General features: G+C 34.5%; 114 protein-coding genes, 7 pseudogenes and 1 riboswitch (1 of these 122 only partly in view). Of the genes and pseudogenes, 22 read left to right on the top strand and 99 right to left on the bottom strand.

What is annotated here, in order from left to right:
- Nucleotides 1-457, bottom strand: partial view of an HNH endonuclease gene (locus U860_RS0110375; RefSeq protein WP_025148453.1) — the beginning only. 527 nt of this gene lie to the left of the window's left edge; only the first 457 of its 984 coding nucleotides appear in the window; the start codon lies at nt 455-457; its stop codon lies beyond the left edge, outside the window.
- Nucleotides 458-489: 32 nt separating this feature from the next.
- Complete coding sequence (locus U860_RS0110370) at nt 490-822, bottom strand: nucleotide pyrophosphohydrolase (RefSeq protein ID WP_025148452.1); 333 nt, start codon at nt 820-822, stop codon at nt 490-492.
- A 140-nt stretch (nt 823-962) separates the two neighbouring features.
- On the opposite strand from U860_RS0110370, the gene U860_RS0110365 reads away from it, so the two are divergent.
- Complete coding sequence (locus U860_RS0110365) at nt 963-1598, top strand: HNH endonuclease (RefSeq protein ID WP_025148451.1); 636 nt, start codon at nt 963-965, stop codon at nt 1596-1598.
- Between the two features lie 222 nt (nt 1599-1820).
- Here the strand turns inward: U860_RS0110365 and U860_RS0110360 are convergent, their stop codons facing one another.
- The 26 genes from U860_RS0110360 to U860_RS0110225 form a co-directional block, all read right to left on the bottom strand.
- Nucleotides 1821-2624, bottom strand: a complete 804-nt coding sequence (locus tag U860_RS0110360) for a hypothetical protein (RefSeq protein ID WP_025148450.1) — start codon at nt 2622-2624, stop codon at nt 1821-1823.
- Nucleotides 2625-2993: 369 nt separating this feature from the next.
- Nucleotides 2994-5585, bottom strand: coding sequence for a DEAD/DEAH box helicase (locus tag U860_RS0110355; RefSeq protein WP_025148449.1), 2592 nt, complete (start codon nt 5583-5585; stop codon nt 2994-2996).
- Nucleotides 5586-5656: 71 nt separating this feature from the next.
- Complete coding sequence (locus U860_RS0110350; protein ID WP_025148448.1) at nt 5657-6160, bottom strand: sigma-70 family RNA polymerase sigma factor; 504 nt, start codon at nt 6158-6160, stop codon at nt 5657-5659.
- A 565-nt stretch (nt 6161-6725) separates the two neighbouring features.
- Nucleotides 6726-8306: a PIN-like domain-containing protein gene (locus U860_RS32425; RefSeq protein WP_025148447.1), complete on the bottom strand. Its 1581-nt coding sequence runs from the start codon at nt 8304-8306 to the stop codon at nt 6726-6728.
- Between the two features lie 104 nt (nt 8307-8410).
- Complete coding sequence (locus U860_RS0110340; protein WP_025148446.1) at nt 8411-8635, bottom strand: hypothetical protein; 225 nt, start codon at nt 8633-8635, stop codon at nt 8411-8413.
- 153 nt (nt 8636-8788) lie between these two features.
- On the bottom strand, nt 8789-9304 hold the full coding sequence (locus U860_RS0110335) for a PH domain-containing protein (RefSeq protein ID WP_025148445.1): 516 nt from the start codon (nt 9302-9304) through the stop codon (nt 8789-8791).
- Nucleotides 9305-9418: 114 nt separating this feature from the next.
- The gene (locus U860_RS0110330) at nt 9419-9793 is read right to left on the bottom strand and encodes an ArpU family transcriptional regulator (protein WP_025148444.1); all 375 of its coding nucleotides are present in this window, start codon (nt 9791-9793) and stop codon (nt 9419-9421) included.
- Between the two features lie 4 nt (nt 9794-9797).
- Nucleotides 9798-10085: a hypothetical protein gene (locus U860_RS0110325; RefSeq protein ID WP_000520470.1), complete on the bottom strand. Its 288-nt coding sequence runs from the start codon at nt 10083-10085 to the stop codon at nt 9798-9800.
- A 95-nt stretch (nt 10086-10180) separates the two neighbouring features.
- Entirely contained in the window at nt 10181-11365 is a 1185-nt protein-coding gene (locus tag U860_RS0110320; protein ID WP_025148443.1) for an XRE family transcriptional regulator, read from the bottom strand.
- Nucleotides 11366-11390: 25 nt separating this feature from the next.
- A complete protein-coding gene (locus tag U860_RS0110315; protein ID WP_025148442.1) occupies nt 11391-12191 on the bottom strand; it encodes a hypothetical protein in 801 nt (266 codons plus the stop codon).
- A gap of 99 nt (nt 12192-12290) precedes the next feature.
- A complete protein-coding gene (locus U860_RS0110310; protein ID WP_000775715.1) occupies nt 12291-12491 on the bottom strand; it encodes an XtrA/YqaO family protein in 201 nt (66 codons plus the stop codon).
- 70 nt (nt 12492-12561) lie between these two features.
- Entirely contained in the window at nt 12562-13134 is a 573-nt protein-coding gene (locus tag U860_RS0110305; RefSeq protein WP_025148441.1) for a dUTP diphosphatase, read from the bottom strand.
- A gap of 94 nt (nt 13135-13228) precedes the next feature.
- Nucleotides 13229-13351 (bottom strand): Fur-regulated basic protein FbpA, encoded by a 123-nt coding sequence (gene fbpA / locus U860_RS35005; protein ID WP_115610303.1) that lies wholly within the window; start codon nt 13349-13351, stop codon nt 13229-13231.
- Nucleotides 13352-13353: 2 nt separating this feature from the next.
- The gene (locus U860_RS0110290; RefSeq protein WP_025148440.1) at nt 13354-13983 is read right to left on the bottom strand and encodes a hypothetical protein; all 630 of its coding nucleotides are present in this window, start codon (nt 13981-13983) and stop codon (nt 13354-13356) included.
- A complete protein-coding gene (locus U860_RS35825) occupies nt 13980-14150 on the bottom strand; it encodes a hypothetical protein (RefSeq protein WP_081806672.1) in 171 nt (56 codons plus the stop codon). The genes U860_RS0110290 and U860_RS35825 overlap by 4 nt, the downstream gene beginning before the upstream one ends.
- A complete protein-coding gene (locus tag U860_RS0110280) occupies nt 14147-14335 on the bottom strand; it encodes a hypothetical protein (RefSeq protein WP_025148439.1) in 189 nt (62 codons plus the stop codon). The genes U860_RS35825 and U860_RS0110280 overlap by 4 nt, the downstream gene beginning before the upstream one ends.
- A gap of 23 nt (nt 14336-14358) precedes the next feature.
- Complete coding sequence (locus tag U860_RS0110275; RefSeq protein ID WP_029952929.1) at nt 14359-15189, bottom strand: ATP-binding protein; 831 nt, start codon at nt 15187-15189, stop codon at nt 14359-14361.
- Nucleotides 15125-15889, bottom strand: coding sequence for a conserved phage C-terminal domain-containing protein (locus tag U860_RS0110270; protein ID WP_025148437.1), 765 nt, complete (start codon nt 15887-15889; stop codon nt 15125-15127). Before U860_RS0110270 ends, U860_RS0110275 begins: the two co-directional genes overlap by 65 nt.
- A complete protein-coding gene (locus tag U860_RS0110265) occupies nt 15886-16158 on the bottom strand; it encodes a hypothetical protein (RefSeq protein ID WP_025148436.1) in 273 nt (90 codons plus the stop codon). The genes U860_RS0110270 and U860_RS0110265 overlap by 4 nt, the downstream gene beginning before the upstream one ends.
- A 13-nt stretch (nt 16159-16171) precedes the next feature.
- Nucleotides 16172-16843, bottom strand: a complete 672-nt coding sequence (locus U860_RS0110260) for a DUF1071 domain-containing protein (protein WP_025148435.1) — start codon at nt 16841-16843, stop codon at nt 16172-16174.
- A complete protein-coding gene (locus U860_RS0110255; RefSeq protein WP_025148434.1) occupies nt 16840-17322 on the bottom strand; it encodes a siphovirus Gp157 family protein in 483 nt (160 codons plus the stop codon). Before U860_RS0110255 ends, U860_RS0110260 begins: the two co-directional genes overlap by 4 nt.
- A 14-nt stretch (nt 17323-17336) precedes the next feature.
- Nucleotides 17337-17501: a hypothetical protein gene (locus U860_RS35820; RefSeq protein WP_205206308.1), complete on the bottom strand. Its 165-nt coding sequence runs from the start codon at nt 17499-17501 to the stop codon at nt 17337-17339.
- 70 nt (nt 17502-17571) lie between these two features.
- The gene (locus tag U860_RS0110245) at nt 17572-17889 is read right to left on the bottom strand and encodes a hypothetical protein (RefSeq protein WP_025148433.1); all 318 of its coding nucleotides are present in this window, start codon (nt 17887-17889) and stop codon (nt 17572-17574) included.
- 150 nt (nt 17890-18039) lie between these two features.
- A complete protein-coding gene (locus tag U860_RS0110235) occupies nt 18040-18306 on the bottom strand; it encodes a hypothetical protein (RefSeq protein ID WP_016091296.1) in 267 nt (88 codons plus the stop codon).
- A 19-nt stretch (nt 18307-18325) separates the two neighbouring features.
- Nucleotides 18326-19027 carry a Rha family transcriptional regulator gene (locus U860_RS0110230; protein ID WP_025148432.1) on the bottom strand — a complete coding sequence of 234 codons (702 nt, stop codon included), beginning with the start codon at nt 19025-19027 and terminating at the stop codon, nt 18326-18328.
- Nucleotides 19012-19269 carry a helix-turn-helix transcriptional regulator gene (locus U860_RS0110225; protein ID WP_025148431.1) on the bottom strand — a complete coding sequence of 86 codons (258 nt, stop codon included), beginning with the start codon at nt 19267-19269 and terminating at the stop codon, nt 19012-19014. The genes U860_RS0110230 and U860_RS0110225 overlap by 16 nt, the downstream gene beginning before the upstream one ends.
- 144 nt (nt 19270-19413) lie before the next feature.
- On the opposite strand from U860_RS0110225, the gene U860_RS0110220 reads away from it, so the two are divergent.
- The 4 genes from U860_RS0110220 to U860_RS0110205 are packed head-to-tail and all read left to right on the top strand — an operon-like array spanning nt 19414 to nt 21664.
- Complete coding sequence (locus U860_RS0110220; RefSeq protein WP_025148430.1) at nt 19414-19842, top strand: helix-turn-helix transcriptional regulator; 429 nt, start codon at nt 19414-19416, stop codon at nt 19840-19842.
- Between the two features lie 22 nt (nt 19843-19864).
- Nucleotides 19865-20293 (top strand): ImmA/IrrE family metallo-endopeptidase, encoded by a 429-nt coding sequence (locus tag U860_RS0110215; protein WP_025148429.1) that lies wholly within the window; start codon nt 19865-19867, stop codon nt 20291-20293.
- Nucleotides 20294-20309: 16 nt separating this feature from the next.
- A complete protein-coding gene (locus U860_RS35815) occupies nt 20310-20477 on the top strand; it encodes a hypothetical protein (protein WP_081806669.1) in 168 nt (55 codons plus the stop codon).
- Between the two features lie 41 nt (nt 20478-20518).
- Nucleotides 20519-21664 carry a tyrosine-type recombinase/integrase gene (locus U860_RS0110205; protein WP_025148428.1) on the top strand — a complete coding sequence of 382 codons (1146 nt, stop codon included), beginning with the start codon at nt 20519-20521 and terminating at the stop codon, nt 21662-21664.
- A 114-nt stretch (nt 21665-21778) separates the two neighbouring features.
- On the opposite strand, the gene glnA is transcribed toward U860_RS0110205, so the two are convergent.
- The 4 genes from glnA to hflX form a co-directional block, all read right to left on the bottom strand.
- The gene (gene glnA / locus U860_RS0110200; protein WP_002172992.1) at nt 21779-23113 is read right to left on the bottom strand and encodes a type I glutamate--ammonia ligase; all 1335 of its coding nucleotides are present in this window, start codon (nt 23111-23113) and stop codon (nt 21779-21781) included.
- A gap of 48 nt (nt 23114-23161) precedes the next feature.
- The gene (gene glnR / locus U860_RS0110195) at nt 23162-23551 is read right to left on the bottom strand and encodes a transcriptional repressor GlnR (protein WP_000656783.1); all 390 of its coding nucleotides are present in this window, start codon (nt 23549-23551) and stop codon (nt 23162-23164) included.
- Between the two features lie 176 nt (nt 23552-23727).
- Nucleotides 23728-24999, bottom strand: a complete 1272-nt coding sequence (locus tag U860_RS0110190) for a methionine gamma-lyase family protein (protein ID WP_025148427.1) — start codon at nt 24997-24999, stop codon at nt 23728-23730.
- The gene (hflX, locus tag U860_RS0110185; RefSeq protein ID WP_025148426.1) at nt 24992-26266 is read right to left on the bottom strand and encodes a GTPase HflX; all 1275 of its coding nucleotides are present in this window, start codon (nt 26264-26266) and stop codon (nt 24992-24994) included. Before hflX ends, U860_RS0110190 begins: the two co-directional genes overlap by 8 nt.
- 92 nt (nt 26267-26358) lie before the next feature.
- Here hflX and U860_RS0110180 point away from each other — a divergent pair, with 92 nt between their 5' ends.
- Both U860_RS0110180 and U860_RS36815 read left to right on the top strand, forming a co-directional pair.
- Nucleotides 26359-26982 (top strand): trimeric intracellular cation channel family protein, encoded by a 624-nt coding sequence (locus tag U860_RS0110180; protein WP_000312272.1) that lies wholly within the window; start codon nt 26359-26361, stop codon nt 26980-26982.
- Between the two features lie 99 nt (nt 26983-27081).
- Nucleotides 27082-27216: a hypothetical protein gene (locus tag U860_RS36815; RefSeq protein WP_033795398.1), complete on the top strand. Its 135-nt coding sequence runs from the start codon at nt 27082-27084 to the stop codon at nt 27214-27216.
- Nucleotides 27217-27251: 35 nt separating this feature from the next.
- Here U860_RS36815 and spoVK read toward each other — a convergent pair whose 3' ends face one another.
- Entirely contained in the window at nt 27252-28208 is a 957-nt protein-coding gene (spoVK, locus tag U860_RS0110170) for a stage V sporulation protein K (RefSeq protein WP_025148425.1), read from the bottom strand.
- 113 nt (nt 28209-28321) lie between these two features.
- Between spoVK and U860_RS0110165 the strand changes: the two genes are divergently transcribed.
- A complete protein-coding gene (locus U860_RS0110165; protein WP_025148424.1) occupies nt 28322-29284 on the top strand; it encodes a tyrosine-type recombinase/integrase in 963 nt (320 codons plus the stop codon).
- A gap of 195 nt (nt 29285-29479) precedes the next feature.
- Nucleotides 29480-30583, top strand: a pseudogene (locus U860_RS36810) (Gly-Xaa-Xaa repeat protein); the annotation flags it as partial.
- A gap of 76 nt (nt 30584-30659) precedes the next feature.
- Here the strand turns inward: U860_RS36810 and hfq are convergent.
- Nucleotides 30660-30884, bottom strand: a complete 225-nt coding sequence (gene hfq / locus U860_RS0110155) for an RNA chaperone Hfq (protein WP_000813896.1) — start codon at nt 30882-30884, stop codon at nt 30660-30662.
- A gap of 21 nt (nt 30885-30905) precedes the next feature.
- A complete protein-coding gene (gene miaA / locus U860_RS0110150) occupies nt 30906-31859 on the bottom strand; it encodes a tRNA (adenosine(37)-N6)-dimethylallyltransferase MiaA (RefSeq protein ID WP_025148422.1) in 954 nt (317 codons plus the stop codon).
- 182 nt (nt 31860-32041) lie between these two features.
- On the opposite strand from miaA, the gene U860_RS0110145 reads away from it, so the two are divergent.
- On the top strand, nt 32042-32287 hold the full coding sequence (locus U860_RS0110145; protein WP_025148421.1) for a hypothetical protein: 246 nt from the start codon (nt 32042-32044) through the stop codon (nt 32285-32287).
- A gap of 69 nt (nt 32288-32356) precedes the next feature.
- Here the strand turns inward: U860_RS0110145 and entD are convergent, their stop codons facing one another.
- The 9 genes from entD to U860_RS0110090 form a co-directional block, all read right to left on the bottom strand.
- A complete protein-coding gene (entD, locus tag U860_RS0110140) occupies nt 32357-33289 on the bottom strand; it encodes a cell wall-binding protein EntD (protein WP_025148420.1) in 933 nt (310 codons plus the stop codon).
- Nucleotides 33290-33638: 349 nt separating this feature from the next.
- A complete protein-coding gene (locus tag U860_RS0110135; protein ID WP_025148419.1) occupies nt 33639-35534 on the bottom strand; it encodes a PTS fructose transporter subunit IIABC in 1896 nt (631 codons plus the stop codon).
- A 13-nt stretch (nt 35535-35547) separates the two neighbouring features.
- Entirely contained in the window at nt 35548-36459 is a 912-nt protein-coding gene (gene pfkB / locus U860_RS0110130; RefSeq protein WP_025148418.1) for a 1-phosphofructokinase, read from the bottom strand.
- Nucleotides 36456-37208, bottom strand: coding sequence for a DeoR/GlpR family DNA-binding transcription regulator (locus U860_RS0110125; protein WP_025148417.1), 753 nt, complete (start codon nt 37206-37208; stop codon nt 36456-36458). Before U860_RS0110125 ends, pfkB begins: the two co-directional genes overlap by 4 nt.
- A 158-nt stretch (nt 37209-37366) precedes the next feature.
- Nucleotides 37367-38530 carry an iron-containing alcohol dehydrogenase gene (locus U860_RS0110120; protein ID WP_025148416.1) on the bottom strand — a complete coding sequence of 388 codons (1164 nt, stop codon included), beginning with the start codon at nt 38528-38530 and terminating at the stop codon, nt 37367-37369.
- A 117-nt stretch (nt 38531-38647) separates the two neighbouring features.
- Nucleotides 38648-39190 carry a DUF420 domain-containing protein gene (locus tag U860_RS0110115; protein WP_025148415.1) on the bottom strand — a complete coding sequence of 181 codons (543 nt, stop codon included), beginning with the start codon at nt 39188-39190 and terminating at the stop codon, nt 38648-38650.
- 316 nt (nt 39191-39506) lie between these two features.
- Complete coding sequence (locus U860_RS0110105) at nt 39507-39845, bottom strand: hypothetical protein (RefSeq protein ID WP_025148414.1); 339 nt, start codon at nt 39843-39845, stop codon at nt 39507-39509.
- Between the two features lie 133 nt (nt 39846-39978).
- The gene (gene gabP / locus U860_RS0110100; protein WP_025148413.1) at nt 39979-41373 is read right to left on the bottom strand and encodes a GABA permease; all 1395 of its coding nucleotides are present in this window, start codon (nt 41371-41373) and stop codon (nt 39979-39981) included.
- Between the two features lie 370 nt (nt 41374-41743).
- Nucleotides 41744-42637, bottom strand: a complete 894-nt coding sequence (locus tag U860_RS0110090) for a metallophosphoesterase (protein ID WP_025148412.1) — start codon at nt 42635-42637, stop codon at nt 41744-41746.
- Between the two features lie 199 nt (nt 42638-42836).
- Here U860_RS0110090 and U860_RS0110085 point away from each other — a divergent pair, with 199 nt between their 5' ends.
- Nucleotides 42837-43652: a formate/nitrite transporter family protein gene (locus U860_RS0110085; RefSeq protein WP_025148411.1), complete on the top strand. Its 816-nt coding sequence runs from the start codon at nt 42837-42839 to the stop codon at nt 43650-43652.
- Nucleotides 43653-43792: 140 nt separating this feature from the next.
- Nucleotides 43793-44065 carry an HU family DNA-binding protein gene (locus tag U860_RS0110080; RefSeq protein WP_025148410.1) on the top strand — a complete coding sequence of 91 codons (273 nt, stop codon included), beginning with the start codon at nt 43793-43795 and terminating at the stop codon, nt 44063-44065.
- 20 nt (nt 44066-44085) lie between these two features.
- Here U860_RS0110080 and U860_RS0110075 read toward each other — a convergent pair whose 3' ends face one another.
- The 12 genes and pseudogenes from U860_RS0110075 to U860_RS0110015 all read right to left on the bottom strand — a co-directional run bounded on the left by U860_RS0110075 (nt 44086) and on the right by U860_RS0110015 (nt 54848).
- Nucleotides 44086-44565: a GNAT family N-acetyltransferase gene (locus U860_RS0110075; protein WP_025148409.1), complete on the bottom strand. Its 480-nt coding sequence runs from the start codon at nt 44563-44565 to the stop codon at nt 44086-44088.
- A 145-nt stretch (nt 44566-44710) separates the two neighbouring features.
- Nucleotides 44711-47128: a heavy metal translocating P-type ATPase gene (locus tag U860_RS0110070; protein ID WP_025148408.1), complete on the bottom strand. Its 2418-nt coding sequence runs from the start codon at nt 47126-47128 to the stop codon at nt 44711-44713.
- A 98-nt stretch (nt 47129-47226) separates the two neighbouring features.
- Nucleotides 47227-47433 (bottom strand): copper chaperone CopZ, encoded by a 207-nt coding sequence (gene copZ, locus U860_RS0110065; RefSeq protein WP_002173015.1) that lies wholly within the window; start codon nt 47431-47433, stop codon nt 47227-47229.
- Between the two features lie 317 nt (nt 47434-47750).
- A complete protein-coding gene (locus U860_RS0110055) occupies nt 47751-48053 on the bottom strand; it encodes a metal-sensing transcriptional repressor (RefSeq protein WP_000349636.1) in 303 nt (100 codons plus the stop codon).
- 345 nt (nt 48054-48398) lie between these two features.
- Nucleotides 48399-48626, bottom strand: coding sequence for a hypothetical protein (locus U860_RS0110050; RefSeq protein WP_000849103.1), 228 nt, complete (start codon nt 48624-48626; stop codon nt 48399-48401).
- A gap of 262 nt (nt 48627-48888) precedes the next feature.
- Nucleotides 48889-49101, bottom strand: a pseudogene (locus U860_RS33045) (cation transporter); the annotation flags it as partial.
- Nucleotides 49098-49916, bottom strand: a complete 819-nt coding sequence (locus tag U860_RS0110040) for an alpha/beta hydrolase-fold protein (RefSeq protein WP_025148407.1) — start codon at nt 49914-49916, stop codon at nt 49098-49100. The pseudogene U860_RS33045 and the gene U860_RS0110040, both read right to left, overlap by 4 nt.
- A 15-nt stretch (nt 49917-49931) precedes the next feature.
- Nucleotides 49932-50750, bottom strand: coding sequence for an ABC transporter ATP-binding protein (locus U860_RS0110035; RefSeq protein ID WP_025148406.1), 819 nt, complete (start codon nt 50748-50750; stop codon nt 49932-49934).
- A 15-nt stretch (nt 50751-50765) separates the two neighbouring features.
- Entirely contained in the window at nt 50766-51788 is a 1023-nt protein-coding gene (locus tag U860_RS0110030) for an iron ABC transporter permease (RefSeq protein WP_025148405.1), read from the bottom strand.
- The gene (locus U860_RS0110025; protein WP_025148404.1) at nt 51781-52788 is read right to left on the bottom strand and encodes an iron ABC transporter permease; all 1008 of its coding nucleotides are present in this window, start codon (nt 52786-52788) and stop codon (nt 51781-51783) included. The genes U860_RS0110030 and U860_RS0110025 overlap by 8 nt, the downstream gene beginning before the upstream one ends.
- Nucleotides 52789-52815: 27 nt before the next feature.
- Nucleotides 52816-53781, bottom strand: coding sequence for an iron-hydroxamate ABC transporter substrate-binding protein (locus U860_RS0110020; protein WP_025148403.1), 966 nt, complete (start codon nt 53779-53781; stop codon nt 52816-52818).
- 308 nt (nt 53782-54089) lie between these two features.
- Entirely contained in the window at nt 54090-54848 is a 759-nt protein-coding gene (locus tag U860_RS0110015; RefSeq protein ID WP_025148402.1) for an exodeoxyribonuclease III, read from the bottom strand.
- 154 nt (nt 54849-55002) lie between these two features.
- Here U860_RS0110015 and U860_RS0110010 point away from each other — a divergent pair, with 154 nt between their 5' ends.
- The 3 genes and pseudogenes from U860_RS0110010 to U860_RS0110000 all read left to right on the top strand — a co-directional run bounded on the left by U860_RS0110010 (nt 55003) and on the right by U860_RS0110000 (nt 57025).
- Nucleotides 55003-55584: a bifunctional transcriptional activator/DNA repair enzyme AdaA gene (locus tag U860_RS0110010; protein ID WP_025148401.1), complete on the top strand. Its 582-nt coding sequence runs from the start codon at nt 55003-55005 to the stop codon at nt 55582-55584.
- 4 nt (nt 55585-55588) lie between these two features.
- Nucleotides 55589-56111: pseudogene (locus U860_RS31365) on the top strand (methylated-DNA--[protein]-cysteine S-methyltransferase).
- Between the two features lie 2 nt (nt 56112-56113).
- A complete protein-coding gene (locus tag U860_RS0110000; RefSeq protein ID WP_025148400.1) occupies nt 56114-57025 on the top strand; it encodes a DNA-3-methyladenine glycosylase in 912 nt (303 codons plus the stop codon).
- A 34-nt stretch (nt 57026-57059) separates the two neighbouring features.
- Here the strand turns inward: U860_RS0110000 and U860_RS0109995 are convergent, their stop codons facing one another.
- Nucleotides 57060-58124 (bottom strand): lactonase family protein, encoded by a 1065-nt coding sequence (locus tag U860_RS0109995; RefSeq protein WP_025148399.1) that lies wholly within the window; start codon nt 58122-58124, stop codon nt 57060-57062.
- Between the two features lie 122 nt (nt 58125-58246).
- Nucleotides 58247-59479, bottom strand: a complete 1233-nt coding sequence (gene pepT / locus U860_RS0109990; protein WP_025148398.1) for a peptidase T — start codon at nt 59477-59479, stop codon at nt 58247-58249.
- A 183-nt stretch (nt 59480-59662) separates the two neighbouring features.
- On the opposite strand from pepT, the gene U860_RS0109985 reads away from it, so the two are divergent.
- The gene (locus U860_RS0109985) at nt 59663-60307 is read left to right on the top strand and encodes a YitT family protein (RefSeq protein WP_025148397.1); all 645 of its coding nucleotides are present in this window, start codon (nt 59663-59665) and stop codon (nt 60305-60307) included.
- 65 nt (nt 60308-60372) lie between these two features.
- On the opposite strand, the gene U860_RS0109980 is transcribed toward U860_RS0109985, so the two are convergent.
- Both U860_RS0109980 and U860_RS0109975 read right to left on the bottom strand, forming a co-directional pair.
- A complete protein-coding gene (locus tag U860_RS0109980) occupies nt 60373-60948 on the bottom strand; it encodes a histidine phosphatase family protein (RefSeq protein ID WP_025148396.1) in 576 nt (191 codons plus the stop codon).
- A 330-nt stretch (nt 60949-61278) separates the two neighbouring features.
- A complete protein-coding gene (locus U860_RS0109975; protein WP_002173032.1) occupies nt 61279-61668 on the bottom strand; it encodes a VOC family protein in 390 nt (129 codons plus the stop codon).
- Between the two features lie 384 nt (nt 61669-62052).
- Here U860_RS0109975 and U860_RS31360 point away from each other — a divergent pair.
- Nucleotides 62053-64768 (top strand): annotated as a pseudogene (locus U860_RS31360) (EAL domain-containing protein).
- Nucleotides 64769-64867: 99 nt separating this feature from the next.
- Here U860_RS31360 and U860_RS0109965 read toward each other — a convergent pair.
- From U860_RS0109965 to U860_RS0109950, 4 genes are read right to left on the bottom strand one after another with little or no spacing between them, the layout of a single operon-like run.
- Entirely contained in the window at nt 64868-65932 is a 1065-nt protein-coding gene (locus U860_RS0109965; protein WP_025148395.1) for an undecaprenyldiphospho-muramoylpentapeptide beta-N-acetylglucosaminyltransferase, read from the bottom strand.
- Between the two features lie 48 nt (nt 65933-65980).
- Nucleotides 65981-66301 carry a DUF6572 domain-containing protein gene (locus U860_RS0109960; RefSeq protein WP_025148394.1) on the bottom strand — a complete coding sequence of 107 codons (321 nt, stop codon included), beginning with the start codon at nt 66299-66301 and terminating at the stop codon, nt 65981-65983.
- Nucleotides 66302-66329: 28 nt separating this feature from the next.
- Nucleotides 66330-67238: an NAD-dependent epimerase/dehydratase family protein gene (locus U860_RS0109955; protein WP_025148393.1), complete on the bottom strand. Its 909-nt coding sequence runs from the start codon at nt 67236-67238 to the stop codon at nt 66330-66332.
- Entirely contained in the window at nt 67235-68221 is a 987-nt protein-coding gene (locus U860_RS0109950) for a UDP-N-acetylglucosamine 4,6-dehydratase family protein (RefSeq protein WP_025148392.1), read from the bottom strand. Before U860_RS0109950 ends, U860_RS0109955 begins: the two co-directional genes overlap by 4 nt.
- Nucleotides 68222-68533: 312 nt before the next feature.
- On the opposite strand from U860_RS0109950, the gene U860_RS0109945 reads away from it, so the two are divergent.
- The gene (locus U860_RS0109945; RefSeq protein WP_025148391.1) at nt 68534-69721 is read left to right on the top strand and encodes a DUF2515 domain-containing protein; all 1188 of its coding nucleotides are present in this window, start codon (nt 68534-68536) and stop codon (nt 69719-69721) included.
- Entirely contained in the window at nt 69696-70115 is a 420-nt protein-coding gene (locus U860_RS33040; RefSeq protein ID WP_081806674.1) for a CBO0543 family protein, read from the top strand. Before U860_RS0109945 ends, U860_RS33040 begins: the two co-directional genes overlap by 26 nt.
- A gap of 10 nt (nt 70116-70125) precedes the next feature.
- Here U860_RS33040 and U860_RS0109940 read toward each other — a convergent pair whose 3' ends face one another.
- The 8 genes and pseudogenes from U860_RS0109940 to U860_RS0109895 all read right to left on the bottom strand — a co-directional run bounded on the left by U860_RS0109940 (nt 70126) and on the right by U860_RS0109895 (nt 78473).
- Nucleotides 70126-70548 (bottom strand): YfmQ family protein, encoded by a 423-nt coding sequence (locus U860_RS0109940; protein WP_025148390.1) that lies wholly within the window; start codon nt 70546-70548, stop codon nt 70126-70128.
- Nucleotides 70549-70613: 65 nt separating this feature from the next.
- Nucleotides 70614-71129: pseudogene (locus U860_RS0109935) on the bottom strand (LrgB family protein); the annotation flags it as partial.
- Nucleotides 71130-71168: 39 nt separating this feature from the next.
- Complete coding sequence (locus tag U860_RS0109930) at nt 71169-72599, bottom strand: PLP-dependent aminotransferase family protein (RefSeq protein ID WP_025148388.1); 1431 nt, start codon at nt 72597-72599, stop codon at nt 71169-71171.
- Between the two features lie 93 nt (nt 72600-72692).
- Nucleotides 72693-72887, bottom strand: a complete 195-nt coding sequence (locus U860_RS0109925) for a hypothetical protein (RefSeq protein WP_002173039.1) — start codon at nt 72885-72887, stop codon at nt 72693-72695.
- A gap of 226 nt (nt 72888-73113) precedes the next feature.
- Complete coding sequence (locus U860_RS0109915) at nt 73114-73821, bottom strand: GntR family transcriptional regulator (RefSeq protein ID WP_025148387.1); 708 nt, start codon at nt 73819-73821, stop codon at nt 73114-73116.
- A 23-nt stretch (nt 73822-73844) separates the two neighbouring features.
- Nucleotides 73845-75254 (bottom strand): glycoside hydrolase family 1 protein, encoded by a 1410-nt coding sequence (locus U860_RS0109910; protein ID WP_025148386.1) that lies wholly within the window; start codon nt 75252-75254, stop codon nt 73845-73847.
- Between the two features lie 204 nt (nt 75255-75458).
- Nucleotides 75459-76448, bottom strand: coding sequence for a phosphatidylinositol-specific phospholipase C (locus tag U860_RS0109905; RefSeq protein WP_025148385.1), 990 nt, complete (start codon nt 76446-76448; stop codon nt 75459-75461).
- 183 nt (nt 76449-76631) lie between these two features.
- Nucleotides 76632-78473, bottom strand: a complete 1842-nt coding sequence (locus U860_RS0109895; RefSeq protein ID WP_025148384.1) for a S8 family serine peptidase — start codon at nt 78471-78473, stop codon at nt 76632-76634.
- A gap of 294 nt (nt 78474-78767) precedes the next feature.
- Here U860_RS0109895 and U860_RS31355 point away from each other — a divergent pair.
- Nucleotides 78768-79555, top strand: a pseudogene (locus U860_RS31355) (LysM peptidoglycan-binding domain-containing protein).
- Between the two features lie 297 nt (nt 79556-79852).
- Nucleotides 79853-81199 carry an NAD(P)-binding protein gene (locus U860_RS0109885; protein WP_025148383.1) on the top strand — a complete coding sequence of 449 codons (1347 nt, stop codon included), beginning with the start codon at nt 79853-79855 and terminating at the stop codon, nt 81197-81199.
- Between the two features lie 343 nt (nt 81200-81542).
- On the opposite strand, the gene U860_RS0109880 is transcribed toward U860_RS0109885, so the two are convergent.
- Both U860_RS0109880 and U860_RS33035 read right to left on the bottom strand, forming a co-directional pair.
- The gene (locus tag U860_RS0109880; protein ID WP_025148382.1) at nt 81543-84326 is read right to left on the bottom strand and encodes a dynamin family protein; all 2784 of its coding nucleotides are present in this window, start codon (nt 84324-84326) and stop codon (nt 81543-81545) included.
- A 367-nt stretch (nt 84327-84693) separates the two neighbouring features.
- Nucleotides 84694-84796 (bottom strand): annotated as a pseudogene (locus U860_RS33035) (IS6 family transposase); the annotation flags it as partial.
- A 112-nt stretch (nt 84797-84908) separates the two neighbouring features.
- Here U860_RS33035 and U860_RS0109875 point away from each other — a divergent pair.
- Nucleotides 84909-85094 (top strand): hypothetical protein, encoded by a 186-nt coding sequence (locus tag U860_RS0109875; protein WP_025148381.1) that lies wholly within the window; start codon nt 84909-84911, stop codon nt 85092-85094.
- A gap of 325 nt (nt 85095-85419) precedes the next feature.
- On the opposite strand, the gene mutL is transcribed toward U860_RS0109875, so the two are convergent.
- The 25 genes from mutL to U860_RS0109750 all read right to left on the bottom strand — a co-directional run bounded on the left by mutL (nt 85420) and on the right by U860_RS0109750 (nt 114950).
- A complete protein-coding gene (gene mutL, locus U860_RS0109870; RefSeq protein WP_025148380.1) occupies nt 85420-87363 on the bottom strand; it encodes a DNA mismatch repair endonuclease MutL in 1944 nt (647 codons plus the stop codon).
- An 8-nt stretch (nt 87364-87371) separates the two neighbouring features.
- Nucleotides 87372-90044, bottom strand: coding sequence for a DNA mismatch repair protein MutS (mutS, locus tag U860_RS0109865; RefSeq protein ID WP_025148379.1), 2673 nt, complete (start codon nt 90042-90044; stop codon nt 87372-87374).
- Nucleotides 90045-90224: 180 nt separating this feature from the next.
- Nucleotides 90225-90767, bottom strand: coding sequence for an outer spore coat protein CotE (gene cotE, locus U860_RS0109860; RefSeq protein WP_025148378.1), 543 nt, complete (start codon nt 90765-90767; stop codon nt 90225-90227).
- 125 nt (nt 90768-90892) lie between these two features.
- A complete protein-coding gene (locus U860_RS0109855; protein ID WP_025148377.1) occupies nt 90893-91324 on the bottom strand; it encodes a RicAFT regulatory complex protein RicA family protein in 432 nt (143 codons plus the stop codon).
- Nucleotides 91325-91327: 3 nt separating this feature from the next.
- Nucleotides 91328-92857 (bottom strand): tRNA (N6-isopentenyl adenosine(37)-C2)-methylthiotransferase MiaB, encoded by a 1530-nt coding sequence (miaB, locus tag U860_RS0109850; RefSeq protein WP_025148376.1) that lies wholly within the window; start codon nt 92855-92857, stop codon nt 91328-91330.
- Between the two features lie 429 nt (nt 92858-93286).
- Nucleotides 93287-94153, bottom strand: a complete 867-nt coding sequence (locus U860_RS0109845; RefSeq protein ID WP_002173053.1) for a 2-oxoacid:ferredoxin oxidoreductase subunit beta — start codon at nt 94151-94153, stop codon at nt 93287-93289.
- The gene (locus tag U860_RS0109840) at nt 94140-95897 is read right to left on the bottom strand and encodes a 2-oxoacid:acceptor oxidoreductase subunit alpha (protein WP_025148375.1); all 1758 of its coding nucleotides are present in this window, start codon (nt 95895-95897) and stop codon (nt 94140-94142) included. The genes U860_RS0109845 and U860_RS0109840 overlap by 14 nt, the downstream gene beginning before the upstream one ends.
- Nucleotides 95898-96124: 227 nt before the next feature.
- Nucleotides 96125-97048, bottom strand: coding sequence for a dipeptidase (locus U860_RS0109835; RefSeq protein ID WP_025148374.1), 924 nt, complete (start codon nt 97046-97048; stop codon nt 96125-96127).
- Between the two features lie 59 nt (nt 97049-97107).
- Nucleotides 97108-97368, bottom strand: a complete 261-nt coding sequence (gene spoVS, locus U860_RS0109830) for a stage V sporulation protein SpoVS (protein WP_000404341.1) — start codon at nt 97366-97368, stop codon at nt 97108-97110.
- Nucleotides 97369-97517: 149 nt separating this feature from the next.
- Nucleotides 97518-98312: a TIGR00282 family metallophosphoesterase gene (locus tag U860_RS0109825; protein ID WP_002173056.1), complete on the bottom strand. Its 795-nt coding sequence runs from the start codon at nt 98310-98312 to the stop codon at nt 97518-97520.
- Nucleotides 98313-98490: 178 nt separating this feature from the next.
- Entirely contained in the window at nt 98491-100056 is a 1566-nt protein-coding gene (rny, locus tag U860_RS0109820) for a ribonuclease Y (RefSeq protein ID WP_025148373.1), read from the bottom strand.
- A 481-nt stretch (nt 100057-100537) separates the two neighbouring features.
- Nucleotides 100538-101569 carry a recombinase RecA gene (gene recA, locus U860_RS0109815; protein ID WP_001283855.1) on the bottom strand — a complete coding sequence of 344 codons (1032 nt, stop codon included), beginning with the start codon at nt 101567-101569 and terminating at the stop codon, nt 100538-100540.
- Between the two features lie 143 nt (nt 101570-101712).
- The gene (locus U860_RS0109810) at nt 101713-102951 is read right to left on the bottom strand and encodes a competence/damage-inducible protein A (RefSeq protein WP_025148372.1); all 1239 of its coding nucleotides are present in this window, start codon (nt 102949-102951) and stop codon (nt 101713-101715) included.
- 20 nt (nt 102952-102971) lie between these two features.
- Nucleotides 102972-103550, bottom strand: a complete 579-nt coding sequence (gene pgsA / locus U860_RS0109805; RefSeq protein ID WP_025148371.1) for a CDP-diacylglycerol--glycerol-3-phosphate 3-phosphatidyltransferase — start codon at nt 103548-103550, stop codon at nt 102972-102974.
- Between the two features lie 63 nt (nt 103551-103613).
- Entirely contained in the window at nt 103614-104525 is a 912-nt protein-coding gene (locus U860_RS0109800) for a RodZ domain-containing protein (RefSeq protein WP_025148370.1), read from the bottom strand.
- Between the two features lie 21 nt (nt 104526-104546).
- On the bottom strand, nt 104547-105332 hold the full coding sequence (locus U860_RS0109795) for a DUF3388 domain-containing protein (protein WP_025148369.1): 786 nt from the start codon (nt 105330-105332) through the stop codon (nt 104547-104549).
- A 139-nt stretch (nt 105333-105471) separates the two neighbouring features.
- A complete protein-coding gene (locus U860_RS0109790) occupies nt 105472-105720 on the bottom strand; it encodes a DUF3243 domain-containing protein (RefSeq protein ID WP_025148368.1) in 249 nt (82 codons plus the stop codon).
- Between the two features lie 75 nt (nt 105721-105795).
- The gene (locus U860_RS0109785; protein ID WP_002173062.1) at nt 105796-106509 is read right to left on the bottom strand and encodes an SDR family oxidoreductase; all 714 of its coding nucleotides are present in this window, start codon (nt 106507-106509) and stop codon (nt 105796-105798) included.
- A gap of 116 nt (nt 106510-106625) precedes the next feature.
- Nucleotides 106626-107912, bottom strand: a complete 1287-nt coding sequence (locus U860_RS0109780; RefSeq protein WP_025148367.1) for a pitrilysin family protein — start codon at nt 107910-107912, stop codon at nt 106626-106628.
- Complete coding sequence (locus U860_RS0109775) at nt 107913-109187, bottom strand: pitrilysin family protein (protein ID WP_025148366.1); 1275 nt, start codon at nt 109185-109187, stop codon at nt 107913-107915.
- A 210-nt stretch (nt 109188-109397) separates the two neighbouring features.
- Nucleotides 109398-110357, bottom strand: coding sequence for an ABC transporter permease (locus U860_RS0109770; protein ID WP_025148365.1), 960 nt, complete (start codon nt 110355-110357; stop codon nt 109398-109400).
- Complete coding sequence (locus U860_RS0109765; protein ID WP_025148364.1) at nt 110358-111416, bottom strand: ABC transporter permease; 1059 nt, start codon at nt 111414-111416, stop codon at nt 110358-110360. It lies immediately after the preceding gene.
- Complete coding sequence (locus tag U860_RS0109760; protein WP_025148363.1) at nt 111409-112941, bottom strand: ABC transporter ATP-binding protein; 1533 nt, start codon at nt 112939-112941, stop codon at nt 111409-111411. The genes U860_RS0109765 and U860_RS0109760 overlap by 8 nt, the downstream gene beginning before the upstream one ends.
- Nucleotides 112942-113058: 117 nt before the next feature.
- Nucleotides 113059-114135 carry a BMP family ABC transporter substrate-binding protein gene (locus tag U860_RS0109755; RefSeq protein ID WP_025148362.1) on the bottom strand — a complete coding sequence of 359 codons (1077 nt, stop codon included), beginning with the start codon at nt 114133-114135 and terminating at the stop codon, nt 113059-113061.
- Nucleotides 114136-114224: 89 nt separating this feature from the next.
- Complete coding sequence (locus U860_RS0109750) at nt 114225-114950, bottom strand: GntR family transcriptional regulator (RefSeq protein ID WP_025148361.1); 726 nt, start codon at nt 114948-114950, stop codon at nt 114225-114227.
- A 233-nt stretch (nt 114951-115183) separates the two neighbouring features.
- A riboswitch (purine riboswitch) is annotated at nt 115184-115285 on the bottom strand.
- Nucleotides 115286-115343 lie beyond the last annotated feature (58 nt).

The raw sequence follows: 115343 nt of genomic DNA, 5'->3' as shown, positions 1-115343 counted from the left end.
CTTGGTCTAATACTCTAAAGCCTTGTATTAGATTTCCCTCTTCATAATCTAATAATCTATTAAAGACACTTAAACTAATGGCTTGATGCTTTATTTCATCTAAGAAGTAAATATACTCCCAGCTTTCACCACTATCTGTTTCTCCCCACAGATGCTTTGCTAATTCTAAATTATGTACCTTATATGCGATGGTAGCAGATGCAAAAATTTGCTTATTCGCTGAAAAAAGTGTTATATCTCCTCTTTGAATCTTTTCCCATTGCTTTATCTTCTGTGGACTTGGAGTTATCCCCCAAACACGGATTAAGTTTCCCTTATAAATTTCGGATAAATTATTAGCATCCTCTTGTTTTAAGAAAGGCTTAATTTTCTCAAATTCAATGCCATTACGCATTGTGGATTGAAAATTAAATTTAGCTACTTTATTCCCTGTAGGTTGTAGTATTACGTTGTACATACACTTACACCTCTTCTGTTTTATTTAGTTTTCTATATTTCGTTATATTTTTTATTCGATCCAAATGACTTTTCAACTGGATATTTCCTTTGGTTTTTCTCTAATTTATTTTGAATTACTTCTTCTATATCCAAATTCATTTGGTCAGCCAATAGGATAGAATAAATTAATACATCAGCTAGTTCATCTTTGATATTTTCAAGATTTTGTCCTATTGCATCTTCACTACTTTTCCACTGAAAATTCTCTAATAACTCGCTTGCTTCTAAAGAAAGAGAAATTGCTAAATCCTTAGAGTTATGAAATTGCTTCCAGTCTCTATCATCTCGAAACTTAAGAATTTCCTTTATTGTATTTTGATTCATTTTTGAATCCTCCCGCTATTATCCATTGGTAAATCCTTCTACAATTATATAAAACCAATTGCTTCCATTGCAAAAATTTAGATATACTAATTTAAAAAAGCTAGACTAACAACAAATATAACTTACTCGGAGGAATACCTATGGCAAATAACAACCCTTGGTTAAATGAAATCATAGAAATATTAACGGAATTAGGTGGAGCTGGAACACTAAGTCAAATTAAAACCAAAGTTATGGAGCGTAATAAAATAGACCTAAGTAAATATCAGCATGAACAATCAATAGGTGCACAAATTAGAAAGACCATCTATTATTATTCTAGTGAATGCGATATTTATAAAGGTGAACAGGACTTATTCTATGCTGTAAATGGTAAAGGAAATGGATGCTGGGGATTAAGAGACTTCGATAATAATGATTGGGAATTAATCGATCTTGAGGAGGAATTTTCTGAAGGCAAACAAATACTTAGAACTCATCTTTCCTATGAGCGTAATAACCAAGTCATTCCATTGGCAAAAGAGCACTTTAAACAGCAACATGAAGGGAAACTCTTCTGTGAGATTTGCGGTTTTGACTTCCATAAAGTATATGGTGAATTAGGAAAAGATTATATCGAGGGACATCATACAATCCCTGTATCTCAACTAAAAGAAGGAGAAAAGACTAGAATTGAGGATATTATCATGGTTTGCTCTAATTGTCACAGAATGTTACATAGGCGAAAACCATGGTTAAACAAAAAAGCTTTACATTCCCTTTTAAAAACAATTTAAATTCATTAATCACTAATGATAAAAATACTTCTAGCCACTTAAATATATTTTCACGTAACTTTTTTATTCACCTCAATCTCCCTATATAATTACCAATTAAATAAAGTACCTAATACAAATGCATTAGGTACTTTATAGATTTAAATATTTATAACACTGTTCCTCAACATATGTAGCCACTATAATTAAAAATACATAACAAATCATTTTATTAATATAGAATTAATTGATTTTATCAGGATATATCCATGTACTTTTACTTACATCATAATTTATTATTTCTTTTTCCTTTTTAGTAATAGGATTGATTGTGTAGTATATTTCTTTTTGACCTATTACATCGTATTTAAATACCATTTTTTCATTCACAACAGTTCTGTATTTTATTTCCATCTCTAATGGTTCAATGTCTAAGTTCACATGTTTAATTTCAGAATTGGTATGTATCTCGTCTAATTGTACGCTGTACAGTGGTACGTATATTTCTTCAGTTTTATCCATGACACCAATATTAGCTGTCAACTCAATTGGACTATTATTTTCCATTGGATTTTTCAAAGATATCCTGACTGTACAATCGAATATAATTTCTGGGTTTCCTCTGTGGCATAATTTATAAAAAGGAACTTTTATACGTTTCAGTTTTTCCTCTGACATATTCTTAGTCCACTGCTCATAATCCTCAGTCACTATAATCCTAATATCATTATTTGCCTTAACACCTTTTAACTTCACTGGCATTCTATGCATTTCTTGATAGTAGATATACGACCTATTATTTATATAAAATTGTTCTTCATCAAGTTTTCTTTGCTCTTGCACCTGTTCCCATTGTGTTCCCATTTGTTTTTGTGCAATAAAATATGCACCAAATACACCAATAAGGGCCCCACAATAATTTGCAAAGAACGCTAACCAATCTCCATTGTAAACCCCTGGGGCACGCCAAGACATAATTCCATAATTGATTATAATAGGTACCAAAACAACTGCTATCATTGTTATAAGTTTTTGTTTGAAATTCATATAATCCCTCCTAACAAGAATTATCTCAAATCATTTTATATTTGGGTATAAAATTTAATTATTAACTAAAAAGTTTTCTCTAATTTACCTAAAACTCTTCTTTTGTGTACTTATTTATACTTTCAATAGTCCGATAGCTGTGTTTTATCGCTCAAATAAATCCTACATAGCCTATTTCTCTCCTTAATAACAAAAAAAGAACACCGTATATAGACTGTTTCATCTACATAACAGTGTTCCTTTATTACTTTCATATTATATAAAATTTTGATGTTTTAAGATTTTCATTTTATCCGACAATCTTATTATAACCAAAAAAATTATTAATTTTAACTGTCATTTTTCAACGATTTTCTTCTTTATTGTTTTTTAATTAGGTAATTCCTTTAATAGTTTACCATTTAATTGTTCCAAAATTTGCAAAGGTCCTATTTTATTATTTTTGTAATATTCTATCGCCTCGGATCTCCAGGTAGTATCCCCCATTCCACTGTATCTTTGCCTTAAAGTTCGAATTGTCCCTATAGCCTGATGTGCCCAATTTACAAATTCCTCTCTATTCCAATATAAAACATTTTGAGCAAAAACAGCTGCACCCTTTTCAATATAATTAGCTGTTGTAATCATAAGTGGATGAATTTGAGCATCTGCATTTAAATCATTTGTATTTCCTTTAAGCCAAACCGGGTGCCCAACCGCCTGTTTTACATCTTTTGTAGGAATTCTCTTTTCTTCTGATTCATAAATCTTGTCCTCAGCTACAATACATATATTATTATCTACAATCCACCAAGGGTCTGGAGCTGAACTTTCTTCAGAGTTACTTGATTTATACCCTAAAAACTCCCCTAACATTTCATGTCCTATTTCAAATTTTTTTCCATCCTTAGACGTTATATAGCCTAAAATTTCACTAACTTTTTGTTCAAATTTACGATCACTTGTAATCCCCAACTTCTCCAGATTAACCTCAAGATTTTCTATTAACACCGGAATAAAAGGATCTTGTTGCTCAACTTGTTGTTCCTTTCCCTTCAAACTAGCCAATCTATTTAACCAAGGAATCGCTCTTGTACAAGCAGCCGCTTGGTTATAATATTCATAAACCTTTGGCGAATAGGTATTAATACCATATTTAGATGCTACCCATGCTGTACTACCAGCAATATAATACCAGAAACTTCTATACCCTTTAACATCATCTCCCGATATACACCCTATTACTTTACCGATATTCTCCATAGCATAATCGAAATTTTGATTCCATAATGCATATAAAAATTGAACCTCAAACTCAGCTGCCTCTAATAATTTTTCTGCTGCCGGCAGATTGACTTGAACTCTTTCATCTCTTTCTTCTAAAATATCTTCATCTGCTTCATTCCAATCATCTTTGTGCTCTAGGAAGATCCCTAAATTCTCTAATAATTCATTTTCACTTTCTATATTTCTCGATTGATCGTACCCAAATATAATTTCTGCTTGAAGCTCTGGATGGAATAATTCAAGTTTTTTTAGTGGCACCAATTCATCAATTAATTCTTGCCCAAGTATACAAACTGCAGCATAATCAACAGGATGGCGTGTACATCTTCCTAGTGCTTGCACTAATCGTGTTCTAATTCGATCATTAAAAAGTACCGCTGCAGACATTCGCGACATTAAGAACTTCTCTTGAAGGTGAGTTGCTCTAGGTATGCCTTTCAAAATAAGCAATCTACAATCCTCATCAGCTAAATCTATACCTTCAAATCGATTAGCCAATATTGAAACAACACCAGTTTCTTTTGTAAATATATCCTTTGATTTCTCCATTTCCTTTGCATTTATTATCTGATATCCAGTTTGGTTCTTTATACTTTCTTCTAACTTTGTTCCATTTTTCTCATCTGGAACTAATACCAAACTTCTATCTACCTGAGAAATCATTTTCATCGTAAGATTAATTGCTTGTTCCTCATTCATAGTCGCTTCAGGGAAAATAAATAACCTTCTTCCTAATCCTTGCTTATCCCATCCGTCTGGAGCTGGTAATCTATGTATTTTAGGTACACCAATCATTCTTTCAAGATCACCATTTAACCCTAAGGTTGCAGACATGTATATTCTTTGTTTGGCATTATTAAATGCATCATGAGATAAAGTAGGCGGAATGAGTGGTCTAATTAATATTTCATTCCAACTCATATATAAGTGACAAGCATGTAAATTATTTCTTATCATTCCCCATGGATATCTTAAATTCGTTCCCTTTACACTTGCATCAATTAATGGTATAAGTTCGTTTAAATATTCATAAAAATGTGTAGTAGGTAATTTTTCTACTATGCCTTTTTCTTGAGAGAATGGATCTTGTGCCTTCATTGTCTCATAGTTACTATGTGTTAATACTGGGCGTAACAACTCAATAATCTGATGATAAAGACCCCCATTGTCAAACCTATTAATTGTTAAAGACCACAATGAGGCAATATAATTTTCCGCTGCATGTGCATCATCAAATATAATAATATCTGCGTCATTAAAAAATGTATTTGTATTAAATAGACCACTATACGTTGTAACAGCTATAGTTTCTCCTCTTCTATATTGCGATTTCATCTCAGGGATATAATCAGCTTGTTTACCAATAAAAGCACTAGTTTTAATACCATACTTTCTTTCAGAATCTTCTACAACCTGATTTACTAATTGTTTTGTCGGACATAAATAAACAACTTTTTCTTTTTTTACCCTTCTACGATATTCAGCAATCAGTAGACCAACTAATGTTTTACCACTTCCTGTTGGTAACTCTATGGCTATATCCTGTAATTTAAAAACACTCTCCGCCATATACTTTTCAATCATTTCTGTTTGGTGATCAAGTAGGCCCATTATTTTTCTGTTTTTCAAATCTCTAAATAAACTGATTGGGCTTGTAACCGTGCTATTAGTTTTGGTTCTTTTTTTAAAAGCCATTTTCTCCCTCCTTAATAACTAATCAAATACATTATAACGCTTTATATACAAAAAAATAAATATAAAAAGCCTCATCCACAATTGCAGAAGAGGCTCTCATTTACCTGTCTCTCTATTTTCTTTTCAGCACGTTCTATCATGGATTGTACTGTACTGCATGTAATGTTGAGGTATCTAGCAATCTCTCTGTATGTTAAACAATATCCTCGGGACATTAAATACACTTCTTTCTCCCGTTCTGTTAACAATGATAATGCATCTTCCAATCTAATTTTATCCCATTCACCAATTGCATGTTCTTGCTGATGACCGTCCCACTCATATAAGTTATCATCCATGCTACGAAAATACCTTTGCATCAGTAACGGATCACACGCTCTTTCTCTCTGATAAGCTGCTAACCTTTCAATCCCTCTACGATTTCCCGGTCTTCTCGCCTTTTTCATCCATTCTAAGGAATAAGAAATGTCGCTAATCATATCAGTTAGAATCTTTATATCTTCCTCTTTAGCATCCTTTTGTGCCTCTCTCAATTGTCTTAAAGTCGTGTTATATTGCTTAATCAAATCCTGCATAACCTATCCCCTCCTTATAAACAAAAAAGAACACCGTATATAGACTGTACTTCTCTACATAACAGTGTTCTTTTATTACTTTCATATTTAATTTCTACGCTTCTCTCACTACACAAGTGAATTCCACTTATACAGTCAGAGAAACGGAAAACCGTTCCTCATAGACACAAATCGGTAAGTGTAGCTGATGCTTCTAATTAGTTTGGTAAAGTTCAAGAGAGAAATAAAGTGTTGAGGTGCCCCACGCCTCTTTGAACCGAGGAAAGTATGATTAGCAATTGGACATTCGGAAGGAACATCCTCGGCTCAAAGAGAGGTGTAACCCTCTCCCCCGTTGGTCGGACCCTTACTTACGTTTATTCGTGAGTAAACTATAATTAATTGCCCTAACCCGAGAAATTTAGATAAATCAAGAAACAACATACAGTACCATTTCCGTGGCAGTTCTTATGACACTTTTATAATACAGGGAAATTTATAATATTTTTTATCTATTTTTTATCAAAATAAAAAACCATCTATATTTATAGATGGTCCAATTAATACTGTAATATCCTAAACACTTTTATTTAAGGATTGATTCTGCGTATAGTTCCTTCACATCTTTATATATTTTCTCATGATTTAAATAAAGTTCTTGCAGTTCATTTAAACTGTTTTCTTCCTTTTTAAACTTAAGAGTATTTCTAAAATAATCTGTTTTGAGTTGTTGATATTTAATTAAATTCCAGTCATCTAAATTAGCACTAATGCTCTCAAACATTCTGTCAATTTCAGAACGTACGTTTCGTATATTTTCTAAGAAATATTCTCGTCTTTTGAAAAGTTTAGTTTGTGCTACATACTCAAAATTGTCCCCTTTAGATAATTCCCTTTGTACCTCAATACCACCATCTGGATAAATACGTTCGTTCAAATCACTATAGTTCCCAGGATATGTACGTTCATTAGAATCACTATAATTCCCAGGATATGTACGCTCATTGGAATCACTATAATTCCCAGGATATGTACGCTCATTGGAATCACTATAATTCCCAGGATATGTACGCTTATTGGAATTAATGTAATTCCCAGGATATGTACGCTCATTGGAATTAATGTAATTCCCAGGATATGTACGCTCATTGGAATTAATGTAATTTTTAATATACTCAGCTCGTACAGCAGGATTGTTGAAACTTCTGCCATACTCATCAGAAGCAATATAATTCTCTAGATACATATCTTCATTATAAAGATTGGATTCTCTTACATCTTCCATCTCCTTTATCGCCTCTTTATTTACCTTCTCTTGTAAATATTCTTTAATATATTTCATAAAACTATCTGTTTTATACATATAAAAATCAACATTAGCTTCTTTTTTAAATTCATTTAACAATTCAATTCGTGGACCTATCGTTCTTCCCTTTTTAATTTCCCACCAATCTTCTTTAACGTCATCCGTAACAAAAACTATTGTTTTTTGTTCCTCTTTGGCTTTATCTATAATTTGTTTCCAAACAACTAAATCACCAAATTTATCTTTATAAATGATATCATCATATTCTTTAGTACGATCTTTTTTTGTCTTCTCATCTTCATACCCAGGTGGGAAGTTCTTTTGATAACGTTTTTCCCCCTCTTCATAAATTTGTTGTAGCTCTGTTTTCGAATAGGGCTCACTTACTTTCCCTTCATACATCTGATTCAATTCCGCTAAAATATTATCATTATTTAATAAATTCGGGTGCTCTTCTTCATGTTTTTTCAAATCTTTAATAAGTGAATTAAACGAACTTCTTATCTGTTTTGCTATACTATCCATCTGGATTTTTGGGTGTCTATTATTAAACCCCTTTTTTAAATTTATAATAAAATCATTAGCTTGCGAATCAATTTTTTTATAAATATTCTCATAAGCCATTTTCTGTTCTAAAATTACAGGTACTCGATTAAAGTGGAATTCTAATCCTACTTGGTATGGCATCCATAACTGATCTTTAATTTTCTCTAATAACCCTAATAATTCATTTCTAGTAGATTCTGAATACCTATATAAATTAAGCAAAACATTTGTATCAATTATAAAATAACAATCCTTGAACATTTCTTTACATTCTTCTTCATTACGTTTATAAAATTCTGGAAAAACCATTTTCATAATATACCCTCCTACAACTTAGCTAATCAAACATATCCAACTATATCATATTTTTCTATTTTCCCCCATATTGACTTTCTAACAGTTCAATTTCATTTATTTTACTAAATTTCTTTAGCATACACCCTCAACTGTTCAATAGCTATCTTTTGTGCATGATCTTCACTATCTATCAAAGAAAATCCTTGATTAATAGAACTCCAAAACTCATATCCACAATCCTCCATCCACCTATAAACTTCCGTTGTATACAAACCATCTTTTCGTTTTATAATTTGCACTTTGTATAGTTTACTTGGTGAAAAACATTCTCCTACAACCTGTTTCATAAGTATATTAGCTCCTTAAAAACATTGATTTATTATCAATATAACAAACAATAAATAAAAAAGGATAATCCATTGCTAACTCTCAACAGAAAGAGACCACAAAATTATGTGGTCTCTTTCTTGCTTGATATACAATTAGTGACTTATTAACAATTAACTCCCCAGATCCGAGTTTAATTGTTTCTCTGTTAAAAATATATAGAACTCATCAAAATACTTCTTATGATAGGATCCAAAAAACACATCAATTTTCTCTTCTTTAGATTTCACTTCTAATTCTGTAACTAATGCCTTTTCTTTAACATCAACACTCTCTATTTTATTATAAGGGATGGATTTAAAAGCCTTTTTAGTTAATCTAATACCGTAATATATGTATCGTTTGTCTGTCAAAATATAAACGTTCATGTCCTTATTTTGATACCTTGGTTGGGCGAATGAATAACAAATTGTTTCCTCAGGTAATAGTCGGGATTCAACCGATTCAACAGACAATTTTACCATTGAAAAATCTCCTGGTTGAGAATCGAAAGCACCCTTATATTTTTCATACACCTCAGGGTTTTCTTTCTTAAATACATCTAATTTATTCATATCATGATTGCTCATCATTAAGAATAATATGATACATGCTGCACCTAATCCCACAATAATAAAAAATGTCCACATTTGCTTCTCATTCCCCCTCGTAAAATTCTATTTCTTTATTAATATGCGGAACTAAATTAAGAAAGAATTTACATTATATAAATAATAAACAAAAACCGCTACATCAAGCGGTTCTCATCCTTCTACCTCAATTCCCAACTTATAGGCCAGCTCACATAAAGCCTTATTCCTCTTCCTATAATAATCCGGTTGAGACATATTCAATATTCTACACATCTTTACCCAACTAGGATTCTCTTTCCCTAGATAAGCTAATCCAATGAGCTGTTTATCCCACACATTTAACTTCTCTACACCTTTTCGTATTTCTTGAATATAGTTAATTCGTTCTAGAACTGTCTTACTCATGCCGATCACCTTACCATTTTGTACACGCTCTATATCTCTTTCATCTATACTTGATAAGAACAAATGATACTTTTTCAAAGCTTGAAGCACATTCTTCTTTGTCTGCTCTTTGTTAAGAACAGGTAGGGCAATATCCAACATACTCTCACTCCTTCACCATTTTCAAAAATGTATCCAGCGGCATAACTACCAACCAAGGTTTTCTATCCGCTTTTATTGCTAGTGCATCTGGCTGTTCACGTTCATCCTCCAACCAGTTATATAACGTCTTGAATCCTTCTTTCCTCGCTTTTACTTCCCATTCAAGCCCTAAACCCTTCACATCATTTGAGTACCCGTCCATTGCACCAGAGAGTGGCACACGAGCACCGCCTATCAAATTAGCAAATTCTCTTTCACGTCTCATACCCTTATCTCGTTGACTTTTCCCCATTTAAACCCCTCCTCTCCTTTTCATTGAAATAAAAAAGACACCAAACAAACGCTTAATACGTTTATTTAGTGCCCTCCAGTTGGCTGGTAGAACTCTTAATTAATTTTCAAGTTAAGATCAGAAACAGTAAATTCTTTCGCTAAGTCATTTTGATATTTTTCAAAGAACTCTTTTTCTATCCCTGTAAGGTTAGATAAAAATTCCACATCTACCTTAAGTGTATCTAAAAGTGTGCCCAATGATAAATAATTCCTATCAAATAATAACTGTAAAATACTTTTCACTTTTCCAGGCTTCATAATTTTTATTTCATCATCTAGAGGTTCTCTAACCTTATAACCCTGCTTATTTAATTTGATATTAAAGTATCTATACTTTTGATAGTCCAGTAAACCAAGTGAATGAGCTCTATAGGCAAGTGCTTGAATTGAAACAATCCATTTCTTTTTTAAATCAATATAAGAATCTGGTGCTGAATTCTTAGAAAGCAAATTAAAGTCTGCAGTAAACTCTTTTTCAGGTAACAAAAAAGCCCCAGCGAATAAATTCGCTTCTTGTTCATGCTCTCTATGTGCTTTATTGTCTAATGAAGAAAATTCAACTTTATAGTGTAATAATAAATGACCTAATTCGTGAGCTAAATCAAAATTTCTTCTAGCCGCAGATTTTTTCAAATTTCCTAACATAATAAAAGGTCGTCCATCCTCAGACCATAAACTGTAAGCATCTATTCTTTCACCAATTGCCTTTTCAAAAACAAACATTCCTTTTTTCTCAAGTAAAAATAATAAATTTATATTACTTTTATTACCTATCTCTAAAAACTCTCTAGCCATGCTAGCTACTCGCTCAATTTGCACTTTTCTATCCTCATTAGAACGAGTAAGATATTGAATCACTTTTTCCCTTAGAGCTACTATTTCATTTGGAGGATAGTGCAATTTTTTTTCAATAATACTTAGAAAGGAACTAAGAAACTCAATTGTTTTGGCTTCACTTTGATTTTTTTGAGCACTATTCATAATTTCAGCTCTATAAGCAATATGACATTGTTGAATATTCGATTTTCCATTTTTACTAAGAAAATCTTCAGAGTAAAAGTACTTGCTTTTCACCTTGAAAATCCTCTTCAATTCGTTAATAACTTCCAACTTAGGAGACATATACCCGTTCTCATACTGCCAAACGGCTTGTTCTGTAATTTCCAACATTTCGGAAAGTTGTTTCCTTGTATAACCATGGAGAATTCGAATGTTGGTCAAATTTGTACCAACAAACATTGTATCTACCTCCTACAATATATTTCTAACTTTGACTATCATCATTATCTGTTTTCTCACGGTCCAGCTCGTCATCATGGAATATATCAAAATCAATAGCTGCAGGTGAATCATAGTTATAATCCATTTCATCACTTTCTAGAGCTGTTAGATCTACATCATCAAAGTCCACTGAGCTATTGTTAATTAATTCCGTTAAATCCTCAACTAAATAGGCTTTCTCATCATTTGGATTCGGCATCCAAACAAATATTTTAGAGATCATAAATGCTTCATCAATTTCGTAAGTTACAATATAAAATTTATTGTATTCTTCCTGTAATTTACTTACTTCCGTATCCTCTAATGATTTCATAGTATTATCATCAAAGAGGGTTAAGAATTCAACCGAACCCTTTTCTTTAGGAAGGAGTGTAGGAGTTTCTGGAAATTTAATTTTCCAGTTCACTCTGGATAACTTCTTTAAATAATTTTCATCATTTCTCTTACGCTTTTTATTTCCGTCAATCCCCTTACCACCTGGAAAATTCTCATCATTGAAATACTTTGAATTTTTGATAATAAACATGCTTTTATCTTCAGAAGATGTAAATTGTAAATACCCCCACGTATACCCAGCTCTAGCCTTTCTGTACTCGATCCCCACATTTGCGCACTCTCTAGCTGTCTGATCATCAATATGATTCCCTTTTACCCATGCATATGCATCACTAATCACCATCGTTCTTTGTTTTTCATTGCGTTCATGGATATAGCTTTTATATCCATTTAATATCCCATCAACAATTACTTGATTTACTTCTGAACTAAAAGTATATTCTTGCATCTCCAATCCCTCTTTCTTTATTTTTATATAAGCTCTTCAATTATATACTATTTATAAAAAAATTAAAGAAAGAGTGATAAAATCCTCTTTTTTTTAAAGTTAAAATTCTTCTCCCTCTTCTTTCCTCATTCTTTTTACTTTTCCTTGATGTGTAATTATTTTATATTCACCATAGGGTGGTAGCTCCCTAAACTTTGCCTTCCCATCAGATATAACAACCACACAATTTTTAGGTATTTCCATAATATCTATTTCTAACTTCATGGTACTAGGATTGATTTCTATATCTTGCAGTTTCAAAAAATAACCTCCTATTATCTCTTACTCTTATTTGCGAGTTCTTCTTAATTTACTTCCTTTTATAATTAAATTAATACCCATTATCCTGTCTCTCGAAATTTTCCGCATTCTTCTCCTTATACGAATCAATAACGTCCTGATAATTAAATCCATACAAATAGCAAATACGAAAGAAAATGCCAAACGCTCTTCTCAAATGTCCCATCGTTGTAGTTAAATCTCTGTACTGGCACCATGCCCTTTTTGCAGTCAACACATCTTGCATGTACCATTCGAACAGCATATTTACATTGCTTGTATCTTTTCTCATAATGGATTGCATGCTGAACGACGGAATAAGTTCATGTCTCCATGTACATTTATCTAATTCAATTACAATGTTCATAAGAAAATGGAGACCATCAATTAACTCTTCTAATAGACCATTCTTTGGAACTCCAAATCCTGTGCTCCACATCTTAAACGCTCGAGTTTCATTCCATGCTTCACTGATCTCCACCAGTAATGCACGAAACAACATATCCATTTTGTCATTTCCTTTATATCCAATTCGTTTATCCAGTTCTTTTTGCATTTCAAATAGTTCCGTAATATCAAAGTTTTGTTTCTTCTCTTCAGATGTAATTGTGTGTAACTGAATCATTATAAGTTCACTCCAAGTTTGTATTTTAGTAAGAATATAGTCACACTGATTAAAAGCCAGCTGACTAAAATGATTGCCATTTCCTTTTTAAAACTCACTCTTCTCCCTCCAACATTTCCACTAACTCCTCAAACGAGCATTGAAATAAATCTCGAAGCCCGTCCTTGGATTTATAAATACCTCTATCAATCAGTTGATCTATGATGTGTTGATGCAAAATTACCCCACCATGTCCTCGACACAAAATTGTAATTCCATGCTTTTCACTGGAAAGTATTTTACTGGAGTATCTTTTTCATTAATTGCTACACAACCTAAAACACCCTCAAATTTGTTATCCTCAGTTTGAACAACTACTTTATATAGGACATCTTTTCGTTCACAAATGTCACCTAACTTAAACTCGTCCATTTTACGATCCTTCTTATAAAACATCATGAAGCGCTCAAATTCTTCTAACTCTTCATCTGTTGCCTTTCGGAATGTACGTCCCTGATATCTTTTGAAAGAACATCCATTTTCATAGAAACGATATTCCCCTACTTTTAACCCCATGATTAAGTAATACTTAGTTTGAGTCTCTTCTTTTAAAATTCCGTACCATTTCCCATTTGAACTTTCCATTACAAACATTTCACCGTACTCTAAATTCAATGGCTTCTCATAATCTACAAACTCGTTTTCAAAAAAGAAATTCATACCGATTGCAGATGGTACAATACGCTGACTACTAATTCCCAAAACCTCATGCTTACCTTTTTTTAATGTGTGTGCAAAAAAATCATTCTTTTCTTTAATCCAATTCGTTTTCATTCTTTCAATCGCTTCAAATCCTTTATATGTTTTCATTCTTTCCCCTTCGCTTTCTTTAGCATTTCTTCAATCCGTTTTCCCGTTGTATTTTTATAGTCCTCACATGTCCATTCAGCGTTGTTTGTCGGAGATGGTGTAAATACCATTCCCCAACTACTAACGCTTGAAATATGGACATCAGGACGAATTACAGTAATGGTCATAAAAGCTTATCCCTATTTTGTTTCTCTAAAAGAGTAGCTGATAATACCATTGAACTAGATTCTTCACATTTGCGGCATAACGCATGAAAATCCTTATCCATAAATCCTCCATTTGGATGCACTTCTAAGCGATTATGTGCATCACAATGTTCGCAATACCATTTCACAATTATTGTCTCTATCATTAAAAACTCCCCTTTACATCATCTTAAAAAGGTAACTTTCTTTTCCGCTTATCCCTTGTATACTTAAACTCAATATGCCTGTATGTGTTGAACATACGAGATGTAATGCGCTCGTCGTAAGCTTTCATAACAGCTTCACCTGTTAGGTTTGTTGTAATGATTGTTTTCTTCCCTTGTCTCCCATCAAATACTTTGAACAGTACACGATTCACGAATGCAGTTGCCTTTGGATCCGCAGCATCCATATCTCCTAGTTCTGCACCTAAGTCATCAATAACTAATAAATCTGCACTAATTAGTAAATTAACAATGCTATGCTCAGATTCCTCAGATTGCCCATTGAATGTAGAACGTATATAGTCAAATAGTTCTGATACAGAAACATAAAGAACAGTTCCTGCGCTATCCTCATTCATTTCATGAGCAATTGAATAGGCAAGATGACTTTTACCAGCGCCTACTTTTCCAACTAGAATTAAATTAAACCTCACATCATTTAAATAATCCTCAAGTGCTCGTTTTGCTAGAGTGTAATTTTTCTCATCCTCTTCACAATCAGATTTAAAATTTGAGAATCTAGCAAGTTTAATTGTTTCATCTTTAATCAAGCTCTTATCGTAAAACATACTCTTACGTTTTCTCTTTTCTTTCTCATCTCGGAATACATTCATTTCTGCTTCTAGCTTTTGATTGTCTTCTGTTAACTTACATACCGGACAAACTACTTCACCATTTATCTTCATGAATCTAACAGTACGTTTACGTTCTTTTTTGCAAACCTCACATGTATCAGAAAGGAAGATCATCTTCTTCGAAAGGGTCTTTGCTATATCTGTTACCTTTATTAGAGCCATGTTTTCCTTCCACCTTTCCTTGTTGTAAATAACCTTCAAACTTTGTGCCGAATAACGTTTCTGGTCTTAAATACTTCGCTTGTTCCGTTCTTAACCATTCTCTAGCCTTTGTATCAATCACAGTTTTAAAGTTATCCACAGTGAATCCTTCTATTAATCTAGTTTTAATTAATGTTTGTGTTTTCTTAGATGTTAAACGGTAACTACTACCACACACGTCGTTGAGATAGTTTACTATCTCGACTATATATTCTTTTGCTGTAGTCTCTGTTGTTACTCTCTGTATATTCTCTGGTATTGGTCGGTTCAAATTGACCTCTTCCATCGGGTCAACTTGACCTGCTCGTGGGGTCAAATTGACCTCATCGTCGGTCGATTCTAACTGACGGAGAAATGTATAATCTATTGAGTACCATTTTGTTTTATCAAATTTTTTCTTGTTATAGTTCCCGATAACCAATACATTGATATTTTCAAGGTTTTTAATAGTTCTTTTGATAGTTGATTCTCCCCAAAAAGGAAACTGTTCTTGCCATTTTGGAATGCTGTTATAAATCCACGGTCTTCCATCATAAAAATGCTTGGAACGCCTTAGCCAATAGTGTATTTGTTGTAAAAATATAGCTTCATTCAATCCAATTTTCGTTGCCAGTCCTGGAAGAACAAGTAATGGTTCTTCATGAATTAATAAATTACTCATCCCTTCACCTTCCTCATAACAACCTCATAGTAGAATCCACGGTCACGATCCATCACAAAGCATCCTTTAAACAGATGAGGATTTTCAGCATTTCTATGTTTAATCGTTTCTAATACTCGTCGAATAGGAAATAGATAATCAAATCCTTCATTTTCTAAACGACGACAACGTTTGAGTAATTCAGATAACCTTCTATCACGTAAATACCTAGTGCCTAAATTTCTATTCAAAGCTATTGGCATTGAACCATCTCTTACTACTGTTTTCATCTCAGTCACCTGCCTATTGTGCTTGCTGTTGCTTTTCTTTCGCTTCGTTTAACCACGATGTTATCGTTTTTTGTAAATAGGATGCTTGTTGCACTGTAATTCCTTTGAAAGATTGAATTCCTAATGACTGTTTTACAGTGTTTTTCGTTTCTTCAAATGACATGTTATATACTTCCGATAACTCTCTAATTTGCACATGAATTGCTTTTATTCTTTGCTCATTTACAACCTCTGCTTGTCCAACTTGCTCCTGTTGTGGAACCTTATCTAGTTGCTTAACTGCTTGTTTTGGTTCATCATCTTGTGGAATATCTTCGCCCGAATAAATGTATAAGCCCAAACCATGTAGTGCAATAGCCTTTGCCAGACACCTTTGAATCGACGTGTTTATTTGGAATGGCGTAGGCTTTGCGATTGGCTTATTATAGTTATCTAATACCGGATGAATTTGTGAACGCGTGATGTTATTTACCGTTACCTCAACTTCAACAAAGTACCCAACCTCTGTTTTCATATAAGGTAATCCATCGAACCTAACAACTTGCCATGTAGCATCAGGATGTTTTTTCAAAAGCTGGTCTACAGCCCATGACCAACTCAGATAACTGAAACGCCCCTTCTTCTCTACATGCTTACTAACATCAATAGATGCTAATTCTGCAAAGTAATTTTTAGTTTCACTCATCGTATTCTCACACTCTCACCTTGTTTTAATGAAATACCATCCCACTTCATACCATTCTTAATCGCTAGTAATAATGCTTTTTTATCTACCTTAGGATTCTGCGGAATCATGTATTCTGGTGGAATAACTGCATCCTCTGCAATATCTAAACTTGCTGGATTCTTTTGAATACCTACTGTTATCAATGCACCTTTAATACGTCTTTTATCCACAGCAACCATCTGATGATATAAATAATCCTTAATATTTTTACAGCTGTTCTCAAAAGACTTACGGCGTTCAGCCAAGCGATTCTCTTCTCCTTTAATCACTTCAACTTGCGCTTCAATATTGCGAATCAATAACGCTGCACCTTGTACTTTATCTTCAATTGCTTCACTGATTGATTGATGTGTATCGTTAATTACTTCTGGATCTGCCCCGTCCTCAATCATTTGCTGTAATTGATTGAAGTTATTTGTTAATTCGTACAGTTTCATAGTTTTATAGCCTCCTAAAACGGCATACTGCCATATGGTTTATTAGTTAATATGGTAATTACATAATCTATATCTAACTTTCTACAGTTATCTCCTTCCTGCTTAGATATAAGTTTCAAGCTACTTACAGCCGTTTCAACCTGCTTTTTTAATAATTGATTTTCTATTGTCTCTTCCACGTAATCACCCCATGTGATATACTGACTTCGAATTTGTTTTTAAATGGAACCCATTGCAGTGGGTTTCTTTTTATTTACATAAAACCTTTTGAATAACATCCTCTTTAATTCCAACCTCTCGCATACGCTCTATAACATGCTGAACTCTATCATTTTCTTTCTTTTTAAATATCAATTCCTTTAATTGCTTATCACACTCTTTTGCCTTTTCTCCACAAGCTTCGTACTCTTTACAAGTCTCATAGAACTCTTTGGTTTTCCCCTCTACATTTTTCTTACTTGCAATACGATTTAACAAAAATTGATTCTTTATGTAGTTCTCCTTCTTATTACGTAATGATTTCGCTAACTCAGCATCCTCGGGTAACACTAAATTTTCAATTCTCACTAGATTCACCTACCTTTTTAAAAAGAGCATTTAGACATACAAACCTATGCTCAATTAATCGACGCTGCTTTTTATTTGGCAATTTATAATGGGCTAGTAGCCTAAGATAATCAGATACTTTTACATTGTTGTAATCAATTGTAAACATCATTAATCCATCCTTTCTTCTGCCCATTCAACTAAAAATGCTTGTACTTGTTTTGCTGGGAAATACCATTTCTTACCCACTTTGAATTTTGGGAACCGTGGGTCAAAGAAGAACTGATCCTGAATTGTATTCCATGACATACATACACGTTTTTTAAGCTCCTTAGTATCCCAAAACGCTAACTCAGCGTCGTACTCTTTAACCCTCTTTTGAATTTCTTCCACGCATAATTCCTTCACAACATTTTCGTCTATTTGAACATTGAACATGATTATTCCCTCCTTATTTTTAAACCATTGGTCTCCAACCGTTTATAAAGTTCAAAGCTTCCTCGAAATCCTTTTTCAAAATGTCCCTATAACTATTCACATTGAATGCATCTTTCAAATTACGTCCTAGTAATCCGAATAGCTTGCGAGTAGAATCATGTACTTCTCTATCTACATGCTCGTTTCCCCATAAGAAGTAGATTCTTTTGGCTTTACTTTTTTCTAGAATACGTTGCTGACCGTAATCAATAGTTAATTGCGTTTCAATTTTTTCTTCTAAGGATGTAACTCTGTTATTTAAATCAAGTGTTCCTGTTGCTAGCAATTTGATTTGACTGTAAGTGTTCCCTAGCATTTCTTGCTCCCCTTGTATCCGCTTCTCCATTTCTTCGAATTGCATAACATATGTAGCAGTAAAAAGTACTCCCTTTTCACCGTTTAATTTATTCGCTACCAAGTCACACCCTTTACGAGTTAAGAGATATTTTTTGTAAGCTTTGTTATTACCTTCAGTTGTATAATTGTCCTCTACAAAAAAATTCTGAGAACGCATTTTTGCGTTTTCTAAAATCTTTATATAATTTTCAATACTTCTTAATAAATCTGTGTGACGTTTACCTATCATATTTGCGACTTCTCTACTATCAACTAATAATTTGCCACTCTGATTTACAACACTTAATGAAAACTTCTCGTCCACAACAGCTAACTGATCGTACATTTAGAATCCTCCTCATCACGATTAACTTGTATTTCCGTCATTTTTGTCAATAAATTAAGGTCTAACTCCAAAACAGAAGCTAACCTTATAAAAGTTTTTAAACTAGGGGTATACCTGTCATTCTCAATATCGGAAAGGTAATTCCTAGATATAGAAGCTGATTTTGATACTTCAATTTGTCGCAACTTTTTATTTTGACGACTTTTTTTGACTATCATCCCCAGTGTTTCATGATGTTCCATCAATTAATCACCGCCTTACAAAACTCATTGTACGGTATTTCCGTCATAATGTAAATAGATTTTTCATTGTTTTTCCGTCATTTTTAGATTAAACTTTTTTATAAAGGTCGATAATACCGACATTTTAGGAGGGAACCATGCCTTATGAACGTATCAATAAACATAAAAAAATATAGAAAAGAAAAGAAAATGACGCAAAAAGCACTAGCAGAAAAAGCTAATATTTCACGCTCGTATTTAGGTGATCTTGAAAGCGGAAGATACAATCCCAGTTTAGATACTTTAAGAACAATCGCTTCCGCTTTAGATATTGATATCAATTTATTGCTCACTGAAGAGGGAGCCACTCAAACAAGTAACCTTACTTCAAAAGATGAAAAAGATATCGCAAAAAGAATGGAAGAAATAAAAAGAGATCTTCAAGGTCAAGACGGATTAATGTTCTCTGGTGAGCCTATGAGCGAAGAAGCCATAGAATCTTTATTAGATGCAATGGAATACATCGTGAAACAAACCAAAGTAATCAATAAAAAATACGTTCCTAAGAAATATCGTAATACCGACGATAACTGATGCGAGCTTAGGAGGGAAAACATTGAAATTCGTCATAAGAGATCTAGTCCAACAACTTTGCACAAAATACAACACGAATAACCCCTATGAGCTTGCAGATTGTTTAAAGATAAATGTACTAACCTGGGATTTACACGAAGAAATAAACGGATTTTATAAATACGAAAAAAGAAATCGTTTCATCGTTATTAATAATCATTTGTCTCCATCCATGCAAAGAACTGTTTGTGCGCATGAATTAGGACATGCAATCCTACATACTCATGCAAACACACCTTTTCTGCGTAAGAACACATTCTTTTCCGTTGATAAATTAGAGATAGAAGCAAACACGTTTGCTGCGCTTTTGTTAATTGATAAAAAGACCATTCAACCTGGTGATACAAAAGCATGTATAGCATACAAAAATAATATTCCAATTGAACTATTAGAATTTTATAAGCCTTACTAAAAGGAGGTGAGACATTTTGATTATCGATTTAACCGCTGAACGAGAAAAACGAAACAAATCCATCGTTAAACCAGAAGAAATCACAAAGATACCTATAGTTGAAAAAATTTATACAGTTGATGGTGAAATGAAATTTGAAGTTTCGGGTTATAAAGAGACTCCCGTAAAGTGGTTAGATGATTAATCTAGCCACTTTAAAATTATAAGGAAAGAGGGAATATTATAATGGCTAGCTTCAGAAAATTCGGAGATGTTTGGGAATTCCGAGTAAGATTTAAAGACCCTTATACTCAAAAATACAAAGAAAAATCAAAACGTGGATTCAAGACGAAAAAAGAAGCACAACTTGCGGCGGCTGAAGAAGAGAAAAAATTATTAAACGGTTTAGAAGTTGAGATTACTCCTACTTCGTTAAAACACTACCTTAGAGACTGGTTAATATTATTTAAACAAGACAATGTAAGGAAAAACACTTTTATCTTGCATGAACGTAACATCGAAAAGCATCTCATCCCCTACTTTCAAAACATGAATCTAAAAGAACTCAAACCAATGATGTATCAAAAATTTATTAATTCCTTAACTGATCAGGGATACAGTAAGCGAACTGTTCAAATTATCCACGGCACAATGAACAATGCTATGAAAAAGGCTGTTAGCTTAAAAAAAATCGAAAGCAATCCTTGTGAAGAAGTAGTTATTTCAAATAAGAACAATAAAGAAAGAGAAGGGCTAAAATATATGCGAAGTGAAGACATTCCCCTTTTCTTAAAGACTTCTTATCAATACAACTATATTTATTACATCTTTTTCAAAGCACTTCTGAATACTGGTATGCGTAAAGGTGAAGCTGCTGCTTTACAATGGAAAGACATAAATTTAAAAGAACATACTATTACTATTTCTAAAACGTTGGATTTTACAGCTAAAACAAAAGAAGAATTATTTGGAGATACAAAAACATTTACTTCTAAACGTACTATCATGATTCCAAAAAATTTGACTGATGAACTATTGGCACATAAAAAGTGGCAAAATGCCAATAAGCTTGTTTTACAAGATGCATATGAACATGAATTAGACTTAGTCTTTTCAAGGGTAGATGGAAAGTTCTTACCGAAGTCAACATTGTTCAATGCATTCTCACGCATTCTTAAGAAAGCAAATTTACCTAGACTAGAAATACATTCATTACGACACACCCACGCGGTTCTTTTATTAGAGTCTGGTGCAAGTATGAAATACATTCAAGATAGACTAGGACATAAGAGTATAGAAATCACTTCTAACGTTTACTCTCATATCAGCGATAAAATTAATAAAGATTCCATTTCGGGGTTTGAAGCCTATATGAATAACGTGTTGGGGTAAGTTTGATTTTTTTGTGGGTGTTTTGTGGGTGGATTACTCTTCTTTCAAATAAAAGTGTTTTACCCACAAAATAAAAAAACCCTCAACACGTTGTGTGTCAAGGGTTTGTGCCTCTTAGTATAGAGACATATATTGATCGCGTTCCCATTGGTGAACTTGAGTTCTAAAGATATCCCACTCAATCTCTTTCGCTTCAATGAAGTGCTCAAGTAAGTGATCTCCTAGTGCACCACATACTACTTCATTAGATTGTAATGTAACTAATGCTTGCGCTAATGTTGCTGGTAAATCAGCGATACCTGCTTCTTCGCGCTCTTCTTTTGTCATTACGTAGATGTTACGGTCTACTGCAGCTGGTGGAGTTAATTTATTTTTAATTCCGTCAAGACCTGCAGCTAATAATGTTGCCATTACTAAATATGGGTTTGCAGCTGGGTCAACACTACGTACTTCTACGCGTGTACTAATACCACGAGATGCAGGGATACGTACTAATGGACTACGGTTTTGTGCAGACCATGCTACGTAACATGGAGCTTCATATCCAGGTACTAAACGTTTGTAAGAGTTTACAGTTGGGTTTGCTACCGCTGTAAATGCTGGTGCATGTTTTAAAATACCTGCGATGAAGTGACGAGCATCATCACTTAATTGTAATTCACCATTTTGATCGAAGAATACGTTCTCACCATTTTTAAATAATGATAAGTTACAGTGCATACCTGAACCGTTTACACCGTATAATGGTTTCGGCATAAATGTTGCATGTAAACCATGCTTACGAGCAATTGTTTTTACAACAAGTTTGAATGTTTGAATGTCATCACATGAGCGAATTGCATTTGCATATTTAAAGTCAATTTCATGTTGCCCTGGAGCAACCTCATGGTGAGACGCTTCAATTTCAAATCCCATCTCTTCAAGTTCAAGAACGATATCACGACGACAGTTTTCCCCTAGATCCATCGGCGCAAGGTCGAAGTATCCACCGTTATCGTTTAATTCTAATGTTGGATTTCCTTTTTCATCTACTTTAAATAGGAAGAATTCTGGCTCTGGTCCAAGATTGAAATCTGAGAATCCTAACGCTTCCATTTCTTTTAATACACGTTTTAAATTGTTACGTGGATCTCCTTCAAATGGAGTGCCATCTGCATTGTAAATATCACAGATTAATCGAGCTACTTTACCTTTTTCAGCTGTCCAAGGGAAAATTACCCAAGTATCTAAGTCCGGATATAAATACATATCAGATTCTTCAATACGTACGAAACCTTCAATAGAAGATCCATCAAACATCATTTTGTTATCAAGAGCTTTTGTTAATTGGCTCACTGGAATTTCTACGTTTTTAATTACTCCTAAAAGGTCTGTAAATTGTAAGCGGATATACTTTACATTCTCTTCTTTCGCCAAACGGAAAATATCTTCTTTTGTGTACCTAGCCATTATAAATTCCTCCTTAGTCCCTCTAAACACCTTCAGAATCAGTTATCTTTAGTGAAAAAACCTTGAAATATCACCTTGTCGCAACGAAGTCCGATTAAATCTACCTGTATGTTGTAGTTCATCTCGAAGTATTTTGCGAAGCTCAGTTTTTGAAATTTCTTTCGTTTCTTCTTTTACTTTCACTGCTTCTGTTTGATTTTCTTTCATTAGTAACACTTGCTTAATACCAGCCATATTTAAGCCCTGATCTAATAAATCTTTAATCTCTAACAACTTATCTACATCGTTAAATGAAAATAATCTACGATTCCCCTTTGTACGGGTTGGAGAAACAAGATTATGCTCTTCATAGTAGCGAATTTGACGTGCAGACAATTGTGTTAAATCCATTACTATACCAATAGGAAACAGCGGGGCAGAACGTCTATCTTCTTTCATCGTTTCAGTTCCTCCTTCGCCTTAACTGCTTCTCATTTTATATCATGTTATGTTTAGTGTCAATAGATGTAAGCTTTTCTTACATGATTTTTTTATAATTTTTTTCATTCTTTTTTCTAATGGCACAAATCATTACTTTCATATGAAAAAAAGCTGTCGAAATCGACAGCTTCCCTTTAAGAAATTGTTAATAGGTTTTTTTCAATTAACGCATCAATCGCAGAACAAATCGCAATCTTTACATGCGAATAAGTTAATCCACCTTGTACGTAAGCAACATAAGGCGGACGAATCGGGCCATCAGCCGACAATTCGATACTTGCACCTTGAATAAACGTCCCAGCAGCCATAATTACATCATCTTCATAACCCGGCATATAGTTTGCATATGGCGTAAAATGAGAATTAATTGGAGATGCATATTGAATCGCTTGACAGAACGCAATCATACGATCTTTATCATCAAATTGAACAGATTGAATTAAATCTGTTCTTGATGCATTCCACGCTGGTGATGTATTCATTCCTAACTTTTCTAAAAATGCAGCTGTAAAAATCGCACCTTTCAGCGCTTGACCAGCAACATGCGGCGCTAAGAAGAAACCTTGATACATTTCTTGCAGACTGTATAAAGATGCCCCTGCTTCCGCACCGATCCCCGGAGATGTTAGACGATATGCACATGCTTCAACATACTGTTCTTTACCAACAATATAACCACCAGTTTTAACAATTCCTCCACCCGGGTTTTTAATAAGAGAACCCGCCATTAAATCTGCACCAACATGACATGGCTCTTGCTCTTCAATAAACTCGCCATAACAGTTATCTACAAATACAACAACATCAGGTTTAATCTCTTTAACAAATGCAATCATCTCTTTAATTTGAGAAACGGTAAACGACGGACGAGTAGCATACCCTTTTGAACGCTGAATACCAATCATCTTCGTATCACTATGGATTGCAGCTGCAACAGCTTCAAAGTCCACAAACCCCTCTTCAGTTAGCGGAACTGCGTTATACCCAATATTATATTCCTTAAAAGAACCTACACCTTTTCCACGCACACCAACGATTTCTTCTAGCGTATCATATGGCTTTCCCGTTATGTATAACAACTCATCTCCCGGACGTAAAATACCGAATAAAGCTGTTGAAATTGCGTGAGTACCCGATATTATTTGTGGACGAACAAGACCAGCTTCTGCTCCAAATACATCAGCATACACTTTTTCTAACGTGTCACGACCAATATCATCATAGCCATAACCTGTCGTCGGAATAAAATGCGAATCGCTAATTTTATGTCTACGAAAACTTTCTAATACACGAAATTGGTTACTTTCAATTACTTCATCCACACGTTTATGCACTTCTGTAACTTGAATCTCTACTTCTTTTACGATAGGAGCAATCTTTTCTCCATTTTTTAAACGATCAAACATTATTATTTTCTCCTTCTTCCACTAAAAATCTCTTTAACTGCCCATTAAGCGATGAATGAGCAAAGATATACCCTGTACAATCGTACACAAATTCTTCTTCTAAAAACTCCATTTTTGTTAGCAACGTTTCCGTTTTTAAAAGTGTTAACAACCTACCTTCACTAGGCGGGAGTTTCACTTGATAAACAACCATCTCTTCCTTCATCTTCGTTTCTATTGCTTCTTTAATACGTAATAAATCATTTTCTTCAAAAGCACTAGTCATTAAGAAATCACTTTTTGGAAATGGAATAAAACTTTGATGCAATTTATCTTTTTTATTATATAACGTAATAATAGGAATATGATTAATTTCAAGATCTGACAATAGTTGTTTTACCGTTTGCTCATGCCCTACATAATTAGGGTCTGCCGAATCAACAACATGTAAAATAACATCCGCTTCACCAGCTTCTTCTAACGTAGATCGAAAAGCAGCAATTAACGACGTAGGTAAATCTTGTATAAAGCCAACCGTATCAGTCAATAACACTGTATAACCAGAAGGTAACGGCATCTTCCTTGTTGTCGGATCTAACGTTGCAAACAATAAGTTTTCTTCAAACGTATCCGCTTCCGTTAATCTATTAAACAAAGTAGATTTCCCTGCATTTGTATATCCAATTAACGAAACTTGAAATACTTTATTATCTTTTCTTCTCTCACGGTATCTTTTTCGATGCTCCACAACAACCGCAAGTTGTTTCTTGATTTCATCAATACGTGATCGAATATGACGACGGTCCGTTTCAAGCTTTGTCTCTCCCGGTCCCCTTGTACCAATTCCACCACCAAGACGTGATAAAGACAGACCTTGCCCCATAAGGCGCGGCATTGTATATTGCAACTGAGCTAATTCTACTTGAAGCTTACCCTCTCTTGATTTCGCACGTTGCGCAAAAATGTCTAGTATTAACTGCGTTCGGTCAATCACTCTTGCATCTAACACTGAAGATAAATTCCGAATTTGGCTCGGCGTTAACTCGTTATTAAATATAATAACAGCTGGTTCTAATTCTTCAGTTAACATCGTAAGTTCTTCTAGTTTACCTTTTCCTATATAAGTCGCCGGATGAAACTTCGGGCGTTTTTGCGTTGTGGACACTAACACTTCTGCTCGCGCAGTCTTCGCTAACGATGCAAGCTCTTTCATGGAATGCATGAATTTTTCATCATCATCTTGCGACAATTGACAGCCAACTAATATGACTTTTTCTTTTTCTTCCATCAAATATGTTCACTCATCCTTTTCGAAATTTAAACCTTCTAATATAATAGCAGAGGAAGCACATTTCATCTAGTTAGCGGGGGAGAAAATTCATGGCATGGGAGATTTTTAGCATCATAGGCACAATCGCCTTCGCACTAAGCGGAGCCATTGTTGCAATGGAAGAAGATTATGATATTTTCGGGGTGTATATTTTAGGAATGGCAACCGCATTTGGGGGAGGTGCCCTCCGTAATTTATTAATCGGTTATCCAATCGTCGCGTTTTGGCAACAAGACATGTTATTCCAAATCGCACTATTATCAATGACGATTATTTTTCTTTTTCCAAATAAATTGATTAGACATTGGAAAAAGTGGGAAAACATCACGGATGCCATCGGCTTATCAGCATTTGCCGTACAAGGAGCACTATATGCACAAAAACTAAATTTACCAATTAGTGCTACAATCGTAGCCGCTGTTTTAACCGGTATTGGCGGCGGTATTATTCGTGACCTTTTAGCCCGCAGAAAACCTCTCGTCCTTCGAGCTGAAGTATATGCATTTTGGACGATTTTAGCAGGTTTTTTAATTGGAGCTCAAATTATCGTTAGCGATTGGGCTCTATACACCTTATTCATTTTAATTGTTTGCTTCCGTATGGTTTCTATTCATTACAAATGGCATTTACCGCATAGACGCATCGATACAAACGAACGTTCAATGCATAAATAGCAATCTAACCTCTTTACATATCGTAAAGAGGTTTTTCTTTTCTAACGAGTTTTTCTTTACATAATGTTAATACTAATCCTCAAAGCGAGGTGAATAGAAATGACAAACCATGTTAATAAAGGTGCACAAAAAAGCTCAGTAGACCAAATTGGACACGACCCTAATTCTGCACACGAAAAAAGCGCTAAAATGGAGCGCTTCCATAAATCTTATCGAGAAAAAGCAAAAAAATAACAAACGAAATGATTCACAAAAAACAGACGCACAGTTTATGTACTGTGCGTCTCCTCTTCAAGCATTAAATCACTACTTGATATCCCAATTAAATCATACTTATCATACGTATCTTCTTGTAACAAACGCATAGCTTGTGTACGAATTGATTTTTCAACAATATTCCGTACATATCGCCCATTACTGAACGATGTAATTTGTGACGAATACTTTACAGCATGTAAATGATCTCTAAATTTCCACTCCGCTTCCTTTGATAACTGATATTCACGTTCTTCATACATTCTCTTCCCAATTTCCAATAACTGATTTACCGAGTAATCCGCAAATTCAATAATAAACGGAAAACGAGATTGTAACCCTGGATTCAACGAAAGAAAATGATTCATCTCTCTTGAATACCCAGCCAAAATTAATACAAAACCGTGTTGCTTATCTTCCATATGTTTCACAAGTGTATCAATGGCTTCCTTTCCAAAATCTTTCTCTCCCCCACGCGCTAAAGAATACGCCTCATCAATAAACAAAATACCTCCCATAGCCTTCTTTATTAAATCTCTTGTCTTTTGCGCTGTATGACCGATATACTCCCCTACGAGGTCAGCACGTTCAGCTTCAACTAGATGCCCTTTTGATAAAATATTCATCTCAAACAACAATTTCCCTATCATTCTAGCAACAGTTGTCTTCCCAGTACCCGGATTCCCTTTAAACAACATATGAAGCACTTGCTTCTCAGATTTCAACCCCATCTCTTGTCTTTTTTTATTTACATAAATCCAAGCATAAATTTCTTTAATTATCTTTTTTATGTCATCCATCCCAACAAGCTTTCCCATCTCTTCTTCAATTCTCTGCAACATCTCATGTTTAGTAGCGGTTTCACTTGAAATTACAGTTTTATCTTCCGATGCCGGTAACGAAATTTTCTTCCGATGGTTTAACACGATATTAATTTGATTGTTATTTTTCTTACGCATTGATTGTTCCATACAATCACCTCATTTTATCCACTCATCAAATATTATTATTCCCGTCCCCCTTACAAATGCCTATTTTCAGAAAAGTTTGCTATAATATAAGAAATAATTAAGGTGGTGGGACTATGGAAACAACGGAATTCCATGATACAATACAAGCCTTTTCTATTTTTTTATTGAATAAAGGCCGAAAGTCTTCAACTATTAAACGCTATGTCTATGACATCGAAGATTTCGGACATTGGTTAGAAAAAAACAAAAAGCTCCCTTCCAGTAATATATGGGCTACACTTTGTACAAAAGACTATGAAGATTACTTTTCCGACTTAAAAAAGAATCGACACTACTCGGAGAAAACAATGCATCGTGTATTTATTGTATTAAATAGAATGTATCATTTTCTAAACATTCCCAATCCATTGAAGAATATGGAAATCGTTATTCAACCAAACCGTGCATTACGTAATGAAGATTTCATTTCATCCGATGAAGAAAAAAGATTAAAACATATAGTCACTTCATTAGAAGGCCTTTCAGAAAAGCAACGTCCTGTTCGCCCTTTATTAATGGATCGTAATATCGCTATTTTAAGCCTACTAATCGACTACGGACTATCCTTACAAGAACTTACAGCATTAACTATGCATCAAGTTCACTTTGAAACCAATACATTGTCTATTCCAGCAACCGCAGGAGTAGCAAGAACAATCACGTTAACAAATGAAGACAAAAAACAACTGTACACATATTATAAAAGTATCCCAGAACCAGTTCGCCCCAAATACCATAGCGATGATCCATTATTTGTGGCGTTTGATTTTAATCGCGGAACATATAGATGGGTATATGAAAATGACGCACCAAAGGCATTAACAGAAATTGCCGTTCAAAAAATGATCCGACTTGAAGTAGCAAGAGCAAATTTACGTAAAGGCATTTCTGGACAACATTTCCGGAACACCTTTATTCTACGCCTAATAAAAAAACAAATCCCAGAACCTGAGATCATAAAATTAATTGGCTTCAAATCAAAAATTTCATTAAAACGATATTATCAATACGCAGAAAATAGCAAAAACGCCTTATAATAAGGCGTTTTTTTCTATTTTTTCTTGAAACAATTAATTTTACTATGACCATTTACCTATTCTCTGCATCTACTATACTGAGTTTCGCTCACAGTATAATTAGAAAGGAGAGATTTAATGTCTCGTTTTAACGACAATCAAAATAAATTCTCCAAACCATGCTTTCCAAGTAGTGCTGGACCTCAGGGTAATACAGGCGCTCAAGGCAACACAGGTGCTACTGGTACCACTGGACCTCAAGGCAACACAGGCGCTACTGGTGCCACTGGGCCTCAAGGTATCACGGGCGCTACCGGTGCCACTGGGCCTCAAGGTAATACGGGCGCTACCGGTGCTACTGGACCTCAAGGTAATACGGGCGCTACCGGTGCTACTGGACCTCAAGGTAATACGGGGGCCCAAGGTATCACAGGTGCTACTGGTGCCACTGGACCTCAAGGTAATACGGGGGCCCAAGGTATCACGGGCGCTACTGGTGCTACTGGACTTCAAGGTAATACGGGCGCTCAAGGTATCACGGGCGCTACCGGTGCCACTGGACCTCAAGGCAATACAGGCGCTCAAGGTATCACGGGCGCTACTGGTGCCACTGGACCTCAAGGTAATACGGGCGCTACTGGTGCTACTGGGCCTCAAGGTAATACGGGGGCTCAAGGTATCACAGGTGCTACTGGTGCCATTGGACCTCAAGGCAACACAGGCGCTATCGGTGCTACTGGGCCTCAAGGTATCACGGGCGCTACTGGTGCCACTGGACCTCAAGGTAATACGGGGGCTCAAGGTATCACAGGTGCTACTGGTGCCACTGGACCTCAAGGTAATACGGGGGCTCAAGGTATCACAGGTGCTACTGGTGCCACTGGACCTCAAGGTATCACGGGCGCTACCGGACCGACTGGACCAAACTTCCCAGTAGCGACAATTGTTGTACAAAATAATATTCAACAAACTGTACTTCAATTTAATAACTTCATTTTCAGCACTGCAATTAATGTAAACAATATTATTTTTAAAGGCACAGACACAGTTACCGTCGTCAATGCTGGTATTTATGTAATTAGCGTCTCAATCTCTACAACTGCACCAGGACGCGCTCCATTTGGTGTTGGAATTTCAATAAATGGTGCAGTCGCAACAAATAATTTCTCCTCTAATTTAATAGGCGACTCGCTTTCCTTTACAACAATTGAAACTTTAGCAGCTGGCGCAAATATTTCTCTCCAATCTACTCTTAACGAGATTACGCTCCCTTCAACCGGAAACACTAACGTTCGACTTACTGTATTTAGAATCGCTTAAATTTCACTATTTATTGTTTATGACAAATAAAAAAAGAGCGAAAAACTCGCTCTTTTTTGTTATGTACAATTCATTACTACTCTAATTCAATTGAAACATTTTTTTGAGGTACAAATGTAGAAATTGCATGTTTATAAATAAGCTGTTGCTTACCTTCTGTTTCCAGTAGGACTGTAAAGTTATCAAACCCTTTAATTAATCCACGAAGCTGAAAACCATTTAATAAGTACAGCGTAACGAACGTATTCTCTTTACGGAGTTGATTTAAAAACTGATCTTGAATATTGATTGATTGCTTCATGTCGAATCCTCCTCTTTTTCTCTACTTACTATTATTCGACTTTAGTTGTAGCTTTCCTTCTATGTATCGTAAAATTTCTGACGTTTTTTCACCATCAGTAACATCGAACCACGCGACATCCATTTTATTACGGAACCACGTTAATTGACGTTTTGCATAACGGCGTGAATTCGTCTTTAATTGTGATACCGCTTCTTCTAAAGAGACACGATTCTCAAAACAATCATAGAGCTCTTTATAACCAATCGCTTGAATAGATTGACAATCTCGCACTCCTCTTTCATGCAGACCTTTTACTTCCTCCAATAAACCTTGTTCAATCATTAGGTCAACACGTAAGTTAATGCGATCGTATAGCATATCTCGATCCATTGTCAAGCCAATTAATGAAACATCGTACAGTAACTCGTTTTCTTGTTTTTCAAGCTGGTTACTCATTTTTTCACCCGTCGTGCGAAAAATTTCCAACGCCCGAATAACACGCCTTACATTATTTGCATGAATACGCTCCGCACTTTCTGGATCTACTTCTTGCAATTTTTTATGTACATATTCCACACCGCGTTCTAACGCTAACTTTTCCATCTGCTCTCGGTATATAGCATCCCCAGCCTCATCAGTAAACTGGTAATCGAATAAAACAGATTGTATATAAAGGCCAGTTCCACCAACAATAATCGGTAATTTCCCACGCTCTGTAATCTCTCGAATGTACTTACGAACACGTTCTTGAAATTCCGCCACAGAAAATGAATCTTCCGGATTTTTTATATCAATCATATAATGCGGAATTCCGTCCATCTCATCCGTTGTTACCTTTGCAGTCCCGATATCCATCGTACGATAAATTTGCATGGAATCACCACTAATAATCTCACCATTCAATGCTTTTGCAAGATCGATACTTAATTTCGTCTTTCCGACAGCAGTTGGCCCAATGATGACAGCAACTTTTTCACGTTGCACTTCTCCCATATAACTCAACTCTCTTTATGTAATATACTCCATCTAATCATTATACCCAATCTTACCAATTTTAATGGTGTGATTGCAAGTTCTTTGAATCCAGTACATGAAATTATATATAAAAAAAGAACATAGTTTGTCCAATTTTGCATATACATGATTAAAAATAGCTCGGAGAGGGTGCAATGACTATGAAACCAACCACTATCGATTTTTCATCATTAACAAAAGACCTCATTTTAGCTACTGCTACAAAAGAACAAAATTGTTCACAAGAAGAATTATACTTCGCCTTAAATTGTTTACTACGTTCCTTTCATTCTACCCTTCAAGAAACGACGTTACATCCAGAAAATAAAAATGCAGAGTACATGCAAACTCAATTTTGCAGCGCATATAAAATTATTACAGGTAAAACGGTTTATCCATTTCAGTGAATCTCATATAAAAAAAGCGGCTACTTAGACATTTTCAAGCAGCCGTTTTTTGATTTTAATACAGATAAATTATTGTATAACTTTCACTTTAACGGATTTACGACCCCAACTATCCGCATTACTATCTGAACCAACTAGAACATCAATACGGTTTCCTTTAATCGCGCCACCAGTATCTCCAGCAATTGCTTCTCCATACCCTTCTACCCACACTTTTGATCCAAGAGGGATTACTTTCGGATCAACAGCAATAACTTTCATGTTTGGATTCGCTGTTAAATCATGACCCATCGCAGTTAACACTCGACCACCATATGTGCCATTTTCACTTGGATTAGCTGTGTACGCTGTCGCTTCTACTGTTATTTCACGACCACCAGCTGGTGCATTTGTTTCAGTAGATTTCGCCGCTGATTTAGCTGTCGGCTTCGCTTGCGCTTCTGGTTTACTTGGTTCTTCACTCTTAGCAGGTACTTTTCTGTTAACTGCCGTATCATTTTTAACCGCCGTTTTCACCTTAGTTGGCGCTTCAGCTTGAGCTGGAATTTCTTTTCCTTCAATAACAGGTGCTGTGCCTGTTAAAAATGGTACGTGAACATATGCCGCTTTCCCACCATATTCGAATTGTAACCATTCGTTTTGCACTTGATTTGTCGTTTCAATCACGTCATCTTTTTTTAGCGTGCCAAGAATTTCTGAGTCAGTATTCGCTCCAGCACGAACGTTTAATACGTTTGCTGTTACATAATAAGTACTTTTCGTAAACTCAGCACTTACAAACGCTTCTTTACCGTCTAATTTAATTTTTGACCATCCGTTTTCTGTATTTATAACATCTAATTTATTTCCACTTAACATTTTACCTACAAGTTTTGATTCTACAGTTGGGTTTTCCCTAACGTTTAATACATCTGTCGTTACAATCGTTTCTGCTTTTGCAGAACCTACAAAAATCCCAAGACCAAAAACTGCTGCCGTTGCTATACCTAATAATTTTTTCATGAATAGCCTCCATTCGCTTTGTTTTCGTGTTCTCATTATAGCAACAGTTTTTTACGGAATTTCGAAAATCACAAAATTACAAAGCATTCGTAACAAACGATTAATGATTTGTAACATAAATTTCCATATTTAAGAATTGTATTTCTACCAAAATTATCAATAGTTTTCATATATTTCCCACATATTAGTATGAGAGTTTATTTCCAAAAAAAATTACAATATTACTGTTTTGTTACAAAAAAATCGTTTTTCATTACATCTTTTACCAAAATCCATCATGATTCAAGTATTAAACCACTTTTTTGTAATAAAAAAGGAACAGCCCCCGCTAACTGTCCCTTTTTACCTTTTAATTAACTTTTTTCTTCCAAATCCCCATCATAAGAGCCGAAACAACTGCCCCAATTAATATAGAGAAAATATATAGCCACGGTTTATTTACTAATGCGATGACAAACAATCCACCATGTGGTGCCGGTAATGTAATTTGGAATAACATAGATAAGGCACCTGCAATACTTGAACCAACAACACAACTTACAATTACTCGAACCGGATCTGCAGCTGCAAATGGAATCGCACCTTCTGTAATAAATGACGCTCCCATGATATAATTTGTTAAGCCAGATTTACGTTCTGCTTCTGTAAACTTCGTTTTGAAGATTGTAGTTGCTAGTGCAATTGCAAGCGGTGGTACCATACCACCAGCCATAACTGCTGAATGTACACCAAAGTTTCCTGCCGCAATTGCAGCGATACCGAATGTAAACGCCGCTTTATTAATTGGTCCCCCCATATCAATTGCCATCATACCACCTAAAATTAAACCTAATAGTATAGCATTTGTACCACCTAAACTATTTAACCAACTCGTTAACATTTCATTTAACGCAACTACAGGTGGATTGACTACTTTTAACATGATAACACCTGTAATTAATAACCCAAATACCGGATATAGCAAGACCGGTTTAATCCCTTCTAACTGCGCTGGCAAACCAGAAAATAGCTTTTTCAAACCGACAACAACATATCCTGCTAAGAAACCAGCAATTAATCCACCTAAAAATCCAGCATTCGCTTGTGCTGCTAAAAAGCCACCAACAACACCAGGCATAAAACCAGGACGATCAGCAATAGAGCTTGCAATAAATCCAGCTAAAATTGGAACAAGGAATAAGAAAGCTCCTTTTTCTCCACCACCAATAGCCATTAATATTTCAGCAATAGGACCTTTTGCCTTAATTCCACTGAACATAAATGCTAGTGCGATTAAAATCCCGCCACCAACAACGAATGGAAGCATATTACTTACACCGCTCATTAAATGCTTATAGATTCCTAACCCTTTTTCTTTCTCAACACTTTCTGCCTTCCCATTCTCTTTAACACCTTTAAAGATTGGCGCATCCTGTTTTACAGCTCTATTAAGAAGGATTTCAGTTTTTCTAATACCATCAGCTACCGGCACTTGAATGACATGCTTCCCAGCGAAACGTTTCATTTCTACTTGTTTATCTGCAGCGACAATAATTGCTGTTGCACGATCGATATCCTCTTTCGTTAAACCGTTCTTTACACCTGTTGATCCATTCGTTTCAACTTTAATCGCAATCCCTAACTCTGCCGCTTTTGCTTTTAAACTATCAGCAGCCATATATGTGTGAGCGATACCAGTCGGACAAGCTGTAACAGCTAATACATATGGTTCATTCCCTTCTGGCTTTGCTACTTCAACTTCTTCTTCTTCTTTTTCTTTTTCTTTTTCTTTTTCTTTTTCATTCTCTTTTTCATTCTCTTTTTCATCAAATAAACGGAGAAGTTCATCTTCATCCTTTGCTTCTAATAATTGCTTGCGAAACCCTTCATCCATCAATAACGTAGAGAGACGAGATAACGTTTCTAAATGAGTATTATTCGCCCCTTCACTTGCAGCAATCATAAAAAACAAATGTGCGGGCTGTCCATCAAGCGATTCATAGTTGATACCGCTTACACTTCTGCCAAAACAAATCGCTGGTTGCTTAACTGCCTTCGTCTTCGCATGAGGTATTGCAATACCTTCACCAATTCCGGTTGTACTTTGTGACTCACGCTTTAAAATAGCTTCTTTAAATTCAGTCTTACTATTTAAACGATTTGCTCCGTTTAATTTCTCAACTAATTCATCTATGACAGCTTCTTTATTTGAAGCTGTCAAATTCATAATGACTGTATCCCTTTTTAATAGTTCTGTAATTTTCATATGTTGTTTCCCCCTATCGCTTTGTGACAATTACTTGCGACAATAATTCTTCTACTTTTTCCTTTGCACATAAATCTGCTGAAAATGCTGTTGCACTCCCTGTTGCAACACCATATTGAAATGCCTTTTCAATATCTTTTGTCTGTTCATATTCCCCTACAAACCCTGCAACAAGAGAATCTCCTGCTCCAACAGAGTTAATAACAATACCTTTCGGAACAGTCGCCTCATATATACCTTCTGCCGTAAATAATAAAGCTCCATCTCCTGCCATTGATACTATAACGTGCTCTACACCTTGTTCGATTAATTTTCTTCCATACGGTAAAATGTCTTCTACTGTTGAAAGCTCCACTCCGAACAACTCACCAAGTTCATGATGATTTGGCTTTATTAAAAATGGGTTATTTTTAATTACATGCTGTAACGCACTTCCACTTGCATCTACTACTACGCGAATGCCTTTTTCTGCTCCAAACGCTGCGATTGACTCATAAAAGGTAGTTGGAATAGAAGCTGGTACACTTCCGGCTAGTACAACACAATCTCCAGGTTGCATACTTTCAATTTTTTTCATTAACTGACCAAATTGCTCATTTGTCACAATAGGACCTTGTCCATTTAACTCTGTTTCTTCTTGCCCTTTTATTTTCACATTAATTCGTGAATCTCCGTCTACTTGTACAAAGTTTGTTGTTACACCTTCATCATGTAATACATCTTTAATAAATTTACCGGTAAATCCACCGGTAAATCCAAGCGCTACATTTTCAACACCTAAACGATGAAGAACGCGAGAAACATTAATCCCTTTTCCTCCAGGAAACTTCATATCTTTCTCTGCTCGGTTTACTGTTCCTAAATCGAAAGAATTAACTTGTACTACGTAATCAATAGATGGGTTTAAAGTAACTGTATAGATCATTGTTTATCAGCCTCAATTACATTTGTTTGTCTTTTATATTTTTCTAAATCAATTTCTAAATGGTTTGTAACAATGCTTGCCTCTTCAACATTTGCAATTTTCGCAAACGCAACTTCTGAAAATTTACTTTCATCAATTAAGAAATACCCTTCGTTTGCTAATGTTAATGCCATTTGTTTCAAGAGTGCTTCTTCCGGATCTGGTGTTGTATACCCTAACTGTTCATGTACACCATTAGCTCCTAAAAAGCATTTATCAAAACGATATTTTTGCATACTTTCCTGTGCCATGGCACCAATTAAAGCTTTCGTCCTACTCTTCATCATTCCGCCTAGTAAATACGCCCGAATGTTATTTTCAACTAAAGCTTCAATATGCATAAGACCATTTGTAACGACAGTAACATCTTTATTTATTAAAAACGGAATCATTTCAAAAGTCGTACTTCCTGCATCTAAATAAATGCAATCACCCTGTTCAACAAAGGTTGCCGCAAACTTTGCAATTTGTTGCTTTATATGAATGTTTTTGGATGATTTTTCAATCATCGTTGGCTCTTGCCCTTTTCCAGTTAATATAGAGGCACCGCCATGAACTCTTTTTAATAACCTTTGTTTTTCCAATTGCGCTAAATCACGACGAATTGTCGATTCAGAGCTTTCCGTTCTTTCAACTAATTGCTGCAATTTAACAACTTTCTGTTCCTTTACAAGCTGTAGTATCATTTGATGACGTTCAGGAGTTAACATTTTATTCACCTCTCCTTTGATTACAGTATAATGAAAACGATCACAAAAATCAATCAAAAACAATCAAAAATAATCACCAACATTCAATTCCGTTAATAAACAATCAAAAAAGACCCTATTTGATACTCCGATCAAATAGGGTCTCACTCTCAAATTGCTTATAAAGAAGCTTTATAAATTTCAAGAACATCATCTTTATTTAATTTTTTAAAGTTACCGAATTCACCATAAGCCATCGCTTTATCCGCCATTAATTCAATTTCATTTTCCCCAATGCCGTAATCTGCTAATGTTACTGGCGCTTCAATTGACGTCCAAAACTGGCGTAATGCTTCAATCCCCGCTATCGCAATTTCTTTATCCGTTTTCCCATCTGATTCTACATTAAACACACGAATAGCGAACTGTTTAAAACGATTCACATTCTCATCCACAACATGCTTCATCCAGTTCGGGAATAAAATCGCGAGGCCACCTCCATGTGGTATATCATGAACTGCAGAAACTGCATGCTCAATATTATGGGTTGCCCAATCTCCTCTTACTCCCATCGCTAAAATACCGTTTAACGCCATCGTTCCACAATATAGAATTGTTTCTCTGTGCTCATAACTTTCTAGATCATTTAAAAGCTTAGGAGCTGTTTCTATTACTGTTTTTAAAATCGATTCACAATACCGATCTTGTAGTTCTGTATTTGTTCCATGGTGGAAATATTGTTCTAATACGTGCGACATAATATCGACCATACCATAAATTGTTTGATTTCTCGGCACAGACGCAGTATGAACTGGATCTAAAATTGAAAACTGAGGGAATGTAATTGGACTGCCCCAGCCATACTTTTCATTTGTTTCCCAGTTTGTAATTACAGAGCCTGCATTCATTTCAGAACCTGTTGCCGCAAGAGTTAGAACAGTACCGAATGGCAACGCTTCGCTAGCAAATGCTTTTTTCGTTACAATATCCCATACATCTCCATCATATTTACTACCAGCAGCAATCGCTTTCGTACAGTCAATTACACTTCCTCCACCAACTGCTAAAATAAATTCAACTCCATTGTCTTTACAAATTTGAATCCCTTTCTTTACAGTTGATAAACGAGGATTCGGTTCAACACCTGTCAACTCAAACACTTCCGCATTTATATCTTTTAAAATAGAAATTACATTATCATAAATACCGTTTCTTTTAATACTTCCTCCTCCATATACGAGAAGAACTTTTTTACCGAACTGTGGAATTTCAGTTTTTAACTGCTCTAATTGTCCTTTACCAAAAATAAGTTTTGTTGGATTACGAAATACAAAATTTTGCATATTCTTATTTACCACCCTTCTATATTAAAAGCAACTATACTTTTGTATACCATATTTTTAAAATTTCACAAACAAATTTGCTTAACAAAAAAATCCCAGCCTCTAGGCTGAGATTTTTTATTGATAATAAGGTGAGATCATTAAGTAAACAATAACACCAGATAAGCTTACATATAACCAAATTGGCATCGTCCAACGTACAATTTTACGGTGACGTGCTAATTGATTCGTAAAACCAAATACAAGTGCGAACAATGCAAGTGGTACGATAATCGCTGCAAGGATAATATGTGTAATTAAAATGAAGAAATACACATATTTAATGAAACCTTCTCCTCCAAAATGCGTTGCTGGTGCCAAATAATGATACGATAAATATGACACACAAAATAATAAAGTCGTTGTAAATGCTGCAAGAATAAAACCACGGTGCATTTTTACATTCTTTTTAATAATAGAGAATAAAGCTGCTAATAAAAATACAAACGTAAAACTATTAAAAATTGCATTTAACATCGGTAAGATAGTTACATCAAAATGTAATTCTCCTTCATATCCAACAGGTCCAAAGAACAAAAATAAAATAATCGCGTTTACAATTACAGAAAGCGTTATCACAATAGGAGCATAGCTTTTCTGATTTGTTGATTGATCCACCAAATTGGTCACTCCTCTTCTATCAAATATGTATTATTAACCTCACTATTTTAACATATTATTCACGGTGTAAATGTGACAATAGTTTGACACAGTAAGACTAAACAAAGAAAAAATCCTTCTTAACAATACTTCTTAAGAAGGATTTTATCGCTTTATTATTCAAATAGCAATGCGATTAGTTTTTGTTAAAAAACGTACTGCTATACGCTTGAAATATTTCAGACACCTGATATCCCATTAATGAAATTGCTGTTAATGAAAAGAAACCAATCATAAGAAATCGAAACCACATATAAATCTCCTCCTTGTATTTAGCTTAAAAAGCGTTGGCTATATAACAAGTTGGATGGCATTCTTCTTCGTCACTTTCCTTCTTCTTCACAATCGCCGTTATAAAACGAATCATAAAGAATATAACAAAAGGAATTTGTTCGTATTTTACATTGGCATAGTTTAGCAACGGCTCACGTTGCAAATCGAACGGGGATGAGAAGGAATAGAACATACCTTGCTCTTCCATATATACAATTACAGTTTTCATGCAAAATAATATCCCAAGAAACGAAACAATATCTTGCCACTCTGTCGTATATAGCAGATTATACAGGTCTAATACGTACTCTTCCATCATCATCCCCCCTTCCTTTTTTACCATTTTGCTCTCCTTCATATAAAAAGTCAAGAAAAAAGTTTATTTCCACTATGCTAATAGTAATTACTTGTTTCTTTACTTATATATGAATCTTTTCTAGCAATGATTGGATGTAACTTTCTTTAAAAACAAGAAATTAGAATCGAACAGATTCTTCATTCCTATTTTTAGGACTCAAAGCTGAACTAGTTTTATTTCTATTAAAAATAAAATAAGAAACTATAATAAGAACTGTAACAATCATCGTTAAAATCGCTTGTGAACGTAAGGTTTCAATTGCAAACATTGCAACTAAAACTGCTATAATAGCGGCAATTGTAACATACGTTAAATACGGGAAGAGCCACATTTTCACTTTCAAATCTTCTTGTTCTACTTTCCCCATTTTTTTACGCATCTTTAAATGCGAAACTGCAATAACAAGATAAACTAGTAACGCAATCCCACCAGATGCATTCACCAAAAATAAAAAAACTTTATCTGGAGATATGTAGCTAAATACAACACCGATATAGGCGAAGAAAGTTCCAAATAAAACTGCCCGAACAGGAACACCACTACTGTTCAACTTTAAAAATGCCTTTGGAGCATCTCCTCTTTCTGCCATAGAAAAAAGCATTCTTGAGTTCGTATATAAACCTGAATTCAAACATGAAAGTACAGCTGTTAAAACGATAAAATTCATAATCTGTGCTGCCGCTGGTATTCCTATATGTTCAAGTACCGCTACAAACGGACTTTTTAGTATGTTTGCTGAATTCCATGGAAGAAGCGTAACAACTACTGCTATAGATCCAATAAAAAATACAAGAATACGCCAAATCACACTATTTGTTGCTGTTTTTACTGCTCTTACAGGTTCGGCAGACTCACCAGCCGCTACTGCTACGATTTCTGATCCCATAAATGAAAATATAACAACTGTAATACCAAGCAACACCGAACTTATACCATTTGGCATAAATCCACCTTGTCCAATTAAATTTGAAGTACCAGGTGCTTCCGTTCCTGGGACAAGTCCTAAAATAACAGCAAGTCCAAGACAAAGGAACAATACAATACTTATTACTTTAATAAAAGAAAACCAATATTCAAACTCTCCAAATGATTTCACCGAAAAAACATTCGTTAACGTTAATAATATCGTTAATATTAAGCTCAATAACCAAAGCGGGATTTGCGGAATCCAATATTGAATAATACCAGCACCTGCTGTAGCTTCTATCGCAATTACAATTACCCAGAAAAACCAATATAGCCATCCAATTGTATATCCTGCCCACGGGCCAATTGCTTCGCGTGCATATGTCGCAAAAGACCCACTTGTTGGATTAATAGCAGCCATTTCTCCTAACATTCTCATTACGAAAACAACCAAAAGTCCTGCTAATGCGTATGAAACGATAGAACCTGGCCCCGCTGAATGAACAACAGCACCACTTCCGACAAATAAACCCGCTCCAATTACGCCACCAATTGAGATCATTGTAATATGACGTATTTGTAAGTCCTTCTTGAGATTTTTATTCAAAGCATCTACATCCCCTTCCGAATTTGATTTCGAAATTTATGAAAGAGAGTTATGTAAAAAGCTTATACTACATTTAAAATATATCAAAATATTCTGAATTAAACAATTATTAAATATCCCTCTCTATAAATTATTACATAAAGTTTAATAATTTTTCTTTATTTCAAGCCCATTATTGAGAAAATTAAAGGGATGCCTTTTGGTGGAAAATATAAACTTTCCAATTCTTTATGCCATGTTTCTATCATAGAAATTCCCCTTTCTTTTTAACACTTCAAACAAAAAGTACACAATATTCTGGTTTTAATCAATAAAAAAAGAACTTTCTATTAAAAATTCTCTTCTTTTCAAACATGCTAAACGCCCTATTCTAATTACTATTTTGCTTCAATACAAAAACTGAAAGTTCCGGTACACTCCAAAACCTAACAGGCATTCGAGTCGTCCCAATACCGCGATTTACATATAAATGTAATGGCTTACTCTTCCCTTCTAATTCATACATTCCTTCAACATACTTCTCAGCTAATTTTGTGGTAATTAAAGGGCCCACAAAGGGAATCTGAACTTGTCCTCCGTGACTATGTCCTGACATTTGAAAATCAACTGGATAACGAGCTACTTTATCTACAACATCAGGCTCATGTACTAATAGCATATTGAAATCTTGTTGTTTTAAGTTTTTTAAAGTCGAGTCTATTTGTGGTTTCCCTAATAAGAAATCATCCAAACCTGATATTGTAATATACTTGCCATTTTCCACTTTAATTTTCTGCACCTCGTTTACTAAAACAGAAAAACCAGCTTCCTCCATGTACCTTTTGTAGAATAAACTACCGCCCCCACCCCTATCATGATTCCCAAACACAGCATACTTTCCGAGAGGAGCATGAATTTCCCTCAAAATCTCTTTCGCCTCTTCTCTTTCCGCATTATAGGTCCCAAACTTATCTATTAAATCCCCTGTAAAAACTACTATATCTGGACGTAACTCATTCATTTTTCCCACAAGGTTATCTAGTTGTTTCAGTGTAAACTCTGATCCTAAATGTACATCTGAGAATTGCAATATTTTTTTATTGTTAAACTCTTCAGGAATCGTAGGAGCTTCTATTTCATTCCACGTGACCGATACTAATCTTCGTTCTATTTCTGTTGCATAGAAATACAAGCTTACTGGAATAATTAATATACTTATTAAACTAATAATAAATTTCTTTAAGATTGATTTTTTTTGATTTTTTTTTACATGATGCGTATTCACGTTTTCACCTCTAGATGTAGTTTAAAACCTTTTTGTTACATTGATGTGACACCATGAAAAAATGTTAAGCTGCACTCGATTTTATCCCCATCTAAATTTGACAAATTTATACACATTTCATAACATATTTTTATAATACATAGATTGTTAAAAATGTTTCTTCTATTCATTCCATCACTTTATTACGGAGGGGTTATTAATGTCTGTATGTACACCAGAAGAGATTACTGAACTTGCTGCTAATTCCGGAAGAAAAAAAGCTCATTTATCATTACTCCCTATGCTAATTCTCGGATTTTTTGGTGGCGCTTTTATAGCATTAGGGTATTTACTCGATATTCATGTTATTGGGACAATGCCAAAATCTTGGGGATCATTTACTAGTTTTTTAGGTGCTGCTGTCTTCCCTATCGGTCTTATACTCGTTATTCTTGCGGGCGGTGAATTAGTAACCGGAAACATGATGACAGTTTCAATGGCTTGGCTTCACAAAAAAATCACCTTATTTCAATTAATACGAAATTTAGTTATTGTTACATTTAGCAATTTTATCGGTGCTGTATTCGTTGCTTATTTTTTCGGCCATATTGTCGGATTAACGGAGGGGGCTTTTTTAGCGAAAACAGTGTCTATTGCACAAGCTAAACTACAAGATACGCCACTACAAGCATTCATATCTGCAATTGGATGTAATTGGCTCGTTTGTTTAGCTGTTTGGCTCAGTATGGGAAGTAAAGAATTTAGCGGAAAGATTATCGGTATTTGGTTCCCCGTTATGACTTTCGTTGCGATTGGGTTCCAACACGTTGTAGCTAATATGTTTGTCATCCCAGCCGCAATTTTTTCTGGTCATTTAACTTGGATTGAGTATTTTCCAAACTTCATTTTTGTTTTCTTTGGGAATTTAGTAGGAGGTATGTTATTTGTAGCATTACCGTATTTCCTATCCTATAATAAGAAGCTATCTTCCTATAAAGAACAAACTGAATTAAAGAAAAAATCTGCATCTGCTTAAATTGAACGACTATATAGAAGTCCTGAAAAATGATACAAATTCCAATTTTTTTGTGAATATATCTGCGTACACTTGTTCTCTGAACTTTTATACGTTATAATAACAACTTAAATAGCATTATTTACATATGAGGTGAAAACATGAATAAAACAGAATTAATCAAAAACGTAGCACAATCAGCTGAAATCTCTCAAAAAGAAGCTACTGTAGTTTTACAAACTGTAGTAGAATCAATCACTAACACTTTAGCTGCTGGCGAAAAAGTACAACTTATCGGATTCGGTACATTCGAAGTTCGTGAAAGAGCTGCTCGTACAGGCCGTAACCCACAAACGGGTGAAGAAATGCAAATCGCAGCTTCTAAAGTACCTGCTTTTAAAGCTGGTAAAGAACTAAAAGCAGCTGTAAAATAATGAAAAAATAGCCTTCTCATTTATGAGGAGGCTATTTTTTTCATGACATAATTAATAAAAATCTGACCATTATGCTGTTTATTTTGTTCCTTTATGCAAATATAACCTTTACTTTCAAAGAAAGGTTTTGCTGTAATACTCGCTTCTGTAAATACATCTCTATGCTGCAGCTTCACTGCTTCTTTTTCTAACTTCTGTAGTATGTAAGAAGCTATTCTTTTTCCTTGGTAATCTTTATGCGTAAATAAGCGATCTACGTAATGTTCCTCATTATAATCCCCAAATCCTACTATCACACCTTTATATTCTGCAACATAACAAATATTCTTTTCTAAAGATTGTAGCCAACTTTCTCTATCTAGGCGCTCTGGTGCCCAAGCATTTAACTGTAACGTATTATAATCTTTTGCATTAACCGTATGAACCGTTTCATAGAATAATTGTAATACTTGTTCTAAATCCTCTTTCTGGAATGTTCTAATTATAATATCTTTAACCATGTATAAATCTCCTCATCAAGCTATCGCTTCTGTCTCTGCTATATTATATCTTTTTTCTTTCTATACGAACAAAAAACAATACTTATTCAAAGTATTGTTTTTTGTATAAAAGCATATTCAATTACTCTATAAATTAAGACTTTTATTATTTTAATTTAACTCTTTGCAATCTTAATGCATTTAATACGACTGATACAGAGCTAAATGCCATCGCTGCACCTGCAACCCAAGGAGCTAAGAAACCGAACGCCGCAATTGGAATTCCTAGGCCGTTATAGGCTAACGCCCAGAATAGATTTTGCTTAATATTTCTAATCGTCATTTTACTCATGAAGATTGCATCAGCAATACTATTTAAGTCACCACGGATTAATGTAATATCTGCTGCTTCCATTGCTACATCTGTCCCTGTTCCAATTGCCATTCCAATGTCTGCTGTAGCAAGAGCAGGAGCATCATTAATTCCATCTCCAACCATAGCCACTCTCTTACCGCTAGCTTGCAGTTTTTTCACTTCTTCTGCCTTTCCTTCTGGTAATACTTCTGCAATTACGTGATCAATACCAACTTGCTTAGCAATTGCCTGAGCAGTTTGTGTATTATCACCTGTAATCATAACGACATCTAGACCCATTTTCTTAAGTCTTGCAATTGCTGCTTTTGAAGTATCCTTTACAGTATCTGCAACAGCAACAATTCCAGCATATTCCTTATCTATTGCTATAAGCATTGCTGTTTTTCCTTCTCGTTCTAGTTCTTCCATCGATTTAGAAACTTCTTCAATATCAATATTAAATTTCATCATTAATCGGCGTGTACCAATTAATAACTGTTTCCCTTCTACAACCGACTCAATACCAAATCCAGGAATTGCTTCAAACATTTCTGAACTTGGGATATCAATTCCCTGTTCTTTAATTCCTTCTACAATCGCTTCTGCAAGTGGATGTTCAGAATTTTTTTCTGCTGCACCGACTAATTTTAATATTTCTTTCTCTTCAAATCCATCTGCTACAATTACATCTGTTAATGTCGGTTTTCCATTTGTAACTGTACCTGTTTTGTCTAAAATAATCGTATCTAATCGATGCGTCGCTTCTAGATGCTCTCCACCTTTAAATAAAATTCCGTATTCAGCTGATCTTCCTGATCCCGCCATAATAGATGTTGGTGTTGCAAGACCTAAAGCGCATGGGCATGCGATAACAAGTACTGCTATCATTTTCTCAAGCGCTCCTCCAAAATCACCAGGTGTAACAAATACCATCCATACTACAAAAGTGATAATAGCAATCCCAACTACAACAGGTACGAAAATACCTGAAATTTGATCCGCTACCCTTTGAATAGGAGCTTTCGAACCTTGAGCCTCTTCTACTACTTTAATAATTTGTGCTAATGCAGTGTCTCTTCCTACTTTAGTTGCCTTAACTTTTAAAAATCCATTTTTATTCATTGTAGAACCGATTACTACATCCCCGATTGTTTTATCAACTGGAATACTCTCACCTGTTAACATCGATTCATCTATCGCTGATTTTCCTTCTACAATTTCTCCATCTACTGGGATTTTTTCACCAGGTTTTACATAGACGATATCACCTGCTACCACTTCTTCGATTAAAATTTTTATTTCTGTTCCATCTCGTACAACTGTAGCAGTTTTCGCCTGTAATCCCATCAATTTTTTAATAGCTTCTGATGAACGCCCTTTTGCTTTTGCCTCGAATAATTTACCTAAAATAATTAATGTAATAAGTACCGCGCTCGTTTCAAAATATAAATCTGGCATATGTTCCGAGGAACCAATTGATTGAATACTTAAATAAACACTATAGAAATAAGCTGCGGACGTTCCAAGTGCCACAAGAACATCCATATTTGCACTTTTATTGCGCAATGCTTTATAAGCACCTATATAAAATTGGCCTCCAATTATAAACTGCACTGGAGTTGCAAGAGCTAGCTGCACCCACGGATTCATAAGCATATCAGGTAAATAAATAAACGATGTAAATGAGAAGTGACTTACCATTGCCCACAATAACGGAAATGATAAAATAAACGAAATAATAAACTTTTTCTTTTGTCGCTCAATTTCTTGTAATCGATGATCTGTTGATGAATTTTGCTCATCTGATTTTACTTCTAATTTATATCCTAATTTTGTAATCGTACTCTTCATTTCATTAACATTAATTTCATCAGGATTAAATTCTACAGTAGCTGATTCTAAAGCGAAATTTACTGTCGCCTTACTCACACCATCTAGCTTATTTAAACGTTTTTCCACCCTATTCGCACATGCAGCGCACGTCATTCCCGATACCGTAAACTCGGCCTTATCACTTACAATACCATATCCTAACGATTCAACTTTTTCTTTAAACTTTTGAGGATTTGTTTGAGTTGGATCGTACAAAATTTTTGTTTTTTCAAGCGCAAAATTTACATTTGCCTCTTGAACACCTTCTACTTTTTTAAGACCTTTTTCAATTCTATTCGCACATGCGGCACATGTCATTCCTGATATTTGAAAATTGGCCTCTTTTTGTTCATTCATTTCATTCACCTCTACCACATACCCTCAAGAGGTATATTTTTTAGCAAAATAAATCGCACTTTATTTAAAGTACGATTTATTCCCCTGTTTAAAAATTATTATATAACATCGTATCCTTGATCTTCGATTACACTAACAATATCTTTTAAAGTAATGATTGATGAGTCAATGGTAACTTCAACAGTTCCTTCTGCTAATTGCACTTTTACTTGTTCAACACCATTTAGTTCTTTCACATTACTTTCAATAGAATTTACACAATGTCCACAAGACATACCCTCAACCTTTAATGTTAACTGTTCCATTTAAAATCCTCCTCTTGTTCATTCATTGTTTGTTAATCACAACCTTATCTTACCATACCCCCCTAAGGTAATCAATGGTTTTGTATAATGATTTTTATAATTTTTTATAAGTTCCTTGTTTTCTCTTATCCCACACAGCCTTCTTTGAAATAAATCCATTCATTCCACGACAAAACATACAGGTACCCCTTATAGGTACATGAAATAAGTTTAATCAATCTAACTATTAAGTACACGCTGAAACTCCCTATGCTAAGCTTTGAGGTAAAAGTCTTAAATAAACAAAAAAACAAGCTAGTCAAATACTAGCTTGTTTCTTAAGCCTTTGAAAATCGTTCAAATACGGTCATTAATTCTTCAATTGCTTCGTCACCATTACCATCCTTAATAGCACCAGAAACACAATGACTTGTATGATTTTTGAGAACACCCATTCCTACTTTTTTCATCGCTGCATTAATCGCTGAAATTTGCACTAAAATATCTACACAATAGCGATCATTTTCTATCATATTTTGAATACCACGGACTTGTCCTTCAATTCGCTTTAATCTATTTATAATTTGCTCTTTTTCTTTTTCTGATCTATGTGTTACTGCTTCATGTTCTTTATGATCCATATTATCACCTTCTTAAAGTTTCTCTTCATCTGATAAAAATAAATGTCTTTTTGAGTATATCAATTATAGCATTAAATATCTATGTATTGATACCCCATATGAGTATCTAATGTTTATATGATTATTCTTAACAAATTATTAGCTTCTCAATCTCAATTGTCATTATACCCTGTCCCTTTTCAAAAAAGCATAAAGTCCGCTACAAAACTCAATAAAGTGAAACTTTAATCAGCGAGGGTTTTGTTCATCTCTCATTCATTATTAATCCTCAAATAGCTGGATAAATAAAAGCCTCAATCTTCACATATTTGAATTGAGGCTTTTTTCTTCCTATTATATATAAAATTATTGTTGATCACATACTTTTGTGTCATTCACTACTGAAGTCCCTTCAACAGTTACCGTATGAAAACAGTCGTTTACTCGAACAGTTACAACATTATCTTGCCGATCAATGATATGATATTCATTAAAATTTTTATTTAGAGCACTGCGAATTTGCTCTCCTTCATAAATTGGAATGCCATGTGATAAAACCCAAATAAGCCCAGCGATAGCAAGAATAGTTTTCATACGATCTACCTCCTTGAGAATAAAGTGAACTTTTAATCGGTGCTTATTTCAGCCCTACTAATCATTAGTTGAATCAGTCGAGCTTTTATGGAGATAAGTTCATTTCGTCTATTTTATGTTTATGCTAATTGTGACGGAATTGTGACAATTTTTTGTCTCTTTAGACGAAAAGTTGAAACAAAACTTTCAAAAAGGAAAATTATACTTACATAAATGAAAAGGCTATGGAGGAAATTCTCCATAGCCTTTTCGTAGAGTTTTATTAAATGACCCTTTCACTATACTTAATCTTAAGTGTTTCAATTTGAATTGTACTATGTTCAATATGAAAATCGTGTTTTAGCATAGTAATAATATTTTGAAGCGCTTCTTGATCATCCTGATTTTTATCAATCATTACATAGCAACTTAAAGCATCTAATCCTGATGTAATTGTTCAAATATGGAGATCGTGTATATCACGTACACCCTCTACAAATGACCAATAAATCTTAATCCTTTACTTAAAGAAGTCGGTACAACTGATGCATGATTCTCCCCTTCCGCCTCATAAAACTTGAATCTAAACTTCTCATGTTTGAATTGAAGAAGACGTTCTGATAATGCATTTGCATCTACAACCATATGCTCTCGCTCCAATGATCCAACTGTAAGGAATACTCCCGTTTCAACCTTCGCTTCATTTAATTCATTTATAAGATTCTCTTCTTTTTCAAGTACGGATTGATTGTTCCACCAAATAGACGGGCTACTAATAAAATAATTTTGAAAAGTATTTACATTTGTAAATAGTATATGTAATGCAAATAATCCGCCTAGAGAATGACCAAATAATGATTGTTTCTCTTTATCAATTTCAAAATTATTTTCAATTTGTGGTTTCAATTCTTCTTCAATAAACGTAAAGAAGTTATGTGCTCCTCCTGTTTTAGGCCACGGTTTGCCATCCGGTTTTAAAGGAGCATCTTTTGAAATTATAGAAGGTGTAAAATCATAGCATCTTTCTTCGCCTGAAAATGCACCTTCAATTGGATAACCAATACCAACTATAATGGCTGGTGAAACACCTGTTTTTTCCGCTCTAACCGATTGTATTTTAACCGCTTCATGGAACGTTTGAAAAAAGGCATTGCCATCTAATACATATATGACCGGATACCCTGAATCTGGTGCTGGTTGCTTCGGCTTTGAAATATGAATTTGATATTCTCTGCTTTCTAATTTGGAATACATTTTCCACTGTTCAGTGTTCCATATACTAATTTGCTGTTTTTCAATAGTTATATTCATCTTATATTCCCCCCTTTAACTTGTTACATATAGTTCTCTTTTTTCTTCTTCATAGATGCTGTCATAACCGAAACAAACAGGAGCCCCGTTATACGGATCTACCATGACACGTGCATCAATATGAAATACCTCTTTTAACACTTCATTTGTAATAATTTCTGAAGGACTACCAGTTGTAATAATGCGTCCTTCTTTCATTGCAATAATCTCATCTGAAAATCTTGCTGCATGGTTAATATCATGTAATACCATTACAACCGTACAATTATGTTCTTTATTTAATTTTCCCACGATTTGCAATACATCTAATTGATGAGACATATCAAGATATGTAGTTGGCTCATCTAGCAATAAGACCTCTGTCTGTTGTGCTAACGCCATTGCTAGCCAAACTTTTTGTCTTTGTCCACCTGATAAATTTGCAATTTGTCTCGTACGAAATGCTGATGTTTTAGTTATGTCTAATGCCCAATCAATCATTTCTTTATCTTTTGCAGTTAACTTATTTACGTTATTGCGGTGTGGATAGCGCCCATAAGAAATCAATTCTTCTACTTTAAGCTCTCCTGGAGCAATTGGATTTTGCGGGAGTAACGCTAATTGCTTTGCAATTTCTTTCGTTGGAATCTTATTTAAATCTTGCCCTTGCAAATACACTTTACCGCTTTTTTGCTTTGAAATTCTTCCCATTGTTTTTAATAATGTCGATTTCCCACAACCATTTGGACCTATAATTGTCGTTATTTTTCCTTCTTGTATTTCCACATTTAAATCGCGAAACACGGTAAGCTTTTCATAACTCGTTTCTAAACTTTTTGCACTTAAAATACTCACTTTTCTTCCCCCCTCTTACGCTTTCGCCTTATAAAGTAAATATAAGAAATACGGTACACCGACAATAGAAATAACAATTCCAACTGGTAACTCTATAGGTGTGAAAACTGTTTTTGCAATAAAATCTGAAGCTATTACAAGAAACATTCCTACTACTCCACATGTAGGGATTACATGCTTATGCTGAATACCGACAAGCCTTTTCGCTATATGCGGTGCCATTAAGCCAATAAAACCAATACTTCCTGAAACAGCAACACATGCGCTTACAAGTCCGATACTACTTAATAGTAAAATAGATTTCTCTCTTTCTACTAAAACACCTAGACTTGTAATACTCGTTTCTTCCAATTGAAATAGATCTAATAAATAAGCTTTCTTTTGTATAAGAGGAATTAGTATAATAAGCCACGGCAACATGGCAATAATATACTTCCAGTTTGCACTATATATGCTTCCAGACACCCAAACTGCAGCCATTTCGAAATCAGTTGACTTCATTTTGAGTGATAAATACATAGAAAAGGCTCCAAATCCTGATCCAATTGCAATCCCTGTTAATAAAAGGCGCTGTGAATCTAACTTACCGTTTTTCCAAGAAAACATATAAATGATTATAGCTGCACCTAATCCACCAACTAAGCCAAACATCGGCATCATCATAATAGAAACCCAGTCTGAGCTCTTTAATTGTCCTTGAAAGAAAAACATAAAAATTACGATTGCTGTTCCTGCCCCAGCATTTACTCCTAAAATACCTGGATCCGCCAAGCCATTTCTCGTAATTCCTTGAATAACTGCACCTGCTACACCTAAACCTAATCCTACTAATCCAGCAATTACAATTCGTGGAAGACGAAAATCAAAAATAACTAAATCATGTTCTGGCACTGGATCAATTCTAAAAATTGTTTTAAATACATCCGTAATCGTAATATCAAACGTACCATTCGTTAAACTAATATAAATAGCGCATAAAATTAAAAATACTATAGTCCCCATTGTCATTACAAAACGCTGATTTGAATTTTTAAGCATGTCTCTCTCCCCCTCTTGTACGAATTAAATAAAGGAAGAAAGGAATTCCAATTAAAGATGTAACAACTCCAATTGGAGTTTCAAATGGATAATTAACAAATCTACTTAAAACATCACATAATGCTAAGAAAACTCCACCAATAGCGCCCGCACATGGCACAATCCACTTATAATCTACCCCAATTAAAAATCGAGTAATGTGTGGAATAATTAAACCTACAAAACCAATTTTCCCAACTAAAGCAACTGCCGTTCCTGTTAAAAAAATAACTGATAAAATTGCCATCGCTTTAACTAGCTTTGTACGTTGCCCTAGATTAATAGAAATCTCTTCTCCTAAAGAAAGAATTGTAATAGATTTTGATATTAATAGCGCTAAAACTATCCCAATTATCCCAAAAGGTACCGTGATTTTAATTACATTAGGATCCACTTGATCTAACTTAGCATTAAACCAAAAACTAACATTTTGAGAAATTTGGAAGTACGAAGCCATCGCGGCCGATACACTGCTTAAAAATGTTCCAATAACTGTTCCTATAATCGCTAACCTAACTGGTGATAAGCCATTTTGAAGGAGCGAACCAAAACCAAACACTATACCGGCTCCTAATGCAGAACCAATCATTGAACATAAAACCATACCGATTGATGACATTCCTGGAAGAAAAATCATACAAAGTGTAATAACAAAAGCTGCACCATCCGTCACACCCATAATAGAAGGGGATGCAAGATAGTTTCTTGTCATCCCCTGCATAAGTGCTCCTGATATGGCTAGAAATGCTCCGACTAAAAGAGCTGCAACTACCCTTGGTAAACGTGAAGTAATAATAATATTATGATTTACATCGCTTGAATCAAAATGAAATAATGCATTCCACACTGTTTCAACATCAATGTTTTTCGCCCCATATAAAATTGATAGTATGACTGTAAATAAGATTAGTATGGGTGCTAAACATAAAATGGTTACTGGTACCGCATTTGTTTTCTGCATATCATTCAACACACCTTACTTATTGTATTATTTAGATAATTTTTTCACTGCTTCTTTTAAGAACGCTGTTTTACTCCAAGCTGTACCACCTTGTGCCATTGGATCTACAACGTTTACAAATACTTTCTTTTCTTTCGCAGCATTCATACTTTGCCAAATTGGATTATTTTCAATGTCTTCTAGCACTTTCGGTTTATTATTTTCGCTTGCTTCATATTGTAAGAAAACATAATCTGGATTTATTTCAGCTAGTTTTTCTAAAGAAATCTTTTCTTGTGCTTTTACAGTTTTAAGTTGTTCTGGAGCAGTTAGTCCAAGATCTTTATAAATTACAGGATTGAAGTATACTCCTTCTGGGTATAGAAATAAATCATTTGCTCTTAGTCTAATTACAAGTACTTTTTTATCTTTTAACTTATCTCCCAATTTCGCTTTTGCTTTTTCAGCATCCGCATTGTAATCTTTAATAATTTTTTCTGCCTTATCTTTTTTACCAGTTAATTCTCCCATTAACTTTAAATTATCTTCCCAGTTTGTTGAAACGTGTGATACTGGGAACGTCGGAGCTACTTTCGTAAATTTTTCAGCTGTTTCTGCTGGAAATTTCGTACTTGATGTAATAACATCTGGTTTTAATTGAAGTAAGGTTTCAAAATTCGGTTCCATTTTCTCACCAACAGATTTCGCACCCTCTAAATCTTTTTCAAGATACTTTGGTAATTTACCACCTACAGTAATCGCTCCAACTGGTTTAATTCCAAGTACTGCTGCATCTTCCATTGATTCTAAACTAGCTGTCGCAATTTTATCTACCTTCGCAGGTACTGTATATTCTTTACCTAAATATGTAATTTTTCGTTTTTCATCTTTTTTCGTTTCAGTAGCTTTTGTCTGTTGTTTTTGTTCCCCAGAAGTTTTGTCTGCACTATTACATGCTGCTAACCCTACACTTAAAACTGTAACCATCCCTAATGTAAATAATTTCTTGTTCATCTTTATATATCTCCTCTCGAAACCTTTAAAATATGTTATTCCAACAATGAAATTTAATTATATGAAACATAATCCCCATCTATATTTCACATCATTAACAAATCTACTTAAAATGAAGATCCATCCTTGTTCACTTCCCCTAATATTAAATTCTTCACCACCCTCATCTCGATAAACATTATCAATGATAATGATTATCGTTATTAAGTATATATTTAATATTTATTTATTTCAAGGATGATTTTAAAAATTTTAATAAATCGAACAAAAAAGAAGTATCTCCTTTTTTTCAAGAAGATACTTCTTTTTTAGAAATCCATACGTAACTCAACTGGGCAATGATCTGACCCCATCACTTCACTATTAATTTTCGCATCGGTAATTTTATGTTTTAACCTTTCAGAAATCACAAAGTAGTCTAAACGCCATCCGATATTTTTCGTTCTTGCACCCATACGGTATGACCACCATGAGTACGCACCTTCTTGTTCAGGATATAGGTATCGATATGTATCAATAAACCCTTCCTCTAAAACACATGTGAATTTCTCTCTTTCTTCATCCGAAAAGCCAGGGTTTTTCCGATTGCTTTTCGGGTTTTTCAAATCGATTTCTTTATGGGCAACATTTAAATCTCCACAAAAAATAACCGGTTTCTTTTCATCTAATCGCTTTATATAGGTCCTGAAATCATCTTCCCATTCCATTCTGTAATCTAAACGTTCTAATCCTCGTTTCGAGTTTGGTGTATACAGCGTTATCATATAATAATCATCAAATTCTAATGTAATAACTCGTCCTTCTTGATCATGCTCTTCAATTCCTAAACCATACATTACAGAAATCGGTTCTTTTTTCGTAAAAATAGCAGTTCCTGAATACCCCTTTTTCACAGCATAATTCCAGTATGTATAGTATCCCTCTGGATTTAAATCAATTTGTCCACTCTGTAATTTAATTTCTTGTAAACAAAATATATCTGCATTAGATTCTTCTAGATATTCTAAAAATTCACCTTTCGCAATAACTGCCCGCAAACCATTTACATTCCATGAAATAAACTTCATATATGTTCCTCCTCTTGATGTGCATTTTCAGTTTTCATGCTAACACAAAATAGATAACCTATCATAGTTTCATCTTTGTAATCTTGCTCTTACATCCGTAATTGCGGACATATGTATTTTATTCAGGTTATACTAATCTCGGAGGTGACATTCTGTGTACAACGAAAAATTGCAAAGATGCGAATTAACAGATGAGTATTGGCAAGCAATTATTCATAATGACTCTTCATTTGATGACAAATTCTTTTATGCTGTAAAATCGACTCGTATTTTTTGTCGTCCATCATGCAAATCGAGAATACCGAACAAAAACAATGTACGAATTTTTCTTAATGTGGAGCAAGCGTTATATGAAAAATTTCGTCCGTGCAAACGTTGTAAACCAAATGGCCTTACTTTACCTAATGAAGAGTGGATAAATCAAATTACAGAATATATTCAAAAACATTATTTTGACGCGTTAACTCTCGACTTACTCGCAGAAATGTGCCATGGTAGCCCTTATCATTTACAACGCACTTTCAAGAAAATTGTAGGGATTAGTCCAATAGAATATATACAGCAATTCAGAATTACAAAAGCGACAGAATACCTTTCACATACAAATAAATCCATTATGGAAATTAGTACTGCTGTTGGGATAGAAAACCCGGAGTATTTCGCGACTTTATTTAAAAAGAAGACAGGATTTACCCCTACTGAATATCGGAAAAAGAACAGAACAAAAGAGGAATGAAATAATGAAACCATATGAAAATAAAACTATATATTGGACATTGCTTATTCATAAACATTGGCGTATGCATACCACTTCAAATGGATTATGCTTCATCGGATCACAAAATAAAACTTTTGAAGAACTAAATACGTGGGCTAGAAAAAAACTTCCACAGCATACATTCATCCAAAATCCAGATTATCTGCAAACATATACTAAAGAACTTATCGAGTATTTGGAAAACAAGCTAGAAACCTTTACATTTCCTTCCTATCGATGCTTACGGAACTGCATTTCAATTAGCCGTTTGGAATACGGTACGTGAAATTCCTTATGGAAAGACATATTCTTATTCAGAAGTTGCGGAAAGAATTCAAAAACCTAAAGCTGTACGTGCTGTCGGTACCGCGGTTGGGGCAAATCCTCTTCTGATTACAATCCCTTGTCACCGTGTTATAGGAAAAGATGGAAAGCTCACTGGCTTTAGAGGTGGTTTAGACATGAAGAATGAATTGCTCAAATTAGAAGCTTTTCGGGAGGAATAAATATGACAGAAGATTGTAATGAAACATTAACTTTAGTCGTTCCAAAAGAATTTAGTTTTCAAGAAAACTTACGCTATCTATCGCGTTCTAAAAATGAATGTATGTTTCATATTGAAAACAATAAAATCTATAAAGTCATTCCTATTCAAAAAGTAAATCCTTTAATTGAAATTAGTGTGAATGCTGATGGAAATATTCAAATACGTTTTTTAGGAGAATCGTATATCTCTGAAACATGGATCCGCGATGCTGTAGCTACATATGTAAAAGAGTGGTTTGATTTAGATACTAATCTAGCTCCCTTCTACAAATTAGCTAAATATGATCCACTCCTTCAAAAAACCATTACAGAGTATTATGGACTTCGTACTTTAGGTATTCCTAGTTTATTTGAAGCACTGTGCTGGGGGATTATCGGCCAACAAATCAACCTCACATACGCCTATACTTTAAAGAGAAGATTAGTCGAACAATTTGGAGACCATGTAGAATGGAACGACCAAAAACATTGGATATTCCCATCACCTGAAGTAATAGCAAATCTAGATGTAGAAGATCTCGCAACATTAAAAATGACTACAAGAAAGTGCGAATACTTAATTGACATCGCGCAGCTCATTACAGAAGGTAAATTATCAAAAGAATCTCTATTACAAATACAAGATGTGAAGCAAGCTGAAAAACAATTAACTAGCATTCGCGGTATAGGGCCATGGACGGCCCACTATGTTTTAATGCGTTGTTTACGATTTCCTTCAGCCTTTCCAATTGACGATGTTGGCCTGCATAATGCTATCAAATTTATAACAGGCTCCGAAAAGAAACCAACTAAAAACGAAATAAAGGAATTTGCAGCAAATTGGATACATTGGGAGTCTTACGCGACATTTTATTTATGGCGAGTTCTATATTAATATTTTCTAATGAAAAATAGATAGGTAAATCTATCTATTTTTTCACATGTAAAAACTTCACACATACTGGTTCTGGAACATTGATTCCTTTCTGCATAAGGTTTAGTTTACCTTTCATTTGGTCTCTTGCAAATAAAGTAACTGTATTAGACCTTTCATTTGCAGCAATTAAAAATTTCTCTGTCGGATCTAATGAAAAGTCACGTGGCCAATCTCCTTCTGTCGATACTGTTTCAATAAGAGTTAGCTCCTCATTATGCTCGTTTACTCGAAAAACTGCGATACTATTATGTCCTCTGTTTGCTGCGTAAACGAATTTGCCATCAGAAGAAATATGAATTGCACTACCATAACTATCTTTACGATACTCTTCAGGTAATGTAGAAATATATTGTTTTTCTTTAAAACTACCACTCTGTGGAGCATATTGCAGTACAATAATTTCTGAACTTAGTTCCGTCATAACGTATGCAAGCTGTTTATTTGGATGAAATACAAGATGTCTTGGGCCACAACCAGGTTTTACAGATAGGCTGGAAACTTCTAATAATTCTCCGTCACTTTCCTTATATGTAATCAACTTATCTATTCCTAAATCAACTGCAACTACATATTTTTCATCAGGAGTAAAATTCGCATAATGAGCATGCGAATTTTCTTGTCTTTCCCTATTTTGTCCTGAGCCTTTATGTTCTACAATTGCCGTAGCCGCATCCACACTTCCGTTACCCTTTTTCACTAAATAGGACGCAACTGTTCCTTTATGATAATTCGCTGCTACTACTGTACGAATCTCTCGGCTCACACTTAAATAACACGGCGATGCTCCCTCTAAAAGTTGCCTGTTAATCAACTCTAGATTACCCGTTTGATTATGAATGGAAAAACTAGCAATTCCACCTAATCCATTCTCTTTCGCAACAGAATAAAGGTATTCGTTGTTATGGCTAATCGTTACATATGTGGGACTTCCTATTTGAGCTGCTAATTCAATCCCTCTAATCTCTCCAATTTTCGTATCAAGTATAAATTTATAAATCCCCTTACTATTTGCTTTTGTATATGTCCCTATATAACCATGAAATTCATTTTCGCTCATAACATTATCCCATTCAAAAAGCATGAATTTACAAATATCTTGTAAACAATATGTCACTTTACCTTGTATTTTTTAGTATAGAAAAGAACCAAGTAGCACTTCATTACTACTTGGTTCTCTTTTTAAGCTTGTTCTTCAAATCGTCTTGCGATTTCTACAATAACTTGAACAGCTTTTTCCATAGTATCTACCGAAACATACTCAAATTTACCGTGATAGTTTTCACCACCAGTGAAAATATTTGGCGTTGGTAATCCCATATACGATAATTGTGACCCATCTGTTCCACCACGAATCGGATGAATATTTGGCTCAATATTTAAACTTTTCATTGCTTCATAAGCAATATCAACAATTTCTCTCACCGGTTCAATTTTTTCAAGCATATTATAGTACTGATCATTCATCTCTAAAACAATTGCATCTTCACCGTACTTCTCTTGCATGTTTTTCACAATATCTTTAATATTATTTTTACGCGCTTCAAAATGATTACGATCAAAATCTCGAATAATATAATAAGCTTTACTTTGCTCAACATCACCATTTAAAGAAAGTAAATGATAGAATCCTTCATAACCTTCTGTATATTCTGGTGCATCTTCTACTGGTAAATGTCCATTAAACTCCATAGCAAGTTTAGTTGCGTTACGCATTTTATTTTTCGCTGTTCCAGGATGTGTATTCGTTCCGTTAAACGTTAACTTAGCACTTGCAGCGTTAAAGCTTTCATATTCTAAACCACCTAATGGACCTCCATCCATTGTATAAGCAAATGATGCACCAAACGCTTCTACATCAAAATGCGATGGTCCACGGCCGATCTCTTCATCCGGCGTAAATGCAACTCTAATTTTCCCATGCTTAATTTGTGGATTATGTATTAAATAATTCATTGCAACCATAATTTCTGTAAGACCAGCTTTATCATCTGCTCCAAGAAGTGTTGTACCATCAGTTGTAACAATTGTATGTCCTTTATATGACGGTAATTCTGGGAACTGTTCCGGTGTTAACACAACATTTAATTCTTCATTTAACGTAATCGCATTACCATCAAAATTTTCATGAATTTGTGGTTTTACGTTTTTCCCTGTAAAATCTGTTGCTGTGTCTAAATGAGCTAAAAACCCTATTACAGGAACATCCTTATCTGTATTAGCAGGAAGTGTCGCCATTACGTAACCATTATCATCCATCGTCACTTCTGATAACCCGATCTCTTTTAACTCTTTCACTAATAACTTACCAAACTCAATTTGCCCTGCTGTTGTTGGCACTGTATGACTTTCTTCATTTGATTGTGTATCAATCTTTACATATCTCGTAAATCTTTCAATAAGTTCTTGTTTCAAATTCGTTCACTCCTTTTATATTTCTCTCTCTATTATAATCCTTAAAACGAAATATTTTAACTTTTTTGACTGTGAAGATATATATTCCATTTACATTTTTAACAAACCATTAAAAGACATAATATTTGCACATTAAAATCCAAACATGTAATATACATCATTATATATTGGGAGGTTTTAAAGATGAGGCTAACTCTTTTTCGCTATTTTCTTTTTTTCTTAGGATTAATTTTCTTTGGACTTGGAAATGCTCTTGCAGTCAAAGTTAAATTCCTCGGTTTACATCCTTGGGAAGTTTTAAATATGGCTCTCTACCAACGATTTGGATGGACAATTGGTACTTGGAGTGTCATATGTGGATTATGTCTCGTTCTTATCTCTTTACTAGTAGATCCAAAATATATAAACGTAGGTACATTTTTAAATGCACTACTTATCGGTCCTATTATGGACTTTTTCTTACAATCAAATATCCTTCCGCATGCTACTCAGTACCTATGGATAAACTTACTGATTTTATTTGCTGGTATTGTAATTACAGGCATCGGGGGCGGTATGTACGTTGCGGCTGGGATTGGTGCTGGGCCTCGCGATGGATTCATGCTTACCATTTCTGACAAAACAGGGCTGTCAATTAGCCGGGCTCGAATCATTGTAGAATGCTTTGTACTAGTTATTGGATATATGCTAGGAGGACCTATTTTTATCGTAACTTTTCTATACACTTTTATCCAAAGTCCAATCTTTCAGCACTCATTTAAGATATTTCAAGCACTCTTACATACTTTATATAACAAAAACAAAGAACAAATTAGTGAAAATATATAAAACACAACTTAATACAAAAGAGTGTGTTTTAAAAGTAACTTTTAAAACACACTCCATATCCCATTTTATTTTTCTCTCCATAATCTCTCTACATTTATTAATTGCTCTCCTTTAAATTCTAGCTTATACACATCTGGTTTTGATGTATTCATTAAAAATTCAAACCCATATTGATTATCAAAATAGTTCATCATTTGTGTCATTACAAGCCCATGTGTACCAATTACAATTTTATTCCCCTGAAAATCCATCAATATTTCTTTTAATACTCTCACTACTCTTCTCTGGCAATCTACATATGATTCTCCCTCAGTTAGTGAAAACTCTGGCTTTGAGAACATCTTCTTTACAAGTGGATATACCTCTTTATCTGATATAATCTTATCCTCACTTGAAAACCTACACTCTTTGAGATTTTCATATGTTAATATTTCTTTTTCATAGAAATCGGCTGACTTTTCTATCGTTAGCATTGCCCTCTTATACGGACTTGAAATGAAAGTGTCAATTCCCTCTGTTTTTAATATCTCAGTTACTCTATGAGTATCTAAAATTCCCTTCTCAGTTAATCCACGTGTTCTTTCATCTCCTTCTAATTTTGGTGATTCACCATGCCTAACCATATAGATATATGTATTCATAATTCCTCCTTGAAAATGTTTATAAGTTAATTACTTACTTTAATCGCTGCCGTATCAAAACTTAAGTACAATCAAAATATTAATTCATTCTTCTTTTATGAACTTAGCTGGGCTGTTCGTCTAGCCCACTCCCAAACTAAACTCTCAAATTCATAAGAATATACGTCCTCATTTTACATCTTTTCAGAACCTAATTTCAAATCTTAATTTTCAGATTACAAATACAAAAAAAGCTTCCCTATGAGTTTATCTCCTCCAAGGAAGCTTTTTTATATTTTCTTTTATCCTGTCAAAATTCGAAACTTCGCTCTCCTCTAACTTCATTACACCCTATTCTTCTATTTGCATCAACACAATTCTCCAACCATCAGGATCCGCTATAGTAATCCCCTTTTCTTTCCAATATGGATTCTCAGGTTCTACTTCATCGTATCCCATTGCATGCAGCCTCATACTTACTTTTTCTATTTCATTATATTCTCGCATATAAAATACAAGTAAATTATCTTTTGTTGGAGCTGGACACGGGCTTCCATCTATATGTTTTGTAAATTCTAGATGATATTCTTCATCCGGTAGACCGAACATGACTCCATCATAACCATCATGATTATTAAACTCACCTATCCGCTTTAAACCCAGTCCCTTTTCATAAAATGTTATTACTTCTTCAAACTTATCTGTTGGGCGTGCTATTCTAAACTTCACCCATTTCACCATAATTTTCCCTCCATATTAAAAACTAATTACTGTATTACATATTATTGTATATAATCAACACGTTTCTTTAATCCCTCATTAGTATGAGAATAGCTACATACTAAGGTCTTACTTAATACTCTATAATAATGAAAAACTCCCCTCATCTAAAGAGAAGTTTCCATCATTTTATATGAAATTTTGCATCTTCACTTGCGAATTACTAAAAAATCTTTAGAATTTACAGGATGACTAAATATACAAATGATATCTACATTCCTTATAAACTAAAAATTATTAACTACAACGATTTTTTAACTTTAAGAATTATTGTACTATTCAATCCTTAATCAATATTATTATGTATATATATTACGAATTATACACTTAAAGAAGGTGATCCAATTGAAATTAAATAAAAATTTACAACTATGTATATTAATCGCTACATTGATATGCTATTCAATCTATTTTATGTTTTTCTTTCTGTTCCCTACTCATTTTTCAAATTTCAATGTACGCTTCACTCATCGTTGAAGCTATTACATTTATATCACTAATTTACTCTATATATTCTAAAAAAGTTAGTTCAAACCCTTTTTGGATATGTATCACAATAGCAATTGGTAGTTTTTTATTCGGAAAAATAGTATATACGTATCAAGATACCTTTTTCGAAATTCCAATACATCATTTTACTATTTCTGATGTATTTTACATGTTTTTTCTATTCTTCTGCCTTATCGCTTTCTGCTATAAAATCTTAAAATAATGCAATAAATGGGAAAAAGCTTTCTTTATTTGTGATATATGTATAGTACTTACTTCCATATTCACATTAGAATGGTACTTATTTAATCAGCCAGATTTAAATATATTCTCTCTTTCACTTGGAGATGTTTTCCTTTCATTTCTATATCCAATTGCAGATCTATTATTTCTTCTATTAGGTCTTAGTCTCTTTTTCCGCCCAACAATTTTTAATTCCAAACGGAAAATTTATATCTTTATTTTTGTATTAATAAGTTCTGCAACTTTTAACTATATTTATTTCTACTTAAATAGCCATTTATCAAATGATACTATAACGTTATTACGTCTTTTATATAGAATACCTATATTACTTATCGCGATAGCTGGTTCTATTTCAGAAGATTATAATAGCCATAAAAATTATTTCATTGTAAATCCTATACTAGGAAAGAAAGTTTTAGTCGTATTCCCCTATCTTGCTGTTGCAATACTAATCGGGTTTACACTAAAAGAACAAACATCATCTTCAACTCTCATTACAGGAAATTGTATCGCTTTTGTTTTCGTACTTATCCGCCATTCTATTGTGCGTATGCAAAACGACAGCCTAACAAAACGTTTACAAGCATTTAATACTCAACTAGAAGAAAAAGTTACTTTACGGACTTCTGATTTAGTTCATCAATCAGAGGCTCTATCTCAGAAACAACAAAAATTCAAATCACTATATGAGTATCACCCTGATCCTATTTTCACTATTGATTTAAATGGAATATTCTTAAATGTAAATAAAGCAGGAAGTATACTACTCGGAGCACCAACGAACGAGCTACTTGGTGAGACATGTTTTTCGATCATTTTAGATGAAGATAAACATAAACTGGTAGCTGCATTAGAAAAGGTTAAACAGCAAGAATCAGCATCCTTACAACTTAGTTCCCAATATAAAGATGGCTTTACATATTTTTTATACGTTACCATCGTTCCTATTATGATAGATGGACAAATTTCAGGAAGCTATATTATGGTAAAGGATATTACTGCACTAAAAAAACAACAAGAAGAAATAAAATATTTAGCATTCCACGATACTGTAACGAAAATTGGGAACCGAGCCTTTTCCCATAAGAAATTAAGAAAAGTTATAAAAAATGCTGAAACAACACAAGGTGAATTTGCATTATTATATTTAGATTTAGATCGTTTTAAAGCTATTAACGATACACTTGGACATTCGGCAGGTGATTCCATATTGGAGGAAGTAGCAAAGCGACTCCAATCATGTCTTTCATCAGGTACTCATGTATCAAGAATCGGTGGCGATGAATTTACAATTTTAATTGAAAACTATACTGATCGTGATTCCTTATACCAGTTATGCAACCAATTATTTGAAGACATGAAAAAACCGTTTGTCATACATGAGCATAAATTAACTTTATCACTTAGTATCGGTATCGCTATATATCCATCTGCTGGAATCGATACCGCTACACTCTTAAAAAACGCTAATGTTGCAATGTATGACGCTAAGGAAAAAGAGCTTAACTCCGTCTCTATTTATGACGATGTAATTGCTAAAAAAATCGAAAGACGATTACGATTAGAAAAAGATTTACCAAGTGCGATTCAAAATGAAGAATTGTTCCTTTTATATCAACCTCAAGTTGATAGCGAATCTAATAAAATTATCGGTGCTGAAGCTTTAATCAGGTGGAACCATCCAGAATTAGGTGTTATTTCTCCATATGAATTTATTCCGATTGCTGAAGAAACACTGCAAATTATTCCAATTGGGAAATGGACATTGCAACAAGCTTGTCAGCAAATGAAACGTTGGCATACATCTGGCTATTCTCATTTAAAAATAGGAGTAAATTTATCTGCTAAAGAATTTGAGCAAGAAGACTTTGTAAATTCTATTTCTTCTACTTTAGCAACTACAGACTTACCAGCAAGTTCCCTTGATCTAGAATTAACAGAACGAATTGCAATGATGGATGAGAAAGAAACATTACTAAAACTACGTACACTAAAGAATTTAGGGGTTCACATATCAATTGATGACTTTGGTACAGGCTATTCTTCATTAGCATACTTACCTTTATACCCAATCGACACTTTAAAAATTCCAAGGGAATTTATTACAATGTCTGAAGCATGTGAGGATGGAAAAGAGATCATTAAAACGATCATCACATTAGCACATACATTAGAAATGTCAGTTATCGCTGAAGGTGTAGAAACGAAAGAACACGTGAATTTCCTCCAAAAAAATAAATGTCAGTTTATTCAAGGTTACTATTACAGTAAGCCTATTCATACTAATGCATTTACTGAGCTATTAGAAATCGGTATTCACCCATAGTACATAGCTAATCGGTATAAGTAATAATGAATTTGAACAACTATAGTAAAAAGGAAAGAAGATACCTTCTTTCCTTTTGTTTTTCTATTTAAATTTCTATTACTTCACCACTTCATTTATTATATCTATTAATTGATGAATCCCCTCATCATTTGTTTTCTTATATCCATTCATGTTTTGAACATAACTCTCCTTATTTGTATACAACTTATTTACTGCATGTATAAATATATTCGGACTTACTCTATCTTGGAGTAACACTTCCGCATATCCTTTTCGGGCAAAATATTCAGCATTTAAAACTTGATCACCTCTACTGGAACTGTTAGTTAACGGAATAAGCAACATCGGTTTCTTCAAAAATAACAATTCAGAAATAGCAGTAGAACCCGCTCTGGAAACTACAACACTCGACATATTCAATATATGCGGCAACTCTTCGCCTATATATTCAAATTGCATATAACCTTCCATTCCAATAGATGGATCCACCTTCCCTTTGCCGCACATGTGAACAATATTAAAATTTAATAATAATGTATCCAAACTTTTCCTTACCATATCATTTATCCATTGAGCACCTTGACTCCCACCCATAATTAACAATACTGGTTTATCTTGCTGAAATTTACAATAGCTTTTTCCACGTAGTACGTTACCTCTCTCAATTTCTTCTCTTACAATTGGCCCTATATAAACCTTCTTCTCTTTACTTACATTCTCCCCTGTATGAGGAAATGTTGTGCATAGTTTTGTAGCAAAAGGTAATGCTATTTTATTTGCTAACCCTAACGTACTATCTGGTTCACGTATTATTACGGGTACTTTATTCATCCATGCTCCTATTACTACAGGAACGGAAACAAATCCTCCTGCCGAAAAAATAACATCTGGTTTTATTTTTTTCATTAATTTATAGCTTTGTATGCAGCCTTTTATTATTTTAAAAGGATCTTTAAAGTTTTCCCAATCCCAATATCTCCTAAGCTTCCCCGTTGAAATACTATTGTACTTAATATTTCGAACTAATAATTTTTCAATTCCATTTTGAGATCCAATATACTCAACTCCCCATCCTTTTTCCATAAATTTAGGAATCAGTACCATATTAATCATTACGTGTCCGGCCGTACCGCCCCCAGTAAAGAGAATCTTTTTATTCATAATTTATATCCACCTTTATCATTAAAAATCTTGCTTTATACCAATCTACTAAATGTAAGTAAACTTACTTTTATTTATATAAACATTTAACTCAAATCCTATATCTTGCAAAAAATCTTTGATGAGTTCATAAAAATCTTTTCCATACTCACTACATTCATATTGAGCAAAAACTTGGATTACAGGCCTAGTTCCCGTATTTATTGCTGGATTTTTCCGATCAACCTTTTTTCCTGCCACATATGCTCGACATTTATTTATCGCCTCATAGATGCGCAAAACATGCTCTTCTTCATCTTTCCAATCCAGCGTATCAACAATCGAAAGAGCAACTATATTTTGATTATTTATAGCTTCATAACAATTCATATATTTCTTACATCCTTTTATATTTTTATTAAATACAGATATCACTACACTTCGCATACTCAAGTACATCTTGTAATGATTGCTGAAATTGGATTTCTGGGATCCATCCTAATTTTTTTATATCCTCTATTACTAAACTCTCATTTGAGCTGCTCCCACTATTCCCCGTTTCTTTTATAGTAAAATTAAGGTGTGTTAATCCTTTAAATTGTTCCGTTACATCTAATAAAGATCGTTTTACTCCTGATCCAATATTATATTGTTTTCCATTTATACCATCACGTAATAACACATGATAAGCTTTAACTGCATCACGTACATCCAGAAAGTCTCTACTATCTTTCAAACTGTTTATTTCAATAATTGGTTCACTTATACCCGACTGTATATCTATCATTTTTTTTGCAAGAAGAGTACAAATGCCATTCGATACTCCTGGACCAATTAAGTTCGAGGGCTTTGCAATGATAATATTTGAATTCATTAATCCGCCCCAAGCCTTTGCAATAATGACTTGCATCGTTTTACTTAAACTATATGGATTAGAAACTTTTAAGTTGTTCATATTATCTGCTTGCAATGCAGATCCTGTAACTAATGCTCTACAATGCGGCGCTTCTTGCTTAATTGCTTCTAATAAATACAACGTCCCTATTACATTAATCTCCATATATTCAAGAGCAGATGTCCATGACTCTATAACCGAATTCCTTCCTGCTAAATGCAATACATAGTCTGGCTTTATTTGTTTCATTACCTTCATTACTTCGCTCTTATTTGTTAAATCACAAGTAATACCATTTTCGATTTCCCTTCTATGTGAACGGTTTTGAAACATAGGAATTACACGAAAACCTTGCTCTAAAAAATATTGGCAAGCATGGCGTCCTGTGAAGCCATTTGCACCAGTTATTAAAAGGCTCGCATTTTTTTTCATCGTAAAAAACCTCCTTTTTCTAACATTTGTTTCACCTCATGTTTTGCAAGTAAGTCTTGTTGAGAACTAAAACTCTTCACATCCACAAGCGGATAACTAGCATAATATTCTTGAAGTCCTTCTATAGGAATAGTCGGTAGTACAACAAAATAATTTTGATCAAAACTTATACTTGTTTTACTCTCTACCTCAGATAAAAGCATTTCACTTAATTTTTCACCCGGTCTTATCCCTACCTCTTTTATCTTCACGTTATCTTTTTTCGAACTTTCAATTAACACTTCTGCCAAATCTGTTATTTTACATGCTGGCATTTTCATAACAAAGATTTCCCCACCTCTACCTTGAAATGCAGCTTTAAATAACAATCCAACAGCATCTTCAATTGTTAAGAAAAATCTAGTCATATTTTCATTGGTAATCCCTACTTGTGAAGACTTTTTAATTTGCTTTTTAAAAAGCGGTACCACACTTCCACTCGTCCCTAAAACATTTCCACCACGAACACAAATAAATTTTGTTTTCTTTGTTTGCAAATTTGCATGAACCATTAACTTTTCACCAATTGCTTTTGTCATTCCATACGTATTTGATGGATCGGCTGCTTTATCCGTTGAAACATATATAACTTTCTCAACTTGCTTCTGGATAGATGCTTCAATTACATTTTGCGTACCATGTATATTTGTTTTTATAGCTTCATACGGATAATACTCACATACTGGAACGTGTTTTAAAGCTGCAAGATGGAATACATAATGTACATCTTGGCAAGCATATACGAGTTGGTCTTTATCACGAATATCTCCAATAATAAATTTCAATCTATCTTCATTTATAAACTGCTGCTGCATTTCAAACTGAACCGTTTCATTCCTTGAAAAAACCCTAATTTCTTTCGGTGATTTTTCTAATAGTTGTTTTATAAGTTCATGCCCCCACGAACCTGTACCACCAGTAATTAAAATTATTTTATTAAGCATTCCTTTTCCTCCTACCACACATTTCAATGAAAATTGTATTTATTAAAGTTATTGAATTATTTTCAATTGATTCAAATCATAATTGCCGTTTGTTACATTAAATTGACAAAATAAAAAAACAGAAACTATTAAACATAGTTTCTGTTTTTTTATTTCAGTTCTTAACAGTAAGATTTTTTCATACTGTTTGCACGATAACTATATTACATGTAGAAAAACACCGTTCATTTATTTCTTATACTCGTAATAAAATAAATAGAATGATTCATAGCCAATGCCATGTTTAAATTCATGAAAAAGGGAGGTAATGGAATGTACCGAAGCAATTCTAATAACTCAAATAATACATATAACGAACCTTCCAAAGCACTTCCTCTCTCCCTATTTGATGTGAAAAATGAGTTAAAACAAAAATGCACACTCATTCATTCTGGCACCATGTATAATTTAACGAAAGAAGAGCAACTCATCATAGACAACATAAAAACACATACAAAACAACTAAATAAAAATAACGTCACAAGAACACGTGCATACTATCAATTTTACATTCAATATCCAGAAATACACTGGGCACTACTTGGACATATGGTATCACGTAACGGCGGTTGGAATATGACTGATTTAAAGGGAGACTTATATACGAGGATTTTATCAGAGAAGGATCAAATTACATTTTTTTCTTTTTTAGAAAGAGGAAATTGGCTCATTTTTCAAGATGTATATCCCCAATTTTTGCTATATGAACAAAGTGTAAAAAGATCACAAAAGCTATTTCACCTTCTTCCTCACCTAAATGTTTCTACATTTATGGAAACGATGTGGAACAATTTTTGGAAAACAGGTAACAAAAAAACATTAGCGATCGCAACTATTATTAATGAACAAAACTACTTAGAAAAAAGAGTTATTCAAAATGCACACTTTCAAAAGACTGTACTAAATAGTATCGGATTTAAACTCTTTGATTTCTTTCAGTTTAATCATATCCTTTTCCCATTCTACGAAAATAATACAAAACAAAAAATATTACTATTTGGTGATACAATGAAACATTTTACATCCTTACATGAACGAATCTTAATTGGAAAAAGGTTGTATTCATTATTATTTCGGGATACACATATTTTATCTCAAATAATAAGTTGGGCCCAACACCATCCTCATACAGGCTCAAGGAAAGATTACTGGCCTCATTTATTTTCAAGTGTAAATGAATCTTTTTCCCGTGAGTTTTATAAACGCCGAATAAAGAAATGCCAGTTGCGTAATGGCGCTTATCGTATATACAGCCCTGCACTCATCTATGCATGGCGCGATATGAAGCATGAAGAAGTTGAAAGTGAAGATTGGTTTACTGATTGGCGAGTTGTAAATTACTTAGTTGATAAGGAGGAAAATATAAATGGACAAATTACAGAAGACTACTGTAAAACACTCGAAAAAATTGAACTTGCAATTCTCGCAAAGAAAAATGTCCTCCTTCGAGAAGAAGAATGATTTTCTAGCATTAGTAGTTACAATCTTTCTCTCTTCTATTATTGGAACTTGTTTAGATGCTTTCTTTGTTAATAAACAATTATATTCATTTCCAGTTAGGCCCTTCTCATCCACATTTTCAGTCAACATAGCTTTTACATTGTTCGTACTGCCAATTTTAACAGCCTCGTTTATACAAATTTCAAAAAAATTATCTACAGTTTCTAGAATTCTATTTATTATTTCAATAGGCGTTTGCGCTAGCATTTTTGAGCAAGTTGCTGAGAGATTAGGTTTATTTATACATAGTACGGATTGGCAGCATATATATTCTTTCTTTGGATATATCATTTTCTTTTCTCTTATTTGGAAATTTTATAATTGGATGCGAAAAATAAAGAGACCGTCTTTATAACGGTCTCTCCTTATGCATAATCTTCAGTTACTCCAACTGAGCGACTTTGAAGACTTTTAGATCGTAAACGATATGCAACTACTTTCTTCTTATATTGCTTTATTACATCAACGTGTTCCTCATAGCTATATATAGAAAATCTAATCATTTTCTTTCCTTTCTTCGTATCAATAACTAATGGTGTTCCTTCTCCTTGCGGCGGAAAATAATGTTTATCTAAAAATAAAGCCTCGTTAAATTCGTGAATAACTTGAAGTTTCATTTCTCCTTCTATACTTTTTCCATCAACCGTTACAGTAGTGTTTTCTTCATCAAGTTTTTGATGTAACTCAAATCTACTAATAATTGATTCTACAACAGAAGTTGGCATACTAGAAACTAGTACTTTAAGAGCACCAAAAATAAATAACGTAACTATAAACCATGTTGTCACTTTAATCATCCCCATTACTTTCTAAAATAAGTAGTGTTATACTACTTATTACGATTCATTGATTTTTAAAATAAAAATTTCATTCCATAAGGCACTAATATACTAATTAGTACCCTCGTTACAATCATCGTTACCGAACCGATAGTTGCTTCTTTCTCTCCTTCTTTCACTAGACGACTCACACCAATGATATGTGATGCACAGCCCATCCCAACTCCTTTTCCAATCGTACTTGTTATACGGAAAAGCTTAAGTACTGTCGGTCCTATAATAGCACCTGTTATTCCTGCAACAACTACAAAACTAGCTGTCATAGATGGGATACCACCAATTTGATTGGCTAGCGAAATTGCAATAGGCATCGTCGCTAATTGCGGTATAGTTGTTAATATAAGTTCCTTATCTATATTCAACATTTCCCCAATCACTACATTCAAACTTATTAAAGCCACTATACCGATTACTACCCCTACAAGTATTGAAAAGAAGTTTTTCATAAGTATCTTTCGTTCCTTAAATAGCGGTATTGCTAAAGCTACAATCGCCGGACTCAAGAAGCTAGAAAGAATATCTCCCCCATTTCAATACTAGATTTTCCCACACCTATAACATCTTTATCATCAAATCTCTTTTAAAGTCTCCGCGAGTCTTGTAATCCCAACCTGAATTTGTTCTACATTCGCTCTCCCAAAAGTAAATCGTATATATTCACTTTTCGAGCCTAGTACACTTCCTGGGACAAATGCTACTCCATTTTGAATAGATTTGCCTAATAAATGATATTCGTCAAATGAGCCTTGAACTTTACACCATAAATGTATTCCGCCCTCTGGAACGAAAAACTCAACTCGGTCCCCTAATATTTCTTCAAGACTTGCAATTAACTCATCTCTTCTTTTTTTCAATTGTCCACGAAGCATTGTAATATGCGTATGAAAATCCTCTGATTCTAAAAATTGATTTGCTACCCACTGTGTAAATACACTATGACCGAAATCAACTTGCTGCTTCGCATCTGCTAAACGTTCTATTACGCGCGTAGGGCCAATTATCCAGCCAATACGTAATCCTGATGCAACAATTTTTGATAATGAACTTATATACAGAACATTTCCATTTTGATCCATTGATTTCAATGTTAGATTCACTTCTCCATTAAAAGAAGTTACACTATATGGATCATCTTCTACAATCGGTATACCAAATTCAGAAGATAGTTCTAGTATCTTTTTACGTCTCGCCAATGAAAGCACCGTTCCAGTTGGATTTTGATAATCCGGATTTAAAAAAATCATACGAATGCGGTGCTTTTTGTGCAGATCAATTAAGTCATCTGGATTCATACCGTGCTGATCTACAGGTAAATGGAATATTTTTAACCCTGCTGATTTAAACATCGGCAGCGAAAAGCAATAGGATGGATCCTCAATTGCAATCGCATCACCAGGCTTTAACAAACATTGAACGATAAGATTAAGTGCCTGCTGAGCCCCAGATGTAATAAGAATAGAACGTGAATCCGCTTCTATTTGTTTATATTGCTGAACATGTGTTGCAATTGTTTTTCTTAGCATTTCATTCCCTAGTGGGTGATCATAACCGAGGTTTTCCATAAATGTTTGTTCTGATAAAATTGTTCGAAATTGACCAGTCGGAAATAACTCTGGTGATAATTCGCCACTCGCTAAATTGATTAAATCATCTTTTTGTGTTTCCGTTCGAATTTGTTGAACAAGTGGTAAATTAGGTAAAAACGATCCATCCTCTACGTATCTCCCCCAATTTGGTATACGTTTATGTGACACACCCCATATGTCTGTATTTACCCGCGTTCCGCTTCCTTTTTGCCGTTCTACTACCCCAAGTGATTTCAATTCTTCATACGCAGCTACTATCGTACTCCGGTTTACTTGTAATTCCTTTGCTAACTTACGTTCAGAAGGTAACTTACTATTAGAAAGAATTTCACCTGAAGAAATGCCTCTTTCAATATAATCAGCGATTTGTTTATAAACAGGCGTCTTATCTGCACGATTCGGTTTCCATTCCATCTAGTGCCCCCCTTTCAAAACTACCGTCCCTCATTCACTAATAACAGGATTCATTGTAATAATAGTATTAATCACCTTCATCATATACAAACTCTATAAAATAACGACCGCATACCACGTAACTCCTACAAGTAACCCTAAAAGAAGGATGATATAGATAGCGGATAAGTTTTTCACATTCCTTTTTGTAGACTTACCGTAATTCTCCTCCACATTTCGTGCGACTAGTACGGTCCCAAACAGCGATACAATTACAATAATTACAACTAGTGAAATTGCAAAACTCATTGTCTTTTCACCTCTCTAAGGCCAGTCTATTTAAACAAAGGAGATATATAAAAAGCGTCCTCCTTAAAGCATCAATACAGTACTACCTTTCTTCTCTTATCATAATAGAAGTTTGCAAAAAACGGACCAACCACTTTCAGGTTTTTTTGCTCATCCACTTTAATAATAAAAAGCAACTGATTTTTCTTATCAGTTGCTTTTTTCACAGAGTTATTTATATTCATTTTCACTTAAAATTAATCCGATTTAAAAGTTTGGTCTTTTCATAATGAAACATCGATTGAGATAATTCAAAAATGGTTCCATTTACAAGATGCACTGTATTTTCAATAAGAAGTGCCGGATCACCTTCATTTATTTCTAGAAGCTGTGCGTTTTCTTTATTTACTTTTTCGCAACTAATAACTTTATCGGCAAAACCAATATTTAGTCGCAAATCTTCAATGAAATAACTGTATACAGAGCTTAATGCTATTTCTTCATTCAAATATGGAATTATATCCTTTTTGAAATAACTAATTTCAATAGAAAAGGGTTTACCGTCTACAATTCTTAAACGTTTCAAAAAATACAACCTAGTTCCAACGTCACATTGCATCCGTTCTGCTATTTCTTCATTCGCATCTATTATTTCAAGCTCTAACACTTTCGTTTCAATATTTTGTGAAACGAGGTTTTTCGTTAATCCACGTAAACTGCCTAAATTAATGTAATCTGTTACAGAAGTTTCACGTAAAAACATGCCACTACCTTGTACTTGAAAAATATAACCTCTATTAACAAGCTGACTAATTACTTTACGTATTGTATTACGACTTACCTCAAACCGGTTCATCAATGCTTCTTCTGTAGGTAATTTTTTCGTTTCATTAAAAAGTCCATCTCGAATGTTTTGCTCTAAAATATCTGCAATTTGTTTATACTTTGCACTCATACACTTTCTCCTAAAATACTCTTTTATAGATCTTCTCCTCTCGTTTCGATAATATGCTTATACCAATGAAACGAAAGTTTCTTCTTACGTTTTAAGTTATCATTATGATCGACAAAAATAAAGCCATATTGCTTTTTATATCCGTTTAGCCAACTTAACAAATCAATAACTGACCATGCATAATACCCTTTTAAATGAATCCCTTCTTGAATCGCACGCTTAATTACTTTTAAATGTTCTTCAATAAATTTAATTCTCGGAACATCTACAATTTCTCCGTCAATAATTGGATCTTCGTCACCGAGTCCGTTTTCTGTCACATACATCTTTATATCACCGTAACGCCCTTTCAACATATGCAAGCCGTCTAAGAAACCTTCGGGAGATATTTCCCATCCCCATTTTGTATATGTTTTATCATCCATTTTAACCGTTCGATAAAATCCATCAAAGGAAGGGTTACCTGGAGCAAGTGTTGAGTTTTCTCGAGAATGCTCCTCGTTCTTTATATCCATATCGTATCTTTCTACTCGTATTGGTTGATAATAATTCAAGCCAATAAAATCATTTTTTTCGGCATTTTGTTTAATGATTTCTAATTCTTCAACCGTCCAATTAGGAGTCCATCCTTTTTCCTTTAATTGTTGCACAACATAAGATGGATACTCACCTTTTAAGGCTGGATCATAGTACCAATACGTTTCATATTCATTCGCATGATTTGCTGCTAGTATATTTTCTTTTTGATCATCCACACTATAAGCAGGTAAGAAAACATGCGTAATACCAATCTCACCATATTGTTTTAACTGCTTGTACACTGCAACTGTTTTCGCATGCGCATAAAATACATAATGAGTCGCTTGAAAGTACTTTGGAACATCATTTTGTATCCCTGGTGGATGTGCACCTTTTAAATACCCTAATCCACAAAACATTACTGTTTCATTAAAAGTAATCCAATGTTTAACTCTATCACCAAATGCCTTAAAGCAAATCTCTGCGTACTTTACAAAAGCTTCTGCTGTTCGTTTATTCGTCCATCCACCGTCATTTTCTAAAGTTAATGGTAGATCCCAATGATATAAAGTTACAAACGGTACAATCCCGTATTTTAAACATTCATCAATTAAGTTGTTATAAAATTCTATTCCTTTTTCATTTACCTCTCCATCTCCAGTCGGCAAAATTCTCGCCCAAGAAATAGAAAAACGATACGATTCTAATCCCATCTCAGCCATTAAGTGGACATCTTCCTTATATCGATGATAATGATCAACAGCTACATCACCATTTGTCCCATTGTATGTTTTGCCAGGAATTTTTGAAAACTCATCCCAATTCGTAACACCTTTTCCATCTTCATTCCATGCACCTTCTACTTGATAAGAAGCTGAAGCAGCCCCGAATAAAAAATCATGTGAAAACTTCATAGCATATACCTCCATTTCATCGTAACAAATCAAATTCATCACTACACATAAAATTTATAGGTACAAATTTTATGTGTGTAATTATAGCGTAAGTTTTGATTTTTTTCTATCATGAAAGTACGATATCTAAAACTATACCTGATGTTAATTTTTAGAAAACAAAAAAGAAGCGACATATTTTATCGCTTCTTACTATCACAATCTTTATTCTTTTATAAGTGACTTATTCGTTCTTATAACTTCTTGATAAAGTATCGGTGACCATTTTTCATTTATATAATCTTGAATCATCCATCCGACTCTTGTAGGATTCTTTTGTTTCATATAGTTTGCAATTTCAGGATTTATATAAGAGGCATAATAATATGGACTATTCCATGCTGTACCACCGGAAGACAAGCTTGTAAAATTAATATACAGATGATTAAAATCTTCACTATTGTTATTCGTTTCATTTATCGTATCTTTAATAGACTCTAATTTTTCATCATAACTTACTTTATATTTATCTTGTACCGTTATGTTTATATTTTGATTTAAAGTTGCGGTGAATGTTTGATTATCTGGCCATGGAAAATTATTATACCCTCCAGATTCATTACTGCCACTATATCTTTTTAATAATACAATTTTCCCACGAGCATCTCCAAGACTTATATTCCCTTCCGTTTTTAAAAAGATCGGATCAAGAAAGTAATTTTCTTCGAAAGTACTACTAAATGAACCTTCTGCTCCTTTCATATCCTCGTACTCTTTTTTTAAAGACATTATAATCGTTTCACTCGGACTATCTTTCAAAAATTGTTTCGCTTCATTTATAAATTGGTGCAATGTTACATAAAGATACAGTGGTCCATGATGAAGAACTATAGTATTATCATCTGTTAAACGTCCTCTTATATCAAAAATTCTAGCTCCATGATTCATTTGATAACGAAAATCATATTCTTGCGTCATTCCCCATACTTGCTTTATCGGATTTTGCAACTTGGACGTACCACTATCATGTGTTCCTGGAATTGAAATTCGTGCTAACGGTACGTTATCAGGTATAGGTTGCATCCATTTTGACCAATTTTCAAGCTCATTAACAGAGCTAGCTGCAACTACTTGCTTATCATGTAAAGCAAATACAAATGTGCTAAATATAGTACTACATATGAATAATTTCAAAATAAACTTCTTATTGCTCATTATTATTCCTCTCTTTTTCTGTTTTTATATCAAACTTATTGAATATGATATAAGCTAGTGAATAAAAAATAAATAACATTTCACAAATATGAAATATTGCATAGAAATAAAATTTAAAAATCATTCACATATCCTCAATACATGAGAAAAATTTAAAGGAACTTCAGCAGAAGTTCCTTTTGTTTATTTTATGTTCAATACATACGAACCATCTTTATTCTCGTACTTATAGACATATAAATAATATTTACCCGGCTTTGCATTATATGTTCCTTTAATTACATTCCCTTCATTTTGACCATATGCTACATAGTTGTTTAAATCTGATTCATGATGAAGTACCCACGTCATTCCAATATTTTGTTCATTTAGTAGAGAAATATTAATATTTTCTAGTGAGTCAATTTGAAAAGTAAATACATCTACGTTATCACTATTATGTAGTGTTCCTTTCATTGGTGTATTAAAGTTAACTTTATTTGCCTGTCTAGGTTCATTATTTGGTTCATTTTCTGTTACTTGTAACTCATTCCCACCGTTCGGTTCTCTTCGTTCATACCCTAAGTTTACTAGTATAGACTTCAAATCTGGTAAAACACCAATTTTATCTGAATATGGATTTTTAGATTTCGTTCCTGTGTTTGGGCTACTTAGTATCGCTCTTAGTTCACTTGGTCTATATGGTTGTCCTAAATGTTCTTTAGCAATACTTTGTACTAAAGTCGCCGCTCCGGCAATAATAGGCGAAGCACTCGACGTGCCACTAAAGCTTGAAGTATAAAGATTTACAGCACTTCTACTTTGCTCAGCTGTAGTTGTATCTACGTTTTCTCCCCAGCCGTACACATCAATACGGCTTCCATCATTCGAAAACCACATACGTTCATGAGGGAAAGATGAAGAGCCCGCTCCTACCATAATTGCACCCGAATCTTTAAAATCTTTACTATTACGATTTAAAACTTGTTTACCATTTCTATCTTTAAATTGATCTAAATCATTCCAACCATTTGCTCCAGCCTCTATAATTACAACACCCTTATCTGTACCAGCACGAATTGCATCAAAGATATCTGGTTGTACTTCAACAGGTAAATATTTATCACCGTATCCATCAAAGGATGCTTGTGCCTCTAATAATAAAATATCCCCAGCTTCTAAATGATTTACAGCACTTAGTATTGCATCAGCTGTATTATACTGTCCGTTATCTCTTATTTGAGAAATCACTTTTGCTTTCGCTTTTGGCGCAATCCCAATATTTCCAACTTCATTATCTTCAGATGAAACAATTCCCAGTACAGACGTCCCATGACCGACATGCTGATCTATATTTCTTCCAGACATCAATTCAATATTTTGATGTACTAAATCCTCATGGTTTAATAGCCATCCATATTCCATATCAACAAAGGTTATATCATTTCCATTACCACCTTGAACTCCCCAAGCGAAAGGCGCATTAATACCGTATGGTGCTGCTTCAAGATAACCTTGTTTTTTAAATCTAGGATTACTATTAGGAGTAAGAGATACACTTGATGGTTGCACTTCAGGCGGCGTTATTTTTTCTTGTTTCTTAATATACACATCTTCTATTAAAGAAGATGCTTGTAACTTATCTACTAGCGTTTCTTCACGCCCATCATTTTTGGTTTGAAGAATATAGTAGTTTAATAAGCTTGTAGATACATTATTAGGTGCTTTCACTTCAAGGTTTTGTATTTGTTCCGGACTTACAGATATGAATAAACGAGTAAATGTTACATCTGGATATTCTGCCAAAAAATCTTCTAGTACTTTATCGTTCGTTTGAGATTGTATCTGTTTTTCAATACCATCTTCATATGGAAAGTTTAAATCCGCTCTGAATTTTATAATGATTTGCTTATCTGTTTCTTGTTCTATCCCTAATTTACTCTGCTGTTCTATAGAATCAGCATTTACAATATTGATAGTGCCTCTAATTCCTATAAATGTTAAAACAATTACAGCTGAAACACATATTCTTTGAAATATTTTCATTACATCAATCCTCCAACCGACAATTATTAATCATTATATTAAATTATAATGATTTTATTTCTATAACATATAAAGTTACCTTTCTACTAAATAGATTATAGTAATCAGCAATATGAACTTCAATGTATTTTCATATGCAATATTTCATATTCGGATTCTAAATTGCATATATATAAAACTTATAATGATTTTTTATTTCATATATGTTAATATTCTTACATTGAAATATTACATATATACATTTCGAACCATATTACTCAACAGTTACACCTTAATTTTTTAGGAGGATTTACAATGAAATTATTCAAAATAAAACATATAATCCCTTTTTCTGCAGCAGCAATTACATTCGTATGTAATCAAAGTGCAGCCGAAGCTTCCACCATTCATACAGTAAAAAAGAATGATACACTTTGGGGCATTAGTTAACAATACGGAGTTTCAATACAATCCATTAAACAAGCGAATCATAAAGGAAATGATCAAGCTTTCATTGGGGAACAGTTACATATTCCAGGATCCATGAAATCAAATGAGATCACTGTTCATCAAAACGCCAAACCTGCGAACATTTCTGGACAAATTATTTATCAAGTACAACCGGGAGATTCCTTCGAAACGATAGCAAAGCGTAATAATGTAACCGTTCAATCTATAAAACAAATCAACAACACAATTGGAAACAAGCTTTATACAGGACAACATTTAAAAATCAATTCAAGTATTTCGGAAAAAGAAAAAGACCTAATGGCACGCTTAGTCACTGCAGAAGCAGGTGGCGAATCATATAAAGGAAAAGTAGCTGTAGCGAAAGTGATCTTGAATCGTGTACATGCAAAAGGATTATTACAGGGGTTATTTATGAACCTATTAAACACGGATATGCATTTACTCCTGTTACAGATGGAAGAATTAATCAACCTGCAAGCGCAGAAGCCAAAATGGCTGTAGAAGAGGCTATCTCTACAAACGGAATAAATTCTGATTGGCTTTATTTCTATAATCCAAAAACTTCAACAAGCAAATGGATTACTACACGACAAACAGTAGCAGTAATCGGTAACCATGTCTTTGCTAAATAAAAATACGTAATAACACTATAATCAATTTCAAATTATTAACAGACCTCTTTACTTAAAAGGTCTGTTCTTTTTTATTTTTATATCTAAGCTTTTATTAACCATATGATAAAATGATTATTTAAAACTATCTCTCTTTTCAAATAAAAAACTGTTGTATCTAATTCACCATTCAGAGTAATTGAGAGAGCAAAAAATCCACAACTATGACTTTATTAATACAAGCTATTTCTTAACTTTGTAAAATTGTTATACACTAAGAAAATAGCAAACAAACTATTCGTTAGCAGGTGAGAGAATATGTATGATGTTACAATTATCGGCGCTGGAGTTAGTGCCATTTTTATGGCCTATGTATTAGCTAAAAGTAACAAAAGAGTTTTAATTCTTGATAAAGGGAAACCGCTAGAACATCGGAATTGTCCTATAGACCAAGGGAAAACATGTAACTGTAATACATGTGATAAATATTTGGGTTTTGGTGGCTTAGGAAAATCTGAAGGGAAATTTAATTATACAAATGGATTTGGAGGAGAACTTGAGCAAAAAGTAGGTAAAGAAGGTTTTATGCAACTAATGGCTGAAGTAGATGAAATTCTATGTCAGTTTGGCGGAAGTTCAGTTTCAAAATATTCTACAGAAAATCTAGATCTCACTAAGAGAGCTGAAGCGTGTGATTTACAAATGCTAACAACAGAAGTAAGGCATCTAGGTACTACACTTTCAAGTAACATTTTTCAGCAACTCTATGAATTTTTACGTAACAAAATAGATATCCGATTTCATATAAATATACAACATATCGTTAAGCAGAAAGACCATTTTAAAATATATACAAATCAAGAAACTGTCCATTCTAAGAAATTAGTATTTGCAACTGGGCGTTCTGGGACGGATTGGTTAAAAGAAATGTGCTCTTCCCTTGAAATTGCACAGGAGCAAACCCGTGTAGATTTAGGCATTAGAGTAGAGATGAAAGAAAACCAATTACGTTCTATATTAAAAGATACGTTTGAAACAAAACTTTCTTATCAACATGATCATCTCATAGCAACTACTTACTGTATGAATCCAAAAGGACGCATTATTCGGAAGTATGAGGAAGGTTTAGTTATGCCTGACGGTCAAAATTTTCGAGAGCAAGGAACTGGCACTCCTAATTTAAATTTCACTTTATTTATTCCGCGCTATTTTCCAACTCTCAAAGAAGCGAATGTATATGCAAATTCAATTATTAAAGGCATTAACCAAGGACGAGATCGAATTGTTATTCAGCGCTTAGAGGACTTAATAAAACAACAACCTACAAGGGCGAACAAGATGAAACATAATCGTATACACCCTACATTAAACGGAGATTATGGAGATCTTAATAAAGAAATCCCTCAATTATACATTGAAGGACTCAAAGGATTTTTATTACGTTTAGAACAATTCATCCAAGAACCTATTGATGAAGATACTTTACTATATGGAATTGATGGAAAGTTCTATGCTCCTACAATAAAAATCAATAGCCATTTTGAAACAAGTATGAATGGGTTATTTTTAATTGGAGATTGTTCAGGCGTCACTCATTCATTATCTCAAGCAGCTGCAAGTGGTCTGTATGTTGGAAAATACTTATCTGACATTAAAATATTATAGTTAAGATGTGATTTCAAATCATTTAAGGTTTTATCAACACTCTACTTATCTAGCAATAGCATACATCAGTAAAAGCTTTATCCACCCCACTGATTATGCCCCCACAACCAATCGCGCTTTTACCGAATAAATTTAAAACTGGAGAAGTAAAAACTAAAATTAAAAAAACTGAAAAATAATCTATATATGCGAAGGGAGCAACTAATTACGGTTGCTCCCTTTTTACTCTCTTATAACACATGATGCAATTTAATATTAAAAAAGACCTGACATATTATACGGATGTAAGCAAAAAACAACTCCAAAATCCACTTTTATTGTATATTTTGGAGTTGTTTTACGTTTATTCTATGGTTGTTTCTAAAGTTAAATCTGTATAGGCATTATCCTCACCTATATTTAAGATTACTTCACATTGACGTAATCTCAATTCAAAGAGCGTTATAGAATCATGATAGACTTCAGGATTTGATTTCATTTTATGTAATATCTCTTGTTTTTCTTTTATTTCTAAATGAGTATTTTCTACAGCTTGTTTCAAGGAGTTAAATGGATTCCTAAAGAACATATTAATATCCCGCTCTTGTGTGTTTTCAAACAGCTCAAATTGCAAGAAAAATTTCTTCATAATAGAAGCCGTTACCTCGGTATAATCTTCATTTTCTAAATACTGTTTGTATTTGTTATATAGCATAGCTTTATTTTTAGGAAGAACCCCAAATAATTTACCGGCACTTTTCAGTAAAAATTGTGCTGGCGTAAATCGGCGTAAAATATTTACTTCTTCCATTTGTATTCTAGTCGTCATTCTATCAGTATCTCTGCGCCAGTCATCAAGCACTTTAAAGTCACATTCTAACTGTATTCGATTTTCTCCAAATAAAGAATTAAGTCCTTCACTGAGTTCTTCTAAGTGCGATTGACTTTGAAGAAACTCATTATTAGAAGTTTCAATCCAATTTTGCATAGAACGAGCAAAATTAGGTAATACAGTTTGTTCTAAATATTTGTGTACTCTTCCGTTCATCGCTGTATTTAGTTCAATATCAATGTGCCCGAAATCGCTTTCTTCACTAATTAAATCAGAACAACCCTGTAATAGCTTCGGAATACGTTCAGTAAGATCATTAGTAATTTCAGTTTTCATTGCACGATATGATTCTGTAATTAAATGAATTTTTTCCTTCTCAAAAGCAGTAAGGTTATTAATACAACCATTTAGTTTAACTAACATATCTTCATTCCAATTAATAACATCCACTAGATTGTTTTCCTTCTCAACTCGTTTATCCAAAAGATATGTAATTGTTTTTCGAATGAAAAACAATAGCTTTTCAGTACGTTCTGCATCGATATTTTTATGGTTAAAGTTAAAACGAAGAAACTCAGTTAAATCATTTAGTTGTTGACTACTTGTATATAACGAAGAGTAAGGGAAAAGTCTCGCATGCGGGAAATATGCGTTTATTCTCGCTTGCGTATCATGTAATACTCTTTTTATTTCTGCTTCACTGTAAATGTTATCTATTTTATTTAATAAGAAATGAATTTGTAGATTTGGTGTATGTTCTTGAATGCTTAACAGAATGTCACGTTCTTTATCAGTAAAAGGTGAATCCGCATTCAATACGAACAATAATTCGTCTACAGAATTTAGATATTCAAATATCTCATCTCTAGTGTCGTTATTCCTATTAAAGCCAGGTGTAACTACGAATGTAAGTTTATTTTTGCTTAAAAATCTGCATGGTAATTTAAATTCAACACATGCTCTATCTCTATATGTTTGATGGTGTAGAGACATCATATTATGGTAATCAGAGAAATTCTCAGTTGTCGTAATGGCTGAATCTGTTATAGCGTTAATTTCTGTATGAGCATCATTTTTTAAAACCACCACATTCGAGATTGAGTTTTCTAATATATTTTCTCCTAATATGGAGTTAATAAATGCAGTTTTTCCGTTTCCTGAAGTTCCCGTTACTAAAATACGATTTGTTCTTAAATCTGCAAGCTCGCCAACTAACCATCTAAATCGGTGACCCATTTCTATTTCATGCTTTTGTGCCCACTGTGTAATAGATTCAAAAAGATGTAAACTATACTCTAAGCCATCCACATGATTAATAGAATATAACAGTAGGTTTTCCGCATGTTTTATATTTGCTGAATCTATTTTGGAAGGGAAAATCTCATCCCATGCCAATACAGCTGCTGATGGAAATACAGCATGAGACGGATTGACTACCTTTAACCAATTTGTTAACAGATTTGGAATGATATCATGTAATTGTCTAAGCATGTATTGACCTTGAATTAATTCAAAGTACGTTTCTTCGTAAAGAGAAGAAATTTTGTCCCATATATCGGACGAATGTATTTCGATATGTAAGAAAAACTCATTTATTGTGTTAAGCCATAATAAGTAATTTTGTTCATTTTTATAACTGTTCCAAAGTGCTGAAACAATTTGCGTAAATTGCACTTGATCTACATTATTTAATGTAACTAATACTTCATAAAAATAATCTGGTGAAATATTTTTAGTAAATCCTTTATCGATATATCCTTTTAGAACCTCAAACCACGGATAAGATTCTGTTCGAATTAACTCATTCACAGCAAGCTCTACTGCACTATCAAAATCTTGTTGTTCCTCATAAAAGGAACGGGCAATTATTGTGACGTTTGGATAATCGGGATTTAAAGAAACTGCTTCTTTAATAACAGTGAAAGCTGAATCAAAGTTATTTTGCTCGATGTAAAGAGAAAGTAATTGCAGTCCAATTTCGGTCATCAATATTTTGTTATCAGTAGTAATGGAAGTATAAACATCTTCTGCAACTGATAATCGGTTAAGTTCGAAGTAAGCATCCGCAATATTTTTTTGTGCCCATGGTGCTAGTTCATTACTAACTTTCTCCCATTTAAAAATAGCTGCTTCAAAATCTTGATGGTGATAATAAAATTCACCCTGTGCAAAACGAATATAAGACCCATCGGAAATCTCATCTTTTTCTTCGTTTAAATAAGATTCTCCAAGTACTTGAAGAGGTGGTTGTGTTTCATTCTCCATTAGGAATGTTTCATAATACATCTTTTTTATTAATTGTTTTTCTAATCTCATCTTTTCCCCCACTATATCTTGAAAATACGTTTTTCTCCAAATGTCAATACTTTTTTGTATGTATGCTTTTTATCTTAACAAAGAATTTCTTTTGAAAAATTTCATTTTCCTTTCATTTTTCAAGTAAGATTGAATTTTTATGAGAAAAGTTTCAGTTCTTTTTCAATTCCCTTTCAGTTATGAAACAACATTAAATGTTCCTAATAACCTAATAACAATATAATATTTCACATTATATTATCAGGAAAACCCCATATAAATAACATTATAAAAACAATCTATAACGAATATATATGCAACGTTTACTTCGCTGACAAATAAAAAAAACTCGCATAATGATTATTAGATGAACCTACATGCCACATCTCTTCAAAATTTCAAATACATCACGATAACTTAAAACAACAATAGTAGTCAACTGCTATTAATACAATATCTTTCTCGAATTGTTTTCCTTTAAAATATTTCAGTAGTTATGTTATTAAATTCCATTAACCTATATAAATAACTAGTCCAAAAAAATATATATGCATATCATGTTATAGTAAAGAATTTAGGAAACCCTAAAAAGGAGGCATTTTCATGCTTGAAGATAAATCTAAAATAAATTACCCATATGAATTTACCGAAACTACAACAATCCCTCTAAAAAACCCCATTGATAAAAAATTCAAAAACGGCACAGGTACACATAATTTCCCAATTAAGAAGCATTACAAAGAGCAAGTTCTATACACTAAAAAAATTAATAATAATAAAAATAAATAATCGTATAGATCTTTATAATAATTAACCAAATAAGAATCAATATTTGGCCATGCATAGTTACGTTTTTAGTAATGTATAAATCTTTATTATACAATTCACGTACCTTTTAAAAAGTGCTGGTATACAGCGCTTTTTTATACATAGATAAATTAAGGCCGCACTAGCCAAGAAATGAATTACTTATAACATGAAGTATGATGAGCTTAAATTTAAATAAACAGCAATAATACTCCATCCCATTCTCATTTAACAATTACAAGTGTACATAGTAAGAGGGGAGCAACATTAATATGTTGCTCCCCTCTTACATCTAATTTTATTAACCCTACATAACCCTCTTAAACATCTTCTCCAATTCATAAGTAGAATGATGCACAAGAATCGGTCTTCCGTGCGGACATGTGTATGGGTTCGTCGTCGTACGAAGTTCTTCGAGTAAAGCGAATATTTGATCGTTCGTTAAATATTGATTTGCTTTAATCGATGCTTTACAGCTCATCATGATGGCAGCTTCTTCTCGTAGTTTTTTAATATCTACTTTTTTTAGTTTAACAACTTGCTCCATCATTTCATCGATGATTTCTGTTTCTTGTCCTTTCGGGAACCACGTTGGGTGCGAGCGGACTATAAAGGATTGATGGCCGAATTGCTCTAGAAATAGTCCGACTTTTTTTAGTTCTTCTAACTGTTCTTCAACACGTAAAAATTCGGTAAGAGATAAATCGATGCGATACGGTACAAGTAATTCTTGCACTTCTTGCGTAACTCGTCCCACTTTATCACGGAAATATTCATAATTAATGCGCTCTTGTGCTGCATGCTGATCAATCATATATAACCCTTTATCGTTTTGAGCGAATATATAGGTTCCGTGCATTTGTCCAATTGGATAAAGTGGCGGTAAATCATTACCGTTCATTTCAATCTCTTCTATTTCTCGAACTTCTTCTTCCAATTCCTCTAATTCAAAGTCCTCTTCATTGCTAGTCCATTCTTTTTCCTCTTGAACTGTTTCTTCTACTACCGGTTTAGAGGTTGGTTGCCAACTTTCTTCTTCTCTTACTAGCGACTGTGGTGGTTGCCATTCTTGCTTCGGCGGTTGCCAAAGTTGTGCTGGCTGTTTCACAGTCGTTGTTTCTTCTTGTTTTTTATCCATGCCAGTCGGTAAAACGATGTTCGGCATTGTTGGTTCTTTCGGCTTTGTATGCTCAAACTGGAACTGCCCTTGTACACTTTCATCTTTTTCTTTTTTCTTCGTTGTTACTCCAGCATCAGGAATCAGTTGTATTTTTTTAAATGCATCTTGCAATGTTTTTTCGATTAACTGTAGTAATTCTTGTTCTTTACTAAAACGAACTTCTAATTTCGCTGGATGTACGTTAACATCAACAAGCATTGGGTCCATTTCAATCGATAAGAAGCCGATTGGGTATCGTCCAACTGGCAGTAATGTATGGTACCCTTGCTGAATGGCTTTCATTAATACGAAATTTCGAACGTAACGGCCATTTACAATCGTTGACATATAATTACGAGACGCTCGCGTTACTTCTGGCAATGTTACATACCCTTTAATTGTGAAATCTAAAGATTCAGCTTCAATTGGAATAAGCTTCTTCGCAACTTGAATGCTATAAATCGCTGCAAGTACTTGTCTTACATCACCGTTCCCTGATGTATGAAGCAATTTCTTTTCATTATGAAACAGCTTTAACGATACTTTAGGATGCGACATCGCAATACGATACACAATATCTGTAATATTCCCAAGCTCTGTATGAATAGTTTTCATATATTTAAGACGCGCTGGTGTATTAAAGAATAAGTTTTGTACTGTAATATCTGTTCCTTTTCGGCTTGCCGTTTTCTCTTGTTTTATAATGTCTCCACCTTTAATGATAAGGTGTGTACCAGGCGCATCACCTGTGCTTGTGATTAATTCTAATTCACTTACAGAGGCAATACTCGGTAGGGCCTCTCCGCGGAAACCGAGCGTTCTTATACGAAACAGATCATTTTCATCTTTAATTTTGCTCGTTGCGTGGCGTTCAAATGCAACGATACAATCTTCTTCTGCAATGCCATCCCCATTATCAATGATGCGAATTTTCGATAACCCAGCTTCTTCTAAGTGGATTTCAATAGATGTACTATTCGCATCGATGGAATTTTCCACGAGTTCTTTTACAACTGAGGCAGGGCGCTCTACTACTTCCCCTGCCGCAATTAAGTTAGAGAGTTGATCATCGAGTTTGCGAATTTTCCCCATCTACTTACTCATCCTTTCTTTAACTTTTTCTGTAAACGATACAGTTCATTCATCGCTTCTAAAGGCGTCATATCAAGTAAATCAATCTTTTTAATTTGTGCAAGTACTGCCGTTTCTTTTTGATCTAGCACAGGCTTGTCTTGTTTTTTCGAAGATTGTTCTCCTCCAAAGAAAGATAGTTGTGACTCTTCTTCAGTCTCTTCTTTCTTTTCTTGTATTTCTGCTGGTTCTTCTTTTACAACAACTGGTTCTGAGGCAACTTCTTGTACCTTCACTTCAGCTCGCTTCGGAATAACAATTTCTTCCTGTCCTTCTAATTGTGCTAACACTTCTTTCGCGCGCGCGATTAAGCTATCTGGCAGCTCAGCAAGTTGCGCAACGTGAATTCCGTAACTTTTATCCGCCGCTCCATCTTGAATTTTATGAAGGAAAACTACTTTTCCATTTTCTTCAATAGCTGAAACGTGTACATTTTTCAGTTGGTCTAAACTTTCTTCTAACACTGTTAATTCATGATAGTGTGTAGAGAATAATGTTTTCGCACCAATTTGGTCATGAATATGTTCAATGATTGCTTGCGCAAGTGCCATACCATCATACGTAGATGTACCGCGTCCAATTTCATCGAATAAAATTAAACTTCTTTCTGATGCATTTGCAATTGCATTTTTCGCTTCTAACATTTCGACCATAAATGTACTTTGACCTGAGATTAAATCATCCGCTGCACCAATTCTCGTAAAGATTTGATCGAAGACAGGTAATACTGCTTCTGTCGCTGGTACGAAACAACCGATTTGCGACATAACAGTTACAAGTGCTAATTGTCTCATATACGTACTTTTACCAGACATGTTCGGTCCTGTAATTAAAAAGACATCCATCTTCTCCGGCATAATACAATCATTTGGTACATACAATTTCCCGTTCAATACTTTTTCAACGACAGGATGACGACCATCTTTAATAAAGATTTCGCGCTTAGTTGTTAAAACAGGTTTTACAAACTGCTCCTCTTCACTAACTGTCGCAAAGCTTTGCAGCACATCTAATTCACTAATTACTTTCGCTAAGTGCTGTAATTTCGGAATAAATACTTTTACTTCTTCACGAAGTGCCGTAAATAAATCGTATTCTAGTTGTACAATTTTCTCTTCTGCTTCTAAAATTAATGTTTCTTTTTCTTTTAATTCATCTGTAATGAAACGCTCTGCATTTGCAAGTGTTTGTTTACGCTCATAGCGTCCTTCTGGAAGTGCTGCAAGATTCGCTTTCGTCACTTCAATGTAGTAGCCGAAAATACGGTTGTACCCAATTTTCAACGATTTAATCCCTGTAATATCACGCTCTCGTTTTTCAAGCTCAGCGATCCACGTTTTTCCGTTTTTGCTAACGTAGCGATATTGATCAAGCTTGTCATTATAACCATCTTTAATAATATCTCCATCTTTAATAGAAAGCGGTGGGTTTTCTTGAATACTTCTTCCTAGTAATTCAGTTAAGCTCTCACATGGATCCGCGCCTTGAATTAATCTTGATGCATAAGCATTATCTAACAGACTAATCGCTTCTAAAATAGCTGGTACTTGAAGTAAAGAGCGTCTTAACTGTAATAAGTCCCGTGCATTTACATTACCAAATGCAACTTTCCCTGCTAAACGTTCTAAATCATATACTTCTTTTAATTTTTCTTTTAAATCTTCACGTAAGAAGTAATCATTTACAAATGTTTCAACCATTTCTAAACGCTCTTCCACTTTTTCTTTTTGGATAAGTGGACGTTCCATCCACTGTTTTAACATACGTCCACCCATAGCCGTTTTTGTTTTGTCTAATAGCCATAATAATGAGCCTGTCTTTTCCTTCGTACGAAGAGTCTCTGTTAGCTCTAAATTGCGTTTTGAATGCACATCAATTTTCATAAATTGATTTGTGTAATAAATTTCTACTGGTTGCAAATGATCTAACGAACGTTTTTGTGTTCTTATCACATAGTTAAATAAGCGTCCAATTGCTTTAATTAACTTTGCTTGTGAAACATTTTTCACAAGGTGTTCTAATCCTTCAGGAATAGTTGTTGCATCTTCATACGAAATCGTCATTTTTAATGTTTCAGTTAATTTATTTAATTCATCTTTTGAAAATGTAGAATCTACAACAATTTCTTTTGAACCAGTTGCATACACTTCTAATAAAATATCTTCTACTGAACCTGTTAATAACGTCACTGTATTTTGTCCAGTCGTTAAGTCATTACAAGCTAGCGCATAAGATCCATCTTCAAAATGTGTTAATGCTGCTAAGAAGTTATTCTCTTTCTCGTCTATTGTACGCCCTTCCATCATCGTTCCTGGCGTAATTAATTGTACTACTTCACGACGTACTACACCTTTAGCTGTTTTTGGATCTTCCACTTGCTCACAAACGGCTACTTTATATCCTTTTTCAACAAGTTGTTCAATATAATTTTTAGCTGCATGATACGGTACACCGCACATCGGTATACGTTCACTACTACCACCATCTCGGCTCGTTAATGTAATTTCAAGTTCATGAGCTGCTTTAACCGCATCCTCAAAAAACATTTCATAAAAATCACCTAAGCGGAAAAATAAAAAGGCATCTTGATAGTCTGCCTTGACCTTTAAGTATTGCTGTATCATAGGGGTATATTGCGTCATGTCTTTCCTCCATAATTCTTACATAATAATCTATATTCATATATGTCACACTTCACGGACACCCATATCTCCTATTTCAGGAGTCTTTCCTCATTATAGCACATTTCATAAGGAATCATGTTCATTCAGCACCACTTATGTAATGTAAAAAGCTAGGAAGAATTTCTCCCTAGCTTTCTATTACTCTTCTTCTGCATCGACAATAAAGTTCGGATCTAACTCTTCAAACTCATCGTCATCAACTTGGAAATCCTCATCTGATTCTACGCAACCTTCAGGATTTACACTTACACAAATTTTCGTTTCCCCAACTACTTCTGTTACAAATTCACGTTCTACCGTCACAACAATTTTATTACCATTTGGTGATACAAGAGCTTCTAAACAATTTGGCGGCTGAATTACACGAGCGATAATTTCTAAATCGTCACCAGAGAAGTTTTTATCACGATACCCAACGCTTACTTCATCAGTGTAGTTAACACGTTCTGTTACAACCTCAGTCTTTGTGTTTCCATCAAATGAATACCAAGTGTTTACATCATAGAAACCTTCAATTTCCACATATTTCCCATTCTTTCTCGCTTCGTACGTATGGTTAATTACCCAGCACCCTAAAATACTTGTTGGCTCATTATTCGATTCACATGTATGCGTTGACTTTGTATACTTACGACCTTTCCCAACCACTGCTTTTGTAATAATCTCTCTAAATTCGGACATTCGCAACCCTCCTCAATCACTATTCACTTAATCATATGCGTGACAATAGCGGAATGTGCCATTCTTTTTTTGAGAAGAATTTACGTTATAACCCACTAAAAAAGAGATGTCAATAAGACATCTCTTTAACAACCACAATTTCCTTTTTTATTTTCAACTGCTGCACCAGTTTCACCCTTCAACACATCGCCGCCAGTTGAAACTAATATTTCATCTGTTACATTGTTAGAAATGGTACTAGCAACAAGCTGTAGTAAGTCATTTACATATGTTTGTGAAGATTTAAATTCCTGCACAACCGGGATATTATCTAACTTGTCTTGAAGCGCATCAATTTCAGCTTCTACTTTTTTCAAAGCTTCCCATTTCCCATAATGTTGCAAGTTTACTGCTTGTTTTTGTAAAGCTTTAATTTCATCAATTGCTCGCTTTACATTTTCATTTTTATGAATTTGTGCTTCTGCTCGCTTAAAGAAATCGACTTCTTCTGTTTCAGAAATCATTTTCGCTAATTCTTTCGCTTGCTCAACAATTTCATCTTTCGTATATACTTTCATCTATTATTTCACCTCAATCGGCTCCTTAACCAATTCCCCGTTAAGAGACCAAGTTTTTGCTTCCGTTACTTTTACTTTCACAAGCTGACCAATTAAAGATTTTGAAGCGACAAAGTTTACAAGTTTATTCGTACGTGTATATCCTGCAAGTACTTCAGGGTTATTTTTACTTTCTCCATCAACCAATACTTCTACAATTTGCCCTATATAATGCTTATTCTTATTAATTGCATATTCATTTACTAATGTATTTAAGCGTTGCAATCGTTCTTTCTTCACTTCCATCGGCACATTATCTTGCATTTTTGCAGCTGGTGTACCTTCGCGTGGAGAATAAATAAATGTAAATGCCGTATCAAATCCTACTTCACGATATAGCGACATCGTTTCTTCAAATTGCTCATCCGTTTCATTTGGGAAACCAACAATAATATCAGTCGTTAGTACTGCATTCGGAATCGTTTCTTTAATTTTTCGTACAAGCTCTAAATAGTGCTCTCGTGAATATTTACGCGCCATAATTTTAAGCATATCTGTACTACCAGATTGAACTGGTAAGTGAATATGTTCTACTAGGTTACCACCTTTTCCAAGAACATCAATTAAATGATCATCAAAATCGCGTGGATGGCTTGTTGTAAAACGAATACGTGCGATATCGACTTTACGAAGTTCATCCATTAAATCACCAAGACCGTATTGTATATCTTCAAAGTCTTTACCGTATGCATTTACGTTTTGTCCAAGTAATGTAATTTCTTTATAACCGTTCGCAGCTAAATGGCGAATTTCTTGAATAATATCTTCCGGACGTCTACTACGCTCTTTTCCGCGTGTATAAGGTACAATACAATATGTACAGAACTTATCACAGCCATACATAATATTTACCCAAGCTTTAATATCACCACGACGTACTTTCGGAAGGTTTTCAATTACATCCCCTTCTTTTGACCAGACTTCAACTACCGTCTCTTTTGAGAACATTGCGTCCTTTAAGATATACGGCAATCTATGAATATTATGTGTACCAAACACCATATCTACATGCTGATTTTTTTGCATAATTTTATTTACAACAGATTCCTCTTGAGACATACAACCACATACACCAATTAAAAGATCCGGATTTCTTCGCTTTAATGATTTTAAATGACCAAGTTCACCGAACACTTTATTTTCAGCATTTTCACGAATCGCACAAGTATTTAATAAAATTACATCTGCCTCTTCCGTTGAGAAGGTTGGCTCATATCCAAGTGTTGTAAAAATCCCAGCCATTACTTCTGTATCATGCTCATTCATTTGACAGCCATATGTACGAATGTAAAACTTTCTTCCTGCGCCAAAATTGCGGAACTCTTCAGGTAAGCCAAAATCTCGTTCAATTTTAACTTCTTCTTTCCCACGCTTTTTCGCATCTTTCAAGGAAGGTGGTTGGTATACACTTTCAAAGTATTTACTATAATCTTTCTCTTCTTTTTTCGTAGAGGAATTTGCTTGTTGACTTGCTAATCGTTGTTGCTCGTTCATCGGTAATCTCCTTTCAACCTTAACTATACACAATTTGTAGTCCATTTTAATGCGCTTAGACCCATCTCAATAATGTTAGATAGCTTGAGAGATAACTTGTCCTTTGAAACTTGATTAATCGATCTAATCATCCATAAGAATGAAGTCTTCCCCACACCAATAGACATTCCCTTTTATTATTTCATCTTGTCCTATTGAAAAGCATATTGCTTTATCCCTATACACATTATCATAGTATAGAGCCTTTAGCCAACTTTAACAAAGAAGAAAGCTTATCCTATATTACATTTCACACTTAATGAACATGCTATTTTTATACAACGATTTATATATTATTTTATCATTCTGAATTTTCCAAGTAAATAAATCTATTAATTATTTTTATTCACTCAAAAAAAGGTTGCCAAGCGGCAACCTTCTCTTCTATCATTACATAAATTCAGCAACAAGCTCATCAAACATTTTCTGATCCATATTTAAATCAGCTTGCACTAAAGGCTTTTCACTATAGTCTTTTACAAGTTCTTGGTACGAAGGCTGCTCTGTATTTTGATAAATTAAACCTGTTACTAACCCGTTATTCTCCATTAATGTTTGCATAGCCATCATGCGATTAGATGGATCATATCCTTCTACTGTACTTAGCTTCGTTAAATTCTCTTTAAACCAATCATAAGTATTTACTTTATTGTAAGTAACACATGGACTAAATACGTTAATTAATGAAAATCCTTTATGATTAATACCAGCTTCAATAATTTGTGTTAATTCTTTTAAATCACTTGAAAAGCTTTGCGCCACAAATGTCGCACCAGCTGTTAAAGCCATTTCCATAACATTTAGCGATGGTTCAATTGAACCTTGTGGTGTACTTTTCGTTTTAAATCCAGCTTCACTACGTGGTGAAGTTTGACCTTTTGTTAATCCATAAATTTGGTTATCCATTACGATGTACGTAATGTCAATGTTACGACGAATAGAATGGATTGTATGTCCCATACCAATCGCAAAACCATCACCGTCACCGCCTGATGCGATAACTGTTAAATCACGATTTGCCATTTTCACACCTTGTGCGATTGGAAGAGCACGTCCGTGAATACTATGCAAACCATATGAATTAATATAACCTGAAATACGACCTGAACAGCCGATACCAGAAATAACAGCTAGCTCATCTGGATTTAAACCAACGTTAGCTGCCGCACGTTGAATTGCAGCTTGCACTGAGAAGTCTCCGCAACCTGGGCACCAGTTTGGTTTTACACTGTTACGAAAGTCCTTAAATGTTGCCATTTAATACAACCCCTTTTTTGCATTCGTTGTAAATCTCTTTTGGCAAGAATGGGTTTCCATCATATTTTAAAAGACTAGAAATTTTCTCACCATTACCAAGATTCATTTTCATAATGTTAGCAAGCTGACCAGTTGCATTGTTTTCTACGACTACAACACGCTTCGCCTTTTTCACAAGTGGATCGATTTCAGCCGTTGGGAATGGATGAATTAAACGTATATGTGCGTGGTTTACTTTCATTCCTTCTTGTTCTAAACGCGCCATCGCCTCTTCGATCGCACCACGAGTTGAGTTAAATCCAACAAGCAATACGTCTGCGTCATCATGCTTAGCATTTTTATAAACAGGGGTATTAAACTGCAAGTTCGCCATTTTACGGAAACGTTTGTCCATTTGATCTTTACGATTTAGCGCTGATTCAGATGGTTTACCCGTTTCATCGTGTTCTACACCTGTAACATGGTGAATACCATTTTTCATACCAGGTAAAACACGTGGTGAAACTCCATCTTCTGTTACTTCATAACGCTTGAAGTATGCTTTATTTTCACGTTCTGGTAATTCCACTTCTAAGTCAAGCTTACCGCGACGAATTTCAACTTTATCTAACTTAAGTGGTTCTACTGTTTGCTTTCCTAAAGAAAGCTGCAGATCTGTTAAGAAGATAACAGGAACTTGATATTCTTCCGCTAGGTTGAATGCTTCTACAATATCATAGAAAGCTTCTTCAACTGTACTTGGCGCCATTACGATTTTTGGAATTTCACCATGTGTTCCGTAAATCATCGCCATTAAGTCAGACTGCTCTTGTTTTGTTGGTAAGCCCGTACTTGGACCACCACGTTGTGTATCAACGATAACTAGCGGTGTTTCAGTAATACCTGCTAAGCCAATTGCTTCCATCATTAAAGAAAGTCCAGGACCAGCAGATGCAGTTAATGTACGAACACCAGCATAGTTTGCACCGATTGCCATTGTACAAGCTGCGATTTCATCCTCAGTTTGGATTACTGTTCCGCCAACTTTCGGTAATTTTTTAATTAAATATTCCATGATTTCAGATGCAGGTGTGATTGGATATGCAGACATAAAACGAGCACCACCAGCTACCGCACCAAATGCGATTGCGTCGTTTCCAATCATAAACATGCGTTTCTGACCGTCAGCTTTTTCAAGCTGCATCATGTTTACTTTCTCACCAAGCAATTCTTTCATATATTGAGAGCCGCGTTTAATTGCTTCCATATTCTTTTTAACGACTTGCTCTCCTTTACGGCCAAAGATTTCTTCAACAACCTCTAAATAAGCTGTTTCGTCTAACCCTAATACCGCACTAGATGCCCCAACAGCAACCATGTTTTTCATTAAAGATGTACCTAATTCTGAAGCGATATCTGTAAACGGTATCACATATAGATTTACATCTGTATTATCAGGTATTGTCGGATTAAATTTCGCATCCGCAACTACAATTCCACCTGGACGTAGTTCGTGGAAGTTAAAATCAATTGTTTCTTGATCAAAAGCAATTAAAATATCTAAATCATCTGAGATCGCGCGTACTTCTGTTGTACTTACACGAATTTTATTATTTGTATGGCCGCCTTTAATACGTGATGAGAAGTGGCGGTAACCGTATAGGTAATATCCTAATCGGTTTAATGCAATACAGAAGATCTCTCCTGTACTTTCAATTCCTTCACCTTGTTGGCCTCCAACTTTCCATGAAAGTTGACTAATCATCTCCTACACCCCTTTTGGCTGCATTCATTGTAGTGTATTTTTTTACAGTAATAGTTTAGCATTTTTTATACAAATAAACTACAATGGACGCAAATTATGCCTCTTCTGATTTCCCTGAATCTTTAGTATAATGCTATTTCGTTTACCATTCTAGTATTAGGTCTTAAAAAAATCAATAAATTCAAGTGAATTTATTTTAATTTTTCTGAATTTTTAAAAACTAACACTTAGAAAGTAATACGGTCAATAAAATTTTTATACAAAAATCGCTCTACAATTGATTCACTATACTTTTTACACAATTGATTAATTATATTTTCATAATCCCTATACGCTTCTACACTTACAACAGTTTCTATAATCCCATCAAAATCAGAACCAAATCCTATATGTTTTTCTCCACCCAATGAACAAATATATTCCACATGCCTTAATATATCTGTTATATTCGCTTGTCTTTCATCCGTTAAAAATTGTGGTACGAAAGTGACACCAATAATGCTATTTTTCTTTATGAGAGCTCTTATTTGTTCATCGTTTAAATTGCGTGGATGTTGACAAAGTTGATGACAGTTTGAGTGGGACACAATTGGATTTTTAGCAATTTCTATAACATCCCAAAAGCTTCTTTCATTCAGATGCGACAGGTCGGTCCATACATGTAACGTATTAAGCTCTTGTACAACTTGTCTACCAAAGCTAGTTAAGCCTGCACCACGTGTCTCTAGTGCCCCATCAGCTAATAAATTGGCATAGTTCCATGTTAATCCAAAAGAACGTACACCTAAGCGATAAAACAGACGTAATTTCATCGCATCTTTTCCAATTGCTTCGCATCCTTCTAATGTTAATAGCGCTCCAATCTCGTCCTGTTTTAGCATGTTAATATCATCTTTTGTCTGAATAAACTTCATTCCTGGTAGCGATAGAATTTCACTATGAAAAATATCTATCATTTGTAGCGCAACTTCAAAGCGATTTTCATACGCTACTGTTTCTGGTACATATATAGCAAAACATTGTATACTTCCTTTTCTTTGTTTTAATTGTTCAAATGTTATATGTAATTGTGAATCATTTTGAAAATCTTTCTTTCGCTTTGCACTCCATAACTGAAAGAGCACATCACAATGAGCATCAAAAATTTTCATTTTCATTCCTCCATTATAAAAACAACCTGTTTGCATACATGCAAACAGGTTGTTTAAACTTAACGAGGTTCTACAATTAATTTTATCGCTGTACGCTCTTCACCATCAATCATAATATCTGTAAACGCTGGGATACAAATCAAGTCCAAACCGCTAGGCGCTACAAATCCTCTTGCAATTGCTACTGCCTTTACCGCTTGGTTCAATGCACCTGCACCAATAGCTTGAATTTCTGCTGTTCCGCGTTCGCGAATAACACCTGCAAGTGCACCAGCTACAGAATTAGGGACCGACGTTGCTTTAACTTTTAATATTTCCATTCCGCGTTTCCTCCTCGTTTCTATAAAAAGTAATAGCAATTATTTCACTTTAACTTATATTCACGAGGAATGGCACGTATTCCTGCTAAATTTCTGTAATTTTTCTAAAAAATTAAAATATAATGACTTCTCTAACTTTCCGTTAAAACTCACTCAAAAAACGGCTGGTCATCATTAATTAAAATGCGCTCAATTTTCTTCGCTTTCCCTGTATTAGGATCCACATCAATTAACACTGCACTTAATTGTGTTCTACCATTCGTTACTTCAAAACGTACTGGTAAGTTCGTTAAAAACTTCTTCAATACCGCTTCGCGATCCATACCTAAAATCCCATCATATGGGCCTGTCATACCAACATCTGTAATATAAGCTGTTCCGCTTGGTAAAATACGATTATCAGCTGTAGGAACGTGTGTATGTGTACCTACTACCGCTGTAGCGCGACCATCTACATACCAACCTAACGCCTGCTTCTCACTTGTCGTTTCAGCATGAAAATCAATAAAGATAATGTTTGTACGTTTTTTTGCAATGTTGATTAGCTCATCCACTTTACGGAATGGACAATCAATTGGAGGAAGGAAAGTACGTCCTTGCAAGTTAATAACTGCAACTTCTGTTCCGTTACAATTTACAAAGATAAGCCCTTTTCCTGGCGTCCCCTCTGGGAAGTTAGCTGGTCTTGCAAGATATTTTGCATCATCAATAAACTCAAATACTTCACGGTTATCCCAAGCATGGTTTCCAAGTGTAACCGCTTGTGCCCCGCACTCTAAAAAGTTTCGATATATTTTTTCCGTAATTCCACGTCCACCCGCAGCATTTTCTCCATTAATGATTGTTACTGTAGGTGTATATTTTTTCTTTAATGCCGGTACGTACTGTTGAATCATGTCTCTACCAGGAGATCCTACTACATCCCCAACGAATAATATTCTCATATGTCTTACCCTTTCTATGTACTACATTTTTTATTACCATTCTATAACTTGAAGCGATTTCCTTACAATTGTAACAATTTATCTATTATAAGTTTCTTTCACTTGTATGCAGCTCATAATTAATTTTCTTTATTTTACCCAATTCCAACACAAAAAAATAAAGTGGTGTTTCACCACTTTATTTTGCGTATTCCACTGCACGCGTTTCACGAATAACAGTTACTTTAATATGTCCTGGATAATCCAGTTCATTTTCAATACGTTTTCGAATATCACGAGCTAAACGATGAGCTTCTAAATCATCAATTGTATCTGGTTTTACCAAAATACGAACTTCACGTCCTGCTTGAATTGCGAAAGATTTTTCTACGCCTTCATAAGACTCTGAAATCTCTTCTAACTTTTCAAGACGACGAATGTAGTTTTCAAGCGTTTCACTACGAGCTCCTGGTCTTGCAGCTGATAATGCATCTGCTGCAGCAACTAGAACTGCAATGATAGAAGTTGGTTCCGTGTCACCATGGTGAGATGCGATACTGTTTATAACAACAGGATGCTCTTTATATTTCGTTGCAAGTTCAACACCAATTTCAACGTGGCTACCTTCTACTTCATGATCAATCGCTTTTCCGATATCATGTAATAGACCCGCACGTCTTGCTAGTTTTTCATCCTCGCCAAGTTCCGCTGCCATAAGTCCAGTTAAATACGCTACTTCCATAGAATGTTTTAAGACGTTTTGCCCATAGCTTGTACGGTATTTCAAACGACCTAAAATCTTAATTAAATCTGGGTGTAAACCATGAACACCCACTTCAAACGTTGTTTGCTCTCCGACTTCGCGAATATACTCGTCCACTTCACGTCTTGATTTTTCAACCATCTCTTCAATACGCGCTGGATGAATACGTCCGTCCTGTACTAGTTTATCAAGAGCGATACGAGCTGTTTCACGACGAATTGGATCGAATCCTGATAGGATTACCGCTTCTGGTGTATCATCGATAATAAGGTCAATACCTGTTAACGTTTCTAGCGTACGAATATTACGACCCTCACGTCCGATAATACGCCCCTTCATTTCGTCGTTTGGAAGATTTACAACCGAAACGGTTGTTTCAGCAACATGATCAGCTGCACATCTTTGCATTGCAAGAGATAAAATCTCTTTTGCCTTCTTATCCGCTTCTTCTTTCGCGCGAACTTCACTTTCTTTTACCATAACGGCAATTTCATGAGAAACTTCACTTTCCACTTTACCAAGAATAATTGCTTTCGCTTGTTCGCGTGTCAGATTGGAAATGCGCTCTAATTCCGTTTGTTGCTTTTGAACTAACTCTCCCACTTTGCTTTCCAACTCTTCAATCTGTTGTTGTTTCGCTACAAGAGATTCCTCTTTCTTTTCTAACTGTTGCTCGCGCTTATCGAGCGTTTCGTCTTTACGATCAAGGTTCTCTTCTTTTTGCATTAAACGATTTTCTTGTTTTTGTAATTCGCTTCTACGGTCACGAATTTCTAATTCAGCTTCTGTACGAAGTGTATGAATTTCATCCTTTGCTTCTAAAAGCGCTTCTTTCTTAAGTGCTTCAGCATCGCGATTCGCTTCGTCTAGAATACGTTTCGCTTCATTAGCTGCACCGTTGATCTTCGCTTCAGCAATAGACTTTCGAACAAAAAAGCCAACAACTGCACCGACTGTTGCAAGCAAAATGGAGATGAGTATCCAAACTGTACTACTCGTCATGATTTCACCTCCCCTTGCTATGAATGAAAAAAGACTGTCGACATGTACATTGAATTACAACGTACAGCAAAGACCGTCGTCCCGCTTTTTTAAGGGACTTTCTTCATTTCACAATTAAAATGTCATATTATTATTTCGGCAAGATTTAAGTCTTACTCCGAATATTACTTCTCTTCTTGAGAAGAGTGTATCGTATATAAGAAAAAATATACATTCTCATTGTATCTATCGCAATTTTCATTGTCAAGCGTTGTCTACTTTTACTTTCTTTACCTTCAGCCCTGAATCTTATCTGAATTCGAAAAGTAAATAGCATATTATCCTGGAAAACCTTAGTGAATCCCAATTCATTTACTTAAAATATATAAATATTCCCCTTTACACATAGCCTTTTGGTTAGAATAAATATTTTATCTCCAGCTATATACAGCGCTTTCATAGCGAATTAAAAATAAAAGACACGGTCCCGTGTCTTTTATTTTTAATCTTGAAGAGTTGAATCTTCCGTGTCTTCAACACCAGAGTCTTCACCAATTCCGTGATGTTCACGAACAAAGAAGGCAATTTCCTCTCTTAAATCCGTATTCTCTTTTAAGAATTGCTTCGAATTTTCACGACCTTGTCCTAAGCGTTCTTCATTATAAGAGTACCAAGCACCACTCTTTTGAACGATATCAAGTTCAGAAGCCATATCTAAGATTTCACCTTCTCTTGAAATACCTTCTCCGTACATAATATCAACTTCAGCAACACGGAATGGTGGTGCTACTTTATTTTTAACTACTTTTACTTTCGTTTTATTACCAACGATGTCGTTACCTTGCTTTAATTGCTCAGCACGACGTACTTCAAGACGAACAGTTGAATAGAATTTCAACGCACGACCACCTGGAGTTGTTTCTGGGTTTCCGAACATAACCCCAACTTTTTCACGAATTTGGTTGATAAAGATTGCGATTGTTTTTGATTTATTAATTGCACCTGAAAGTTTACGAAGTGCTTGTGACATTAAACGTGCCTGTAAACCAACGTGTGAGTCACCCATATCCCCTTCGATCTCAGCTTTCGGTACAAGAGCTGCTACAGAGTCAATTACGATAATGTCAACCGCGCCACTTCGTACAAGTGCTTCTGCGATTTCTAGTCCTTGCTCCCCTGTATCAGGCTGCGATAATAGTAATTCATCGATGTTAACACCTAATTTTTGTGCATATACAGGATCCATCGCATGCTCCGCATCAATGAACGCTGCTTGTCCACCTTGACGCTGTACTTCCGCGATTGCGTGTAATGAAACTGTTGTTTTACCTGAACTTTCAGGTCCATAAATTTCAATAATACGGCCACGTGGGTATCCGCCTACCCCTAGTGCCACATCAAGTGCTAAAGAACCACTTGAAATTGTAGAAATTCTACGTTCCGCTTGTTCTCCCAATTTCATAATTGAACCTTTACCGAATTGCTTCTCTATTTGTTTTAACGCCATATCTAATGCCGCTTGACGATCACTCATTCAAAATTCCTCCTTAGCTGAATTGCTAATCTTATTATACCTATTTTCAATTCAATTTGCCAACAAAAATCGAACATTTATTCGATTTTTTTATTTCCCATCAAATAAAACTCGATTTACCCACAAAAAAAACTAGAAGAAATTTATATCTCTTCTAGCTTTTTATATAAATGATAAAATCCATATTTTGCAGAGCGTTCTCTAATTTGTTGACGACTTCCACTCAAATTAAGCGGGAAGACTACAGCTGGTTCATCTTTAATCGCCAATCCAACAAATACTGTTCCTGGTTCTTTATGTTCTGAAGCATCCGGTCCTGCCACCCCAGTAAAACTAATTCCGATATCCGCTTTTAACAATTTTTTTACATTTTCAGCAAGATAACGAGCACACTGCTTACTAACCGCACCATCAGCACGTAATACTTCTTCAGGTACATGTAAAATTTGTTGCTTCACATCATTTTGATAACAAATGACACCGCCTTTAAATACAGATGAAACACCAGCATTTTCTGTTACTTGATTTCCAAAGAGACCACCTGTTAAACTTTCTGCACATGCTAAAGTTAACCCTTTTTTCTTCAATAACTCTATTGCCATGTAATGAAGGAAATCTTGGTCATATCCGTAGAAAAATTCTCCTACTCTTTCTAAAATCAAATCTTCCACATGCTGAATTAGTTTCTCAGCCTCTTTAGCATCATGATGTTTGCCAGTTAAACGTAATGTCACTTCTCCATCATTTGCAAGTGGTGCAATTGTTGGATTCGTTTGTCCGTCAATTAAATCTTGGACTTTCACCTCTAATTGAGATTCACCAATACCAAAAAAGCGAAGAACACGAGAATAAATATTTTCACCCGTTGTAAAGTTACGTAAAAAAGGCTCTACGTAACTTACATACATCGGCTTCATTTCTTTCGGTGGTCCCGGTAATAAAATATAAACTTTCCCGTTCTTATTTAATCCCATACCTGGCGCCATACCGTGATCATTCGCAAATACTGTCGATCCATTTAAAACGAGCGCCTGCTTTTTATTATTCTCCGTAAATTCACGGCCTGTACGCTTAAAATAATCGCTTATCGATGTTAATGCCTTTTCATCATACACAAGCTCTTCATTTAAACTAGATGCTATTGTTTCTTTCGTTAAATCATCTTTTGTCGGTCCTAATCCGCCTGTAAAAATGAGCATATCAGCGCGTTCTTCAGCAACTTCAATTGCCTTCTTCAATCGCTTGTTATTATCCCCAACCACAGTATGGTAGTACACGTTAATTCCGATTGAAGCTAACTTTTCAGATAAAAACTGGGCATTTGTATTTGCAATTTGTCCAAGTAATAATTCAGTTCCAACCGCAATAATCTCAGCATTCATCCCGATTCCCCCATAAACTTCTATTTTGAGTTTACAAAAGCAGCTCTATTTTTCCAGAAATAATCCCATCCTGAAATAACGGTAAAGATTAATGCAATCCATATGAAAATATCTGCAACTGGGATATGGATTAAATTTAACGGTACATCGTGTAATAAATATGCTGCAATCGCAATAATTTGAGTCCACGTCTTAATTTTCCCTAGCTGATTTGCTGCAACTACTTCCCCTGTTCCAGCAAGTACAAGGCGTAAACCTGTTACTGCAAACTCACGGCTAATGATTACAATAACAATCCATGCTGGTACGTATTGCATTTCTACTAATGTGATAAGTGCTGCCGAAACAAGTAATTTATCTGCTAACGGGTCAAGGAATTTCCCTAAATTCGTTACAAGATTATACTTTCTTGCATAATGTCCATCAATCCAGTCTGTAGCTGAAGCAATAATAAAGATAAGTGCCCCTGCTAAATGCTGAATTGGTAAATCAACATCACCAATTATAAATGAGCCCCAATCAAACGGCGCTAGCATAATTACCATAAAAATTGGAATTAAGCAGATTCTAGATATTGTAATTTTATTTGGTAAATTCACAGCTATTCCTCCATCATGTCAAAAACATTTGTTCATTGAAAAAAGTCATCGAAGCGATGACTGTTATTGTGCAGGTTGCCCTATCCCTTGGTTTTTTATCACCAATCTTTGGTGATATTCTTTTTCTGGATCTAATGGGAAAGTAACCACTTGGCCATTCAGTTTAATTTCAACATTCGGTGCACTTCCAATATTAAGTCGCACTTCTTTTGCTGTTGATAAATCACGTTTTTCTGCTTGACCACTTTGTAATGTAGTGTTTAGAATTTCGTTACCCGCATCATCTTTAACATCTACATAACTTGCACCCTTTGCTGAGATTTCCAGTTCTAATGTTTTATTATTATGAATTTCCAAAGTAGATACCTTACCAGTTGTTCCAACTACTTTCACTTCTTGTTGTCCAGTTGGTTGCGCTGGTTGCTCCTCTTTCTTTGGTTCTTCTTTTTTAGGTTCTTCTTTTTTTGGCTCTTCCGCTTTTACTTCATCTTTCTTCGTATCTAGCGGAGAATCTTTTGCTTTTTGAACTTCAATTTTCTCACTCTGAGCATTTGGAACTTGTCCGTCATCTTTTCCAGTTAACATTTGAATCACAAACCAAACTACTACTCCAAATACGATTACTAATAACGCAATTAAAATCTTTGGCATATGATCTGCAATTGGCCATGATGAAGATTTCTGCATTGTTTCTTGTGTTTTTTGTCCAGTTGATACTTGTGGAACTTCACGATTTTCAGATTGTGGTATTGTGCTCTGATATTCTACAAGCAGTTCCTCTCCATTTAATCCAACAGCATCTGCATATTGTTTAATGAATGCACGCGCATAAAAAGCTCCTGGCAACACATCGTAATTGCCTTCTTCAATCGCTACTAAATGGCGTTTTTGAATTTTTGTAATCTCATGCAGCTGATCCATAGACAAGCCTTTTGCTTCTCTTGCTTCTTTCAGCTTTTGTCCTAATTCCGTCACTACTAACACCTCAATATTTCTTTAAAAGTCGAACATAGAGAAATTATTTTGCGCACCTTGCTCAATTTCATCTACTAAATTATATTGAATTTCTTCATCATAATCGTTACGCAATTCGATAATATAATCAAAATCATCCAACGTGTACTCTGACTGACTCACAAATACATCCGGATGTTCCACAACTTTCGTTGCAGGCAATCTCATTATTTCACGAACGAGCTGCCAATGCCTTTCATTTGCACGCTTTGTTGACACGATTCCATCTAATATAAAAATATTATCGTCGCTATACTCATCTTCAATCAATTGACTACGAACAGTTTGCTTAATAAGAGTAGATGATACGAATAACCACCTCTTATTTGCACAAACACTTGCGGCAACAATGGATTCTGTTTTTCCAACACGAGGCATTCCTCGTATTCCAATTAGTTTATGACCTTCTTTTTTCATTATCTCCGCCATAAAGTCTACAAGTAATCCTAATTCATCACGCACAAATCGAAATGTCTTCTTATCATCTGCATCTCGTTGTATGTACCTACCATGTCTAACCGCTAGCTTATCTCTAAGCTTTGGCGGACGATATTTCGTTACCGTTATATTATCCATAGTATTTAAAATTGATTCAAGTCTAGAGATTTGCTCTTGATTACCACACATAAGCAAAAGCCCACGTCGTGCATTATCTACACCATTAATTGTGACAATATTGATGCCAAGCATACCGATTAACGAAGAAACGTCACCAAGCAAGCCAGGTCGGTTCTTATGTATTTCATATTCAAAATACCATTCAATCATCCAAGATCACTCCCCCACGCTTACTTTACACCTACGTACTATATTATATGATTTCACCTTAATAGGGAAGCTAAATGTATAATCTATTCCGTGTAATTATTATACAAAAAAAGTAGAGAGGAGCTTCTCCTCTCTACTTTTACTTATGTTGTACAAATTTCACCATTAAATTTGCAATCGTATGTTGCTCTTGTTCATCAGCAACTTTCCAAAGTTCAGCTAACAATTTTTCTTGGTCATTGCGCGCTTCCACTTCATTAGCTAGATAATCTCCAACGCGAAATGCCATATCTGATACTGCACCACCATCAAGCCCTTTTCCTTCCGCTTGTTCTAAACGTTCTCCTAAAAAGCTCTTCCACTGATCAAAGTTTTCTAACACTGTCATGTTTAAGCACCTCACTATTAAGTAATAGAATCATGCTTAATTTGTACAATTTCTTGTTTTTTATGTAAGAATTTTTTAGCAATGCCAACCGCCATTCACTCCGATAATTTGCCCCGTAATATAAGAAGCTCCTGGTGAAACGAGGAAGGAGACTGTTTTAGCTACCTCTTCTGGCAACCCTAATCTACCTAATGGAATATCTTCAGCAATTTCAGTTTTATCCTCTTCTGAAAATACACTTAACATCTCTGTCTCGATTGCCCCTGGCGCTACCGCATTAACACGCAATCCACTTAAAGAAACTTCTTTTGCTAAAGCTTTCACATATGAATTTTGTGCCCCTTTTACCATTGAGTACAGTACCTCACAAGATGCTCCTATTTGCCCCCAAATAGATGAAATAATGACAACATTACCACTTCTCCGCCCGATCATCGGTGGAAGTGCCATCGATAGAAGTCTATATACACTCTTCACTTGAAGCTCCACCATATAATCTAATTCTTCATTCGTAACATCTGTTACTAATCCAAAGATACTCTTTCCAGCTGCGTATACGATAACATCAATCGGATGTTCGATTTGTCCCCATAATTCCTCAGCGCCATCTTTAGAAGCTAAATTCGCTTGAACAGGAATTACTTCACCAAATTTCTTCTGTAACTCCCTTACCTTCTCTTCGCTTTTATTGTAATGAATATAAACTGTATAACCATCTTCGATTAACTGCTTCGAAATAGCAGAGCCAATCCCTCCGCTCCCTCCAGTTACTAATGCATACTTTTTCATAAATTCCCTCTCTTATCTTTTACGTATAAATAAATAATACCCTCATCTTACCATTTGGCAATAACCAAACGTTAGATGAGGGATTTAGATACTGCGTTTTTTATTCAAATATCACTTTATTTTTTTGGCAACACTTGGCAAACACTCATTTTCTCTTCAATTAATAATGTTTTCGCTGCCTGTTGTAAGTCTTGAACAGTTAATCCTTCCAACACTGTAAGAGCATCAAATAAACTAGATTCATTAAACGCATAACGTGTAAACTGATTTGCAATGTACTCAGGTGAATTCAATGAGCGTAAGAAGCCACCAATTTTCTTTTTCTTCACTCGTTCCAATGCCGCCTCATCTAGCTGATCATAATTTGTTTGTAGTAAAATCCCTTTTAATCGATCTGCCAATTCATCAGGCTGCTTCGTATCGCCGCCCACCATTGCAAAACCGAAGTTATTTTCTTCTGTGTAGTCATACGAGAACGAATCATCAATAAGACCTTCGTTATATAGAGCTTCGTAATGAACTGACCCTTTCCCAAATAAATAATCTAAAAGTAATGTAAGCGCAATTTCTTGTTTTAAAAGGGCTTTCCCTCTTTCTTTTAAATTTGTCGCCTTAATACCAACTAGACATTTCGGAGTTTGAACAGGCATTGAAATAATCTTTTTCTTTTCATTTACTTCTTCTGGTTCCTCTTCAAAAGAACGCACAATTTCCGGTTGGTTTTCATAATCTTTTTTCGCTTGGTTTTCTCGTACTAAATCCATTGTTTTTTCAGGGTCAATTGCTCCAACAACAAACATTAACATATTGCTCGGATGATAAAATGTTTCATAACATTCATACAAAAGGTCTTTTGTAATTTTACTAATCGACTCAATTGTCCCTGCAATATCAATTTTAATTGGATGTTTAACAAACAAACTATCGATTAATCCAAAATATAAACGCCAGTCTGGATTGTCTTGGTACATTTGAATTTCTTGGCCGATAATACCTTTTTCTTTTTCAACCGTTTTTTCAGAGAAATACGGTTCTTGGACAAAATTTAACAACGTATTTAAATTTTGCTCTACATTTGATGTACAGGAAAAGAGGTAAGCAGTTCTCGTAAAGGATGTAAAAGCATTTGCCGATGCTCCTTGTTTACTAAATAATTGGAACGCGTCATGGTCCTCTTTTTCAAACAATTTATGTTCAAGGAAATGAGCAATTCCATCTGGTACACGGGTCATTTCTTCTTTTCCAAGCGGAACAAATGTATTATCAACGGAACCGTACTTCGTCGTAAATGTTGCAAATGTTTTGTTGAAGCCTTGTTTCGGTAAAATGTATACATCTAATCCATTCGGAAGTTTTTCATAATATAGCGTCTCTTTTAATTGCTCATACTCAATCTTCTCCATTTATTCTCCCTCCGTTCCATGTAAAAAGTAAATTGTATCTAGTTCAATATTATTAGCAACTTTCACAATTTCTTCTTTCGTCACGTTTTCTATGCCCGTTAGCCATTCTTCAACTGGACGCGTACGCTCTGAAATAACGCCGTGATAAAGCATTTCCACAAAACCACGTGGTGTATCAATTGCCTCTAATATTTGATTTTGAATTACACTTTTCGTTTGTTGAATCTCTTCTTCTGAAAAATCACCGTTTTGCATTGTTTTCATCTGTTCTTTAATAATTTCAACTGCTTTTTCAAAGTTCTTCGCTTCAATTCCAGACATAACAAAGAGCAAACCTTTATGACTTTCAAATCTCGATGCTGCATAGTACGCTAAACTATTTTTTTCACGGACATTTACGAATAACTTCGAATGAGAAAACCCTCCAAATAATCCGTTAAACAATTGTAATGCAAAATAATCTTCATCTTTATACGTAACGAATGTGCGATAGCCGATATTTAATTTACTTTGCTTTAATTCTTGTTTTTCAACAATTTCCTTTTCTTCATTATTTCGTTTATGAAGAAGTACATTCCGCTCTTTCACAGTACGAGGGGAAATAGAGAAATATTTACTTACAAGTTCAACTGCATCTTCTGAAATGTCACCAATGATGTATAGATCCATTTCATCTTCAGCTAACACTCTTTGATAAAATTGATACAAACTTTCATTTGTAATGGGAGCAACACTCTCTTTTTTCCCATTTGCACTTAAACGATACGGCTCTACTTTGCACATTTCTTCTACTAATCGTTCATTTGCATAACGCATTTTATCATCATAAGTTGCTTCAATACGTTGCAAAAGTGCTCGTTTCTCACTTTCTACTATAGAAGGTAAAAAACCGTTCCCTTCTGTTGCTGGATGTAAAACAATATCAGATAACATAGAAAGCGCTTTTTCAAATAGCGGCGGTGCATCGCGTAAGTATGTTTCATTTGCGATGTCTACATAAATAGAAATGATATGATCTTCCCCTTTTTTACTTACATCTACTGCTAGAGAAGATCCGTACAATTCTTCTAAATATTGACGAAGGCGAATTACAGAAGGCAGCTTTTCCGTCGCACTTTGTAACACGTATGGCAATAGGGCGCGCTCTGTCACCGTCTCCTCATTTAAAGGTGCTTTGAAACGAAATACAAAGGTATTTGTTTTATATTTGTCAGTCGGAATAATATGTACTCGCAAGCCACCTAATTCATGCATTTGCTGTTCCATTAGTTTCATTTATAGCCCTCCTTTACGTATATAGGAATATTCCTCTTCAATATACAGTTTTTAGAAATGAAAAATCAACTTTTCTTCCTTATTATGTTTACATATGACTCATTCTAAAAACTTTAATATGTAAGGAACATATTAAAATCCCGTATTAAATATATTCTATGTAAAAAAGCCCGCACTAATGTGCGAGCTTTTCTTATACTTTCTAAATACTCATCGTTTTCCTTTTTCATAAGGCGTTCCTAATGCTTTCGGAGCTTCAGATCGACCTACAAAACCAACAAGTGCTAATATTGTGAATACATACGGTAATATCGTTAATAAAACACTTGGAATTTGATCTAATACAGGAATGGTTCCACCTGTTACACTAAGAGATTGTGCAAAACCAAAGAATAGAGCTGCACCTAGCGCACCTAGTGGGTTCCACTTCCCAAAGATCATAGCAGCTAAAGCTAAGAAACCTTGTCCTGTAATAGTTGCCCCTGAGAAGTTATTAGAAATTGACATTGCAAAAATCGCTCCACCAATCCCAGCAAACACTCCTGATATACAAACGGCTATATAACGCATTTTATATACATTAATCCCCATCGTATCCGCTGCCATTGGATGTTCACCAACAGCACGTAATCGAAGACCGAACGGTGTTTTATAAATAACATACCAAACAACAAATGCTAAAATAATGGCAATATACGACGTTATTGGTACGTTTGAGAAGAATACTTTTCCGATAACTGGAATATCTGAAAGACCTGGAATGTCAATCTTTTCGATACGGTACTGAATAAAGTCAGTTTGCCCTTTATCAAAAATTTTCTTGATTGCAAATACTGTTAAGCCAAGAGATAAGAAGTTAATCGCTACACCACTTACAACTTGATCAGCTCGGAATGTAATAGATGCTAACGCATGAAGTAATGCGAATAATCCACCACCAATTGCCGCAAATAATAACGCAATCCATGGGGTCATCGTTCCCCAAGTATCACCCATTAATAGGTTTGTAACAACTCCAATAAATGCACCAAATAGCATTAGTCCTTCTAACCCGATATTTACAACACCCGATCGTTCACTAAATACACCACCTAATGCTGTAAAAATTATAGGCGCTGATGTATATAACGTCCCAGTTACAAGAATGGCTAATATATCTAAAAAGCTCATTTATTTCCCCTCCTTGCTCATGCGTGTAAGCGCCCATCTTAAAACATAACTACATGCAACAAAGAAGATGATACATGCAATAATTACATTAATTAGCTCTGATGGTACGTCTGCCTCAAAGTTCATTTGAGGGGAAGCACTTTTCAAACCACCAAATAATAATGCTGAAAGAATAATACCAAACGGGTTATTTCCTCCAAGTAATGCTACAGCAATCCCGTCAAATCCTACTCCTGTAAACGAAGACATCGCTGTCATACTTTGGAATGTTCCTAACCCTTCCATTGCTCCACCAATCCCCGCAAATGCACCAGCAATTGTCATGGAGAATACTACATTACGGGAAACTTTCATACCTGCATATTGAGAAGCATTTTGATTAAACCCTACCGACTTTAATTCATAGCCTAAAGTTGTTCGGTCTAATAAGAACCACATTAAGATAGCTATTAAAATTGCTACAATGATTCCCCAGTGAAGGCGTGAACCATCAGTAATGGAAGCAAGCCAATCTGAAGATAGTGATGCACTCTCTTTAATGTCGTACGTTTTATCATTACCCGCATGTAAGAAACGCTTAATAATGTCATATGTTACATATAACGCGATATAGTTCATCATAATTGTTACAATAACTTCATTAACTTGAAACTTTCCTTTTAAATACCCAGGAATGAATCCCCATATTCCGCCTACCAATGCTGCAAATAAAATAGATAATGGAATATGAAGAAAAGCTGGTAGGGAAACTGCATAACCGAACCAAACCGCCGCAAGCCAACCAACTAACAATTGACCCTCTACCCCGATATTAAATAAACCTGTACGAAATGCAAATGCCACCGATAATCCAGCAAGAATAAGTGGTATCATAGTGCGAAGCGTCTCACCAATCGCGCTTGCACTACCAAACATACCTGTCCAAAGTGCACTATAACCAACAATTGGATCATAGCCACTAACCAACATTACAATCGCTCCAACAATTAAACCAAAAATAACGGATAGTACTGGGACTAAAATATTTATCGTTCGCTCTGTTAAAAGTTTTTTAGTCATTTGTACCCACCTGCTCTTTCTTTGTTCCTCCAGCCATCAATAATCCAAGCTGTTGTTCGTTCGTTTCTTTCGCATCAACAATTGCTACAATTTTCCCTTCATATATAACAGCAACTCGATCACTTACATTTAAAATTTCATCCAGCTCTAAAGATAGGAGCAATACTGCCTTACCATTATCTCTCTGCTCAATTAATTTTTTATGAATAAATTCAATCGCACCTACATCTAAACCACGTGTTGGCTGTGCTGCAATTAATAAATCCGGATTACGATCTACTTCACGTGCAATAATCGCTTTTTGTTGATTACCTCCAGATAGAGCGCGTGCTAGCGTTTGTTCACCGGGTGTACGTACATCAAATTGTTCAATGAGTGCCTTTGCTTTTTCTGTGATTTTGCTGAAATTTAAAATCCCCTTCTTTGAAAATGGATTTTTATAGTACGTTTGCAAAACTATATTGTCTCTAACAGAAAAATCAAGAACTAGTCCGTGCTTATGACGGTCTTCTGGAATATGACCAATTCCTTCTTCTGTAATTCTTCGAACAGGCCAATTCGTTATTTCTTTACCTTTAATTGCAATAGAACCTGACTCAACTTTTCGTAAACCAGTAATTGCTTCTATTAATTCGCTTTGTCCATTTCCATCGATCCCTGCAATACCAACAATTTCCCCCGCACGAACAGTTAAGTCAAGGCCTTTTACAGCAGGTAATTGGCGTGCATCTTGAACAACAAGATTTGCAATAGAAAGTACTTCTTCTTTTGGCGTAGCGTCTATTTTTTCTGTTTTAAAATTCACTTGACGTCCGACCATTAATTCTGCAAGTTTATGTTCATCCGTATTTGCAACGTCAACAGTTCCAATCCCTTTTCCTTTACGAATAATCGTACAGCGATCGCAAACTTCCATAATTTCTTTCAATTTATGAGTAATAAGAATGATAGATTTTCCTTCTTGCACAAGCTTTTTCATAATTTGAATAAGTTCATGAATTTCTTGGGGAGTTAACACCGCAGTCGGCTCATCAAATATTAAAATCTCTGCACCGCGATAAAGTGTTTTTAATATTTCAACCCTTTGCTGCATCCCAACCGAAATATCTTCAATCTTCGCATTTGGATCAACAGCTAAGCCGTACTGTTCAGATAATTGTTTAATTTCTTTCGCAGCTTCCTCAACAGCAATTTTCCCTTTTTTCTTCGGTTCATTTCCGAGAATAATATTCTCTGTAACTGTAAAATTATGAACAAGCATAAAGTGCTGATGGACCATTCCAATCCCAAGGTCATTTGCTATATTCGGATTTGTAATTTTTACAGAATTTCCTTTAATTTTAATTTCACCTTGTTCTGGTTGGTACAAACCAAATAGTACATTCATCAATGTGGATTTCCCTGCACCATTTTCTCCAAGTAAAGCATGTATTTCTCCCCGCTTTACTTGCAGCGTAATATCATCATTCGCTACAATGCCTGGGAATACTTTCGTAATGTTATTCATCTCAATTACGTATTCCATTGTGTTCCTCCTTTTAACAGGGAACATTCCCCTATTACACTATTAACTTATTAAGCAATTCGGAAGTTTTATACATACAAAGGTTAGTTCTATGAACTAACCTTTGCTATTTCTCTATTATTTTTTTAGAGAAGCTTCATATTCTTTATACTCTTTATCTGTAGCTGGCACTTTAATTTCACCATCTGTAATTTTCTTTTCAAACTCTTCTACTTTTGTTAAAATTTCAGGGTTAACTTTTTTCACATTGTCAGTTGTTTTTGCAATACCAATACCCTCATCTTTTAAACCAAACGCTTCTACTTTACCGCCTTTTAACTTGCCGTCTTTCGCTTCTTTCGCTACTTTTTCTACAGCGATATCAACGCGTTTTACCATTGAAGTTAACGTTACATTTTCAGGCATACCTTCTTGATTTTGGTCACGGTCAACACCAATTACCCAAACATTTTCACCTTTTTTCTTACGGTTTTTCGCTTCAGTGAATACACCGTTACCAGTACCACCAGCAGCATGATAAATAACATCTACACCTTGACCGTACATTGCTGATGCAAGAACTGTACCTTTTTCAGGTTTATCGAATGCTTCTGCATATTCAGATACGATTTCAATATTTGGATTTACTGCCTTTGCCCCAGCTTTAAATCCATTTTCGAATTTACTAATTAAATCACTCTTCATTCCACCAACAAATCCTACTTTATTCGATTTTGTTGACATAGCTGCTACAGCACCTACAAGGAATGATCCTTCATGATCTTTAAATGTAATACTTGTTACATTCGGTGCATCTACAACAGTATCTACGATTGCAAATTGTTGTTTCGGAGATTCTTTTGCCACTTCTTTAATTGCACCCTCTAATTTATAACCAATTCCGAAAGTTAAATCATATTTATCTTTTGAGAATTTTTTTAAATTCGGAATATAATCAGCTTCTTTTTCAGACTGAAGATAACGATAATTTGTCTTTTCTTTTAAGCCATTATCTTTACCAAACTTTTGTAACCCTTCCCAAGAAGATTGGTTAAATGACTTATCATCAACGCCCCCAACATCTGTTACCAAACCAACTTTAAAGTCTTTATCACTCTTTTTATCACTACTCACCTTATCCGAATTACCACATGCACCTAACACTGCACTTGCCGCTAACGTTAACGATAATAAAAGACCTGTTTTTTTCTTCATACTAGAAACCCCTCCTGAAATGATATGTCTATTTTTTATACGCTGCTGTCCCCTACTTCTTGCTGTCACCTCCCTAAAAAGGAACTTACCTACATACGTTTTCTTAATACGTGGAAGCTAAACTTGTCAGCTCTAAAGTAATTAATAGAATATAAGATTGGCTCATCATTTTGATCATAGTGCATTTGCTTTAAAACTAGCAGTGCCGTTTCAGGCTCACATTCTAAAATCGGTGAAATTTTCGGATGATAACCTATTGGCTCAATGTGAGCAACTGCGTATGTGATACGCTTGTGCGTGTTATTATGTATGACTGTAAGCAATGATTCCTCATTGTATCCCGATAAATCTGGTAGTATCTCTTTCGCTAACTTATCGATACAGTACACAACAGGTTCCCCATCTGCTGTACGAACACGCTCAATCATGACTGCACTAAATCCATCTTCACTATTAAACTTCTCTTTTTCTTCTTCTGTTAAAGTTGTTGTAGATGATGATAAGAAGATTGTTCCTGGTGTTTTCCCCACACTAGAAATCATATCTGTAATACTAGAAAGTTGCTCTATGCCAGAAGAGAATAGTGGCTTCGCATTTACAAATGTCCCTACACCATGTCTACGAATAACAACATTTTCTTCTTCTAAAATACGCAATGCTTCCCTTAAAGTTGCCCTACTTACACCAAGTTCTTTCGCTAGATCAAACTCTGAAGGTAGCTTTTGTTTTTCTTTGTAAGCACCATCTTTAATTTTTTCTTTGATGTGATCAATCACCCGTAAATATAGGTGACGACTATCCGATTTTACTGACATAAGACTCCCCCGCATTTCAATTATTCGACCTCTGATGTAAGACTTCTTTTCTCTTTTTTCAACTTACAACATAGTATAAATTACTACATACTAAAAATAAGCATAATTGTCGAATAAATATTAATAATTTTTCAAAATGAAATTTTCACTCTTTATCGCATAAAAAAAACTTTGCACCATAAACATTCCTCATATCGAGAAAAAGTTCGGCACAAAGATCCCTTACATCCTTTGTTACACACTTTTCCCCTCATAGTCTAGCAATTCATGGTTGCCAGGTAGAAACTTATGGACCTTATCTCCAAGATTATATGAGGCAGTGATTCTTTTCGAAGTAATCGTACCACTTGCTCCCATATGTGTCAACATAATTCAACACTTTTCTACATTGAA

The organism is Bacillus sp. H1a, assembly GCF_000633475.1.
In the GTDB taxonomy this organism is placed as follows: Bacteria; Bacillota; Bacilli; order Bacillales; family Bacillaceae_G; genus Bacillus_A; species Bacillus_A paramycoides.
This window is presented reverse-complemented; position numbering and strand designations above follow the sequence as displayed.

What these genes read in the sequence shown, in the direction of transcription:
- mutS (WP_025148379.1), bottom strand. Translation starts at nt 90,044, where the DNA reads ATGACGCAATATACCCCTATGATACAGCAATACTTAAAGGTCAAGGCA.
- U860_RS0110225 (WP_025148431.1), bottom strand. Translation starts at nt 19,269, where the DNA reads ATGGAACATCATGAAACACTGGGGATGATAGTCAAAAAAAGTCGTCAA.
- U860_RS0109810 (WP_025148372.1), bottom strand. Translation starts at nt 102,951, where the DNA reads ATGAATGCTGAGATTATTGCGGTTGGAACTGAATTATTACTTGGACAA.
- U860_RS0110050 (WP_000849103.1), bottom strand. Translation starts at nt 48,626, where the DNA reads ATGAAAACTATTCTTGCTATCGCTGGGCTTATTTGGGTTTTATCACAT.
- U860_RS0110320 (WP_025148443.1), bottom strand. Translation starts at nt 11,365, where the DNA reads ATGTTTGTTGGTACAAATTTGACCAACATTCGAATTCTCCATGGTTAT.
- U860_RS0110235 (WP_016091296.1), bottom strand. Translation starts at nt 18,306, where the DNA reads ATGTTCAATGTTCAAATAGACGAAAATGTTGTGAAGGAATTATGCGTG.
- U860_RS0110120 (WP_025148416.1), bottom strand. Translation starts at nt 38,530, where the DNA reads ATGCAAAATTTTGTATTTCGTAATCCAACAAAACTTATTTTTGGTAAA.
- U860_RS0110360 (WP_025148450.1), bottom strand. Translation starts at nt 2,624, where the DNA reads ATGAATTTCAAACAAAAACTTATAACAATGATAGCAGTTGTTTTGGTA.
- spoVK (WP_025148425.1), bottom strand. Translation starts at nt 28,208, where the DNA reads ATGGAACAATCAATGCGTAAGAAAAATAACAATCAAATTAATATCGTG.
- U860_RS0109945 (WP_025148391.1), top strand. Translation starts at nt 68,534, where the DNA reads ATGTACCGAAGCAATTCTAATAACTCAAATAATACATATAACGAACCT.
- U860_RS0109930 (WP_025148388.1), bottom strand. Translation starts at nt 72,599, where the DNA reads ATGGAATGGAAACCGAATCGTGCAGATAAGACGCCTGTTTATAAACAA.
- U860_RS0109875 (WP_025148381.1), top strand. Translation starts at nt 84,909, where the DNA reads ATGCTTGAAGATAAATCTAAAATAAATTACCCATATGAATTTACCGAA.
- U860_RS0110355 (WP_025148449.1), bottom strand. Translation starts at nt 5,585, where the DNA reads ATGGCTTTTAAAAAAAGAACCAAAACTAATAGCACGGTTACAAGCCCA.
- U860_RS0109760 (WP_025148363.1), bottom strand. Translation starts at nt 112,941, where the DNA reads ATGGAATACGTAATTGAGATGAATAACATTACGAAAGTATTCCCAGGC.
- pfkB (WP_025148418.1), bottom strand. Translation starts at nt 36,459, where the DNA reads ATGATCTATACAGTTACTTTAAACCCATCTATTGATTACGTAGTACAA.
- U860_RS0110105 (WP_025148414.1), bottom strand. Translation starts at nt 39,845, where the DNA reads ATGGTAAAAAAGGAAGGGGGGATGATGATGGAAGAGTACGTATTAGAC.
- U860_RS0110365 (WP_025148451.1), top strand. Translation starts at nt 963, where the DNA reads ATGGCAAATAACAACCCTTGGTTAAATGAAATCATAGAAATATTAACG.
- U860_RS0109950 (WP_025148392.1), bottom strand. Translation starts at nt 68,221, where the DNA reads ATGCTTAATAAAATAATTTTAATTACTGGTGGTACAGGTTCGTGGGGG.
- U860_RS0109840 (WP_025148375.1), bottom strand. Translation starts at nt 95,897, where the DNA reads ATGATTAGTCAACTTTCATGGAAAGTTGGAGGCCAACAAGGTGAAGGA.
- U860_RS0109835 (WP_025148374.1), bottom strand. Translation starts at nt 97,048, where the DNA reads ATGAAAATTTTTGATGCTCATTGTGATGTGCTCTTTCAGTTATGGAGT.
- entD (WP_025148420.1), bottom strand. Translation starts at nt 33,289, where the DNA reads ATGAAAAAATTATTAGGTATAGCAACGGCAGCAGTTTTTGGTCTTGGG.
- U860_RS0109770 (WP_025148365.1), bottom strand. Translation starts at nt 110,357, where the DNA reads ATGAGCTTTTTAGATATATTAGCCATTCTTGTAACTGGGACGTTATAT.
- U860_RS0110165 (WP_025148424.1), top strand. Translation starts at nt 28,322, where the DNA reads ATGGAAACAACGGAATTCCATGATACAATACAAGCCTTTTCTATTTTT.
- U860_RS0109925 (WP_002173039.1), bottom strand. Translation starts at nt 72,887, where the DNA reads ATGAGTTTTGCAATTTCACTAGTTGTAATTATTGTAATTGTATCGCTG.
- U860_RS0110255 (WP_025148434.1), bottom strand. Translation starts at nt 17,322, where the DNA reads ATGAAACTGTACGAATTAACAAATAACTTCAATCAATTACAGCAAATG.
- U860_RS0109845 (WP_002173053.1), bottom strand. Translation starts at nt 94,153, where the DNA reads ATGGCAACATTTAAGGACTTTCGTAACAGTGTAAAACCAAACTGGTGC.
- U860_RS0109755 (WP_025148362.1), bottom strand. Translation starts at nt 114,135, where the DNA reads ATGAAGAAAAAAACAGGTCTTTTATTATCGTTAACGTTAGCGGCAAGT.
- U860_RS0109825 (WP_002173056.1), bottom strand. Translation starts at nt 98,312, where the DNA reads ATGAGAATATTATTCGTTGGGGATGTAGTAGGATCTCCTGGTAGAGAC.
- U860_RS0109780 (WP_025148367.1), bottom strand. Translation starts at nt 107,912, where the DNA reads ATGGAGAAGATTGAGTATGAGCAATTAAAAGAGACGCTATATTATGAA.
- U860_RS0109995 (WP_025148399.1), bottom strand. Translation starts at nt 58,124, where the DNA reads ATGAGCGAAAATGAATTTCATGGTTATATAGGGACATATACAAAAGCA.
- U860_RS0110125 (WP_025148417.1), bottom strand. Translation starts at nt 37,208, where the DNA reads ATGTTAACTCCTGAACGTCATCAAATGATACTACAGCTTGTAAAGGAA.
- glnR (WP_000656783.1), bottom strand. Translation starts at nt 23,551, where the DNA reads ATGAAAGAAGATAGACGTTCTGCCCCGCTGTTTCCTATTGGTATAGTA.
- U860_RS0110075 (WP_025148409.1), bottom strand. Translation starts at nt 44,565, where the DNA reads ATGGTTAAAGATATTATAATTAGAACATTCCAGAAAGAGGATTTAGAA.
- U860_RS0110070 (WP_025148408.1), bottom strand. Translation starts at nt 47,128, where the DNA reads ATGAATGAACAAAAAGAGGCCAATTTTCAAATATCAGGAATGACATGT.
- U860_RS0110340 (WP_025148446.1), bottom strand. Translation starts at nt 8,635, where the DNA reads ATGAAACAGGTTGTAGGAGAATGTTTTTCACCAAGTAAACTATACAAA.
- U860_RS0109915 (WP_025148387.1), bottom strand. Translation starts at nt 73,821, where the DNA reads ATGAGTGCAAAGTATAAACAAATTGCAGATATTTTAGAGCAAAACATT.
- U860_RS0109985 (WP_025148397.1), top strand. Translation starts at nt 59,663, where the DNA reads ATGAGGCTAACTCTTTTTCGCTATTTTCTTTTTTTCTTAGGATTAATT.
- U860_RS0110335 (WP_025148445.1), bottom strand. Translation starts at nt 9,304, where the DNA reads ATGTGGACATTTTTTATTATTGTGGGATTAGGTGCAGCATGTATCATA.
- rny (WP_025148373.1), bottom strand. Translation starts at nt 100,056, where the DNA reads ATGACGAGTAGTACAGTTTGGATACTCATCTCCATTTTGCTTGCAACA.
- copZ (WP_002173015.1), bottom strand. Translation starts at nt 47,433, where the DNA reads ATGGAACAGTTAACATTAAAGGTTGAGGGTATGTCTTGTGGACATTGT.
- U860_RS0109965 (WP_025148395.1), bottom strand. Translation starts at nt 65,932, where the DNA reads ATGAATAAAAAGATTCTCTTTACTGGGGGCGGTACGGCCGGACACGTA.
- U860_RS0109750 (WP_025148361.1), bottom strand. Translation starts at nt 114,950, where the DNA reads ATGTCAGTAAAATCGGATAGTCGTCACCTATATTTACGGGTGATTGAT.
- U860_RS0110315 (WP_025148442.1), bottom strand. Translation starts at nt 12,191, where the DNA reads ATGCAAGAATATACTTTTAGTTCAGAAGTAAATCAAGTAATTGTTGAT.
- U860_RS0110145 (WP_025148421.1), top strand. Translation starts at nt 32,042, where the DNA reads ATGAAACCAACCACTATCGATTTTTCATCATTAACAAAAGACCTCATT.
- U860_RS0110190 (WP_025148427.1), bottom strand. Translation starts at nt 24,999, where the DNA reads ATGTTTGATCGTTTAAAAAATGGAGAAAAGATTGCTCCTATCGTAAAA.
- U860_RS0110330 (WP_025148444.1), bottom strand. Translation starts at nt 9,793, where the DNA reads ATGTTGGATATTGCCCTACCTGTTCTTAACAAAGAGCAGACAAAGAAG.
- U860_RS0110080 (WP_025148410.1), top strand. Translation starts at nt 43,793, where the DNA reads ATGAATAAAACAGAATTAATCAAAAACGTAGCACAATCAGCTGAAATC.
- U860_RS35825 (WP_081806672.1), bottom strand. Translation starts at nt 14,150, where the DNA reads ATGACCATTACTGTAATTCGTCCTGATGTCCATATTTCAAGCGTTAGT.
- U860_RS0110180 (WP_000312272.1), top strand. Translation starts at nt 26,359, where the DNA reads ATGGCATGGGAGATTTTTAGCATCATAGGCACAATCGCCTTCGCACTA.
- U860_RS0109885 (WP_025148383.1), top strand. Translation starts at nt 79,853, where the DNA reads ATGTATGATGTTACAATTATCGGCGCTGGAGTTAGTGCCATTTTTATG.
- U860_RS0110370 (WP_025148452.1), bottom strand. Translation starts at nt 822, where the DNA reads ATGAATCAAAATACAATAAAGGAAATTCTTAAGTTTCGAGATGATAGA.
- U860_RS0110305 (WP_025148441.1), bottom strand. Translation starts at nt 13,134, where the DNA reads ATGATTCAGTTACACACAATTACATCTGAAGAGAAGAAACAAAACTTT.
- U860_RS0110040 (WP_025148407.1), bottom strand. Translation starts at nt 49,916, where the DNA reads ATGAATATAACTATTGAAAAACAGCAAATTAGTATATGGAACACTGAA.
- miaB (WP_025148376.1), bottom strand. Translation starts at nt 92,857, where the DNA reads ATGAACGAGCAACAACGATTAGCAAGTCAACAAGCAAATTCCTCTACG.
- U860_RS0109895 (WP_025148384.1), bottom strand. Translation starts at nt 78,473, where the DNA reads ATGAAAATATTTCAAAGAATATGTGTTTCAGCTGTAATTGTTTTAACA.
- U860_RS0109975 (WP_002173032.1), bottom strand. Translation starts at nt 61,668, where the DNA reads ATGGTGAAATGGGTGAAGTTTAGAATAGCACGCCCAACAGATAAGTTT.
- U860_RS0110020 (WP_025148403.1), bottom strand. Translation starts at nt 53,781, where the DNA reads ATGAACAAGAAATTATTTACATTAGGGATGGTTACAGTTTTAAGTGTA.
- U860_RS0110000 (WP_025148400.1), top strand. Translation starts at nt 56,114, where the DNA reads ATGACAGAAGATTGTAATGAAACATTAACTTTAGTCGTTCCAAAAGAA.
- U860_RS0110270 (WP_025148437.1), bottom strand. Translation starts at nt 15,889, where the DNA reads ATGAGTAATTTATTAATTCATGAAGAACCATTACTTGTTCTTCCAGGA.
- U860_RS0109855 (WP_025148377.1), bottom strand. Translation starts at nt 91,324, where the DNA reads ATGAAAGTATATACGAAAGATGAAATTGTTGAGCAAGCGAAAGAATTA.
- U860_RS0110275 (WP_029952929.1), bottom strand. Translation starts at nt 15,189, where the DNA reads ATGGCTCTAATAAAGGTAACAGATATAGCAAAGACCCTTTCGAAGAAG.
- U860_RS0110230 (WP_025148432.1), bottom strand. Translation starts at nt 19,027, where the DNA reads ATGTACGATCAGTTAGCTGTTGTGGACGAGAAGTTTTCATTAAGTGTT.
- glnA (WP_002172992.1), bottom strand. Translation starts at nt 23,113, where the DNA reads ATGGCTAGGTACACAAAAGAAGATATTTTCCGTTTGGCGAAAGAAGAG.
- hfq (WP_000813896.1), bottom strand. Translation starts at nt 30,884, where the DNA reads ATGAAGCAATCAATCAATATTCAAGATCAGTTTTTAAATCAACTCCGT.
- U860_RS0110205 (WP_025148428.1), top strand. Translation starts at nt 20,519, where the DNA reads ATGGCTAGCTTCAGAAAATTCGGAGATGTTTGGGAATTCCGAGTAAGA.
- U860_RS0110015 (WP_025148402.1), bottom strand. Translation starts at nt 54,848, where the DNA reads ATGAAGTTTATTTCATGGAATGTAAATGGTTTGCGGGCAGTTATTGCG.
- U860_RS0110290 (WP_025148440.1), bottom strand. Translation starts at nt 13,983, where the DNA reads ATGAAAACATATAAAGGATTTGAAGCGATTGAAAGAATGAAAACGAAT.
- U860_RS0109880 (WP_025148382.1), bottom strand. Translation starts at nt 84,326, where the DNA reads ATGAGATTAGAAAAACAATTAATAAAAAAGATGTATTATGAAACATTC.
- U860_RS0109765 (WP_025148364.1), bottom strand. Translation starts at nt 111,416, where the DNA reads ATGACTAAAAAACTTTTAACAGAGCGAACGATAAATATTTTAGTCCCA.
- U860_RS0110265 (WP_025148436.1), bottom strand. Translation starts at nt 16,158, where the DNA reads ATGAAAACAGTAGTAAGAGATGGTTCAATGCCAATAGCTTTGAATAGA.
- U860_RS33040 (WP_081806674.1), top strand. Translation starts at nt 69,696, where the DNA reads ATGTCCTCCTTCGAGAAGAAGAATGATTTTCTAGCATTAGTAGTTACA.
- U860_RS0110135 (WP_025148419.1), bottom strand. Translation starts at nt 35,534, where the DNA reads ATGAAAATTACAGAACTATTAAAAAGGGATACAGTCATTATGAATTTG.
- U860_RS0109955 (WP_025148393.1), bottom strand. Translation starts at nt 67,238, where the DNA reads ATGAAAAAAAATGCGAGCCTTTTAATAACTGGTGCAAATGGCTTCACA.
- cotE (WP_025148378.1), bottom strand. Translation starts at nt 90,767, where the DNA reads ATGTCCGAATTTAGAGAGATTATTACAAAAGCAGTGGTTGGGAAAGGT.
- U860_RS32425 (WP_025148447.1), bottom strand. Translation starts at nt 8,306, where the DNA reads ATGAAAATGGTTTTTCCAGAATTTTATAAACGTAATGAAGAAGAATGT.
- U860_RS0110030 (WP_025148405.1), bottom strand. Translation starts at nt 51,788, where the DNA reads ATGCTTAAAAATTCAAATCAGCGTTTTGTAATGACAATGGGGACTATA.
- U860_RS0110350 (WP_025148448.1), bottom strand. Translation starts at nt 6,160, where the DNA reads ATGCAGGATTTGATTAAGCAATATAACACGACTTTAAGACAATTGAGA.
- U860_RS0109790 (WP_025148368.1), bottom strand. Translation starts at nt 105,720, where the DNA reads ATGACAGTGTTAGAAAACTTTGATCAGTGGAAGAGCTTTTTAGGAGAA.
- U860_RS0110325 (WP_000520470.1), bottom strand. Translation starts at nt 10,085, where the DNA reads ATGGGGAAAAGTCAACGAGATAAGGGTATGAGACGTGAAAGAGAATTT.
- U860_RS0109960 (WP_025148394.1), bottom strand. Translation starts at nt 66,301, where the DNA reads ATGAATTGTTATGAAGCTATAAATAATCAAAATATAGTTGCTCTTTCG.
- U860_RS0110280 (WP_025148439.1), bottom strand. Translation starts at nt 14,335, where the DNA reads ATGATAGAGACAATAATTGTGAAATGGTATTGCGAACATTGTGATGCA.
- U860_RS0109795 (WP_025148369.1), bottom strand. Translation starts at nt 105,332, where the DNA reads ATGATTGAATGGTATTTTGAATATGAAATACATAAGAACCGACCTGGC.
- U860_RS36815 (WP_033795398.1), top strand. Translation starts at nt 27,082, where the DNA reads ATGACAAACCATGTTAATAAAGGTGCACAAAAAAGCTCAGTAGACCAA.
- U860_RS0110260 (WP_025148435.1), bottom strand. Translation starts at nt 16,843, where the DNA reads ATGAGTGAAACTAAAAATTACTTTGCAGAATTAGCATCTATTGATGTT.
- recA (WP_001283855.1), bottom strand. Translation starts at nt 101,569, where the DNA reads ATGAGTGATCGTCAAGCGGCATTAGATATGGCGTTAAAACAAATAGAG.
- U860_RS0110220 (WP_025148430.1), top strand. Translation starts at nt 19,414, where the DNA reads ATGAACGTATCAATAAACATAAAAAAATATAGAAAAGAAAAGAAAATG.
- U860_RS0110085 (WP_025148411.1), top strand. Translation starts at nt 42,837, where the DNA reads ATGTCTGTATGTACACCAGAAGAGATTACTGAACTTGCTGCTAATTCC.
- mutL (WP_025148380.1), bottom strand. Translation starts at nt 87,363, where the DNA reads ATGGGGAAAATTCGCAAACTCGATGATCAACTCTCTAACTTAATTGCG.
- U860_RS0109775 (WP_025148366.1), bottom strand. Translation starts at nt 109,187, where the DNA reads ATGAAACTAATGGAACAGCAAATGCATGAATTAGGTGGCTTGCGAGTA.
- miaA (WP_025148422.1), bottom strand. Translation starts at nt 31,859, where the DNA reads ATGGGAGAAGTGCAACGTGAAAAAGTTGCTGTCATCATTGGGCCAACT.
- spoVS (WP_000404341.1), bottom strand. Translation starts at nt 97,368, where the DNA reads ATGGAAATATTAAAAGTTAAAGCAACGTCGGTCCCTAATTCTGTAGCT.
- U860_RS0109785 (WP_002173062.1), bottom strand. Translation starts at nt 106,509, where the DNA reads ATGAAAAAGTATGCATTAGTAACTGGAGGGAGCGGAGGGATTGGCTCT.
- U860_RS0109910 (WP_025148386.1), bottom strand. Translation starts at nt 75,254, where the DNA reads ATGAAGTTTTCACATGATTTTTTATTCGGGGCTGCTTCAGCTTCTTAT.
- hflX (WP_025148426.1), bottom strand. Translation starts at nt 26,266, where the DNA reads ATGGAAGAAAAAGAAAAAGTCATATTAGTTGGCTGTCAATTGTCGCAA.
- U860_RS0110055 (WP_000349636.1), bottom strand. Translation starts at nt 48,053, where the DNA reads ATGGATCATAAAGAACATGAAGCAGTAACACATAGATCAGAAAAAGAA.
- U860_RS0110025 (WP_025148404.1), bottom strand. Translation starts at nt 52,788, where the DNA reads ATGCAGAAAACAAATGCGGTACCAGTAACCATTTTATGTTTAGCACCC.
- U860_RS0109980 (WP_025148396.1), bottom strand. Translation starts at nt 60,948, where the DNA reads ATGAATACATATATCTATATGGTTAGGCATGGTGAATCACCAAAATTA.
- U860_RS0109905 (WP_025148385.1), bottom strand. Translation starts at nt 76,448, where the DNA reads ATGAGCAATAAGAAGTTTATTTTGAAATTATTCATATGTAGTACTATA.